The sequence below is a fragment of the Streptomyces sp. Xyl84 genome, assembly GCF_059731885.1.
On record NZ_AP029182.1, the window covers coordinates 3,082,979 to 3,196,703 of the forward strand.

Consider the following 113,725-nt stretch of genomic DNA (forward strand, 5'->3'; position numbering starts at 1 on the left):
GCCGCCGCCTCCTCGATGCGCCCCGCCCGCACGGCCTCGTTGACCTGGGCGAGGGGCTCGGCGAGCAGGACCGCGCCGCCCTCGCCGGCCAGGGTCCGTGGATCGTCGCCCAGCACGGCCTCGGCCACGGCGTCGAAGCCGCGGGCCGGGGCGGCCTTGGGGTCGGGGTCGAGTCCGGTGGCGGCTTCCGGGTCGATGACGGGAGCGGGACCGGCTCCGCCCCCGATGCCGAGCGCGTTCCTCGTTCCGGTTCCGGTCGCAGGGAGGGGCACGGGGAGGGGAGCGGGCTCCGCGAAGACGGGGGCCGGGGGTCCCGGCACGGCCGGCGGCCGCCTGCCGGCACCCGCACCGGCCGACGGGCCGGAGTCCATCACCGGCGGCGGTCCGAAGCTCCCCGTCGGGGCCGCTGCCGTCCCGGGCGGGGTCGCCTGGACGGACTCCGCGGCGCCGTCGCCCACCGGGGCGGACCCGGAACCCGGTGCGATGGTCGGTGCGGTCCCGGAGGAGGGCAGCGCCCCGGGCACCGCCTGCGGCGGTTGCGCCGGTTCCTGGGACGGGTGCGACGCCTCGGCGGGGCCCGGCGCCCGGGACTCACCCGGAGTCCGGGACGGGCCCGAAGCCGAAGACGGACCCGAAGTCGCGGACGGACCCGAAGTCGCGGACGGACCCGATGCCTGGATCGGGCCCGGGGCCGGCGACTGCTTCGCCTCCTGGGACATCTCCGGTGGCCGCCGCAGCACCTGCGTCGCACGCTCCGTCAGCGGCCGGGCGGGCTCACCCGGTGCCGTGCGCAGCGGCTGGGCCGTGAACGTGCTGGAGCCGTCGCCGTGGACCTGGAGGGGGACGACGTAGCCGATGCGTTCGTCGGTGACCGTCGCGCGGACGGGGCGGCCGGTGGCGAGGGCGATGCGGTGGAGGTGGTTCAGTACGGCCTGCTGGATCTCCTCGCCGGGCGCCGAGTCCACCCGTACGCCGCCGACCGAGGCCCAGGCCCGGTCACCGGCGGCCTCCAGGGGGCCGGACGGGGGCACGGGCACGTGCACCGCGATCGGCGCCGCCAAGCGCGCGGCGCGCTTCTGTTCCCGCTTCTTCTCGCGGCTCAGTCGGTACATCGGCTCCCTCACTCGGATGCGTGCCATCCGGTCCTGCGCGTACTGTCGAGTCTCTCTGCTCGCCTGCGGTTTCCACGTCACCGCGACGTCACAGACTCGCACCAGGAACCGCTGTCCTGTGACCGGGGTAACGCTGCGAGCACCAAGATCGTCGTGGTGACCACGGAGGGAACGGGCATGCGAACGGACATGCGGCAGGGACCGGAGATATGGCTCCGCGGACCCGTGACGGCCACGGAACCGGCAGCCGCAGGACCGGGGATGACCGGTCCTGGACCCGCCGGGCCGGTACCGGCAGGCCCGGGCGCGGCCGGACCGGCGGCGGGCGGTGCCGCGGGCCCGGGACTCCTGCGGGCCAGGCCCCGGCGGTACTCCTGGGTGGCGACACACGGCGGCGCGGGCACGACCACGCTCGCCGCCGTCTTCGGCGGCCACGACTGCGGGCGTGAGTGGCCCGGACCCGACGCGCCGCGCTCGGTGCTGCTCGTCGCCCGCACCCACGCGGCCGGGCTCGACGCCGTCGTCCGGGCGGTCGAGGTGTTCCGCCGGGGACAGGCACCGGCCGGGCTCGACCTGGACGCCGTGGTGCTCGTCGCGGACGCGCCGGGCCGGCTCCCGCGCCCGCTCGCGCAGCGGGTACGGCCGGTCGAGGCCGTCGTCGACGTCCACCATGTGCCGTGGGTACCGGCCTGGCGCCTCGGCGACCTGAGCGGCCGCCCACCGCGCGAGGCGGAACCGCTGGCCCGCCTCACCGGCCTGGCGCACGGAGCCCGCTGACCCGCGGCAGCCCTACGCGGTGACGTCCTTGGCCGTGAACCGCGCCCAGGCCGCCGAGCCGAACACCGCCGCGTACAGCGCCTGCAGCTCCAGGTTCTTCACCAGCCCGTCCCAGTAGACCGGCTCGCGCATGAGGTCGGCGAAGGACAGCCAGTAGTGCGGGAAGAGGTACGGCTGGACGGCGTGCAACTGGGGTATCTGGTCGATGATCTGAACGGTGATCAGCAGCCCCACGGTCGTCGCCATGGCGGCGACGCCGCTGTTGGTCAGCGTGGAGACGAACAGACCCAGAGCGGCGATGCCGGTCAGGGAGGCGGCGACGACGACGGCGATCAGCAGGGCGCGGCCCAGCCCCTGGCCGAAGCTGATCTGCGTACCGGAGATCGTCGTCAGATCGCCGAGCGGGAAGAGCAGCGCGCCCACGGCGAGGGCGGAGACGGCGACCACCAGCGTCGCGACCAGGCAGAAGACCATGGTCGTGGCGTACTTGGTGAGCAGCAGCCGGGTGCGGCCCGCGGGGGCGACCAGCAGATAGCGCAGGGTGCCCGCCCCGGCCTCGCCGGCGATGGCATCGCCCGCGATCACGCCGACGGCCAGCGGGAGGAAGAACGGCAGGGTCGCGGCCAGGGCGGTGAAGACCAGGAACAGTCCGTTGTTGGTGATCTGCGCGATGAACGCCGGTCCCCCGCCACCGCCCCCGGCCGACGCCCCGCCGCGCGTCTCGATCCGCACGGCCACCCCGACCAGGACCGGCACGGCGGCCAGCACGCCCAGCAGGGCGAGCGTGCGCCAGCGCCGGAAGGTGGTCCGCAGCTCGTCGCGGAACAGTCCGAGGGTCCACAGGGGGCTCGGGTGCGGTCCGTCCGTCCCGCGCGCGGGAGGCTCGGCCAGGCCCGCCGTTACGCGCGCGGGAGGCTCGGCCCGGCCCGCCGTCTCAGCCCGCGACATCGAATCCCTCCCCGGTGAGTGCCACGAACGCGTCCTCCAGCGAGGCCCGTTCGACTCCGAAACCGCGGACGCGGACACCCGCCGTCACCAGCGCCGCGTTCACCTCGGCGAGATCACCGGACGGCGGCTCGCCGGTCACCCGGTCCTCCGTCACGGTCACGTCCCCGACGCCCTGTTCCTTCAGCACCCGGGCCGCCTCGGCCCCGTCGGGCGTGGTGACCACCAGCCGGCCGCGCGCCCCGGCGGCCAGCTCGGCCACCGGGCCCTGGGTGACCAGCCGGCCCTGGGTCATGACCGCCGCGTGCGTACACACCTGTTCGATCTCGTCGAGGAGGTGGGAGGAGAGGAAGACCGTCGTGCCGTCGGAGGCCAGCTCCCTGACGAGGGAGCGGATCTCCCGCATGCCCTGCGGGTCGAGTCCGTTGGTGGGCTCGTCCAGGACGAGCAGTCTGCGCGGCCGGAGCAGGGCGGCGGCGAGGCCGAGGCGCTGCTTCATCCCCAGCGAGTAGTTCCGGGCCTTCTTGCCGGCGGCCGCCGTCAGGCCGACCCGGTCCAGCGCGGCGGCGGCCCGGGCGCGCCGGGTGCGCGGGTCGGCGGTCGGGTCGGCCGCGTCGTGCCGCAGCAGGTTGTCCCGGCCGGAGAGGAAGCCGTACAGGGCGGGGCCTTCGATCAGCGCGCCGACGTGCGGCAGCACGGTCCGCGCGGAGCGGGGCATGGGCTGCCCCAGGACCCGTGCGGTGCCGGACGTGGGTTCGATGAGCCCCATCAGCATCCGGATGGTGGTGGTCTTTCCGGAGCCGTTGGGGCCGAGGAAGCCGAAGACGCTGCCCGCCGGAACGGTCAGGTCGAGACCGTCGACGGCGAGCTGTCCCCCGCGGTAGCGCTTGGTGAGCGCACGGGTGCGGATGACACTGCCGCCGGTGTCGCCCGCACCCTCGCCGGCGCCGTCCCTGCGGTCGCCGCGACCACGGCGGTCATCGCGCTCACCGCCGCCGCCCTCCGCGTCGTCCATCGGCTTCCTCGCTCCCTCGTACCCCCGGCGTGCCTACCGCGCGGTGTCCGCCGCCTTCACCAGCGCGTCCTTGGTGACGGCACCGGCGTAGACCTTGCCGTCGTCCGTGATCAGCGCGTTGACCAGGCGGGTGGAGAAGACCGTGCCCTTGCCGAACGTGCCGGTCACGTGGTCACCGAGCGAGCCCAGGAAGCCGCTGAGGTCCCCGCTGCCGGAGTCCGTCGGGAGGCCGCCCTTGCCGCCGGTGTCGAAGGTGGCGATGGAGTTCCAGCCCTTGCCGATGACCTTCATGCCGTCCTTGGCGAGGCCCTTGTCCTGGGGGAAGTCCTTCGGCAGTCCCTGGTGCGGGGCGCCCGGCTTGCGTGCGTGCTCGCCCGCCTTGCCGTCCTTCTCCTCGGTGATCTTCGCGCCCTTGGGCGGGGTGAAGTCGAACGTGGAGGCGGCCGGCGCGGCGAAGCTGATCTGGGTGAAGCCCGCGTCGAGCACGGCGGCGCCGCCGCTCGCCGGGGTGAGCGTGAACTTCAGCGGCAGCCCGGTCCTGGAGTCCACCGCGATGCTGATCGCGCCGACGGTGGTGCCCGAGGCGTGCTTGGGCTTGATCACCAGTTTGTAGGCGTCCCGGCCGGCGACCTGTGCGGTGCCGTCGACCGTGACCGAGGTGGTGTCGTCGACCGACTTCAGGGCCTCGTCGGCGAAGTCCTTGGGCGTGGCGGGGACCCGCTGCTCCTTCCCCTTGTCGCCGTGCTCGGCGGCGGTGCCGTGGTAGACCTCGTTGGACTTGCTGTCGTAGCCCCAGACGTCCTTGCCGTTGTGCACGAGGCTGTACTCGGCGGCGCTCTCGACCAGCGAGAGCTTCTGCCGGTCCGGGCCGTCGCCCGCGACCCGCAGGGTGTGCGTGCCCGAGAGCAGCTCCGTCAGCTTGGCGGCCGGGTCGGCGGCCGAGCCGTCGCCGCCGCCCTTGACGGCGCCGGAGGCGAGGCTGCTCTCCAGGCCGCCGAGGCTGGGCAGACCGAGGTCGGTGCTGACCTTGACCGTGCCGGACAGCCGCTGGACGTCCGACTTGGCGATCTTCTCGATGAGTTGCTGCGCGTTGATCTTCGGCAGGTCGGGGTCACCGGAGTCGGCGAGTGCCGGGACGAGCCCGATGGTCGCCGCCGCCACCCCCACCACCGCGACCGGGACGACGTACCGCGCGGCCTTGCGGCGCGCCGAGTGCCTGCCGTCCGCCTCCGCGGTGTCGTCCCTGGTGTCGTCGGATTCGTACGGTGCCATGTGTGCCTTACCTCCGTCGTCGGCGGCGGCTGCCCGTGTGCACTGCTCCCACCCCAAGCCGCCATTCTCACCCGAATCGGTGAGGAGTGGTGCGGTCCGTGCTTCCATCTGACCAAATCGGCGGGGAGGAAGCGTCAGACCCCGGAGCCAACTCCGTGTACGACTGCGGTATGACACGTAAGGGCGGCGGCTCCCCCGCCCCGTAGGGGTCAGGGTGGAGACACCGCCCTCTGCCGGCGGGGACAGGGCCTAGCCGGCCCGGTGCACCACCGCGTCGCACAGCTGGAGCAGCGCGGCCTTGGCGTCGCACTCGCGCAGCGGCGCGAGCGCGGCCCGCGCCTCCTCCGCGTACCGCACGGTGTCCCGGCGGGCCTGTTCCAGGGCGGGGTGCGCGCGCAGCGCCGCCAGCGCCTCGGCGTGCCGGGCGTCGTCGCTCAGGTCGGAGTCCAGCAGTTCGCACAGGGCGACGTCCTCGACGAGCCCCAGCCGGGCGGCGCGCTCGCGCAGCCGCAGCACCGGGAGCGTCGCGATGCCCTCGCGCAGGTCGGTGCCGGGCGTCTTGCCGGACTCGTGCGAGTCGGAGGCGATGTCCAGGACGTCGTCGGCGAGCTGGAACGCCACGCCGAGCCGCTCCCCGTACTGCGTCAGCACGTCCACGACCGTCTCGTCGGCCCCGGACATCATCGCGCCGAACCGGCACGACACGGCCACCAGCGACCCCGTCTTGCCGCCCAGCACGTCCAGGTAGTGCTCGACGGGGTCCCTGCCGTCCTGCGGCCCCGCCGTCTCCAGGATCTGGCCGGTGACCAGCCGTTCGAACGCCAGCGCCTGCACCCGGACGGCCTCCGGGCCGAGGTCGGCGAGGATCTGCGAGGCGCGGGCGAAGAGGAAGTCGCCGGTCAGGACCGCCACCGAGTTGCCCCAGCGGGTGTTCGCGCTGGCCACGCCGCGCCGCACGGCGGCCTCGTCCATCACGTCGTCGTGGTACAGCGTCGCCAGGTGGGTCAGCTCCACCACCACGGCCGACGGCACGATGCCCGGCGCGTACGGATCGCCGAACTGGGCCGCGAGCATCACGAGCAGCGGGCGGAACCGCTTCCCGCCCGCCCTGACGAGGTGCTGGGCGGCCTCCGTGATGAACGGGACCTCGCTCTTGGTGGCTTCGAGCAGCCCTTCCTCGACAGCCGCCAACCCGGCCTGGACATCGGCTTCGAGAGCCTGGTCCCGCACGCTCAGCCCGAACGGCCCGACGACGGTCACGAGGGGTCTCCTGTCTGCTGGTGTCTGCTGGCGCTACACGGTTTGTCGATAGGTCGCTGCCATCACTCAAGTCAGCGTATCCGGTCACGTTTCGATCACCGATAGCGCCCACCGATACAGGCCAGGTGGTATCGGATCACGACCGATATGTTTTCGATCACCACGTATGAACAGATATTTATCGACTCACTCCTCCCTACTCTGCCCCCTCCCCCGCGTCACACCGAGCACGACGGACCGCGACGGACCGCCACGGAGCGCGACGAACCCCCGTCCGCCCGAACGGGGCCACAACCTCACCGAACGTGACAACCACCCCTCCCCCTCCCCTGCTGCCCCGCACCGGCACCACCACTCCCCGCCCCTCCCCCGCCCCACCCTCACCGGAGGAGTCCGATTTACCCTTATTGGCATTTCAATTCCCGTTGGCCGTAAATGCTCCTGGCCGGATTATTCCGTGAGTTGGGTCACGCGCACCCTGCCACCCCGCGGCCACCCCGCACACCCCCGCTTCCCTTCCCCCGCATACGAGTTGACCCTTGGCAGATGCAAAGGATCAAGTGCCCAAAACACCCCGGATCAAGGTCAACTAGGGCGATGTATGAATCAGGTACTTGTTCGGGACATGTGCTCTCGCATACGTTCCCGGCCAGTCGGGTGGACGCCGAATCCTGCCACCGCCCGATATCCATCGACCGAACCACTTCATGGCAGGAGCGGGGGACCCAGGTAAGTCGCCGGGCCGGAACGCCGTACGTCGTCCTACGTCGTACGCCGTGCCGGAACGGCTCGGGGTGAAGCCGTGCCACCCGAGGGCACGGCCGGGCACCTCCCCGCCCGAACCCGACAGCTCACCTCGCAGGCGACGGAGAGGAATCCCCCATGCCTGCAAACGGTCAGCGCCGTTCCCGCACCGCCCGCCTCGTCCGCACCCTCGCCGTCTCCGGCACGGGTGCCGCCGTCCTCGCCCTCCCCCTGATCGGCGCCACCAGCGCCTCCGCCGCCCCCGCGGCGGCGACCACGGCCACCGCCAAGACGGTGAGCACGGTCGCCTACCCGAACAACCTGGATGGCTGGATCCGCGAGTCGCTCGCGATCATGGGCCAGAAGGGCATCCCGGGCACGTACAACGGCATCTACCGCAACGTGATACGCGAGTCCTCCGGCAACCCGCTGGCCATCAACAACTGGGACTCCAACGCCGCCAAGGGCATCCCGTCCAAGGGCCTGCTCCAGGTCATCCAGCCGACCTTCAACGCCTACCACGTGGCCGGCACGTCGTTCGACATCTACAACCCGGTCGCGAACATCACGGCCGCCTGCAACTACGCGGCCGCGCGCTACGGCTCCATCGACAACGTCTTCAGCGCGTACTGACGGATCCGGCCCTCAGACGAACAGTCGCTCGAGGACGACGGCCACGCCGTCGTCCTCGTTCGACGTGGTGACCTCGTCGGCGACCGCCTTCAGCTCCGGGTGGGCGCCGGCCATGGCCACTCCCCGGGCGGCCCACCGGAACATGGGGATGTCGTTCGGCATGTCTCCGAAGGCGAGGGTGTCCTCGGGCCCCAGCCCCAGACGCCCGGCGGCCAGGGCCAGACCGGTCGCCTTGGTGATGCCGTGGGGTTGCAGCTCCACGGTGCCCGGGCCCGACATGGTGACCGCGACGAGGGAACCGGCCACCCCGCGGGCCGTCGCCGCCAGCTCGTCGTCGGACAGGGCGGGATGGCGCAGCAGCACCTTGCTGATGGGCGCGCGCCACAGGTCGTCGCGCCGCGCCACCCGCTGGGCGGGCAGCGTGGGATGCGGCATGCGGTACCCGGGCTCGATGAGCGTGAGCCCCTCCACCCCGTCCTGGTCGACCGCCGCGTACACCTCCCCCACCTCCGCCTCGATCTTGCCGAGCGCCGTCTCGGCCGTCTCCCGGTCGAGCGTCTGCGACCACAGCAGACGGTCTTCCCCGGCGTCGTAGAGCTGTGCGCCCTGGCCGCACACCGCGAGCCCGGTACCGCCCAGGTCCTTCAGCAGCGGCCGTACCCTCGGCGCCGGCCGGCCGGTCACGACGAGGTGCCGGGCGCCTGCCGCCGCCGCCCGCGCGAGTGCGGCGAGGGACCGCTCGGACAGGGTGTCGTCGCCGCGCAGCAGCGTTCCGTCCAGGTCGGTGGCGATGAGGGCGGGGGCGTGGGGAGCGGGCATGATCAGAGAATACGGATCCGCCACGCGGGTGACGTAAGGGAACAGGGCGATGCGGCCGGCGAGGAGCGGGGCCTCCACCAGGCGGTCCGTCTGCGTGCTCCTGGCCGGACGGACGGCCGCGCGGTCCCCGCAGAGCGGACCCGCCCCGTCCACGCCCCCCGAGACACCGAGCGCGAATCGCCCGCCGCGGCACCCTGATTCGGACATTGCGAACTCTTTGGACACTGCCCAAGACGGCACCTCCCCCGTAACGTGTGGCGCGACCACATGAACGTGTGGCCCGGTGGCCCAGGTGCGCCCAGGTGCCGCCCCCATGGAACGCACGGCACACGAAAGAGAGGCAGAACCCGATGCCCCCCTTCGAGGTCCCCGAGGGCGACCCCTTCGGTCCGCACAACCTTCCCTACGGTGTCTTCTCCCGCGCCGGATCGCAGGAGCGGACCGTCGGCGTCCGGCTCGGCGACCACGTCCTGGACGCGGGCGCGGCGGCACTGGCGCTCGGCTCCCCCTACGCCGCCCTGCTGGCACGGCCGACCCTGAACCCGCTGCTCGCCGCGGGCCGCACCGCCTGGTCGGACGTGCGGCGCGCGCTGACGGCGTGGGTGACCGTGCCCGCCCACCAGGAGACCGTGGCGCCGTTCCTGCACCCGCTGTCCTCGGTGACCCTCCACCTGCCCTTCGAGGTCGCGGACTACGTCGACTTCTACGCGTCCGAGAACCACGCCCGCAACGTGGGCCGGATCTTCCGCCCGGACGCCGAGGACTCGCTGACGCCGAACTGGAAGCACCTGCCGATCGGTTACCACGGCCGCTCCGGCACGGTGGTCGTGTCGGGCACGGACGTCGTACGCCCCTCGGGGCAGCGGAAGGCCCCCACCGACACCGACCCCGTCTTCGGCCCGTCCGTCCGGCTGGACATCGAGGCCGAGGTGGGCTTCGTGGTGGGCGTGCCCTCGCGGCTCGGGCAGCCGGTGGCCCTCGCGGACTTCCGCGAGCACGTCTTCGGGCTCTGCCTGCTCAACGACTGGTCGGCGCGGGACATCCAGGCCTGGGAGTACGTCCCCCTCGGCCCGTTCCTCGGCAAGTCGTTCGCCACGTCGGTGTCGGCGTGGATCACTCCGCTGGACGCGCTGGAGGACGCACGGCTGGCCCCGCCGCGGCGCACGCACCCGCTGCTGCCGTACCTGGACGACACCGGGGAGGAGTCCGGCGGCTACGACCTGCGGATCTCCGTCGCGGTCAACGGACACGTCGTCTCCCGACCGCCGTTCTCCACGATGTACTGGACGGCCGCCCAGCAGTTGGCCCACATGACGGTCAACGGCGCCTCGCTGCGCACCGGCGACCTGTACGGGTCGGGCACGGTCAGCGGACCGGAGCCCGCCCAGCGCGGCTCGCTGCTGGAACTCAGCTGGAACGGCCGCGAGCCGATCGAACTCCCGGACGGCAAGCGGACGTTCCTGGAGGACGGGGACGTGGTGACGCTGTCGGCGTGGGCGCCGGGCGCGGGCGGGGTCCGGGTGGGGCTGGGAGAGGTCACGGGACGGATCGTGGCGGGGTGACGCCCCAGCCGTCGTAGCGGAGACCGTGCGGGCCGGTTGCCGCCGGACCATGACTCGGGGCACCCGTCTCAGCCGTCGTGACGGAGATCGTGCAGACCGGTTGCCGCCGGACCATGACTCGGGGCACCCGTCTCAGCCATCGTGACGGAGATCGTGCGGACCGGTTGCCGCCGGACCATGACTCGGGGCGCCCGTCCCCGTCATACTGGCGGCGGACCGGGTGGTGCGCGCACCGCACCGGCGCGCGCACCACGCCCGCACGGTCCGCGCGGCACCACCGCGAACACCCGTCGGCACCACCGGGCACCACCCGCCCGCACCACTGCGGGGACGGCCGCCGGCACCACCGCACGCACGCCTCACCGCACGCCCCGCTCCACCGCACGCAGCACAGCACAGCCGCTCCACCGCACGACCCGACACCCGCCCACCTCCGATCAGGATCCGGAGACCGTGGCATGACCGTCTGCCTGCTCCTGCTGAGCACCGTCGCTCTGGCGGCCGCCGTGCCGGTTCCCCGCGCGCTGACCCGGGCGCAGTGGCCCGAGCGGGAACCCGTGGTCGCGCTGTGGGTGTGGCAGTGCCTGGTGGCCACCGTCCTGCTGTGCTGTCTGGCCGCCCTGGTCCTGGGCGCGGCGGCGGTCTTCCACACCGTGCGCGACCGCGTGTTCGCCCCCGCGCCACCCGCCGTGACCGCCGCCTACGACCTGTCGGTCGCGCCGGCCTGGGCCGCCGCCCTCACCCTGCTCCTGGCGTGCGGCGCCGCCTGGACCACCGCGATGCTCGGCCGTGAACTCGCCGAGGCCCGCCGTCGCCGTGGCCTGGCCCGCGCGCACCTGCGGGAACGCGCTCCGGACCTGCCCGCGGGCCTGCCCGTGGCGCGGGGGCCGATGCTGGTGCTGGAGGACGAGTACCCCGACGCGTGGTGGATGCCCGGCCATCCGCCCCAGCTCATCGTCACGACGGGAGCGCTGCACCGTCTGACGGGCCACCAGCTCGACGCGGTCCTCGCCCACGAGCGCGGACACGCCCGCGCCCACCACGACTGGCTGCTGCACCTGTCGACCGCGCTCGCGACCGGCTTCCCGCGCATCCCGCTCTTCGCGCACTTCTGCGACCAGACCCACCGCTTGGTCGAGCTGGCCGCCGACGACACCGCCTCCCGCCGCCACGGCCACCTCACCACGGCCCTCGCCCTGATCGAACTCAACCAGCACCGCGGCGTCCTCTCCTGCGCCTCCAGCCACCGTCTGCTCGGTGAACGGGTGGACCGCCTCCTGGAACCTCCGCCCCGGCTGGACCGCAGGCGCAGGGCCCTGACCACGACGGCGGCGGCGCTGGTACCGCTGCTTCCCCTGCTGATCACGTTCGCCCCCGGGCTGACAGCGCTGGGGTGACGGCGCCGGGCGACTGCTCGGTCCTGCCGGGCACGCCCGGCAGCTCGGCGCGGCTGCTGGAACTGGTCGCCCTGGCCGACGAGGAACCCCGACTCGACGCCCTCCTCCCCTACCTGGGCGACCCGGACGCCGACGTACGGCGGGCCGCGGTGGACGTGCTCACCGAGACGGTCACCCCGCCGAAGCCGCGCTCGGACGGCTGACCGGGGACCCGGACGTCCTGGTCCGCGGTCGCCCGCGACCGGGCGACCGGGTCCCGTCGCTCATATCCAGTCGTCGTCCGGTTCCGGCTCGGGCTCCGGACCCGGGTCAGAGTCCGCGCCGGGGCCGAAGTGGTCGTCGGCCCCGGCGGCCGGTGCCGCCAGCGACTCCAGGACCCCGATCACGCCCTCGCCGTACGTGGCGAGCTTCTTCTCGCCGACCCCACCGACCGTGCCGAGCCGGTCCACCGACGTCGGCCAGGCCGTGACGATCTCGCGGAGCGTGGCGTCGTGGAAGATGACGTACGCGGGGACGCCCTGCTCGCGGGCCTGCTCGGCGCGCCAGGCGCGCAGGGCCTCGAAGGCGGGGAGCAGATGCTCGGGCAGTTCGGCCACGGCGGCCTTGCCCTTGCTCCGCCCGGAGGCGGACGAGGACGACCGCGAGGCGGCCGGCCGCTTCGGTTCCTTGCGCAGCGGTACCTCGCGCTCCGCGCGCAGCACCGCGCCGCTGGCGTCGGTCAGCACCAGCGTGCCGTACTCGCCCTCCACCGCGAGCAGGCCCTGGGCCAGCAACTGGCGCGCGACCCCGCGCCACTCCCCCTCGGACAGCTCGGTGCCGATGCCGAAGACGGAGAGCTGGTCGTGGTCGAACTGGATCACCTTGCCGGTGCGCTTGCCCAGCAGGATGTCGATGATCTGCACGGCGCCGAACTTCTGCCCGCGCTCGCGCTGCAGCCGGACCACCGTCGACAGCACCTTCTGGGCGGCGACCGTGCCGTCCCACGTCTCCGGCGGGGTCAGGCATGTGTCGCAGTTGCCGCAGCCGGACTCCTGCGGTTCCTGGCCGAAGTAGGCGAGGAGCTGGCCGCGGCGGCAGGCGGCCGTCTCGCACAGGGCGAGCATGGAGTCCAGGTGGGCGGCGGCGCGGCGGCGGAAGGCCTCGTCCCCCTCACCGGACTGGATCAGCTTGCGCTGCTGGATGACGTCGTTGAGGCCGTAGGCCATCCAGGCCGTCGACGGCAGGCCGTCGCGGCCCGCGCGGCCGGTCTCCTGGTAGTAGCCCTCGACGGACTTCGGCAGGTCCAGGTGGGCGACGAACCGGACGTCCGGCTTGTCGATGCCCATGCCGAAGGCGATGGTGGCGACCACGACCAGGCCGTCCTCGCGCAGGAAGCGCGACTGGTGCGCGGCGCGCGTGCCCGCGTCCAGGCCCGCGTGGTACGGCACCGCCTGGATGCCGTTGGCCGACAGGAACTCGGCGGTCTTCTCCACCGAGTTGCGCGACAGGCAGTACACGATGCCGGCGTCGCCCGCGTGCTCCGCGCGCAGGAAGGCCAGCAGCTGCTTCTTCGGGTCGGCCTTGGGCACGATCCGGTACTGGATGTTGGGCCGGTCGAAGCTGGCCACGAAGTGCCGGGCCTGCGGCATGTTCAGCCGCTGGGTGATCTCCTGGTGCGTGGCGTGGGTGGCGGTCGCGGTGAGTGCGATGCGGGGCACGTCGGGCCAGCGCTCGCCCAGCAGGGACAGCGTCAGGTAGTCGGGGCGGAAGTCGTGACCCCACTGGGAGACGCAGTGCGCCTCGTCGATGGCGAAGACGGAGATCTTGCCGCGGGAGAGCAGGTCGAGCGTGGCGTCCACGCGCAGCCGCTCCGGCGCGAGGTAGAGCAGGTCCAGTTCGCCGGCGAGGAACTCCGCCTCGACCACGCGCCGCTCGTCGAAGTCCTGCGTGGAGTTGATGAAGCCGGCCCGCACACCGAGCGCGCGCAGGGCGTCCACCTGGTCCTGCATGAGGGCGATCAGCGGCGAGACCACGATGCCTGTACCAGGTCTTACCAGGGCCGGGATCTGGTAGCACAGGGACTTGCCGCCGCCGGTGGGCATGAGCACGACGGCGTCGCCGCCCGTCACCACATGCTCGATGACCGCTTCCTGCTCGCCACGGAAGGCCTCGTATCCGAAGACCCGGCGCAGCGTGGCAAGCGCCTCGCTGTCCGTCACTGCCATCTCGGTGACACCGCCTGTCCCGCCCATCGTCTCGTCCCCCGTACGTCGTCCCTCGACCACTTCCTCCACGATAGGGGGCGCCGCCGACAGTGCTGGAGTTATCCACAGACCGGACCCCGCGGCGCCAGGTCAACGACACGAGACTCGTTCACACGTACGCAGGAGACCTGCCCGTTTCCGGCCGATAGTCTGAATGCACCGGCGAGACTCCGTCCCATGGGAGCACTGATGAGCGTCGCACCGAAGGCGTCCAAGCCCACCTGGCCGACTCCGCCGGAAGGCGGCTGGACCGCCGACGACCTGGAACGCCTCCCGAATCTGCCTCCGCATACGGAACTGATCGACGGGAGCCTGGTCTTCGTGAGTCCGCAGACCCTTTTCCACTCACGTGCAGTGAGTTTCTTCGAGTGGCAACTGCAGTCAGTGGCGCCTGATGAGGTTCAGGTGGTCCGCGAGCTCACCATCGACATCGACCGCCAGAACCGCCCGGAACCGGATGTGGTCGTCGTACGCACCGACGCCGTGGAGAACGCCAAGCAGACTCGCTTCCCGGCGAACGCCGTCGTCCTGGCCATCGAGGTCGTCTCCGAGGAATCCGTCTCCCGCGACCGCGAGACCAAGCCCCTCAAGTACGCCCGGGCGAAGATCCCCCACTACTGGAGGGTCGAGAACGAGAACGACCGCGCCGTCGTGCACGTCTTCGAACTGGAGCCCACCACCGGTACCTACACGAGCACGGGTATCTTCCGCGAGCGGATGAAGACGGACGTGCCGTTCACGATCGAGTTGGATCTGTCGGCGATCAGGCCCCGCCGGTGCGGGTGACCCCTTCCTGACGTGTCTGCCCGGCGGCCCCGTGGGGGCTGCCGGGCAGACACGTCGACAGGGGCGGGTCAGCGCACGAACACCCCCGCCTGGTCCGCCAGGTCCAGGAAGTACTGCGGGGCCACGCCCAGCACCACCGTGACGGCCACGCCCACGCCGATCGCGGTCATGGTCAGCGGTGAGGGCACCGCCACCGTCGGGCCCTCCGGACGCGGTTCGCTGAAGAACATCAGGACGATCACGCGGATGTAGAAGAAGGCCGCGACCGCGGACGAGATCACACCGATGACGACCAGCGGTGCCGCGCCGCCCTCCGCCGCCGCCTTGAACACGGCGAACTTCCCGGCGAAGCCGCTGGTCAGCGGGATGCCCGCGAAGGCCAGCAGGAAGACGGCGAACACGGCCGCCACCAGCGGGGAGCGCCGGCCGAGTCCGGCCCACTTGGACAGGTGCGTCGCCTCGCCGCCCGCGTCGCGCACCAGCGTGACCACGGCGAACGCGCCGATCGTCACGAAGGAGTACGCGGCCAGGTAGAAGAGGACGGAGGAGACGCCGTCCTTCGAGGTGGCGATGACACCCGCGAGGATGAACCCGGCGTGGGCGATGGACGAGTACGCCAGCAGGCGTTTGATGTCGGTCTGGGTGATCGCGACGATCGCACCGCCGAGCATGGTGATGATCGCGACGCCCCACATGACCGGCCGCCAGTCCCAGCGCATCCCGGGCAGCACGACGTACAGCAGCCGCAGCAGCGCGCCGAACGCGGCCACCTTGGTCGCCGCCGCCATGAATCCGGTGACCGGGGTCGGCGCGCCCTGGTAGACGTCCGGCGTCCACATGTGGAACGGCACGGCGCCCACCTTGAACAGCAGTCCCATCACCACCATCGCGGCGCCGATGAGCAGCAGCGCGTCGTTGCCCATGGTGTCGGCCAGCGCCGGGTCGACGCTGGGCACGTTGCCCTCGACGACCTGCGCGATCGTCGTGTACGACACCGAGCCTGCGTACCCGTACAGCAGGGCGATGCCGAACAGGGTGAAGGCGGAGGCGAACGCGCCGAGCAGGAAGTACTTGACCGCGGCCTCCTGCGACATGAGCCGCTTGCGGCGGGCCAGGGCGCACAGCAGGTACAGCGGGAGGGAGAAGACCTCCAGGGCCACGAACAGGGTCAGCAGGTCGTTGGCCGAGGGGAAGACGAGCATGCCGGCGACGGCGAACAGGAGCAGCGGGAAGACCTCGGTGGTGGTGAACCCGGCCTTCACCGCGGCCTTCTCGCTGTCGCTGCCCGGCACGGCCGAGGCCTGGGCCGCGAAGGAGTCGACGCGGTTGCCGTGCGCCTCGGGGTCCAGGCGCCGCTCGGCGAAGGTGAACAGGCCGACCAGGGCGGACAGCACGATCGTGCCCTGGAGGAAGAGGGACGGGCCGTCGACGGCGATGGCGCCCATCGCCGCGATGTGCGCCTTGGTGGTGCCGTAACCGTCCGCCGCGAGCGCGACCACCGCCGCGAAGGCGGCGCACAGGGCGACGACGGACACGAACACCTGGGCGTGGTAGCGGGACCTGCGCGGGACGAAGGCCTCGACCAGCACCCCGACGATCGCCGCGCCCACGACGATGAGGGTGGGCGACAGCTGCCCGTACTCGATCTTCGGCGCGCCGATCTTGGCGATCGGGTCGGCCGCGGTTGTCCACAGGCTGTGGACGGCTGCTGCGCTCACTTGGCCGCCTCCACGTCGGGCTTGGGGTCGGTCTTGTGTACGTCGGACATGGTCTGCTTGACCGCCGGGTCGACGATGTTCGTCACGGGCTTCGGATAGACGCCCAGGAAGATCAGCAGCACGATCAGCGGGGCCACGACCACCAGCTCCCGCACTCTGAGGTCCGGCATCGCGGAGACCTCCCGCTTCACCGGGCCGGTCATCGTCCGCTGGTAGAGGACGAGGGTGTACAGCGCTGCGAGCACGATGCCGAAGGTGGCGACGATGCCGATGGCCGGGTACCGCGTGAAGGTGCCGACCAGGACCAGGAACTCGCTGACGAAGGGGGCGAGCCCCGGCAGCGAGAGGGTCGCCAGGCCGCCGATCAGGAAGGTGCCGGCGAGCACGGGCGCCACCTTCTGCACACCGCCGTAGTCGGCGATGAGCCGCGAGCCGCGCCGGGAGATCAGGAACCCGGCGACCAGCAGCAGTGCGGCCGTCGAGAGGCCGTGGTTGACCATGTAGAGCGTCGCGCCGGACTGGCCCTGGCTGGTCATCGCGAAGATGCCCATGATGATGAAGCCGAAGTGCGAGATCGACGCGTACGCGATCAGGCGCTTGATGTCGCGCTGGCCGACCGCCAGCAGCGCGCCGTAGATGATGCTGATCACGGCGAGGACGAGGATCACGGGCGTGGCCCACTTGCTCGCGCCGGGGAACAGCTGGAGGCAGAAGCGGAGCATCGCGAAGGTGCCCACCTTGTCGACGACCGCGGTGATGAGCACGGCGACGGGGGCGGTGGACTCCTGCATGGCGTTGGGCAGCCAGGTGTGCAGCGGCCACAGCGGCGCCTTCACCGCGAAGGCGAAGAAGAAGCCGAGGAAGAGCCAGCGTTCGGTGCTGGTGGCCATGTGCAGCGAGCCGTTGGCGCGGGCCTCGGCGATCTCAGTGAGGGAGAAGTTCCCGGCGACGACGTACAGGCCGATCACCGCGGCCAGCATGATCAGGCCGCCGACCAGGTTGTACAGGAGGAACTTCACCGCCGCGTACGACCGCTGCGTCGCGGCCGTCTCCTCCCCGTGCTCGTGGGCACGGTCCCCGAAGCCTCCGATGAGGAAGTACATCGGGATCAGCATGGCTTCGAAGAAGATGTAGAAGAGGAAGACGTCGGTGGCCTCGAAGGAGACGATCACCATCGCCTCGACGGCCAGGATCAGGGCGAAGAAGCCCTGGGTGGGCCGCCAGCGGCGGCTGCCGGTCTCCAGGGGGTCGGCGTCGTGCCAGCCCGCCAGGACCACGAACGGGATCAGCAGCGCGGTCAGCGCGACCAGCGCGACGCCGATGCCGTCCACACCCAGTTCGTAGCGGACCCCGAAGGCCGCGATCCAGGAGTGGGACTCGGTGAGCTGGTAGCGGGCGCCGTCCGGGTCGAAGCGGACCAGGGTGGTGGCCGCCAGCGCGAGCGTGCCGAGGGAGACCAGGAGGGCCAGCCACTTGGCGGCGGCGCGCCGGGAGGCCGGTACGGCGGCCGTGGCGACGGCCCCGACGGCCGGGAGCGCCGCCGTCGCTGTCAGCAGAGGAAAGGACATCGGTATCAGACCGCCCTCATCAGCAGGGTCGCGGCGACCAGGAGTGCCGCACCGCCGAACATCGAGACCGCGTACGAGCGCGCGAAGCCGTTCTGCAGCCGGCGCAGCCGGCCGGACAGGCCGCCCATGGACGCCGCCGTGCCGTTGACGACACCGTCGACCAGGGTGTGGTCGACGTACACCAGGGACCGGGTGAGGTGCTCGCCGCCGCGGACGAGGACGACGTGGTTGAAGTCGTCCTGGAGCAGGTCCCGCCGGGCGGCCCGGGTGAGCAGCGACCCGCGCGGGGCGACGGCCGGGACCGGCTTCCGCCCGTACTGGGCCCAGGCGATGGCGACGCCGACGACCAGGCAGACCATGGTGGCGCCGGTGACCACCGCGGCGCTGACCGGCGAGTCGCCCTCGCTGTGCCCGGTGACCGGCTCCAGCCAGTGCAGGAAGCGGTCGCCGATGCTGAAGAACGCGCCGCCGAAGACCGACCCGACGGCCAGCACGATCATGGGGACGGTCATGGTCCCGGGCGACTCGTGCGGGTGCGGTTCCGCGTGGGCACCGCGCTCCTCGGCCGCCGGTTCCGCGCTGGGCTCGGCGGGCGAGGCGGTGGGCCGGTCGCGCCAGCGTTCCTCGCCGAAGAACGTCATCAGCATCACGCGCGTCATGTAGTACGCCGTGATGGCCGCGCCCAGCAGGGCCGCGCCGCCGAGGATCCAGCCCTCGGTGCCGCCCTTGGCGAAGGCCGCCTCGATGATCTTGTCCTTGGAGAAGAAGCCGGACAGGCCGGGGAAGCCGATGATCGCGAGGTAGCCCAGGCCGAAGGTGATGAAGGTGACGGGCATGTACTTCCTGAGCCCGCCGTACTTGCGCATGTCGACCTCGTCGTTCATGCCGTGCATGACGGAGCCGGCGCCGAGGAACAGCCCGGCCTTGAAGAAGCCGTGCGTCACCAGGTGCATGATCGCGAAGACGTAGCCGATGGGGCCGAGTCCCGCGGCGAGCACCATGTAGCCGATCTGCGACATGGTCGAGCCGGCCAGCGCCTTCTTGATGTCGTCCTTCGCGCAACCGACGATCGCACCGAACAGCAGCGTGACCGCGCCGACGACGGTGACGGCGAGCTGCGCGTCGGGTGCCGCGTTGAAGACGACCCCGGAGCGGACGATCAGGTAGACGCCCGCGGTCACCATGGTGGCCGCGTGGATGAGGGCGGAGACGGGGGTCGGGCCCTCCATCGCGTCACCGAGCCAGGACTGCAGCGGCACCTGGGCGGACTTGCCGCAGGCGGCGAGCAGCAGCATCAGGCCGATCGCCGTGAGCCTGCCCTCGGAGGTGTCCTGGACGTGGCCGAACACCGGGCCGAAGGCGAAGGTGCCGAACGTGGTGAACATCAGCATGATCGCGATCGACAGGCCCATGTCGCCGACCCGGTTGACCAGGAAGGCCTTCTTGGCGGCGGTGGCCGCGCTGGGCTTGTGCTGCCAGAAGCCGATCAGCAGGTAGGAGGCGAGACCGACGCCCTCCCAGCCGACGTACAGCAGGAGGTAGTTGTCGGCGAGGACGAGCAGCAGCATCGCCGCGAGGAACAGGTTGAGGTAACCGAAGAAGCGGCGGCGCCGCTCGTCGTGCTCCATGTACCCGATCGAGTACAGGTGGATGAGCGAGCCGACACCGGTGATCAGCAGCACGAACGTCATCGACAGCTGGTCGAGCCGGAAGGTGACGTCCGCCTGGAAGCCGGCCACCGGGACCCAGCTGAACAGGTGCTGGATCACCGTCCGGTGGTCGGCGCCCTTGCCGAGCAGGTCGGCGAAGAGGACCAGACCGATCACGAAGGAGGCACCGGCGAGCAGGGTGCCGATCCAGTGGCCGACGGCGTCCAGGCGCCGGCCGCCGGCCAGGAGGACGGCCGCTCCGAGCAGAGGCGCCGCGATCAGCAGCGCAATCAGGTTCTCCACGATTCTTCCGACCCCTTACAGCTTCATCAGGCTGGCGTCGTCGACCGAGGCCGAGTGGCGGGAACGGAACAGCGACACGATGATCGCGAGTCCGACCACGACCTCCGCCGCGGCGACGACCATCGTGAAGAAGGCGATGATCTGGCCGTCGAGGTTGCCGTGCATCCGGGAGAAGGCGACGAACGCGAGGTTGCAGGCGTTCAGCATCAGCTCGATGCACATGAAGACCACGATGGCGTTGCGCCGGATGAGGACACCGGTGGCGCCGATCGTGAACAACAGGGCGGCGAGGTACAGGTAGTTGACGGGATTCACTTCGACGCCTCCTCGGGCCGCTTGAGGCTCGCCGGGTCGATCTCGGTGCGCTCCAGCCGCTCCTCGGCACGCTGCTCAAGGGCCTTGAGGTCGTTCAGCGCCTCGGCCGAGACGTCACGGACCTGGCCGCGCTCGCGCAGCGTCTTGCTGACGGTCAGCTCGGAGGGGGTGCCGTCGGGCAGCAGACCGGCGATGTCCACGGCGTTGTGCCGGGCGTAGACGCCGGGGGCGGGCAGCGGCGGTACGTGCTTGCCCTCGCGCACGCGCTGTTCGGACAGCTCGCGCTGGGTCCTGGCCCGCTCGGTGCGCTCGCGGTGGGTGAGCACCATGGCGCCGATGGTGGCCGTGATGAGCAGAGCACCGGTGAGTTCGAAGGCGTACACGTACCGGGTGAAGATGAGGGACGCCAGACCCTCCACGTTGCCGCCCGCGTTGGCCTTGCCGGCGCCGGCGAAGTCCTTCAGGGAGGCGTTGGCGATCCCCGCGAAGAGCAGGACGCCGAAGCCGAGGCCACACAGGAGGGCCAGCCAGCGCTGGCCCTTGATGGTCTCCTTCAGGGAGTCCGCGGCGGTCACGCCGACCAGCATCACCACGAACAGGAACAGCATCATGATCGCGCCGGTGTAGACGACGATCTGCACGATGCCCAGGAAGTAGGCGCCGTTGGCGAGGTAGAACACCGCCAGGACGATCATGGTGCCGGCCAGGCACAGCGCACTGTGCACGGCCTTCTTCATGAAGACGGTGCACAGCGCACCGATCACCGCGACGGTGCCGAGCACCCAGAACTGGAAGGCCTCCCCGGTGGAGGTGGTGTAGGCGGCGAGCTGCTCGCTCATGCGCCCACCTCCTCGTCCGCGGCCTGCTCCCCCTTGGAGGCGGCCACCTGGCGCACCGTGCCCGGTGCGGCCTCGGTCACCAGGCCCCGGTAGTAGTCCTGTTCGTCCGTGCCGGGGTAGATGGCGTGCGGCGTGTCGACCATGCCCTCTTCGAGGCCGGCGAGCAGCTGCTCCTTGGTGTAGATGAGGTTCGCGCGGCTGGAGTCGGCCAGTTCGAACTCGTTGGTCATCGTCAGCGCGCGCGTGGGGCACGCCTCGATGCACAGCCCGCACAGGATGCAGCGGGCGTAGTTGATCTGGTAGACGCGGCCGTAGCGCTCGCCCGGGGAGTAGCGCTCCTCGTCGGTGTTGTCGGCGCCCTCCACGTAGATGGCGTCGGCGGGGCAGGCCCAGGCGCACAGCTCGCAGCCGACGCACTTCTCCAGGCCGTCCGGATGGCGGTTGAGCTGGTGCCGTCCGTGGAAACGCGGAGCGGTGGTCTTCTGCTGCTCCGGGTACTGCTCGGTGAGCCGCTTCTTGAACATGGCCTTGAAGGTCACGCCGAAGCCGGCCACGGGGTTCTGGAAACCGGGCTTGGTCTCCTTGGGTTCCTCAGCCATCGGACGCCTCCTTTCCATCCAGAGATCCGTCACTGACAGTGTCCGCCCCACCACTGACAATCAGTTCCCGCTCGCGGTGCGGACGGCGTCGCGGCACCGGCGGCAGCTCCTGGCCCGGCAGCGGGGGCACGGGGAATCCGCCGGCCATGGGGTCGAACCCGGCCGGCTGCGCGGCGGGCTCCCCGGCCTCGGCCGCCTTGCCCTTCTCGCGGAACATGTCCGCGACGAAGGACAGGATCAGCAGCGCCAGGACGCCACCGCCGACGTAGAGGGCGATGTCGGCGAAGTCGTAGTTCTCGTTCCTGAGCGTCCGCACGGTCGCGACGAGCATCAGCCAGACCACGGAGACCGGGATGAGGACCTTCCAGCCGAGCTTCATCAGCTGGTCGTAGCGCACCCGCGGGAGCGTGCCGCGCAGCCAGATGAAGAAGAACAGCAGCAGCTGCACCTTGATCACGAACCAGAGCAGCGGCCACCAGCCGTGGTTGGCGCCCTCCCAGAAGGTGCTGATCGGCCAGGGGGCGCGCCATCCGCCCAGGAAGAGCGTGGTGGACACGGCCGAGACCGTCACCATGTTCACGTACTCGGCGAGCATGAACATCGCGAACTTGATCGACGAGTACTCGGTGTTGAAGCCGCCCACCAGGTCGCCCTCGGACTCGGGCATGTCGAACGGGGCGCGGTTCGTCTCGCCGACCATGGTGACGATGTAGAGGATGAACGAGACCGGCAGCAGCAGGATGTACCAGCGGTCGTGCTGCTGTTCGACGATGGTCGACGTCGACATGGATCCCGAGTACAGGAACACCGAGGCGAACGCGGCGCCCATGGCGATCTCGTAGGAGATCATCTGCGCGCACGAGCGCAGGCCGCCCAGCAGCGGGTACGTCGAGCCGGAGCTCCACCCCGCGAGCACGATCCCGTAGATGCCGACCGAGGCGACCGCCAGGATGTACAGCATGGCGATCGGCAGGTCGGTCAGCTGCATCGCGGTGCGGTGGCCGAAGATCGAGATCTCGTTGCCGGACGGCCCGAAGGGGATCACGGCGATCGCCATGAACGCCGGGATGGCCGCGACGACGGGCGCCAGGACGTAGACGACCTTGTCGGCGCGCTTGACGACGAGGTCCTCTTTGAGCATCAGCTTCACACCGTCGGCGAGCGACTGGAGCATGCCCCAGGGACCGTGCCGGTTGGGGCCGATGCGCAACTGCATCCAGGCGACGACCTTGCGCTCCCAGACGATGGAGAACAGCACGGTCACCATCAGGAAGGCGAAGCAGAACACCGCCTTGACGACGACCAGCCACCACGGGTCGGTGCCGAACATCGAGAGGTTCTCTGCGGCGAGGGACGGGCTCATGCCTCCACCTCCTCGGGGGCCTCGGTCGCGCGGGTCGCCGGGCCGATACGGACGAGGGAGCCGGGCTGCGCCCCGGTGTCGGAGGCGACTCCGGCGCCCACGGAGTTCAGCGGCAGCCACACCACCCGGTCGGGCATCTCGGTGACCTCCAGAGCGAGTTCGACCGTCCCGGCCGGTCCGGTCACGGCGAGCGGATCGCCGTCGGCGACGCCCGCCTCGGCGGCCGTGGCGGCCGACACGCGCGCGCGGGCGGCGTGCCGGGTGCCGGCGAGCGCCTCGTCGCCCTCCTGGAGCAGGCCCTGGTCGAGCAGCAGCCGGTGCCCGGCGAGCACGGCCTCCCCGGCGGCGGGCCGGGGCAGCACGCCCCCGCTCTCCACCGGTTCGCCGGCGCGCGGGCCCGTCCAGGCACCGAGCCGGTCCAGTTCCGCGTGCGCGGTCCGCAGGTCCGGCAGGCCCAGGTGGACGTCCATGGCGTCGGACAGCATCTGCAGCACCCGCAGGTCGGTCGGTGCCAGGCGGCGGGTCATCTGCTCGGGCTTGAGCGCGGCCTCGAAGAAGCGCACCCTGCCCTCCCAGTTGAGGAAGCTGCCGGCCTTCTCGGCGACGGCGGCGACGGGCAGGACCACGTCGGCGTGCTCGGTGACCTCGCTGGGCCGCAGCTCCAGGGACACCAGGAAGCCGACCTCGGTCAGGGCCGCACGCGCGCGTGCCGGGTCGGGCAGGTCGGCGACCTCCACCCCGGCGACCAGCAGGGCCTGGAGTTCTCCGGCCGCCGCGGCCTCGACGATCTGGTCGGTGTCCCGGCCGTAGCGGTGCGGGAGGCCGGCGACGCCCCACACGGCGGCGACCTCCTCCCGCGCGCGCGGGTCGGTCGCCGGGCGTCCGCCCGGCAGCAGCGACGGCAGCGCGCCCGCCTCGACCGCGCCGCGCTCCCCGGCCCGGCGCGGGATCCACACCAGGCCGGCCCCGGTCGCGTTCGCCGCCCGTACGGCGGCGGTCAGACCGCCCGCCACGGAGGCGAGCCGCTCACCGACCACGATCAGCGCGCCCTCGGCGCGCAGCGCCTCGGCGGCACGGCTGCCGTTGTCCTCCAGTCCGACCCCGCTCGCCAGCGCGTCCAGCCACTCGGTCTCGGTGCCGGGCGCGGCCGGCAGCAGCGTGCCGCCCGCCTTCTGGAGGCCCCGCGTGGCGTGCGTGGCCAGCGCGAACACCTGCTGGCCGTGCCCCCGCCACGCCTTGCGCAGCCGCAGGAAGACGCCGGGCGCCTCCTCCTCGGACTCGAACCCGGCGAGCAGGACGGCGGGCGCCTTCTCCAGGGCGGTGTACGTGACGCCCGTGCCGTCGACGTCCCGGCCGCGTCCGGCGACGTGGGCGGCCAGGAAGTCGGCCTCCTCACCGCTGTGCACGCGCGCGCGGAAGTCGATGTCGTTGGTGTCGAGCGCCACGCGCGCGAACTTGCTGTACGCGTAGGCGTCCTCGACGGTGAGCCGGCCGCCGGTGAGGACACCGGTCCGGCCGCGTGAGGCGAGCAGGCCCTGCGCGGCGATCTCCAGCGCCTCCGGCCACGACGCCGGGACCAGGTCGCCCTCCGGGTTGCGCACCAGGGGGGTCGTCAGCCGGTCCTTGAGCTGCGCGTAACGGAACCCGAAGCGCCCCTTGTCGCAGATCCACTCCTCGTTGACCTCGGGGTCGTTGGCGGCGAGCCGCCGCATGACCTTGCCGCGCCGGTGGTCGGTGCGGGTGGCGCAGCCGCCCGCACAGTGCTCGCAGACCGACGGGGAGGAGACGAGGTCGAAGGGGCGGGAGCGGAACCGGTAGGCCGCCGAGGTGAGCGCGCCGACCGGGCAGATCTGGATGGTGTTGCCGGAGAAGTACGACTCGAAGGGGTCGCCCTCGCCGGTGCCGACCTGCTGCAGCGCGCCCCGCTCGATCAGCTCGATCATCGGGTCGCCGGCGATCTGGTTGGAGAAGCGGGTGCAGCGGGCGCACAGCACGCACCGCTCGCGGTCCAGCAGCACCTGTGCGGAGATCGGCACCGGCTTCTCGTAGGTCCGCTTCCTGCCCTCGAAGCGGGACTCGGCGTTGCCGTGCGACATGGCCTGGTTCTGCAGCGGGCACTCGCCGCCCTTGTCGCAGACCGGGCAGTCCAGCGGGTGGTTGATGAGCAGCAGTTCCATCACGCCGTGCTGGGCCTTCTCGGCGACCGGTGAGGTCAGCTGGGTCTTCACCACCATGCCGTCGGTGCAGGTGATGGTGCAGGACGCCATCGGTTTGCGCTGGCCCTCCACCTCGACGATGCACTGGCGGCAGGCGCCGGCCGGGGCGAGCAGCGGGTGGTCGCAGAACCGCGGGATCTCGATGCCGAGCTGCTCGGCGGCCCGGATGACCAGGGTGCCCTTGGGCACGCTGATCTCGATGCCGTCGATCGTCAGCGTCACGAGGTCTTCCGGCGGGGGTGCCGCCGCGCCGCCCGAGGAGGGGGCGTTGGTGGTCACGGTCATGCGTGCACCTCCGTGTGCTGGTCCGCCCAGGCCGTCGACTTGGCCGGGTCGAAGGGGCAGCCGCGGCCCGTGATGTGCTCCTCGTACTCCCCGCGGAAGTACTTCAGGGAGGAGAAGATCGGCGAGGCCGCACCGTCGCCGAGGGCGCAGAAGGACTTGCCGTTGATGTTGTCGGCGATGTCGTTCAGCTTGTCCAGGTCGGCCATGGCGCCCTTGCCGGCCTCGATGTCGCGCAGCAACTGCACGAGCCAGTAGGTCCCTTCGCGGCAGGGCGTGCACTTGCCGCAGGACTCGTGGGCGTAGAACTCGGTCCACCGGGTGACGGCCCGCACCACGCAGGTCGTCTCGTCGAAGCACTGCAGGGCCTTGGTGCCGAGCATGGACCCGGCGGCGCCCACGCCCTCGTAGTCGAGGGGGACGTCGAGGTGCTCCTCGGTGAACATCGGGGTGGAGGAGCCGCCCGGGGTCCAGAACTTCAGCCGGTGGCCGGGGCGCATGCCGCCGCTCATGTCGAGGAGCTGGCGCAGGGTGATGCCGAGCGGGGCCTCGTACTGGCCGGGGCTGGCGACGTGGCCGCTGAGCGAGTAGAGCGTGAAGCCCGGGGACTTCTCGCTGCCCATCGACCTGAACCATTCCTTGCCGTTTTTCAGGATGGCGGGAACCGACGCGATCGACTCGACGTTGTTCACCACAGTCGGGCACGCGTAGAGGCCCGCGACGGCAGGAAAGGGGGGACGGAGCCGCGGTTGGCCGCGGCGGCCTTCGAGCGAGTCCAGCAGCGCGGTCTCCTCACCGCAGATGTACGCGCCGGCGCCCGCGTGCACGGTGATGTCGAGGTCGAGTCCGCTGCCCAGGATGTCCGTACCCAGGTAGCCCGCCGCGTAGGCCTCGCGCACGGCCGAGTGCAACCGCCGCAGCACCGGGACGACTTCACCACGCAGATAGATGAAGGCATGCGACGACCTGATGGCGTAGCACGCGATGATGATGCCCTCGATGAGGCTGTGCGGGTTCGCGAAGAGGAGCGGGATGTCCTTGCAGGTCCCCGGCTCCGATTCGTCGGCGTTGACAACCAGATAGTGCGGTTTCCCGTCACCCTGGGGGATGAACTGCCACTTCATCCCCGTGGGGAACCCCGCGCCGCCGCGCCCGCGCAGACCGGAGTCCTTGACGTACGCGATCAGGTCGTCCGGCGACATGGCGAGTGCCTTGCGGAGTCCCTCGTACCCCTCGTGCCTTCGGTAGACGTCCAGGGTCCAGGACCGGTCCTCGTCCCAGAAGGCCGACAGCACGGGTGCGAGCAGCTTCTCGGGGCTGGACTCGTTGAGTTCGGTTGCCACGGTCATCACTCCCCCTCCTCTGCGGCAGGTCCCGCGGGGTGCGACGGGTCGGAGGCCGATGTCTCCTGCGGCGCGTCGTGGGAGCTGAGGTGCTCCGTCGGCGACGGCTGGTGCACGGAGGTGTCCCGCGCACTGTCGTGCGGGGCGCCCTCGCGGGGATGGACCACGCGCGCGGGTGCGGCCTCTCCCCTGGCCAGGCGGAGGCCCACCAGCGAAGCAGGTCCCGCACTGCCGCCGGCGTCGGCGGCACCCTCCCGCTCGTCGGGGAAGCCCGCCAGGATGCGGGCGGTCTCCTTGAAGGTGCACATCGGCGCGCCGCGCGTGGGCGTCACCGGTCGTCCCGCGCGCAGGTCGTCGACCAGGCGGCGCACGCTCGCGGGGGTCTGGTTGTCGAAGAACTCCCAGTTGACCATCACGACCGGGGCGAAGTCACAGGCCGCGTTGCACTCGATGTGCTCCAGGGTGACCTTGCCGTCGTCGGTGGTCTCACCGTTGCCGACGCCCAGGTGTTCCTGGAGCGTCTCGAAGATCGCGTCGCCGCCCATCACCGCGCACAGGGTGTTGGTGCACACCCCCACCTGGTAGTCGCCGGACGGCTTGCGCCGGTACATGGTGTAGAAGGTGGCGACCGCGGTGACCTCGGCCGTGGTCAGGCCGAGGACGTCCGCGCAGAACGCCATGCCGGTACGCGTGACGTGGCCCTCCTGCGACTGCACGAGGTGCAGCAGCGGCAGCAGCGCGGACCGGGAGTCGGGGTAGCGGGCGATGATCTCGCGCGCGTCGGCCTCCAGCCGGGCGCGGACGTCGTCCGGGTAGCCGGGAGCGGGCAGTTCGGGCATGCCCAGGCTGACGCCCCGCTCCGAAGAAGAGGTGGTCACCGGTCGACGCCTCCCATCACGGGGTCGATGGACGCGACGGCGACGATGACGTCGGCGACCTGGCCGCCCTCGCACATCGCCGCCATCGCCTGCAGGTTGGTGAAGGACGGATCCCGGAAGTGGACCCGGTAGGGGCGGGTGCCGCCGTCGGACACGACGTGCACCCCGAGTTCGCCCTTGGGCGACTCGACCGCCGCGTACGCCTGCCCGGGCGGGACCCGGAAGCCCTCGGTGACCAGCTTGAAGTGATGGATCAGGGCCTCCATGGAGGTGCCCATGATCTTCTTGATGTGGTCGAGGGAGTTGCCGAGGCCGTCCGGTCCCAGGGCGAGCTGGGCGGGCCAGGCGATCTTCTTGTCGGCGACCATGACCGGGCCGGGCTGGAGCCGGTCCAGGCACTGCTCGACGATCCTGAGCGACTGGCGCATCTCCTCCAGGCGGATCAGGAAGCGGCCGTAGGCGTCGCAGGTGTCGGCGGTCGGGACGTCGAAGTCGTACGTCTCGTAGTCGCAGTACGGCTGGGTCTTGCGCAGGTCGTGCGGCAGGCCGGTGGAGCGCAGGATCGGGCCGGTGGCGCCCAGGGCCATGCAGCCGGCCAGGTCGAGGTAGCCGACGTCCTGCATGCGGGCCTTGAAGATGGGGTTCCCGGTGGCGAGCTTGTCGTACTCCGGGAGGTTCTTCTTCATCTTCTTCACGAACTCGCGGATCTGGTCGACCGCGCCGGGCGGCAGGTCCTGGGCGAGTCCGCCGGGCCGGATGTACGCGTGGTTCATCCGCAGGCCGGTGACCAGCTCGTAGATGTCGAGGATCATCTCCCGGTCGCGGAAGCCGTAGATCATGATCGTGGTGGCGCCCAGCTCCATGCCGCCGGTGGCGATGCACACCAGGTGGGAGGAGAGCCGGTTCAGCTCCATCAGGAGCACCCGGATGATCTTGGCCCGCTCGGTGATCTGGTCCTCGATGCCGAGGAGCTTCTCGACGCCGAGGCAGTAGGCGGTCTCGTTGAAGAAGGACGTCAGGTAGTCCATGCGCGTGACGAAGGTGGTGCCCTGCGTCCACGTGCGGAACTCGAGGTTCTTCTCGATGCCGGTGTGCAGGTAGCCGATGCCGCAGCGGGCCTCGGTGACCGTCTCGCCCTCGATCTCCAGGATGAGGCGCAGCACTCCGTGGGTGGAGGGGTGCTGGGGGCCCATGTTGACGACGATGCGCTCGTCGTCGGCGCGGGCCGCGGACTGGACGACCTCGTCCCAGTCGCCGCCGGTGACCGTGTAGACGGTGCCCTCGGTGGTCTCGCGGGGGGTCGCGGACGAGGGGGTGTGCGTGCTCACGAGTACGACCTCCGCTGGTCCGGAGCCGGGATCTGGGCGCCCTTGTACTCGACGGGGATGCCGCCGAGGGGGTAGTCCTTGCGCTGCGGGTGGCCCTGCCAGTCGTCGGGCATCATGATCCGCGTCAGGGCGGGGTGGCCGTCGAAGACGATGCCGAAGAAGTCGTAGGTCTCGCGCTCGTGCCAGTCGTTCGTCGGGTAGACGGTGACCAGCGACGGGATGTGCCGGTCGCTGTCGGGGGCGCTGACCTCCAGGCGGACCAGCCGGTTGTGGGTGATCGAGCGCAGGTGGTAGACGGCGTGCAGTTCGCGGCCCTTGTCGTGCGGGTAGTGGACACCGCTGACGCCGGTGCACAGTTCGAAGCGCAGCGCGGGGTCGTCGCGCAGGGTGCGGGCGACCCGGAGCAGGTGTTCGCGCTCGATGTGGAAGGTCAGCTCGCCGCGGTCGACGACCGTCTTCTCGATGGCGTTGGCGGGGAGCAGGCCCTGTTCCTCCAGGGCCCCCTCCAGTTCGTCGGCGACCTCGTCGAACCAGCCGCCGTAGGGCCGGCTCGCCGGGCCCGGGAGCCGCACCGAGCGGACCAGTCCGCCGTAGCCGGAGGTGTCGCCGCCGTTGTTCGCGCCGAACATGCCGCGCTGGACGCGGATCTCCTCACCGCCCTGGCCGCGCTGGCCGGGGAGGTTGTCGGCGGAGAGGTCCTTCTCGGGGTTGACGCCGTTCGCCGAGCCGTTCACCCCGCCCGCGCCGTGGGTGCCGTTCGCGTCGCTCACCGCAGCAGCCCCTTCATCTCGATCGTGGGCAGCGCCTTGAGCGCCGCCTCCTCCGCCTCCCGGGCCGCTTCCTCGGCGTTGACGCCGAGCTTGGTGGACTGGATCTTCTGGTGGAGCTTGAGGATCGCGTCCATCAGCATCTCGGGGCGGGGCGGGCAGCCGGGCAGGTAGATGTCGACGGGGACGATGTGGTCGACGCCCTGGACGATCGCGTAGTTGTTGAACATGCCGCCCGAGGAGGCGCAGACACCCATGGAGATCACCCACTTGGGGTTGGGCATCTGGTCGTAGACCTGCCTCAGTACCGGCGCCATCTTCTGGCTGACCCGGCCGGCCACGATCATCAGGTCCGCCTGACGGGGCGAGCCGCGGAACACCTCCATGCCGAAGCGGGCCAGGTCGTAGCGGCCGGCGCCGGTGGTCATCATCTCGATCGCGCAGCAGGCGAGGCCGAAGGTGGCCGGGAAGACGGACGCCTTGCGCACCCAGCCCGCGGCCTGCTCCACGGTGGTCAGCAGGAAGCCGCTCGGCAGCTTTTCTTCGAGTCCCATGTCTTATAAGGCCCCTCAGTCCCATTCCAGGCCGCCGCGCCGCCATACGTACGCGTAGGCGACGAAGACGGTGAGCACGAAGAGCAGCATCTCCACGAGCCCGAAAACACCCAGGGCGTCGAAGGTGACGGCCCAGGGGTAGAGGAAGACGATCTCGATGTCGAAGACGATGAAGAGCATCGCCGTCAGGTAGTACTTGATGGGGAAGCGCCCGCCGCCGGCCGGCGTGGGAGTGGGCTCGATGCCGCACTCGTACGCCTCGAGCTTGGCGCGGTTGTACCGCTTCGGCCCGATCAGCGTGGCCATGACCACGGAGAAGATCGCAAAGCCTGCCCCGAGGGCTCCCAGTACGAGGATGGGCGCATACGCGTTCACCGCTCCTCGCTCCTCTCAGTCGGCACTGACTGCTGGCGGTCGCTGGGTTCACAACTGCCTCGTCCGTCCCACGAACCCCGCTCGTCCCGGCGAAGATCGGGAACATGTGAAGCAGGTCACAAGCCCAACTGCAGGGCATCCTATGCCCGACTCTCTGTGATCTGCGACACGGGGTATTGCACCAGCTTTGTGATCTCCACCACCTGACGAAGGATCATCAAGCCGGATGAGCGGTGATCTTCGCACGCGAAGCGCTTGAGTGATCACCAGTGGTCACATTTTACCTCGTATTTGCAGGTCGGAGGGGGTCTGCACTATCAGATGACCGGCGTCCGATGCAAAGTGGCGTCGCGCGTCAAGACCTTGATATAGGGCTGGTTTTCACACATCAGAGGGACCGCGGAACGGGAAGTGGACGTGTTCACCCGTTCACAAGCGACGCAGGTGGCTCGTGAGGGCGAAGAGACCGGTGTGACTGGTGTGACAAGAGGGACTTCTGGCCGCCGAACGGACAAGTCGGCCGCACGGCGAGGCTCCGCGCGGCTCCGCCGGTCGTCCCGGCCGGTACGCGGACGCGTGAGGACATGGTGACCGTTCCGTGACCTCCGCCACATCGATGAGAGGTCCATGAGAACCGGGCTTGGCCAACGGTCCCAACCGATGGTAGGCGCGGGGCAATTCGGACGTAACAGCGAAAGACCATGATCACAGGCATGATCATCTGTGCCCGCAATGTCCGTTACGGCGTCAATAAAGGCCGACACGCCCGGTGTTCACAGCCCCCGCCGAGCAAATGTGGCGCAGACCACGTTTCTTGAAGATATGAAGGAGCCCCTGATACCGGTTGTTCCCATGTCCCACACCGCTCACATACGCAGCCACCGGAAGCCCCGCCGTAGCGCGTCGACCATCGCGATGCGGGCCGGAGTTGCCGGTGGCGTCCTCGGCACCCTGGCAGTAGCCGGTGCGTCCGCCTCCACGGCGAGCGCCGCCGAGCCGGTCACCCAGACCCTCGAACTGCCCACGCTCACCGCCGACCTGGCCGACCAGGTCGCCCAGTCCGCGGACGCCACGCAGCAGACCGCCGCGAACTACCAGCTGCAGGCCGAGCGCGACGCGGCCGCCGCGAAGGCCGCGAAGCAGGCCAAGTCGGACCTCGCCGACGCGAAGAAGAAGGCCGAGGCCGCCAAGAAGAAGGCCGCCGAGGAGGCCGCCGCGCGCAAGGCCGCCGCCGAGCAGGCCTCGCGCAGCGCCGTGCGCGCCACGCTCACCACCCAGTCGGGCAGCAGCTCCGGCAGCGATGTCGCCGCGGGCACCGGCGCCGGCGTGTCCACCAGCACGTCGACGGCGACCGGTTCGGTCGCCTCCGTCATCGCGTTCGTCAAGGCGCAGGTCGGCAAGGCCTACATCCCCGGTGCCACCGGCCCGTCCGCCTACGACTGCTCGGGCCTCGTGCAGACCGCCTTCAAGCAGGTGGGTGTCAGCCTGCCGCGTGTCTCCCAGGACCAGTCGACCGTCGGCACCCAGGTGTCCCTGTCCAACCTGCAGCCGGGCGACATCCTCTACTGGGGTGGCCGTGGCAGCGCGTACCACGTGGCCGTGTACGTCGGTGACGGTATGTTCGTCGGCGCGCAGAACTCCTCCACGGGCGTCGTGGAGAGGCCTCTGTCGTACGACCCGCCCACCGGTGCCGTCCGGGTGCTCTGAGCCCCGCACAGCGCCGTACAGGGTGAAGGGCCGCAGCCGCTCGGGGGCAGCGGCCCTTCGGTCGTCACCCGTTCGCCCGATTCGCCCCCGATGCGGCGACCGGCGCGCCCCGGGACATGACTGAGGCCGGCTCAGGGCGAGCCGGCCTCCGGGGTGTTTTCTGGTCGGGTCAGGCCTTCGGTGCCACCTTGCTCAGGCCGTTGATGATGCGGTCCATCGCGTCGCCGCCGGTCGGGTCGGTGAGGTTGGCCAGGAGCTTGAGGGTGAACTTCATCAGCAGCGGGTGCGTGAGGCCGCGCTGGGCGGCGATCTGCATGACCTTCGGGTTGCCGATGAGCTTCACGAAGGCGCGGCCCAGCGTGTAGTAGCCGCCGTAGGTGTCCTTCAGGACGCGCGGGTAGCGCTGCAGGGCCAGTTCGCGCTGGGCGGGCGTGGCGCGGGAGTGGGCCTGGACGATGACGTCGGCGGCGAGGGCCCCGGACTCCATGGCGTAGGCGATGCCCTCGCCGTTGAAGGGGTTCACCAGGCCGCCGGCGTCGCCGACGAGCAGCAGCCCGCGCGTGTAGTGGGGCTGCCGGTTGAACGCCATCGGCAGGGCGGCGCCGCGGATGGGGCCGGTCATGTTCTCCGGGGTGTAGCCCCAGTCCTCGGGCATCGAGGCGCACCAGGCCTTGAGGATCTCCCGCCAGTCCAGCTCCTTGAAGGCGGCGGAGGTGTTGAGCACGCCCAGGCCCACGTTGGACGTGCCGTCGCCCATGCCGAAGACCCAGCCGTAGCCGGGCAGCAGGCGGTCCTGCGGGCCGCGCCGGTCCCACAGCTCCAGCCAGGACTCCAGGTAGTCGTCGTCGTGGCGCGGCGAGGTGAAGTACGTGCGCACGGCGACGCCCATCGGGCGGTCCTCGCGGCGGTGCAGGCCCATCGCCAGCGAGAGCCGGGTGGAGTTGCCGTCGGCGGCGACCACGAGCGGCGCGTGGAAGGTGACCTCGCGCTTCTCCTCACCGAGCCTGGCCTTCACACCGGTGATGCGGCCGGTGCGGTCGTCCACGATCGGCCCCGACACGTTGCAGCGCTCGTAGAGCCGGGCGCCCGCCTTCTGGGCCTGCCGGGCGAGCTGCTCGTCGAAGTCGTCGCGCTTGCGGACGAGTCCGTAGTCGGGGAAGGAGGCCAGGTCGGGCCAGTCGAGCTGGAGCCGGACGCCGCCGCCGATGATGCGCAGACCCTTGTTGCGCAGCCAGCCGGCCTCCTCGGAGATGTCGATGCCCATGGCGACGAGCTGCTTGACGGCGCGCGGGGTCAGACCGTCACCGCAGACCTTCTCGCGCGGGAACTCGGTCTTCTCCAGCAGGAGTACGTCCAGACCGGCCCGGGCAAGGTGGTACGCGGTGGTGGAACCGGCCGGCCCCGCACCCACGACGATGACATCGGCGGTGTTCCCGGCGAGGGGATCGGAGAGCGGCTCAGTCACGACGGTCACGGCGGGATCTCCCCAAGTTCGGAATCTGCGTGCCGACCGGCACTGGACATGGGCAGTCTATTCAGCAGCACTGATCACCCGGCTGAAGGGCTGCCCTGTGAACCGAGTTCCGCCCGTCGTACGGCTACGCGTCCCCACCGACGAGGACGCCGTCGCCTGGCACCGCCTCTTCGACGACCCGGACGTCATGGAGTACCACGGCGGCCGTTCCGCGGAGCTGTCCGTGTACGAGGAGCTGACCGCCCGCCAGCGCCGGCACGACGCCGAACGCGGCTTCTGCTTCTGGACGATGCTCGACGAGTCCGGCCGGCCGATCGGGTTCACCGGCGCCCAGCCGTGGCCCGGCGAGTGGGGGCCGGTCGGCGAGGTGGAGATCGGCTGGCGGCTCGGGCGGGAGTTCTGGGGGCGGGGATACGTCACGGCGGCGGCCCGGATGACCCTGGAGCGGCTGCGCGCGGCCGGTCTGCCCGGCGTGGTCGCGATGGTCGACGCCCGCAACACCCGGTCCATAGCGGTCACGCGGCGTCTGGGCATGTACCACGCGGAGACCTTCGTGACCCCCGTCGGCGGGCGGACGGGCCACTGCTACCGGCTCGACCTGGGACCAGAGGGCAGCATCGTCACGCAGGGTAGTCTATTGTCACGGAAAGACACCTGAACCTTCCGGACGGCATGTCCGGACGGTTACCCTGCCGGTACCGCTGGGGGGTGACGTCCGTGTACCCGACGCCCAAGACACCGGAAGTGCGTGTGCCGCGCCTGGTCGGTCTGATGGCCGTGGACGCGCGGGAGACCGCCCGGGCGCGGGGCCTGCTGCTCGCCGCGCCCGACCGGCCCGACTTCCACCTCACCGTCGTCGACCACGTCGTACGCCAGTACCCGCGGCCCGGCGCCGAGGTGCCGCGGGACTCCCGGGTGTACGTGTGGTTCGACTTCGGTCCGGGCGAGGGCGGCGGGGGCGTCCGCGAGCCGCGTGTGCCGGGACCGCCCCCGGGCGGCCTGCGCCGGGAACTCGACGTGCCGGGCGAGCCGGGCGGTGAACCCGGTGAGCCCTGCGCCGTCGTCGGCCCCCGCTGACCGGCCGGCCTCAGACCTTGAAGCCCCGGTGCAGGGTGACGATGCCGCCGGTGAGGTTGCGCCAGGCCACCTTCGACCAGCCGGCCTCGCGCAGCCGTCCGGCCAGCGCCGGCTGGTCGGGCCAGGCCCGGATGGACTCGGCGAGGTAGACGTACGCGTCCGGGCTGGAGGACACCGCGCGGGCCACGGGCGGCAGGGCCCGCATCAGGTACTCCGTGTAGACGGTACGGAAGGGCGCCCACGTCGGGTGCGAGAACTCGCAGATCACCACGCGTCCGCCGGGCCGCGTCACCCGGTGCATCTCGCGCAGCGCCGCGTCGAAGTCCTGCACGTTGCGCAGCCCGAAGGAGATCGTGACCGCGTCGAAGGTGTCGTCCTTGAACGGCAGCCGGGTCGCGTCACCGGCGGTGAACGGCAGCCAGCCGTGCCGCTGCTTGCCCACCTGGAGCATGCCGAGCGAGAAGTCGCAGGGCACGACGTAGGCCCCTGCGCGGGTGAAGGGCAGCGAGGAGGTGGCCGTGCCGGCGGCGAGGTCGAGGATCTTCTGCGCCGGGCGCGCGTCGACCGCTCTGGCGACCTCCTTGCGCCAGCGCCGGTCCTGTCCCAGGGACAGCACGTCGTTGGTCAGGTCGTACCGTTCCGCCACGTCGTCGAACATCGAGGCGACTTCGTGCGGCTGCTTCTCCAGGGATGCGCGGGTCACCCCGTCATTGTTGCAGCCGCCCCCGCGGGACCTGCAGCTCGCCCCGCGCCGCCGCCCCCACGAACCGGGCGAAGGCCTCCGGCGCGACGGCGAAGTGGCCTCCGGCCGGGTTCTTGCTGTCGCGCAGAGCGATGTGGGCGGTGAGGTCCGCGTACTCGACGCAGTCACCCCCGGTGTTTCCGCTGTACGACGACTTGCGCCAGGCGGCACCGTCCAGGGGGGCGCATTCGATGCAGTTGCCGCCGGTGTCGCTGCTGTAGGAGGACTTACGCCACCGGATGTTCGCCGACTGCTGAGCGGGGGCCATACCGTTCCTCCATCACGCGCTTGATCAGCTTGGCCGACTCCTCCTGCGAGAGTGCAGCGGCCTGCAAGCTAGCGTAACGGCGGGCGCCTTCGCGAACGGTATCCGTATCGGCGGTCATGTGCCCGGAGATGAGGTCCTCGGTGTAGACCAGCTCGTGGTCGCTGTCGAACCGCAGCATGTTGAACGAACCGGCCAGACTCGCGTGCTGGCCTACGGAGTTCGGCAGTACTTGGATCTGCACCCAAGGGCGCTCAGCACACCTCAGCAGGTGGGCCAATTGCGCGCACATCACCTCGACGCCCCCGATGGGGCGATGCAGCACCGCCTCGTCCAGAACGACCAGTGCCAAGGGCGGCCGAGCACCCTCCAAGATCCGCTGTCGCTCCAGTCGTGCGGCAAGCAGTTCCTCGACGCGCTCCGCGTCACCTGTCTCCAGCACCGCGCGGGCGTACTCCGGCGTCTGCAACAGTCCGTAAACCAGCTGTGCCTGATAGGTGGAGATGTACGTCGCCTTTGCTTCCATCTCTGCGTACGGCTGGAACCACGTGGGCAACTGGTTACGCAGTACCAGCCCTACCAAGCGCGAAAACATGCCGTCCGTGTTCAGCGCGGCGTCCACCCGTGCCGAGAAGTCACGCGTGGGGACCTTGAGGGCCGTCTCGATCTGGCCGACCAGGGACGCGGTGCAGAAGACGATCTCACCGAGGTCGGCCAGGCGGAGGCCCGCCGCCTCGCGCAGGCGGCGCAGTTCGGCGCCGTAGTAGTCCAACGGCGAGGCGCTGGGGTCGAGTTGTTTGACGTTCACCATGCGGCAGCCGCTCCTCTCTCTCCGTAGCCGAGAGTAAGTGCGCCGTCGCCGGGGAGTACGGTCAACCGTCTAAATCGTATTTATGCCCGCCGGTGGACGAGCCGTCCGCCCACCACGGTCGCCAGGCAGCTCCCGTCCGGCGCGAGGACGGCGAAGTCCGCGCGGGCGCCCGGGGCGAGGGCCGGGGCGCCGGGGCCGACCAGGACGCCCGACCGCTGCACGGCGGTCCGCACCGGGGGGCGGGTGAACGGTCCGGCCACTGACGTCACCCCGCGCGCCAGCATCCGCTGGAGTCCGCGCCGGGCGCTTGCGCCCCACCGGGTGCCGGACATGCCGTCCGGGCCGACGGGCAGCGGCTCCGTGCCCAGCTCGCCGGCCTCGCGCGGGTCGGGCCAGTACAGGGTCTCCAGCAGGCGTACGGCGTCCGGCTCGTGCCGTCCGGGCACGAGGGTCCCGGCCCACTCGCGGACGCGGGCGCCCTCGCCGTGCACGGCGCGCAGTTCGGCGTACGGGCCGAGGCCCGCGATCCGGTCGCCCTCGACCGCGACCGAGCGGTCCGGGTCCGCCAGCGGGCGGTGGATCGTCAGCATGGGGATCGGCGGTTCAGTCGTCCGGACGGTTCAGTTGGAGGCGAGCAGCTTCAGTTCCGGGTGCGCGGTGCCGCCGTCGAGCGCCGTGGAGGAGATGTGGGACATCACGCGGTCGTCGACGGGGTCGTTCGCCGGGTCGTCGTGCACGACGAGGTGCTCGTACGTCGTGGAGCGCTGTGCCGGGACGCGGCCCGCGCTGCGGATCAGCTCGATGATCTCCATGCGGTTGGAGCGGTGCTTGGCACCGGCGGAGGAGACGACGTTCTCCTCCAGCATGATCGAGCCGAGGTCGTCGGCGCCGTAGTGCAGGGTGAGCTGGCCGACCTCCTTGCCGGTGGTCAGCCAGGAGCCCTGGATGTGCATGACGTTGTCCAGGAAGAGGCGGGCGATGGCGATCATCCGCAGGTACTCGAAGAGCGTGGCCTGGGTGCGGCCCTTCAGGTGGTTGTTCTCCGGCTGGTAGGTGTACGGGATGAACGCGCGGAAGCCGCCCGTGCGGTCCTGGACGTCCCGGATCATCCGCAGGTGCTCGATGCGCTCGGCGTTGGTCTCGCCGGTGCCCATCAGCATGGTGGAGGTGGACTCCACGCCCAGCCGGTGCGCGGTCTCCATGATCTCCAGCCAGCGCTCGCCGGACTCCTTCAGCGGGGCGATGGCCTTGCGGGGCCGCTCGGGCAGCAGTTCGGCACCGGCGCCCGCGAAGGAGTCGAGGCCGGCCGCGTGGATGCGGGTGATGGCCTCCTCGACCGATACCCCGCTGATGCGGGCCATGTGCTCGACCTCGCTCGCCCCCAGGCTGTGGATGACGAGCTGCGGGAACTCCTTCTTGATGGCCGAGAAGTGCTTCTCGTAGTACTCCACGCCGTAGTCCGGGTGGTGGCCGCCCTGGAACATGATCTGGGTGCCGCCGAGTTCGACGGTCTCCGCGCAGCGGCGCAGGATGTCGTCCAGGTCGCGGGTCCAGCCCTTGGCGGTGTCCTTGGGGGCCGCGTAGAAGGCGCAGAACTTGCACGCCGTGACGCACACGTTCGTGTAGTTGATGTTGCGCTCGATGATGTACGTCGCGATGTGCTCGGTACCGGCGTACCTGCGGCGGCGTACGGCGTCGGCGGCGGCGCCCAGCGCGTGCAGCGGCGCGTGCCGGTAGAGGTCGAGCGCCTCCTCGTAGGTGATCCGTCCGCCCGCGGCGGCACGGTCGAGGACGGACTGGAGGTCGGCCTTCTCGGTCACCGGCGTCCCTTTCGCAGAGGGTTCGTAGGGATTGTGGACGGACCGAATCAGCCTACGCCAGGGCTGGTCGCCGGCCCACGGCAGGTGGGCGGCGCCCGGTCAGGCCACGCGCTCCACACGGGCCTTCGGGTTGCCGGCCCTGGGATCGACCGAGGTGAACCGGAGCGCGTCGGGGCCGTCGGGACGGAGCCGGACCTCGTGGTCGTCCGGGACGCAGTGCGACGGATTGCCCTCCTTGCCGCGCCCCACCGCCACGAGTTCCCCGGCACTGGCCGATTTCAGGGTGAGGATGTCGACGCAGGTGCCGCCGAGCGCGTCGGTCTGGGTGACCGAACCGACGACACCGGTGGGCCCGGCCCGGCGGATGACGATCTTGTAGTCGCCGCCGGGGATGTCCTGCCCGGCGGCGGTCACCGTGCCCGGGCCGCGCCAGGTCCCCAGGAACACCTCGGGCACCGCGCCGGACGGGGCCGAGGGCGAGGGCGCGCGTGAGGCGGACGGCCGGGTGCCGGCGTCGGTGGGAGGCGTACTGCCGGCGGCGGCTCCGTCCTGGCCGCCGCCCTGGAACTGGTTCAGCAGCACCGCCCCGAGGGTGGTGACCACGGCCAGGGCCCCGGCCACCGCCAGCACCACGCTGCAGCTCATCCGGCGGCCCCGGCCCCCGGCGCCGGGGGCCGCGCCGGCCGCCACGGTGACGGAGAACCCGCCCGGTCCGGACGGGGAGGGCGGTCCCGGGTCGGGCCGACCGGGCGCCGGGTGACCACCGGCCGCCTCCGCCCCGCGGGGCGCTGCGGGACCGCCGGCCGACTCCGCCCCACGGGCCGCCTGCGCCCCACCGTGCGTCGCCGGACCGCCGTGCACCGCTGGACCGCCGTGCGTCGCACGGCCACCGGGCGTCGCCGGGCCACCGTGCGGCTCCGCCCCGCCGGACGTCCGCGGGCCGCCTGCCTCCTCCCGGCCGTCTGTCCACTCAGGACCCATCGGCCACTGCGCACCGCCAGCCCACTCAGGACCGCCCGACTCGGAACCGCCCGGCCACTCGGGACCGCCTGGCCCCTCCGGAGCACCCGCCCACTCCCGGCCGCCCGGCGGCTCCGTCGGCCGCGTCTCCGGTGCCGCCGGCATCACCGGCGGGGGGCCGAACACGCCGGCGACGACCGGTGCGGCGGAACCGGTACCGGGCCCCGAGCCCGCAGCAGGACCGGGGCCCGGACCACCGGCGGGACCGCCTGCGGCCCCGGTGGCGGGGAGCGCGGTGCTGCTGAAGCCGACCGGGCCCGACGCCCGGTCCGGCGGACCGGCGCCCGTCTCCGTCTCCAGGTTCAGCAGGCGCACGGCGCTGCGGCTGACCTGTTCCACCAGGGGGCCCGGCAGCCAGCCACCGGCGACGAGCCGGGCCGCGCCGCCGGGGGCGAGGCGCCGGGCGATCTCGCCGGGTCCGGGCCGGTCGCCGGGGTCCTTGGCGAGACAGGCGCGCGCCAGCTCCCGCAGCTCGCCGTCCACCAGCGGCTCCAGCTCGGGCTCCTCGTGGACCACCTTGTAGAGCAGGGCGGCCGAGGAGTCGCCGCTGAACGGGGAGACGCCCATCGCCGCGTACGCCAGGACGGCGCCCAGGGAGAAGACGTCCGCCGCACCGGTGACGCCCTTGCCGAGGATCTGCTCGGGCGCCATGTAACCGGGCGAGCCGACGGAGACGCCGGTCGAGGTCAGGGACGCCGTGCCGTCCGTGGCGCGGGCGATGCCGAAGTCGATCAGCAGCGGACCGTCGAGGGTGAGCAGGACGTTGGACGGCTTGACGTCCCGGTGCACCAGGCCCAGCGCGTGCACCGCCGTCAGCGCCTCGGCCAGGCCCCCCGTCAGGGTCCGTACGGAGTGCGCGGGCAGCGGGCCGGCGTCCGCGACCGCCGCGGTGAGAGAGGGGCCGGCCGCGTAGGCGGTGGCCACCCAGGGCACGGGCGCGCCGGGATCGGCGTCCAGCACGGGTGCCGTCCAGGCGCCGCCCACCCGGCGGGCGGCGGACACCTCACGGCGGAACCGGGCGCGGAACTCCTCGTCGAGGGCGTGGTGCGGGTGCACGATCTTCACCGCGACCGTGCGGCCGCCGGGACTGCGGCCCAGGTAGACGCGGCCCATGCCACCGGAGCCGAGCCGGCCCAGCAGCCGGTAGGGCCCCACGGCGGTGGGCTCGTCGTGCGCGAGCGGCTGCATGCCGACCACCCCTCCCCCGTACGCCGGTCACCGGCCTTTTCAGCAGGGTAGTGCGGCGGGCCGTGCCCCGGCAGGGAGGCGATCGCAGGCGCGGGGGCTCAGGGCCGCAGCAGGTCCACCTTCACGTCCGCCGGGAAGCCCGTCGTCGGGCCGACCCGCCGGGCGAACTCGGCGACCGCCTCCAGCTGCGGGGCGCCGAAACTGAAGTCGAGGGTGGTGAAGTACTTCTCCAGCACCTTCTCGTCGAAGGCCTCCCAGCGGGCGGCCTGCTCGGCGACCTTGCCGACCTCCTCCAGGGAGAGGTTGCGCGAGGACAGGAAGGCCTCGTGCACCTTGCGGGTGATGAAGGGCTCCTGCTCCAGGTAGTCGCGGCGCGCCGCCCAGACGGCGAAGACGAACGGCAGGCCCGTCCACTCCTTCCACAGCTGCCCGAGGTCGTGCACGTCCAGGCCGTAGCGCGGGCCGTCGTGCAGGTTCGCGCGCAGGGCCGCGTCGCCGATGAGGACGGCCGCGTCCGCCTCCTGCATCATCAGGCTGAGGTCGGGCGGGCAGGTGTAGTACTCCGGCGTCACGCCGTAGCGCTCGGCGAGCAGCAGCTGGGCGAGGCGGACGGAGGTGCGGGAGGTCGATCCGAGGGCGACCCGGGCCCCGTCGAGCCGGTCCAGCGGGACCTGCGAGACGATCACGCAGGACATCACCGGGCCGTCGCAGCCGACGGCGATGTCGGGGAAGGCGACCAGGTCGTCCGCGTTCTTGAGGAATTCGACGAGGGTGACGGGACCGATGTCGAGGTCTCCCCGCACGAGCTGCTCGCTGAGCTTCTCGGGGGTGTCCTTGGTCAGCTCGAAGTCGAGGAGCGTGCCCGTTCTCGCGAGCCCCCAGTAGAGGGGCAGGCAGTTGAGGAACTGGATGTGGCCGACGCGCGGCCGGATGCGAGAATTGTCCACATCGCGAGACTAGACCCTGCCCCCGCGCCTCCCGCCGCCGCCCCCTCGGCCGCCGTGGCCGCCCGAGCGGCGGCGGCCGGCGGCGCCCTCGCTCACCCGGTCGGCCCTCCGGGTGCCGGACTTCCACCGGATCGTCTGCGTCAACCTCCCCCCAGAGCCTTCAAACATCCGGGTGACGTGATCTTGGCCCCTATTGCGTTCCGGTGCCCGCATGCTAGGCTCGCCAGCAAGTTGCAGTTTTGGTTTCCCTTGCAGTACAGAGCCTGCGGAGCATGTAACCGCGGGCTCTGGTCGTTTTCAGACGTATGCAGTTGTGCGGCGATCTCGTTTTCACATTTGCAGGTTCTGGAGCAGGGCGACCCTTTGAGCCCAAGGAGGGCTTATGGCTACCGGAACCGTGAAGTGGTTCAACGCCGAAAAGGGCTTTGGCTTCATTGCCCAGGAAGGCGGCGGCCCCGACGTCTTCGTTCACTACTCCGCGATCAACGCCAGCGGTTTCCGCTCTCTCGAAGAGAACCAGCAGGTGTCCTTCGACGTGACCCAGGGCCCGAAGGGCCCGCAGGCGGAGAACGTCACCCCGGTCTGAGCGTCCCGCGCGCAGTATCCGATCTGATTGCAGTACCCAAGGAGCCCCACGCCTTCCGGCGACGGGGCTCCTGCCCTTTTCCGGGGGCGGTGCTCGTCTCCGTGTGGGTCGGCACCCGCTCCCTCCCCCGCCCGCGGTCCGGATCCCGGCAGGGGCTGGAGCGGGTTGCCGCCCGGGCCCTGGGAAGATCGTCGTACAGCCCCAAGGTCCAGTCAATCCTGGGGATTTGTGGCCATACCCAAGGAAAAACTTGGGTCGGCGCGGGAGCCCGCGAGCCCGGCGTGATCCGGACGAGAAGGGCCTAGCCTGACCGGGTGACTCTCGATGATCTCCGGGTGTTCGTGGCCGTGTGCCGCGCGGGCAACCTCAGCGCGGTCGCCCGGGACCTGGGCCGCACCCAGTCGGCGGTGAGCCAGCACGTGAAGCGGCTGGAGCGGGAGACCGGCGTGAGCCTGCTGGAACGCAGGCCGCGCGGGGTCGTCCCCACCCCCGCGGGCGCCATCCTGCGGGCGGCCGCCGCCGACGGCCTCGCCGGCCTGGACGGTGCCCTGCGGCGGCTGCGCGACCTGGCCGACGGCGAGACCGGCTCGATACGGATCGCGACCGGCGCGACGACCGTACGGCACTTCATGGCGGACGCGGTGGTCGCCTTCCGCCGCCGGTACCCCAAGGTGAACCTGGAGTTCTTCACGGAGAGTTCGAGCCGGGGCTGCTTCGACGCGCTGGGCGGCGGCGAGCTGGACCTGGCCTGGGTCACGCTGGGCGCACCGGTGCGGGGTGTCGAGCAGCGCGGCGTGCTGGAGCTGCCGTGGGTGCTGGCGGTGCGGGCCGAGGACCCGCTGGCCGGCCGGGCCCGGGTGGACGCGGCCGAACTGCGCGACCTGCGTCCGATCCGGCTGCCGCCGAACTCGACGTCGGCCGCCCATCTGGACGCGGCCTGCGCGGAGCTGGGCGTCCGGTTCGGCTCCGACACGAGCGTCGCCGACTGGGACACCGCGTTCCTGCTGGCCGAGCTGGGGGTGGGGCGCGCGCTGGTGCCCGCCCTGCCCGGCCACACCGCGCCGGACGGCCCGCTGCGCCTGGTGCCCGTGCCGGCCCTGCGCCCGCTGTCCGTCGGCTGGGCGGTCCGCCGCTGGGACGCGCTCGCCCCGCTGGCCCGCGCGTTCGCGGAGACGGTGGTGGACTGCTGCCGCGGCCTCGCCGCCGCGCCGGAACGGGCCGCCGGACCCCTCAGCCCCCGTACAGGCCCTCCACCTCCCGGGCGAAGTCGCGCATGATCGCGTCCCTGCGGAGCTTCATCGACGGGGTCAGGTGGCCCGCCTGTTCGGTGAAGTCCACCGGCAGGACGGCGAAACGGCGGATCGACTCGGGGCGGGAGACCAGTTTGTTCGCCTCGTCCACGGCCCGTTGCAGGACGGCCGCCAGGTCGGGGTCGTCGACGAGGAGTTCGGCGGGCACGGGGTGCCTGCCGTTCATCCGGCGCCAGTGGGTGATGCCCTCGGGGTCCAGGGTGATCAGCGCGCCGACGTAGGGGCGGCCGTCGCCCAGGACCATGCACTGGGAGATCAGGGGGTGCGCGCGCAGCCAGTTCTCCAGCGGGGCGGGGGCCACGTTCTTGCCGCCCGCGGTGATCAGGATCTCCTTCTTGCGGCCGGTGATCGTCAGGTGGCCCTCGTCGTCCAGGCGGCCGAGGTCCCCGGTCGCGAACCAGCCGTCCTGGGTCGCCGGGACGACCCCGCCCGCGTTCGGGTCCCAGTACCCGCGGAACACCTGACGGCCGCTCAGCAGCACCTCGCCGTCCGCGGCGATCCGGACCCGGGTGCCGGGCAGCGGCCACCCCACCGTGCCCAGGCGGGGCCGGTGCGGGGGCGTGACCGTCGCCGCGCCCGTCGACTCCGTCAGGCCGTAGCCCTCGTAGACCTCGATGCCGGCGCCCGCGTAGAAGGCGGCCAGGCGGCGGCCGAGCGGGGACCCGCCGCAGATGACGTGCCGCAGACGGCCGCCGAGGGCGTTGCGGATGCGGCGGTAGACCAGCGGGTCGTAGAAGGCGCGGGCGGTGCGCAGGGAGCGGGCCGGGCCCGGGCCGGAGCCGTGACGCCGGGCCTCCACGGCCTCGCCGTAGCGGCGGGCCACCCCGGCGGCGCGGTCGAAGGAGGACGCCTTGCCGCCGCGCTCGGCGGTGGCCCGGGCGTTGTTGTAGATCTTCTCCAGCATGTACGGGATGGCCAGCAGGAACGTCGGCCTGAAGCTCGCCAGGTCGGCCAGCAGGTCCTGCGCCGCGAGGCTCGGCGCGTGGCCGAAGCGGACCCCGGCGCGGACGCAGGCGACCGCGACCATGCGGCCGAAGACGTGCGAGAGGGGCAGGAAGAGGAGGGTCGAGGGCTCCTCCTGTCCCTTCGCCCCGCTCCCCTTCATCCGGCCGTCCTTCGCGCCGAAGACCGGGTGGAGGAGTTCGATGGCGTTGTCGACCTCGGCGAGGAAGTTGCCGTGGGTCAGGGCGCAGCCCTTCGGGCGGCCGGTCGTGCCCGAGGTGTAGACGATGGTGGCCGGTGTGTCGGGGCCGAGGACGCCCCGGCGTACGTCGGTCTCCTGGTCCGGCACGGTCGCCTCGCCCAGCTCCGCCAGCCGGTCCAGGTGGCCGTGGTCGACGACCCACAGGTGGCGCAGGCCGGGCAGGCGGTCGCGTTCGGGGCCGAGCGCCGCCGCCTGACGGGCCGTCTCGGTCACCAGGGCCACCGCGCCCGAGTCGTGCAGGATCCAGCGGGTCTGGAAGAGGGAGGAAGTGGGGTAGACCGGCACGGTGACCAGGCCGGCGGCCCAGGCGGCGAAGTCGAGCAGCGTCCACTCGTAACGGGTGCGCGCCATCACGGCGATCCGGTCGCCCGGCGCCAGGCCCTCCGCGATCAGGCCCTTGGCCAGGGCCCGCACCTGGGCGGCGAACTGCCGTGCCGTCACGTCGCTCCAGCCGCCGTCCGCGTCGCGGCGGCTGAGGACGCGGCGCCCGGGGTCGGCGGCGGCGTTCTCGAAGGGCAGGTCGGCGAGCGAGCCGTGGGTCACCCGGGCCACCAGCGGCGGCACGTACGCCTCGCGGACCACGCCGTCCAGCCGGCGGATCCGCGGCGCGACCACCGCCGGGCCGCCCTGGGGGTCCTGGTCGAGGTCCAGGTCGAGGCCGGGTTCGCCGCCGTGGTCCTGGCCGCGGCCGGCGGTGTCCCGGGCGCCGACGCCGTGGGCGCGGCCGGGGTGCGCGGCGGCGGGCGGCGGCACGGGAGCACCGGACGGCCACGGGGACGACGAGTACGAGATGGGCATGGCAGCTCCTGGGGCCTGCGGCTTCGTCCTGCTCTGCCGCATGGGGTACGCGCGGCGCGGACCGGGTCGTTCACCGGTGGTGCGTGCGCGGCTGTGCGGGGCCTTCGGTGTTACCGCCGGTTGCACACGGGATCGTACGGCGCGCTCATGGGGAGTCCGTGCGGGTTACCGGCGGGTCGGGCGATGGTCCGGGGACGGGGTTGTGCACCTGGCGCTCTTCCCGCCCGCGCTTCACACGTGTGCGCGAGCACGTTCGCGCCCGGGATCCCCGGGGGCGGGCGGGGCGCCGGCGCCGGCGCCGGGGTCCCGGCGCTCAGGCGTTCGGGCGGTCCGGCTTTCTCTGTTCGGGCGTTCAGGCGCGTTCCAGGATCGCCGTCACGCCCTGGCCGCCGGCCGCGCAGACGGAGATCAGCCCGCGGGCCGGGCCCTCGCGCTCGGCGAGCAGCCGGGCCAGCGTCGCCACGATACGGGCGCCGGTCGCGGCGAAGGGGTGCCCGGTGGCGAGGGAGGACCCGGCCACGTTGAGGCGGGCGCGGTCGACCGGGGCCAGGCCCCTCTTCTCCCACGCCGCCAGGGTCGCCAGCACCTGGGAGGCGAACGCCTCGTGAATCTCGACCAGGTCGAAGTCCTCGATGCCGAGCCCGGCCCGCTCCAGCATCCGCGGGACGGCGTACGCGGGTGCCATGAGGAGGCCGTCCTCGCCGTCGGCGACATCGCCGTGCACGAAGTCGACGGCCGCCGTCTCGTACGCCGTCAGGTAGGCCAGCGGTGCCAGGCCGCGGGCGCGCGCCCACTCCTCGGACGCGAGCAGCACGGTCGCCGCGCCGTCCGTCAGCGGTGTCGAGTTCCCCGCGGTCATGGTCGGGCCGGGACCGTCCAGGCCGAACACCGGCTTGAGCGCGGCGAGTTTCTCCACCGTGGAGCCGGGCCGGAGGTTCTGGTCGCGCTCCAGACCGCGGAAGGGGACCACCAGGTCCTGGAAGAAGCCGCGGTCGTAGGCGGCGGCCAGCCGCCGGTGGCTGGTGGCGGCCAGTTCGTCCTGCGCCTGGCGGCTGATGCCCCAGGCGCGGGCGGTCACGGCCGCGTGCTCGCCCATGGACAGCCCGGTGCGGGGTTCGGCGTTGCGCGGGATGTCGGGGACGAGGTGCCGGGGCCGCACCCGCGCGAGGGCCTTCAGCCGGGCTCCGGCGGACTTGGCGCGCCGGGCGGCGAGCAGGATGCGGCGCAGTTCGTCGTTGACGCCCAGCGGGGCGTCGCTCGCGGTGTCCGCGCCGCCCGCGACGGCGGACCCGGTCTGGCCGAGAGCGATCTTGTTGGCGGCGGCGATCACCGCCTGCAGGCCGGTGCCGCAGGCCTGCTGGATGTCGTACGCCGGGGTGCGCGGGTCCAGCCGGGAGCCGAGCACGGTCTCGCGGGCGAGGTTGAAGTCGCGGCTGTGCTTGAGGACGGCACCGGCGACGAACTCGCCCACGGCGCCGGGCTCCTGGAGGCCGTAGCGCTCGACCAGGGCGTCGAGGGCGGCGGTGAGCATCTCCTGGTCGGAGGCGGTGGCGTACGGGCCGTCGGAGCGGGCGAAGGGGATGCGGGCGCCGCCGAGCACCGCCACCTTGCGGACCGCGTGCGGTTCGGGCTGTAGGGGACTCATCTCGACCTGCTCCTCACCCGTGACATAGGCTTACCCCCGGTAACCTTACTCCACAGTAAGCAATGGCGACCCGTGGGAGACGCACATGGCCGACCGCTATCTGAGCTTCACCCGCACCGCACCCGGCCGCTTCCTGACCCGTCGCCTCGGGCTCCCGCAGCCGGCGGCCCTGCGCCGCTGGTCACCGGAGCGGCCGCTGCTCGACGGCCCCCTGCTGCACCTGACGGCGGGTGAGAGCCGCCTGGACGCCGCCCCGGTCCTGGTCCGCACCGGACTGCCGCTGGGCGACCGGGACCCCGCGGCCGTGGTCCTGGACGCCACCGGGGTCCAGGACGTCGAGACCCTCGCCGCGGTGCACGCGGCACTGCACCCCGTCCTGCGGTCGGTCGCGGCGAGCGGACGCGTGGTGCTGCTGGGCGCACCCCTCGACGCGGACGACCACCACCAGGCCGCCGCCCAGCAGGCCCTGGAGGGCTTCACCCGCTCGCTCGGCAAGGAGATCGGCCGGGGCAGGACCGTCAACCTCGTCCGGCTCACCGACGCGGACGCCGCCGGATCCACCCTCCGCTTCCTGCTCTCCCCGAAGTCGGCCTACGTCAGCGGGCAGGTGATCCACGTCGGTCCCCCGGCACCGGACTCCTCCGCCGGCCAGGACACGGCGGACCCCGGCCGCCCCCTGGCCGGCCGCACCGCCCTCGTCACGGGCGGCGCGCGCGGCATCGGCGAGGCGGTCGCCGAGACCCTCGCCCGGGACGGCGCCCACGTCGTCGTCCTGGACGTCCCCGCGGCCGAGGCGGACGCCCGCGCGGTCGCCGCACGCCTGGGCGGCACCGCCCTGGCCCTGGACATCACCGCCGCCGACGCGGGCGAGCGGATCGCCGCCGCGCTGCCGGACGGCCTGGACGTGCTGATCCACAACGCGGGCATCACCCGTGACCGCCGGCTGGTGAACATGCCCGCCGAACGCTGGAGCCAGGTCCTGGACGTCAACCTGGCGAGCGTGCTGCGCACCACCGACACGCTGCTCGCGGCCGGCACCCTGCGCCCGGGCGGCCGGATCGTGGCCACCGCCTCCATCGCGGGCCTGGCCGGGAACGCGGGCCAGACCAACTACGGCGCGAGCAAGGCGGGCGTCGCCGGACTGATCCGCGCCCTCGCGCCCCGCGCGCTCGCCCGGCACCGGGTCACGGTGAACGCCGTAGCGCCCGGGTTCATCGAGACCAGGATGACCGCCGCCGTCCCGCTGTTCATCCGGGAGGCGGGCCGCCGGATGAACTCCCTCGCGCAGGGCGGACTCCCCGTCGACGTTGCCGAGACGACGGCCTGGCTCGCCCACCCGGACTCCGGCGCGGTCAACGGCCAGGTCGTCCGCGTGTGCGGCCAGAGCCTGCTGGGTGCGTGACCATGACCGCCGCCGACCCGGACGACCGCCCCACCGTCGTCCTCACCCGGACACCCGCCCTCGCCCCGCTCCTCGCGCGCGGCGCCCTGCGCTCCCCCTTCAGGCGCCCCCGCCCCGACGCGCCCTTCCCCCGCACCCGCCTCGTGCTGCCGTCCGTCCGCCCCGACCTCGCGCGGCTGGCCGCCTACGAGCGGGTGTGCGGCTTCGCGACCGGCGAGGACACGCTGCCCGTCACCTATCCGCACGTGCTGGGCTTCCCGCTCGCCATGCGCCTGATGAGCGGCGGCGGCTTCCCGCTGCCGCTGCTCGGCCTCGTCCACACGTCGATCGCCGTCACCCGGCACACCGCGCTGCCCGCGGCGGGGACGTACGACATCGCGGTGCGTGTCGACGGGCCGGCGGCGCACCGGCGCGGCACCCAGGCGACCGTCGTCACCGAGCTGCGCGCGGGCGGTGACCTCGTGTGGGAGTCGGCGAGCACCTACCTGGCCCGCCACCGCCCGCGCACCCCGGCCACCGGCGTCCCCGGCGCCATCGCGGACGGGCACGGGGATCCGGGAGACGGACGGGCGGACCCCCACCGGGACGGGCGCGCGCCGCTGCCCGCCGTCGGGCAGTGGCGGCTCGCGGGCGACCTGGGCCGGCGCTACGGCGCCGTCTCCGGCGACCGCAACCCGATCCACCTGCACCAGCTCACCGCCCGCCTGTTCGGCTTCCCCCGGGCCATCGCCCACGGCATGTGGACCGTGGCCCGCTGCCTCGCCGCCCACGGCACCCCCGACGCCGTCCGGGTGCGGGCCGCCTTCCGGGCTCCCGTGCCGCTGCCGGGCGCGCTCACCTACGCCGCCGACGGACGCGGGCGCTTCGAGCTGCGCTCGGCGGACACACCGGCGCGGGTCCATCTGGTGGGTGACGTGGAGCCGCTGCGCCCCTGAGAGCCGTTGCTGAGAGCCGTTGCTGAGCCCCTGCGACCGTACCTGGGATCCGACGCCGGTTCCTGAGACCCGTCACTGAAACCCGGCGCCGGTCGCTGCAACCCGGCGCCGGTCAGTCCCCGGGAGCCGGCGGGCTCCAGGGGCGGCCCTCCATGAGGTTGCCCAGGCCCGCCCAGGCGACGTTCATCAGCGTGAGGGCCGCCTGGCGGGCGGTGACGCCCGGGGTGGCGTTGGCCCAGGCGGCGAGGGACTCGGCGGCGCCCACCAGGGCCTCGGCGAGCCCGGCGGCCTCCTGCTCGGACAGGTCGTGGGCGCAGCGGGCGTCCCCCGCGCGGCGGGCGTCCCGGGCCGCCTCGGTGATCAACTGCCGTACGAAGGTGACGATCCCGGTGCGCAGGGCGGCGGTCTCGGCCGCGAACGGCTCGCCGTGGGTACGGGCCTGGAGGTGCAGCACCGACCAGCCGTCCGGACAGCGCGCGGTGTGCGTGAAGAAGGCCCGCAGCCCTTCCCACAGCTGCCGGTCGGCGGGCAGGTCCGCGCGGGCCCCGGCCCGGACGGCCGCGGCCAGCGCGGCGCCCTCGCGGCGGATGCAGGCGCTGAAGAGGTCGTCCTTGGAGTTCAGGTAGAGGTAGACCAACGGCTTGGAGACGCCCGCCAGTTCGGCGATCTCGTCCATGGAGGCGGCCCGGTAGCCGCGCCGGCCGAAGATCTGCACGGCGGCGTCGAGCATCTGCTGTTCGCGAACCGCCCGCGGCATCCGCTTGGTCTTCACGGCACCCATGGGCGCAAGCCTACGGTTCGCGCAGCGGGCCGCCGGGCAACCGGCGCGGCGACGCCCGGCGCCGTGGCCGGATCACGCCGTCAGGAAGAGGACGAGGAGGCCGAGGGGGAGGAGGACCGGGCCTTCGAAGCGATGCGCGCCTCTTCCCCGGCCAGTTCCTCCGCCAGGCCGGCGGCCTGCATGTTCGCCTTCATGCGGTCCACGCGCGAGGCGACCTGGACGGACGCCCGGTCGCGCTCCTTGCGCAGGACGACGAAGCTGATCGGGGCGGAGATCACCAGGGCGAGGAGCGGGATCCACAGGCTGTTGGAGCCGTTGCGGCCGCTCGGCACGATGCCGGCGTAGACGAGACCCCAGACGACCACGAGGCAGCCCACGAAGATCCCGAGGCGCATCAGCGTGTAGCGGAGCATCTCAAACCACTCTTCCGTTCCGAACAAGGCCAAAGGGCACCGTCCAGTGAAGCACGGACGGGGCCACTCGCCGCACGCGGGTCGCGCGGGCGCACGAAGGCTCAGGTCAGCGGCATCAGCATGATCACCTCGTCCCGGTCGTCACCGGGGCCCACCCGGGTCGCGCCGGGGATCCGGCCGACCTCCTTGTACCCGCAGGAGGCGTAGAACCGCTCCAGACCCTGTCCGCCGCGGCAGCTGAGCCGGATCGCCTCGATGCCGCCGAGGCCGCGGGCCGCGTCCGCCGCCGCCGCGAGCAGGTCGCGCCCGTACCCCTTGCCCTGGTGGCGCGGGTGCACCATCACCGTGTACAGCCACAGCCAGTGGGCCGACAGGGCGTCCCGGTTCAGGGTCAGGAAGGCCGTGGCGGCGACCCCGCCCTCCTCGTCGTGGCCGACCAGCAGCCGGGAGCGGCCCTCGGCCATCGCCACGAACTGCTTCACCAACTCCGGGCGTATCGCCTCGCGCGAGGCGGGCGCCACGAAACCGACCGCCCCGCCCGCGTCCGTCACGTCGGTCCACAGGTCGAGGATGCCGTCGCGCAGGGCGCGGTCGACGGACGGGTCCAGGGTGAAGGTAAGAGGCATGGGCGCATCGTAACCATTACGCCAGGACCCCCGCAGCCACTTTCAGGTCGGACACCAGCCCCCGGTACGCGGCCTCACGGTCGTCGGCGCGCAGCACGGATGACGGGTGCACCGTCGGCACCAGCCGCTCCGGGCGCCCGTGGATCTCCCGCTCCAGCACCGTCCCGCGCACCTCGGACACCCGGAACGACGAGCCGAGCAGGGCCTTGCCCGCGGTCGCCCCCAGGACGACGATCAGCTCGGGTTCGACGAGGGCCAGTTCGGCCGCCAGCCAGGGGCCGCACGCCGTCATCTCCCGCAGCGTGGGTGCCTTGTGGATACGGCGCTTGCGGGGCTCGGACCGGGTGAACTTGAAGTGTTTGACCGCGTTGGTCACGTAGGCCTCGCCCGGGTCGATGCCGGCGTCGGCCAGCGCCCGGCCGAGGAGCTTGCCAGCCGGTCCCACGAACGGCCTGCCCTGCCGGTCCTCCTGGTCGCCGGGCTGCTCGCCGACGAGCATCACCCGGGCACGGCCGGCGCCCTCGCCGAACACGGTCTGCGTGGCGTCCCGGTGCAGGGGGCAGCCGCGGCAGTCTGCAGCCGCGCGGCGCAGCGCCCCGAGATCGGCGCCGGCCGGGACGAACGGCTCGGCGGTGTAGGCGTCCTCCGGCGCCGCCGCGGACGCCTTCGCCTTGGTGGTGGCCATGCCGGACGGGTACCCGTCCGGCACGCGGCCTCACGGCGGGGCCGGCCCGGAGCCGGCCCGCGGTGCTCAGACCCGCATGGGCTGCGGCGACTCGCGGCGGCCGGCGTCCGGGCCGTCGTACTCGCGGATGATCTCGTAGCGCGTGTTGCGCTCGACCGGGCGGAAGCCCGCGTCGCGGATCAGCTCCAGCAGGTCGTCGCGGGTCAGCTTGGCCGGCGTGCCGAAGTCGTCCGCGTCGTGCGTGATCTTGTACTCGACGACCGAGCCGTCCATGTCGTCCGCGCCGTGCTGGAGCGCGAGCTGCGCGGTCCGCACACCGTGCATCACCCAGAACACCTTCACGTGCGGGACGTTGTCGAACAGCAGCCGCGAGACGGCGAAGGTCCTCAGCGCCTCCGCGCCGGTCGCCATCGTGGTCCGGGCCTGGAGGCGGTTGCGGACCTTGCCGTCCTTCACGTCGACGAAGTCGTGCTGGTAGCGCAGCGGGATGAAGACCTGGAAACCGCCGGTCTCGTCCTGCAGTTCACGCAGCCTGAGCACGTGGTCCACGCGGTGGCGCGGCTCCTCGATGTGCCCGTAGAGCATGGTGCACGGGGTCTTCAGGCCCTTCTCGTGCGCCAGGCGGTGGATGCGGGACCAGTCCTCCCAGTGGGTGCGGTGGTCCACGATGTGCTGCCGGACCTCCCAGTCGAAGATCTCCGCGCCGCCACCGGTCAGCGACTCCAGACCGGCGTCGATCAGCTCGTCGAGGATCTCGGAGGCGCTCAGCCCGGAGATCGTCTCGAAGTGGTGGATCTCGGTGGCCGTGAACGCCTTCAGCGACACGTTCGGGAGGGCGGCCTTCAGCTCCCTGAGCGAGCGCGGGTAGTAGCGCCAGGGCAGGTTCGGGTGCAGGCCGTTGACGATGTGCAGCTCGGTGAGGTTCTCCCCCTCCATCGCCTTGGCCAGCTTCACGGCCTCCTCGATGCGCATCGTGTACGCATCCTTCTCCCCCGGCTTGCGCTGGAAGGAGCAGTACGCGCACGACGCGGTGCACACGTTCGTCATGTTGAGGTGGCGGTTGACGTTGAAGTGGACGGCGTCGCCGTTCTTCCGCGTCCGCACCTCGTGCGCGAGACCGCCCAGCCAGGCCAGGTCGTCCGACTCGTACAGCGCGATGCCGTCCTCGCGGGTCAGGCGGACACCCGCCCTCACCTTCTCCTCCAGCTCGCGCTTGAGCCCGGCGTCCATACCCCTACCTCTTTCTCCGACAGACTCCGTAAACCGTACGCCTGGACCCTCACACCTCTTCGGGCAGCTCACCCACCCGGTTCTCCCACTTCGTGGACAGCACGATCGTGGTCCGGGTCCGGGAGACGCCCTTGGTGCCCGACAGCCGCCGGATGATCCTCTCCAGTCCGTCGACGTCCGTGGCGCGCACCTTGAGCATGAAGGAGTCGTCACCCGCGATGAACCAGCAGTCCTCGATCTCGGGCAGGTCCTTCAGGCGCTGCGCGACGTCCTCGTGGTCGGCGGCGTCGGAGAGCGAGATGCCGATCAGGGCGGTCACGCCGAGACCGAGCGAGGCGGAGTCCACGGTGGCCCGGTAGCCGGTGATGACCCCGGCGGCCTCCAGCCGGTTGATGCGGTCGGTGACACTCGGTCCCGACAGGCCGACGAGGCGCCCCAGCTCGGCGTAGGAGGCCCGTCCGTTCTCTCTCAGGGCCTGGATGAGCTGCCTGTCCACCGCGTCCATGCGATCGAAGCCTTCCGCTGGAAAGAAGTTCCTGAAGTTGTCGAGTGGTGCCCGCGTCCGTACGGGTACGGGCACCGGGTTCCGCCGGTCACCCCTGTGGAGCGCCGGTGCCGCCGGACGCCCCTGCCGGGCGGGATCCGCCGCCCAGGGCGCCCTCCCAGCGGTGGTAGAGCCGGTGGGGCACGCCCACCGCGTCGAGGGCGCGGCCGGCGACGAAGTCCACCAGGTGCTGGATGTGCGTCGCGCCGGCGTAGAAGGCGGGCGAGGCGGGCAGGACGGTGGCGCCCGCGTCGTCCAGTGCGACCAGCTGCCGCAGCGTCGGACCGTTCAGCGGGGTCTCCCGAACGGCCACGACCAGCGGCCTGCGCTCCTTGAGGGTCACGCTCGCCGCCCGTTGCAGCAGGTCCTTGGAGAGGCCGAGCGCGACGCCCGCCACGCACGCCGTCGAGGCGGGCACGATCAGCATGCCCTTGGCCGGGTACGAGCCCGAGGACGGCCCGGCCGCCAGGTCACCGGCGCTCCAGTGCCGTACGTCCGTGGTGTCGGTCTCGAACGTGCCGGGTTTGCCGTCGGCGCCCAGACAGAGCCATTCCCGCAGGTCGTCGCGCCAGTGGGCGTCCCTGAAGGAGATGCCGGTCTCGTCGAGCAGGGTGAGCCGCGAGGCCCGGCTGACCACCAGGTCGACGCTCTGCCCGGCGTCCAGCAGCCCGCGCAGCACAGCAGCCGCGTACGGCGTACCGGAGGCGCCGGAAACCCCCACGATCCAAGGCTCGCGCCGCGTTTTCCCTGCGTTCACATATCGAGCCTATCCGGCCGCCCGGCGCAGGCGTGAGGCGGCCGGACGACCGGCCGGTGCCCCGGGCGCCGCCGGAACGGGTTCACGGCCGCAGGCCGCGGACCAGGAGATCGAGCAGCGCGCAGACGAAGAGGCTGATGCCGATGAAACCGTTCGTCGAGAAGAACGCCCGGTTCAGCCGGGACAGGTCGTGCGGGCGGACGATGGTGTGCTCGTAGACGAAGGCGCCGGCGACGACGACCAGGCCCAGCCAGAAGAAGACTCCGGCGCCGGTGGCCAGGGCGAACCAGACGAACAGGGCGGTGGTGACCGTGTGGCAGGCGCGGGCGCCCCAGATCGCGGCCGGGATGCCGAAGCGGGCCGGGACCGACCTGACGCCGACCTTCCGGTCGGTCTCGACGTCCTGGCAGGCGTAGATCAGGTCGAAGCCACCGATCCAGATGCCCACGGCCAGACCCAGGATCACCGCCTTCCAGGACCACTCGCCGCTGATGGCGAGCCAGCCGCCGATCGGGCCCATCGCCTGGGCCAGGCCCAGGATGGCCTGCGGGAAGTTCGTGAACCGCTTGCCGTAGGGGTAGACCACCATCGGGACCACCGCGATGGGGGCGAGGGCCAGGCAGAGCGGGTTGAGCAGGGCGGCGGCGCCCAGGAAGACGGCGACGGCGATCAGTGCGCCGGTCCAGGCGTGCCGCACGGACATCGCGCCGGTGACCAGCTCGCGGTGGGCGGTCCGGGGGTTGCGGGCGTCGATCTCCCGGTCGATGATCCGGTTCACCGCCATGGCGAAGGTGCGCAGCCCCACCATGCAGACGGTCACCAGGAGCAGCCGCCCCCAGTGGATGTTCTCGTCCCACTCGTACATCGCGGTGAGCGAGGCGATGTAGGCGAAGGGCAGCGCGAAGACCGAGTGCTCGATCATCACCAGGCGCAGGAACGCCTTGGTACGACCGGGCGCGGGGATCGCTGCGGACGCGGTACTCACAGCCCGTACTCCTTCCAGCGGCGGTCGACCGTTGCCGCCGTCTCCGGGTCGGAGACCACCATCTCCGGCCAGCCGCCGTCGCGGGTGTAGCCCTCCTCCGGCAGTTTCCTGGTGGCGTCGATGCCCGCCTTGCCACCCCAGAACTGCTGGTAGGAGGCGTGGTCGAGGTGGTCGACCGGGCCTTCGACGACCGTAAGATCACGAGCGTAGTCGGTGTTGCCGAGCGCCCGCCAGGCGACCTCGTGCAGGTCGTGCACGTCACAGTCGGCGTCGACGACCACGATCAGCTTGGTCAGCGACATCATGTGCGCCCCCCAGACGGCATGCATCACCTTCTGGGCGTGCTTGGGGTACTTCTTGTCGATGGAGACGATCGCGCAGTTGTGGAAGCCGCCCGCCTCCGGCAGGTGGTAGTCCACGATGTCCGGGACGATGATCTTCAGCAGCGGGAGGAAGAAGCGCTCCGTGGCGCGGCCGAGCGGGCCGTCCTCCGTCGGCGGCCGTCCGACGACGATCGACTGCAGCAGGGGACGCCTGCGCATGGTCACGCAGTCGATGGTGAGCGCCGGGAAGGGCTCCTGCGGGGTGTAGAAGCCGGTGTGGTCGCCGAAGGGGCCCTCGGGCAGCATCTCCCCGGGCTCCAGCCAGCCCTCCAGGACGACCTCGGCCTGCGCCGGGACCTGGAGCGGGACGGTCTTGCAGTCCACCATCTCGATCCGCTTGCCCGCGAGGAACCCGGCGAACAGGTACTCGTCGATGTCGCCGGGCAGCGGGGCGGTGGAGGCGTACGTGACGGCGGGCGGGCAGCCGAAGGCGATCGCCACCGGCAGCCGCTCACCCCGCCGGGCCGCCACCTGGTAGTGGTTGCGGCTGTCCTTGTGGATCTGCCAGTGCATGCCGATGGTGCGCCGGTCGTGGCGCTGCAGGCGGTACAGGCCCAGGTTGCGGACGCCCGTCTCCGGGTCCTTGGTGTGGGTGAGCCCCAGGTTGAAGAAGGAGCCGCCGTCCCGGGGCCAGGTGAACAGGGCGGGCAGCGCGTCGAGGTCGACGTCGTCGCCGCGCAGCACGACCTCCTGGACCGGGGCCTCCTTGACCTTGCGCGGCGGTACGTGCGTCATCGCGCCGAGCTTGCCGAACGCCTCGCGCACGCCCACGAACCCGTGCGGCAGCTCGGGCCGCAGCAGCCCGCCGATGCGCTCGCTGATCTCGGCGTACGACTTCAGGCCGAGCGCCTTGAGCAGCCGGCGGTCGGTACCGAAGACGTTCATGGCGAGCGGCATCGCCGAGCCCTTCACGTTCTCGAAGAGCAGTGCGGGGCCGCCCGACTTCTGCACCCGGTCGACGATCTCACCGACCTCCAGGTACGGGTCGACCTCGGCCTTGATGCGCTTGAGGTCGCCCTCGCGCTCCAGCGCCCTGAGCAGGGAGCGAAGATCGTCGTAAGCCATGGGGTCCAGTATCGCCGAGAGGGCCGCGGCCCCCGCGACCGCCCCGGGCGGGAGCGCGGCGCGGGCGGTGGTGCGGCGGCCGGGCGGCCGGGCGGTGGTGCGGCCACGGGGGGCGCGGCGGGGCGTTGCCGCACGGGCCCGGTGCCCGCACAGTGGGCGTATGGACCCGGCTCAGGCACGCACATGGCTCGCCACCGCCCTCGCGGAGGCGCGCACGGGACTCGCCGAGGGCGGCATCCCGATCGGCGCGGCGCTCTACGCGGCCGACGGGACGCTGCTGGGCCGGGGCCGCAACCGGCGGGTGCAGGACGGCGATCCGTCGCTGCACGCGGAGACGGCCGCGTTCCGCGCGGCGGGGCGGCAGCGGTCCTACCGCGGGACGACGATGGTGACGACGCTCTCGCCGTGCTGGTACTGCTCCGGGCTGGTCCGCCAGTTCGGGATCTCCCGGGTCGTCGTCGGGGAGGCGGCCACCTTCCACGGCGGCCACGACTGGCTGGCGGAGCACGGTGTGGAGATCGTGCTGCTCGACGACGCGGAGTGCGTGCGTCTGATGAGCGGCTTCGTGCGGGAGCGCCCGGGTCTGTGGCGGGAGGACATCGGCGAGTAGGGGGCCCCGGGGGACCGTCACCCGGGGCCGGCGGCCTGCTCCTCCGCGCCCAGCTTTTCGATGAGGCGTTCGAATCTGTTCCGCCAGGCCCGCTCCGACTCCCCCTCGCCCTGGAACTCGTGGGTGAGGCGGAGCACGGAGCCGTCCTCCCCGTCCCGTTCCAGGTGGAAGCGGATACGGCCGCCGCCGTCGACGGTGTACTCGGCGACCCGGTCGACGTCCCAGGCGGTGACGTGCCCGCTGCCGAGGCCGTGCAGGCTGACCGCGCCGCCGAGCCGGGGTTCCAGCTCGTCGGCGGGGGTGAACCAGCCCGCGAGCCCCTGCGGGGTGGACAGCGCCGGCCAGACCGCCTCCATGGGCCGGGGAAGCCGGACCAGGAAGCCGAGGATGTGCGTGTTGCCGTGGGTCTGGCTGGTGCCCTGTTCGATGGAACCGGTCATGCCACCAGTGTCCCCGAGCGGCCCCTCAGACGCCCGCGTAGGAGTGCTTGCCGCTGACGAAGATGTTGACGCCGTAGTAGTTGAACAGGAAGCAGGCGAAGGCGATCAGCGCGATGTACGCCGCCTTGCGGCCCTTCCAGCCGGCGGTGGAGCGGGCGTGCAGGTAGCAGGCGTAGGCGACCCAGGTGATGAAGGCCCAGGTCTCCTTGGGGTCCCAGCCCCAGTAACGGCCCCAGGCCGACTCGGCCCAGATGGCGCCCGCGATGATCGTGAACGTCCACAGCGGGAAGACGGCCGCGTTGATGCGGTAGGCGAACTTGTCCAGGCTCGCGGAGGCGGGCAGCCGCTCCATCACGGAGGTGGCGAAGGTCCCGGGCTTGCCACCGTTCACGAGCTTGTTCTCGTAGGAGTCCTTGAAGAGGTACAGCAGGGTGCCGACCGCGCCGACGTAGAAGACCGCGCCGCACAGGATCGCGGTGGAGACGTGGATGTACAGCCAGTACGAGTGCAGCGCCGGGACCAGCTGGTCGCTCGCGGTGTACAGGACGGTGACCGCGAGGCCCAGGTCGAGCAGGACCGTGGTGGCCAGGAAGAGACCCATCCAGCGCACGTTCTTCTTCAGGGCGAGCAGCGCGAGGTACACGCCGACCGCGACCGTGGAGAAGGTGATGTTGAACTCGTACATGTTGCCCCACGGCGCCCGCTGGACGGAGGCCGCGCGGGCGACGACACCGGCCAGCTCCACCAGGAAGGCGAGCACGGTGAGCGAGACGGCGACGCGGCCGTACAGGTCGCCCTGCTGGTCACCGCCGTGCGCGCCCGGCCCGTCGGGCACGTCGCGCGAGCCGGAGGCGGACCGCACGACGACCTCGGGCCGCTCCAGGACGGCGGTGCCGCCGGCGGACCTCACCGCCACGGCCGGGGCCGCGGCGCGGGCCGTCTCCTCCTCCGCGGTCAGCGCGGCGGCCGTGCGGGCCACCTTGCTGCGGCTGCCGAAGAGCCACTCCGCGATGTAGGCGAAGAAGGCCAGCGTGTAGACGGCCATCGAGGAGTAGATCAGCGCGTTGCTGATGTGCGCGAGATGTTCGTTGGTGGCGGTGGCCAGCTCGGTGGCGGCGGGAGTCACTTCTTCTCAGCCCCTTCGGCGGGTACGGGGGTGACAGCGCCCGGCTCCGGGTCGGAGTCGGTGTCGGCTTGGGTGGGTGCCTTGTCGTGGACCTGGGCGGCCAGCGCGCCGATCTCCTCGGGGAGTTTCGCCGACTCGCTGCGGCCCAGACCGGCCACCTCGACGACCGTCGTCCCGTCGGCGCCCCGCACCGCGCGCACCCAGACCCGGCGGCGCTGGATGAACAGCGAACCGGCGAGCCCGAAGATCGCGGCGACGGCGCCGGTCAGCGCCCAGCCGGTGCCCGGCTGCTGGACGATCTGGAAGCTCGCCCACTGCTTGATGTCCTTGTCGAACGTGATGGAGCCGGCCCCGTTCGGCAGGGCCAGGCTCTCGCCGGGCAGCAGCATCTTCTTCAGGATGTTGCCCTGGGCGTCCTTGAACGGCTTCAGGTTCGGGTTCTTCGTGTCCAGCTGGTAGACGTTCTGCGGGGTGCCCGCGTCCACGCCCAGGTCGCCGTGGTAGGCGCCCACCGACAGGACGGGGAAGTCCAGCGCGGGGAACTGGGAGAACATCGTGCCCTTGCCCGCCCCGGCGAAGGTCGGCACCAGGACCGCCGCGAAGCCGAGCTGCTCCTTCTTGCCCTGCGCGTCGCGGTAGCCGTCCATCACCTTGATCGCGCCCTGCGAGGTGACGTTGGAGTCCAGCGGCAGCAGCGGCACGGCCTGGTGGTAGACCACGTCGCCCTTGCCGTCGCGCACGGTGACGGTCGGGGCGTAGCCGTGGGCGACCAGGTAGACCTTGGCGTCGTCGATCTCCAGCGGCTCGTTGACCTTGATGACCTTGTGCCGCTCCTTGCCGTCGGGGCCGACGCTGTAGTCGACGGCCGCCTCGTAGGTGCGCGGCGTGCCCTTGTTGGGACCGGTGGTCTCGTAGGTGCCGGTGAACTTCTTCAGGGTGAAGCTGAACGGGACCAGGTTGTCGTCGTCGAAGAGGTTCCCGGACTTGAAGTCGTCGTACTGGGTGAGGGTGTTGGCGAAGCCGTCGCCCTCGACGACCAGCTTGTTGCCCTCGGTCTTGAACAACTGGCCCCAGCCGAAGGCGATCAGCATCACGATCAGCGCGATGTGGAAGAGCAGGTTGCCGGCCTCGCGCAGGTAGCCCTTCTCGGCGGCGACCGCGTCCCCGGCCAGGTGGGCGCGGAAACGGCGCTGCCTGAGCGTCCTCAGCGCGGCCTCGCGGACCTCCTCGGGCGCGGCCGCCGTGCGCCAGGTGGCGTACGCGGGCAGCCGGGTGAGCCGCTTGGGCGCGCCCGGCGGGCGGCTGCGCAGCTGGCCGGTGAACTGCCAGGTGCGCGGGATGATGCAGCCGATGAGGGAGACGAACAGCAGGATGTAGATGGCGGAGAACCACACCGAGCTGTAGACGTGGAACAGGCCGAGCTTGTCGTAGAGGGGCGCGAGCGTGGTGTGGGTCTGCCGGAAGGTCTCGACCTTCGTCGCGTCGCTGCCGGTCTGCGGGATCAGCGAGCCGGGGATGGCGCCCAGGGAGAGCAGGAACAGCAGCAGCAGCGCGACCCGCATGGAGGTCAGCTGCCGCCAGAACCAGCGGGCCCAGCCGAGGACCTCCCGGCCGGTCCAGGCGAGCCGGCCGGCCAGGCCGGGGGCGCGGCTGCCGCCGAAGGAGCCGGGGACGGCCGTCTCGGCGGGCGCCGTGGACAGCTGCGATCCGGCCGCGCCCAGGTCGTCCTCGGCGGCGCGCTGCGCGGCCCGGTCGTCGGTGTCGGAGGGCGGCGCGGTGCGGGCGTCCTCACCGGAGGGCGGCGCGGCCGACTCCGCGTCCGTGCTCGTGCCGGGTGTCGTCTTGCTCATGGATCAGATCCCCACAGTGAAGCCGGTCGACCAGGTCTGCATCTCCTGCACCAGCCGGTCCCAGGCGCCGGTGAGCAGCAGCACACCGGTCACGATCATCATCGTTCCGCCGAGGCGCAGCACCCAGACGTAGTGGCGCTTGACCCAGCCGAACGCGCCGAGGGCCTTGCGGAAGGCGATGGCGGTGAGCACGAACGGTATGCCGAGCCCGGCGCAGTAGGCGACGGTCAGCAGGGCGCCGCGCCCGGCGCTGGCCTCGTTGGAGGACAGCGCCACCACGGAGGCGAGGGTCGGGCCGATGCACGGGGTCCAGCCGACGCCGAAAAGGGCGCCGAGGACGGGCGCGCCCACCAGGCCGGCGGCCGGCCGCCGGTGGAAGCGGAACTCACGCTGGGTCAGCCAGGGCATCAGTCCCATGAAGAAGACGCCCATGAGGATCATGAGCACGCCCAGCACCTTGGACAGGGTCCCCTTGTAGTCCTGGAGGGTCTGCCCGAAGAAGCCGAACAGCGCGCCGCCGGAGACGAACACGACCGTGAAGCCGAGCACGAAGAGCGCGGCGCCGACGGCCATCCGCCCGCGCCGCGCCTCGGCCAGGTCGGTGCCGGTGACGCCGGTCACGTACGACAGGTAGCCGGGGACGAGCGGCAGGACGCACGGGGAGAAGAAGGAGACGAGACCGCCGAGCACGGCGACCGGCAGCGCGAGCAGCAGGGCTCCGCTGAACACCGTCTGGTTGGGATCAGTGGCTGCGGCCAGTAGCACGGCGGCTCACTTCTCCGCGACGACCGGGTCGAGCATCTTGCGCAGCTTCTCCTCGCTGAGCGCCTGCAGGGCGCGCGCCGCGATGTTGCCGTCCCGGTCGATGACGAGCGTGCTCGGGATGGCCTGCGGGTTGAGGGTGCCCTTCTTGAAGCGGAGCATCAGCTTGCCGGTGGGGTCGTACAGGCTCGGGTACGGCACCCCGTAGCTCGTCTCGAACTTCTGGGCCGGCTGGGTGCTGGTGTCGCGGGTGTTGATGCCGACGAACTGCACGCCCTCGGCGGCGGTGTCCTTGGCGACCTTGACCAGGTTGGGCGCCTCGGCCCGGCACGGCGAGCACCAGGAGCCCCAGACGTTGAGGACGACGACCTTGCCCTTGTAGGAGGCGACGTCGAGCGTCTTGCCGTCGATGGTCGTGCCGGAGAGGTCGGGCGCGGGCTTGCGGTCGCCCTTCTTGACGGTCGCGATGCCGTCGGAGCCGGTGATGAAGTTGCTCCTGCCCGAGCCGCCGGAGGTGCCGCCGGAGCCGCAGGCGGCCAGGGCGAGGGCGAGCGCGGCGGTCCCGGCGGCCAGCAGGGTGGCGCGGCTGCGGGCGCGGGTCGTGCGCGTGCGGTGCGGACGGGACGTACGGTTCGCCCGGTTCGAGCACTGGGGGGCGCGGCTGGCGGCACTCATGTGAAAAGTTTCGCATGCCTGTTCCGGGGATCTTGCGCGCCCCCCTGCCGGGCGGAAAACCGCATATCAGGCGCCGTTCGAGGGGCCCTTTCCGCTCTGCGTGCCGGTGCTGCCCGCGGTCCCCGCGGAGCCGGTGGTTCCGGCGGTCCCGGTGTCCTTCAGGAACTCCTTCCAGCCACCGGCGGGCTGCCGCCCGACCTCCAGGGTGCGCAGCTTGGCGAGCACCTCCGGCTTCTGCACGTCCATCCAGTCCACGAACTGTCGGAAGGAGACCAGGCGCACGTCGGCGCCCTTGTCCCGCTCGGCCACGATGTGCTTGAACGCCTCTTCGACGGAGTCCATGTAGATACCGCCGTTCCACTGCTCGAAGTGGTTGCCGATGAAGAACGGCGCCCGGTTCGTCTCGTACGCCCGCCTGAAGCCCTGGATGTAGGACTGGGCGGACTGCTTGCGCCAGTGCGGGTAGTTGGCGGGCGGGGCCTTGGTGGAGTTCACCGACTGGTTGGCGAGCATGTTGTAGTCCATCGAGAGGACCTCGAAGGAGTGACCCGGGAACGGTATCTGCTGCAGCGGCAGGTCCCAGATGCCGAGCTTCTTCTGCGGCCACACCTGACGGCCGCCCGGCGAGGAGGCGTCGTAGCGCCAGCCCAGGCTCTTGGCCGTGGGCAGCAGGTTGTTCTGGCCGAGCAGGCAGGGCGTGCGGCCGCCGACCAGTTCCTTGTCGTAGTCGAAGGGCAGGGAGGGCAGGTCGCTCCAGCCGGTGTTGGTCCGCCACTGCTTCACGAAGGCCTTGGCCTGGTCGATCTCGCTGCGCCACTGCTTGGGCGTCCAGTTCGCCACGGTGCCGTGACCGGAGCAGAAGTGGCCGTTGAAGTGGGTGCCGATCTCGTGGCCCTCGAGCCAGGCACGGCGCACGTTGGTGAGCGTGGCCTTGACGTGCTCGTCGGTGAGGTAGCCGATGTCGGAGGCGCCGCGCGCGTTGTTCGGCGGCTCGTACATGCGCTTCTTCGCCTCGGGGAGCAGATAGAGCCCGGAGAGGAAGAAGGTCATGCTCGCTTCGTGCTGCTTGGCCAGGTCGAGGAAGCGCGGGAAGAGCCCGTTGCCGACCTCACCGGCGCCGTCCCAGGAGAAGATGACGAACTGCGGCGGGGTCTGCCCCGGCTCCAAGGGGACCGGCTTGGCGGGCTGGCGCGGCTGCTTGCCGGTGAACGACGTCGAACCGTCGCCGATGGGGCGCGCGGGCTGCCCGGTGCCCTGGCCCTTTCCGTGCGACCCCGTGCCCGAACCGGAACCACCGGCGTCGCCCGAGCCGTCCGAAGACTTGGAGCCGCCGCAGCCCGCGAGTCCTACGGCAGCAGCGGTGCCCGCGCCAAGGCCGAGTATTCCCCTCCGGGAGAAGGTGCGCATGAGATCCCCGATCCGTCACGTCCTCTGAATGCTGGTCACCCACTCAGAGGCCGTGACGAACGCCAGGGTTCCGCGAACCGATATGAATTTCACAACAAACGCAACGAAACTGTGCGTACGTGACCGAAGACTTACGGCCCCCTTACCCTCCGTGCATTAAAGGGAGCGGGCCGCCGGGGCCGCGTCCGCGTGTCCCGGCCGGGGCTACGCCCCGAACGCCTTCCCCTGCCCCTTCACCGGCTTGGCGCCGGCCAGCAGATGGGCGGGCACCAGGTCCCGGGCCGGCTCGCTGTAGCCGACGGAGACGATCCGGTCGCCCTGGTAGGTGAACGTGGTCAGCGAGGCCAGTGTGCACTGCCGCTTGCGCGGATCGTGCCACAGCCGCCGCCGCTCCACGTACGACCGCACGATCCAGATCGGCAACTGGTGGCTGACGAGCACCGCTTCGTGCCCGCGCGCCCGGTCCTTCGCCGCGTTCAGCGCGCCCATCATGCGCACCACCTGGTCGACGTACGGCTCGCCCCACGACGGCCGGAACGGGTTGACCACGTGCTTCCAGTTCCCCGGGCGGCGCAGCGCGCCGTCGCCGACGCCGAACGTCTTGCCCTGGAAGACGTTCTCCGCCTCGATCAGCCGCTCGTCGGTGGCGAGGTCGAGCCCGTGCGCCTTGGCGATCGGCGTCGCCGTCTCCTGCGCCCGCTCCAGCGGCGAGGCGACGACGTACGTGATGTCGCGCGGGGCGAGGTGCTCGGCGACCCGCTCGGCCATCTGCCGTCCCAGCCCGGACAGGTGGTAGCCGGGCAGCCGCCCGTACAGCACACCGGTCGGGTTCTCCACCTCCCCGTGCCGCATGAGGTGGACGACGGTGACGTCGCCGCTGCCGTTCTGCCCGGTGGTCACGCCGGTGCCGGTGGTGTCGCTCATGCCGTCGCCTCCGCCGCCGCCCGGGCCGCCGCCGGCAGCGCGTCGGCGATCCGCTGGAGCGCCTGCTCGTCGTGGGCGGTGGAGACGAACCACGACTCGAACGAGGACGGCGGCAGGTAGACGCCGCCCGCCAGCATCGCGTGGAAGAAGGCGGTGAAGCGGTACGACTCCTGCGCGCGGGCGTCGTCGTAGTTGCGCACCGGACGGTCGGTGAAGAACACCGAGAACATGTTGGAGGCGTTCTGCAGCGTGTGCGCCACGCCCTCCTTGGTGAGCGCCTCGGAGACCATCGCCTGGATCTGCTGCGAGACCGCGTTCACCTTGGCGTAGGCCGCGTCGTCCAGCAGGCGCAGCTGGGCGAGGCCGGCGGCGGTGGCGACCGGGTTCCCCGACAGGGTGCCGGCCTGGTAGACGGGTCCGGCCGGCGCGAGGTGCGCCATGACGTCGGCGCGCCCGCCGAAGGCCGCGGCCGGGAACCCGCCGCCCATCACCTTCCCGAAGGTCATCAGGTCGGGCTCGACGCCGTCGACGCCGTACCACCCGGCGCGGCTGGTGCGGAACCCGGTCATGACCTCGTCGGAGATGTACAGCGCGCCGTTCTCCCGGCAGAGGTTTTTCAGACCCTGGTTGAAGGAGGGCAGCGGCGGCACGACGCCCATGTTGCCCGGCGAGGCCTCGGTGATCACGCAGGCGATCTCGCCCGGGTGGGCGGCGAAGGCCGCGCGCACCGCGTCGAGGTCGTTGTACGGCAGCACGATCGTGTCGCCGGCCTGGGCGCCGGTGACGCCCGGGGTGTCCGGCAGCGCGAACGTGGCGACGCCCGACCCGGCGGCGGCCAGCAGCGAGTCGACGTGCCCGTGGTAGCACCCGGCGAACTTGACGACCTTCGTGCGCTGCGTGAACCCGCGGGCGAGCCGGATCGCGGACATGGTGGCCTCGGTCCCGCTGGACACGAGCCGCACCTGCTCCAGCGGCGCGACCCGGCCGGTCATCTCCTCGGCGAGCGCGACCTCGCCCTCACCGGGCGTGCCGAAGGACGTACCGCGCGCGACCGCCTCCTGCACGGCGGCGATCACCTCGGGGCGGCCGTGCCCGAGGATCATCGGCCCCCAGGAGCAGACGAGGTCGACGTACTCCCGCCCGTCGGCGTCCTTCAGGTACGGCCCGCTGCCGGAGACCATGAACCGGGGCGTACCGCCCACGGCGCGGAAGGCACGCACCGGGGAGTTCACACCGCCGGGCGTGACGGCCGCCGCACGGTCGAACAGCGCCTGCGAGGCGGGGGCTTCGTATGGGTATGGCAGTTCGCTCATGACCTGCGACTTCTCCGGCTTCTCGGTTCTCTCGGGGACTGTGCGCCCGGGCTTCCCGGCGGCTTCGGGGCATCCGGCGGGGGCGGTGACCTGTTCAGGGTAGGCCAGGGGGCCCGGGAAGCCGGGAGGGGAGCGGGCGGGGGACGGTGGGGCCTGCGGGGACGGCGGAGCGGGGGAGGCGGGGAGCCGGTGGGGGGGGTGAGAGCCCGGGGGCGTACGGGCCGGGAGGTGCGGTGAGGCCTCGGCGGGCCGGTGGGGCGGTGAGGCCCTTGTCGGAGCGGTGGGGCGGTTGTTGGGCCGGTGGGGCGGTGGTCCTGGACGGGGCCGCGGCCCGGTGGCCGAAGAAGCGGCTTCTGCCCGGCCCATCTGAGAAACTGGGCTCCTCGTCCCCGGAAGCGAGGACACAGGGGGGCGGGAGCGGCGAGGAGCGGGGGAACAGGCGCGCAGGGCAGGAGCGGAAGACGCCGGGAGGCAGGAGGAAAAGTCGTGGCAGGGGCGTGCGGACGGCCACGAGGATCCCGCGGCGAGATGTTTCGACGTACGTTTCGGCGTGCGGCCGTGGGGGAGGTCACTGACACGATGATCGGGTTGCGCGGCGGGGGCCACGCGTCCTAGAAAAGCAGTCGGGTGGAGATATGCATCGCGGTGGCGGACTGGGCGAGGGGACTGACGACCTGGGTCCTCGGCGTGCCCGGCGGGGAAGGCACCGGCGCGACGCGGAGGAAACCGCCGAAGCACGTCATGCACAGGGTGCGCCCGGTGATCCCGAGCGGTCCGACCGGCGGATCGACGACCGGACGGGACGCCGGGCCGATCGCCTCCGGGCGGGGAGCGGGAATGGTGGCCGGGTGGGGGTGACGTACAAGTACTTCGGCGCACCGGACGGTGCGACGGCGGCCCGCGTCCCGATCTCGATGCGCCCCGAGGAACTCGGCGGCGACGAACTCGGCATGAACGGCATGTTCACCAAGATCAAGCCGGAGACCATGGCGGCCATGGTCCTCACCGGCATCGAGGGTGTCCCCCTGCACCGGGTCCCGCCCCTCGAACTCGTCGTCCTCCACCCCGACTACGCCGTCGTCAAGCTCCCCATGACCGTCGTCGACCCCCTCCGCGACATCGGCGAGGAAGCGGTCGGCGCCGCCGCCTTCATCTGGTCCACGGTCCCGGACCGCGGCGGCCCGCGGGACGCGTTCAACGTGTACCAGCTGCTGCACGAGTGGCAGGACTTCTCGCACCGGTTGCATGAGGCGGGGCATCAGCCGTACTGCCTGGTTTGGCCCTGACCGGCTCTGAGCTGGGGTTTCTTGCGGGTTGGGCGGGGTCTTCGGGCCTCGCCCTTTTGGGTGCCGGGGAGGGCCGTCAGGCGGCCAGGGCACATTGAGGGCACATTGGTTTTGCTGGGGGTGTTGATGTGCCCTGGGCTGCGGGTGGGTCGCCGTCGTTTTCCGCCTCGGCTTCCGTTTCCGTGAAGGCGTCGTCGATCGCCTTGCGGGTGCGGGTCTCGCTGGACGGCAGCAAGTGCGTGTACGTCCGGAGCGTGAAGCCCGGGTCCGAGTGGCCGAGGTACTCGGAGAGCGCCTTTATGCTCTCACCCGCGTCCAGGAGCACGGAGGCGTAGGCGTGCCGGAGGGCGTGCATCCCGTCTTCGGGGGCCGCCTGGAGGTACCTCGCACCGCGCTCGCGGGGAGGGATCACGCCAGCGGCAGCCAGAGCGCGCTTCCAGTCGCCCATGTTGAAGACGCTGCGGTTGTAGGCCCGCCCCTTCTGGTCGACGAAGAGGAGACGGAAGGTCTTCGGCTCGCCGTCCGGCTTGGCCCACGGCAGGGTGACCTCGACCGGCGGGAACTCCTTCGTGTGGGCCTTGAGGGCGGCAGCAAGCTGGGCCGGTAGAGGCACAGATCGGATCTTGTTCCCCTTGGGCAGGGCGAAGACGGGCTTCGTGCCGACGAGCCGTACCTGGCGGTTGACGTGGATCCAGCCGGTCTTGAAGTCGATGTCCTCGACGGCAAAGCCGAAGACCTCGCCCTGGCGCAGGCCGCAGCCGAAGGCGAGCTTGCCGCCGACCTGGAAGCGCTTGGGCAGGCCGGCGAGGACTGCCCGGACGCGCTCCAGCGGCCAAGGGATGATCTTCTTCTTGGTCGCGGTCGGCAGCTTGACCGACTTCGCCTTGCAGGGGTTCTTCGGCAGGAGCCCATCCTCCACGGCCGCGCCGAGGATGCTGGAGAGGATGTCGAAGATGCCCTCGATCGTCGACACCTCCAGGCGGGCGTCCTGGAGGGTGCGGATCCAGCCCTGGATGACCGAGGGCTGGTTGAGGGAACGCAGCTCGCGTCGCCCGAGGTGCTCGACGATGTGGTTGCGGACCGTCGCCTCGTAGCGGAGGGCTGTCGTCGGACCGACGGAGTTCGCGTCCAGCCACTTCTGCGCGTAGGCGCCGAGCGTCTGCTTCGTCTCGGCTGGTACGACGTAGGAGCCGCGCCGGATCTCGACGTCGACCTCGGCGGCCCGGTTGTCCGCCTCGGCCTTGGTGTCGAAGTTCTCCTTGCGCTGGCGGCCGTCCAGATCGCGGTAGCGGACCTGCCACCGCTTGCCGACGCCGTGATCGGCGGTGGGGACCATCTGCCGCGTACGGCTCTTGTGTTCACCGCACTCGGCCTCGGTGGGCTTGGGATGGGACTTGTGCCAGCGGTCGTACACGTCAGCCAAGAAGGACCCCCTGAATGCGCTCCCAGGTCTGGATCGCAGAGGTCTCCAGAGGCAGCAGGACTGCGGGCGAGACGCCGAGGGCGGCGGCGATCGCGACGAGGTCGTCGACGTCACAGCGGCGGTGGGCGCGCTCGGTGCGGCTGAGGGCTGTGTTACACATCGGGCGGCCCAGCGCGGTGCATCGGGCAGCCAGCTGGTGCTGGGTCAGGCCGCGCGCGATGCGTATTCGCTCTATGGCGCGGGCGGCGTGGAGGCCGGCGGGGCCTATTTCAACGGGTCGAGTTGCCATGACAGGTAGCTGTAACTTGCAGCCGACCTTTATGGCAAGAGTTGGCTCTAAAACTCTACAGAAGTCGTTGCAGGGTGACCGTGGGGCGGCGTGGCGTTTATCTCGCCCATTCACGAGGCACGGACGGGTAATTCCAGGAGTCGCCGTGCTAACTTGCCGTCGCGCGTGAACTTTGGGCGTTTTGAGTCGGTAACTGATGATGCGCTCACCGCTTGCTTCAGCTCACTTGATCGCCCGCCCAGACAGGCTCCGGCCTGCACCAACCGACGACCCGGGCCGGTCGGGACCACTCGGGCGATCAGGGATGAGGACGTAGTCGCCAACTTTTTGGTCAACGGCCGATCCGCCTCTACGGTTATTCCCCCTCCCAGCCACGCCGAGGGAATTAGTGGAGAGTTTTAGAACCAACGCTGGACTTCTTCGCTGGCGGTGTGGCTGTGTTGTCCAGGCACGCTGTCCAAGACCGAAAAGGAGCCCTGTGCCGAATACCTCTCTCCGCAGCGCGAACGCCCCTGCCTCCGCCGACGCTGCCCGGCGCGGCCCGCTGGCCACCCCGGCGGAAGTCGCTGCCTATCTCGGGGTGCCGGTGAAAACGCTCTACCAGTGGAAGTACCGGGGCATCGGCCCCAACGTGCACAAGGTCGGCCGCCACCTCCGCTACCGCTGGTCCGAGGTGGACGCCTGGGTGAACGCCCAGTCCGCGTACGACCTCACGGCCTGAAGCCGCTCTGCCGGGACAGCGAAGCGGCTCTCCGCGAGCCACCGCCGAGAGCCACAGAGTCCCCGCCCCCATCGCCCTTGAACGATCGAATCGGTGGGCCGGGCCTTGCCCGTCCGGCCCACCGGGAAGGAACGCCTATGGACGAATCTATGTCCCCCGCCTCCTCCGCCGCATCCACCACCGAGGACGACGAGCCAGGGCAGACCGGAGAAGGCGCACAGCTACTGGACGAGCTACGGGAAGCCATCGCGCGGTACGTGATCCTGCCCAGCAGTGAGGCGCTGACCGCCGTCACACTGTGGGTGGCGGCCACGCACATCCAGCCCGCCCTCCAGCACGCACCTCGCCTCGCCGTGGTCGGGCCTGCGAAGCGGTGCGGTAAGTCCCGCCTGCTGGACGTGCTCACCGAGACTGTGCGCGAACCGCTGATCACGGTCAACACCAGCCCGGCGGTGGTCTTCCGCGCCATCGGTGCGGACCCGCCCACCCTGCTGGTGGACGAGGCCGACACCATCTTCGGCAGCATCAAGGCCGCCGAAAAGAACGAGGAGCTGCGTGGCCTCCTCAACGCCGGCCACCAGCGCAACAGGCCCGCCCTGCGTATCTCGGGGCCGGAGCACAAGCCGCAGGCGTTTCCCACCTTCGCCATGGCCGCGCTCGCCGGCATCGGGGACCTGCCGGACACCGTCATGGACCGGGCTGTGGTGATCCGTATGCAGCGGCGCAAGGCAGGTGAACGGGTAGATCAGTTCCGCTCTCGCCGCGACATCCCCGCCCTGCACGCCCTGCGTGACCGGCTGACCACCTGGCTGCGCCCGCTGATGGACACCGCAGCCGACCTGGTGCCGCCGATGCCGGTGCAGGACCGGGCGGCGGACACCTGGGAGCCGCTGGTGGTAGTCGCCGAACTGGCAGGCGGCACCTGGCCGGAGAAAGCACGGGCAGCATGCGCGGCGATGTGCGCGTCCGAGGTTGGCCAGGACGACGAGTCCAACGTGAAGACGCGCCTGCTGAAGGACATCCGCCGCGTCTTCGCGTGCTACGGCGATCCCGACACCGTGCGCACGCGGGACCTGCTGGAGGAGCTGCTCAAGGACCAGGAGGCGCCGTGGGTGGAGTACCGCAACACTGGTCTGACCCCGCGATACCTGGGGATCCTGCTGAAGGACTTCGGCATCCAGGCAGCCGTCCTCCGCTTCGAGGGCGGACGGCAGGCCCGGGGGTTCACCCGCACACAGTTCACTGATGCTTGGGCCCGCTACTGCCCCGAGGAGCCGCTACCCGGCGGCGGCGATGAGGCCACGCGCCACGGGTCGGCTGTACACCCGTAAACACCCGTCGCACACGTCGCATCGCAGGTCATCCCCGCGACGGCTCCGGTAACTGTGACGGGTCCTCCCGTATCACGCCGAGCTCCCGTACCTGGCCTGACCAGGCATGCGACGGGTGTGACGAGTCCGCCGCCCTTCCCACTGGTAATCCCGCCCTGTGCCTCTAGCACCCGTCTCTGCCTGGAGTACCACGCTTGCCCTCACGCACCACTCAGGCCCCCGTGCCGGTACTGACCGCAGCGATCCGCCTCGGAGTCGCCCTGGTCGGCACGATCGGCTTCGCCCTCTCCTACGACGCCCTGCGGCAGATGGCCGTCGCCATCCACATCCGCGGAGTCCTCACCTACGCCTTCCCGCTCGTGATCGACGGGTTCATCGCCATCGGCGTCGCCGCCCTGCTCATCCTCCGTACCGCACCGTGGCGTTCTCGCCTGTACGTCTGGGCCCTGGTCGGCCTCGCCACCGTCACCAGCATCTGGGCCAACGCCCTGCACGCCGTCCGCCTCAACCAGCAGGCACACACCGCCGGGCTCCATCTGGACGATGTGACCGTCGGCGCCCTGTCCGCGATAGCTCCGCTCGCCCTGGCCGGCGCGGTCCACCTCGACCTCGTCATCCGCCGCCACCCCACGAGTCTGCGCCAAGAGGCCGCCGCCACACCGGGCCACAACACCTCTGGCCACAGCCACAACGGCACGCACAGCGCCATGCGGCCTGCCCGTTCGCAAGACGATGACCTCCTGCCGAAGGAGGCACAGAGCTCGCGTGACGTGGCCGAGCGCCCAGACCTGGCGGAGGCAGCCGCCAACGTGCCGCGGGCCCCGAAGCCGCTCTCCAAAGACGAGGGCCACGAACGGGATGTCACCTTCGACGAACTCCTCACCATCGCCCGCACCGCACCGCTGGGACGCGGGGACCGTGCCTCACGCCGCAACATCGAGGTGACCATCCGAGCCGCTGAGTACCGCATCGGCAAGGACCGTCTCACCCAGCTCAAGGACCGAGTACAGGCCGAACTCGACCGGGCTGCCCGCCAGCGGCAGGCCGAGCCCGACACGACCCCCGTGGGCGCGCGCTGAGGGCCGCCGCCCTACCCCGATCGACCCGCTCCGCTCGTTCCCGCACAGTCCGGAGCGGGGACGAGCGGCCCACTAGGCGACACGGCCTCGCCCCCCAACACCGACGGAGAACCCCTCAATGCACGACCAGCACCCCGAACTCGCCACTGACCGGACGCAGATGATGATCACCGCCACCAGCGCAGCAAGGTATGGCGTTGGACCGTCCAAGGGCCGGTCCAACGCGGGCACCTCCGCCCCGGGGGTGGCGGAGGACCTCGGGCACCAGGGGGTGCCCGAGGAGGTAACGCCCGGCGACGCAGCCGAGCAGTCGCCCGCCGCCCCCGCCGACGAAGTCACCCTGCGTCGCATCGCTCGCCGCCGTACCCGCGAGAGCGTCCAGCGCAAGCAACGTGTCGATGTCCGCTACAGCAGCGATGAGAAGGCCCGGATCCTTACCCGTGCCCGCAAGATGGGCATCGCCGGCGCCCACCTCGTCGGCGCCGTGATCACGGCCTACCTCGACGGTGATCTCGCCGTGGGCCTGGCCGGGCAGCGCACCCAGCTCGACGACTGCCTCGACAAGCTCGACGCCCTGCGGGCCGGAGTCGCCCGCATCGGCAACAACGTCAACCAGATCGCCCACCGTCGCAACGCTGGAGGCGATCCACGCCCTGGGGACACCGCCGTCCTCGCCCAGACCGAGCGCACCCTGGACGCCGTCCGCGCCGCCATCAGCGACATCGCGCAGACCATGAACCACGCCGTCTCCGTGAAGGCGGCCCGGTGATCGCCAAGATCGGCAGCGGCAAGAGCACCGCCGGCCTGATCCGGTACCTGTTCGACACGAAGAAGGCCAAGGACCACGCCGACCCGCACCTGGTCGCCTCCTGGGACGGCTTCGCTCCCGACCCCGGCCGGGCCGACGACTTCGACGCCACAAAGAAGCGCCTCGTGGCTGACCTCGACGTGCGGGTCAAGCAGGCCCGCCGACTGGGCCGGGCGCCCGAGCGGCACGTGTGGCACTGCTCGGTACGTGCCGCGCCCGGCGACCGGCACCTCACCGACGCCGAGTGGGCCGACATCGCCCACCGGATTGTGGCGGCCACCGGCATCGCGCCACAAGGCGATCCAGATGGGTGCCGGTGGGTCGCCGTCCGCCACGCCGACGACCACATCCACATCGCCGCCACCAAGGTCCGTGGCGACCTGCGCACCGCCCGCCACTGGAACGACTACCTGACCGCGGACAAGGAACTCGCGGCCATCGAGAAGGAATACGGCCTCAAGCAGGTCGTGCGCGGCGACCGCACCGCCGCCAAGCGCCCCACCCGCGCCGAGACGGAGAAGGCCCGCCGCGTCGGCAAGACCCAGACCTCCCGCGAACGCCTGCGCACCACCGTCCGCCAGCTAGTGTCCATCGCCACCAGCCCGGAGGAGTTCCTCCTTCTGCTCGACGGCGTCGAGGGCGTCCTTGTGGACGTGCAGCACTTTCCCTCCGGTGACGTGCGCGGGTACAAGGTCGCCGTGGAAGGCGACACCAACGCCGCCGGCGAGCCGATCTGGTTCTCCGGCACCAAACTCGCCCCCGACCTGTCCTTCCCCAAGATCCGCGAACGCCTCACCGCCATCGATGCCCCGCCCGCAGCGGAGCCGGGCAGCCGACGCAGGCCCAACCCGTGGCACCAGGCCACGGCAGCAGCCGAGCGCATCCTCCACCACCTCGACCACGGCGACGACGAAGCCGCCCAGGCCCACATCGCTGCGCTCGGCGAAGCCATCGACGTCCTGCCGCTGCTCGCCCCCAGCCACCTGCGGCCACATCTGCAGCAGGCCGCCATCGCCTTCGAGCGCGCCAGCCGCTCCCGCATCCGCGCCCAGCAGGACCAGGCCCGCGCCCTGCGGGGTGCCGTCCGAGCCCTGCGCACCGCGCCGGTCACCGGCGACGGCTCCGGGCTGGCAATGTTCCTCGACATCGCCGTCCTCATCGTCATCGCCACAGCCCGCTGGCACCAAGCCCGCCGGCACAACCAGCAGGTCGCCGCCGCCCACCAGGCCCTGGTCCACTTGCAGGCCGCCTACCAACAGGCTGCTGCTGAGCCGCTGGCCGCCCTGGCCCAGCGTCAACCACCGGCCCGCACCATAGAAGGGCACACCCAGCGCATCCTCGTGATCCTGCCCGACCACGCCCAGCAGATCCTCGACGACCCCGCCTGGCCGGCACTGGCCGCCGCCCTGACCGAAGCCGAGAACGCCGGCCACGACCCCGAACAGCTCCTCCAGCACACCGCACGGCAACGCGCCCTGGACGACGCCCGCTCCACCGCCAGCACCCTCACCTGGCGCATCCAACGCCTGGCCGCCCGGCAGGTGCCCAGCGCCCGAGCACGAGCCGCCCAAGCCCACACGAGCGCGCCAGCGCGACCGGCACGTCGCGAGCAGCGACGACGACCGCTATGAGGGACGACGGCCACCCGTACGAGCCATGCGTGGCGACACCAGCCGGCGGGGGATTCGCGGCAGCCGCCTCTACCTCTACCTATGCGGCTTCAGCCCCACGCGGAGTCGAGGACACGCTTGCGCGGAGTGCCGAAACCTCCGTGGCCCATGCCGAGATCTCGGCCAGGTGCTGTGGCTCGATACCTACTCGGGGATTGGGCTGGATGAGGAGAGTTGGCAGGCCGCGGGCGACACGCTCGGCTGACCATTCGTGGTCGAGGCCGGTGAAGTCGTCGTCGATCCACACAGCGGGCTCGTCGCCCAGCCAGGCGTCGACGTGGTCGCGTTTCCACAGATAGCCGTTGGGATGGCTGGTGGTGATGTCGGGGCGTGGCAGGTCGACGTGCGGCAGGGGCGGGAGGTCGAGGAGTGGGCCGATCAGCGTGGTGGCGTCCTGCCTCCAGCTCGTACACCAGATCGGTGTGATCAGGCCCGTACGGATCACGTCCATGAGCATGGGGCCGTGGTCGGGGTTGAGCCAGATGGTGACCGGGTCGTCTGCGCTGCGGCCGGTGGGGACGACGTCGTGGCGAACGTGGGAGGCCGGGGTGGCGCCGTCCGCGTCGGGGAAGGGTATGAGGACGCCGTCGATGTCGAGGAGCAGGTAGGGCGGGCGCATCGATTCCTCCACGGGGAGCCGAGGGTCAGAGCTTGCGCGCGGTGATCAGCAGGGTGGTGGGCCAGCGGCCCTGTCGGGGGTCGTGGAACTCCTCGGCCGAGGCGAGCCACAGGCCCGCGCGGCCGAGGTGCTTCTCCCAGCGGGCAGCGTCGAAGTCCCAGCGCGCGACGGGCAGGCGGGTGCGGTCGGGCAGCGTGACGTGGTCGCGGCGGGGGCGGTCGTCTGCGGAGGGCGGTCGACCGCCGCGCTGGGGGTGGGGGACGGAGAAGGCCAGGGTGCAGCCGGGCTTGAGGCGGTGGGTGATGGCGGGGAGCAGGAGTTCGGGGGCGACGAGGCCGACAGCTCCGAATACGGAGTAGATCGCGCCGAACTGCTCGTCGGAGGTGTGCAGGTAGTGCAGGGCGTGGCCGGCGACGAAGGTGAGGTTGTTCAGCCGTCCGTAGTGTGAGCGGGCGCGACGGACTTGCAAGCCCACCAGGTCGACGCCGGTGACGTGGGCCGCGTGCCGGGTGGCGAGGTAGGCGGCGTTGTGGCCGGGGCCGCAACCGAGTTCCACCACGCGCTTGCGGCGCAGGTCGGAGCCGAGGATTTCGGCTCCGGGCCCAATGCCCGGCCGTGTGGTCCACTCCATCCGCGGCGGTGGGGCGAGCGGCTCGGCCGGACCCGCGGCCGTGCGCTGGAGGGCGTGGGCGTACCAGGGGGAAGCTTGGGCGAGCACTTACACCTCCAGGAGCTGGAGGGCGTCGGTGAGGTGTCGGCGTACGACCTTGATGTAGGTGGGATCGGTGGCGGGGTCGTTGATCCAGCGGATGGACTGCTCCATGAACCACTCGACGGCCCACATGCGGTGCCATCCCAGCGCCCACTTCTCGGCGGGCAGGCCACCGCGCTCGGCGAGGGCGTCGGGAGTACCGCCCTCGGTGACGTAGGACTCCAGGAAGACGCGCACGCATACGGGGTCGGGGTCGTCGAGGGTGCCGTGCCAGCTGGCGAGGTCGAGCAGGCCCGGTCCGGTGAAGGCGCGGGCGAAGTCCAGCAGGCGCCAGCCGCGCCGGCCGATGTGGAGGCTGGTGGGGTGAAACTCGGAGTGCACCCAGCCGAACGGGGCGACGGTAGTTCCTCGTGCGCGGGTGCCAGCGGCCTGGGCGATCTGGTCGAGGGCGTGCTCGATGTCGCCGGTGTCCGGCCAGCGGTCGGCCTTGCGGAGCTGGTCGAGGTGGTCCAGGGCGCGGCCGGGCAGGGCCCGCAGCCCTTCCTCGTGCAGTACAGGCAGCGCGCCGGCAGTGCGGGTGCGGTGGAGGACCACGGCCGCAGCGGCGCCGTCGAGATCGTCCGCTTCCCGGGTAGGAGTGCCGAGGTCTTCCAGGAACATGCCGAGCCAGCCCTCGATCCGGACCGAGTGGTAGACCTTCGGGACGGGGATGCCGAGGGTGTCGGCCAGTCGTAGAGCCTGGTCCTCGCTGTCGAAGGGCCTTTTGGCGTACTTGAAGATCCGCGTGCTGCCGTCGGGAAAGGTCACGCGTTCGACGCCGGACATCGACCACACCCTCACCTCCTCGCGCTTGGCGGTGGTCTGGTTCGCGACGATGCACAGGTTGGCGAGGAGATCGGTGGTCAGGTTCTCGTTCACGAGGACTCCATCACGGTGGTGGCGGCATCCAGGGCGAGCGAGCCTGCCCGCCCCGGAGCCTTGCTGCTGGGCGTTACGCGGCGGGGGCCCCGCGCTGGGCGTAGACCTGCTCGATCCAGCCGGCCTTGAAGGCGGCCAGGTCGCCACGGAAGTTCGCCATCGACGCACCGTAGGGCGCGACGACGCCGCCGGACTGGTCCGGCACGGACTGGCAGCCGTGCACCAGGCGTCCGCCGAGGGCGGCGTGGGCCTTGATGGACTCGATGCGGCGGTGCTCGTTGAACCAGCCGCCGTGGTAGACCTCGTCCAGCATCCCGCCCATCTCGTCGTCCAGGTCGAAGACGACCGAGGTGGCGGCGGGGAAGAACCAGCACGGGCCGACGTTGGAGATGTGCCCGTCCAGCTCGACCTTGTTGAGTGCCATGAGCGTGGCCGCCTCGCGCAGCATGCGCAGGTGCTCGGCGGTGATCTGCGGCAGGCCGAGGCCGGCGAGGTGCTCGTCGCGGAACAGGTAGGCGTAGACCTCGTAGGCGGTCGCCAGCACGCGGGCGGCGTCCGAGGTGGACTCACCGTGGGTCTTGATGAAGTCCAGCGCGAGCTGCTCGACCGCGCTCTCGGTGGTCTCCCGCGCGTCCAGGAGCTGGGACTTGACCAAGTCCCAGTCAGCGACGAGCCAGGTATTCGACTCGAAGCGGAAGAAGTACTCGGCCGGGTCGATCGTGATGCGCCGGCCGTCGACCTGGATGCCCGGCAGGCGGCTCCAGCGCTCGTCGAACGCCTGCGGCAGTTCGACCGTGATGGCCTTGGTGTCGATGGTGGTCACCGTGTCTCCGTCTCTGATCGGCCGGGTTCGGGCACAGGAGTGCCCGAACCCGGAGCGGGCGTACGGTACTTCAGGGAGCCGCCCGGAGCCGTGGGGAGAACCAGGACTGCAGTCGGGCAGTTCCGGGCGGCTGTGATTAAGTGAACAGTCCGTCACGCACAGTGGGTACGGTGTGGGCAAGGCCAAGCGGTATACACGGTTTACAGCCCCAGGACGGAGGAGGTCATGGCGGCACCCAACAGGCCCAATGTCCGTTTACGCGAGGCCATCGACGCGATCGGCTGCACCTACGACGCGCTGGCCAAGGACGTGCGCCGGATCGCCGCGGAGAACGGCGAGATCATCCACACCAACAAGTCGGCGATCTCCCACTGGGTAAATGGCACGCGTCAGCCCACCGGACGGACCGGCCGTTACCTGGCGGAGGCCCTCTCCCGCCGGGCCGGCCGCCCCGTAACCCTCACCGAGATCGGCCTACGCGACCCCGAGGTCGCCGTCCCTGACGACCCCGATCCCGTCGTCACGGTCACCCACCTGGGCCGCGCCGACATGGAACGGCGCCGCTTCCTCGCCGTGGCCGCCTTCACCACCGCAGGCGTGGCCATGCCCCTGGCCTACGACCACGAAGCCGCATCACGGATGCTCCGCACACGCACGGGCCGGGCGCTGGTGGGAGCGGAAGACGTCGACGTTGTCCGCCAGATCACCGCCGCGTTCAGCGCGGCCGACGAACGCCTGGGCGGCGGCCACGGGCTGACCACCGTTACCGCCTACCTCGCCGACACCGCCGCCCCCATGCTGCGTGCCCGCTTCGCCTCTGAAGCCTTACGCCGAGCAGCCTTCGGCGCCGTCGCCGAGCTGGCCTATCTCGCGGGCTGGAAGCACCACGACCTCGGCCACGAAGGTGCCGCCCAGCGCTACTACCAGGTCGGCTACCAACTCGCCTGCGAAGCCGATGCGCACGGCCACGCCGCCTGGATGATGCGCGCCCTCGCCCACCAGGCCCTCAGCCTCAAGCAGCCCCACCACTGCGTCGACCTTGTGGAAGGCGCCCTCCGCCGTGGACTCGGCCACGTGGACGGTCAGACCGAGGCACTACTCCACATCACCCACGCCCGCGCCTTCGCCGCAGTCCACGAGAAACCCGCAGCGGCCCGCGCCCTGCTCGCCGCCGAAGACGCTCTGCTCCGCGACGACGGGCCACAACCCAGCTTCTCCCTCGTCAGCGGACCCGCTGCCGGCACCGTCGCCAGCCACACGGCCCGTACTCTCACCGACCTCGCCGATCACGTCGGTACGGAGCAACAGCACCGCGACGCGCTCGTCCGCTGGGATCCTGAGAAGTACAAGCGCGTCCACGCCCTCACATACGCCGACCTCGGCGACAGCCTCGCCGTCCAGGCCCGCGCCGATGAGGCGGTCGCCGCCTGGAGCGAGGCTCTCACGCTGATGGACGGCATGACCTCCGACCGCACCCGCAAGGCGATCACCTCCATTCGCTCGACCCTGGCGGTCTACCAGCGGCGCAAAGTACCCGGCGCCGCCGAACTCGCCCGCCGCGCCCGTGAGGCGCTCGCCTAACATGCCCACCAATCCCGCCGACGAAGGGACCCCCGTGGCTCAGCCGACAACCGATGACCAGCGCGAGGCGCTCAGGCCCGCCCTGGAATCCATGACTTTGCTGGTCGCCGCCGTCATCGTCCATGACAAGGCCACCGACCGCGTGGTCCTCCTCCAGCGCAGCGACCAGGCCAAATTCGCCAAGGGCAGGTGGGACCTCCCCGTCGGCAAGAGCGAGCCCGGCGAGCCGATCACCGCGACGGCCGTCCGCGAGCTGTACGAAGAGACCGGTCTGACCGTCAAGCCAGAAGCGCTCAAGGTCGCCCACATCATCCACGGCGCCTGGGGTGTGGAAGCCCCCAACGGCTTCCTCACCGTCGTCTTCGTCGCCGACGAATGGTCCGGCGAGCCCGAAAACCGCGAACCGCGCAAGCACGCCCAAGTCCGCTGGGTCGACACCGGTGCCATCCCCGACGAATTCGTCGAGACCACCGCCAGCGCCCTCCACCGCTACCTCAGCGGCGGGCCCCAGGTGTCGCTGGACGGCTGGAACTAACTGAGCGCCTTTTCCGGGAAAGCGTCTCGCCCCACGGTGTGATGAGTGACCGCGTTCAGCGTTCCCAGGTTTCCTCAGTGAACGCCCGACAAGACACGTCGGTGAAGAGGGAGACCATGACGTACGACCGCGACCGCATCGAAGCCCTGCTCGACGAGGGAGTCCGCGACAAGGTGTACCCGGGCGCCGTGTGGGCCCTCGGCGACGCCACCGGCACCCTCGCCCGGGGCACCACCGGGGTCCTCGACCCCGACGAGCCGGGGGTGCCGATGCGCACCGACACCGTCTTCGACGCCGCCAGCCTCACCAAGATCCTGGCCGTCTGGTCCTCCATCGGAGCCCTGTGGGAGGACGGCACCCTCGACCTCGACCAGCCGCTCGGCAGCTTCTGGCAGGAGGTCACCGGGCACCCGCTCGGATCCGTCACCGCCCGGCAGCTGCTGACGCACACCGCCGGCGTCCCACTGCGGGCGCAGCTGAAGAACCTCTACGGCACCGACCCCTACGAGATTCGCCGAGGCGTCCTCCAAGAACAACTTCATCGGACACCCGGAGAAGCCGTCGAGTACACCGACCGGGCCGCCCTCATCCTGGGCTATCTCGCCGAACACCTCTCCGGCCAGCCCTTGGACCAACTGGCCACCACCCGCACCTGGCTCCCACTGGGCATGACCTCCACCCGCTTCGGCCCCTTGCCCGCCAGCCTCGCGACGCGCTGCGCGCCCACCGAACTAGACCAGGACACCGACACCCACCTCAAGGGAGTCGCCCACGACTTCTCGGCCCGCCTCTTGTACGGCGTCTGCGGCATCGCCGGCGCCTTCACCGTCCTCGACGACCTCGCCGTCTTCCTCCAGTACATGCTCGCCCCCGCAGCGTCACAGCTCCGGGCTGGTTTCGGCATCGAGTGGATCAACGGGTCCCTGGCCATCGAGACGGGGCAGCTCCAGCCCGCTCGCGGCCTGTTCTGGCACCCCGCTCCCGGCACCACCATCGAGGAGGACGTCTGGGTCCACTACGGCTTCACCGGCACGGGCATGTGGATCTCACCCACCAAGGACCGCTGGGCGGTGCTCCTGACCAACAAGCTCTACTACACCCGCGACCGCGCACCGCTGACCGATGTCCGCAACAACTTCCGAGAGCTCGCCTTCAAGTAGAGGAGCCGATCGAGAGGTACGGCCGAGATGCCCACCGATCCGGTCGGGGAAGGGACCCCCGTGGCTCAGCCGACAGCCGATGACCAGCCAAAAGCGCTCATGCCCACCCTGGAATCCATGACCCTGCTGGTCGCCGCCGTCATCGTCCATGACAAGGCCACCAGCCGCGTGGTCCTCCTCCAGCGCAGCGACCAGGCCAAATTCGGCAGGGGCAAGTGGGATCTCCCGGTCGGCAAGAGCGAGCCCGGCGAGCCGATCACCGCGACGGCCGTCCGCGAGCTGTACGAGGAGACCGGTATGACCGTCAAGCCGGAAGCGCTCAAGGTCGCCCACGTCATCCACGGCGCCTGGGGCGTGGAAGCCCCCAACGGCTTCCTCACGGTCGTCTTCGTCGCCCATGAATGGTCCGGCGAGCCGGAGAACCGCGAACCGCGCAAGCACGCCCAAGTCCGCTGGGTCGACACCGGTGCCATCCCCGAAGAGTTCGTGGAGACCACCGCCAGCGCCCTTCATCGCTACCTGGCCGGCGGGCCTCAGGTGTCGCTGGACGGTTGGAACTGACCGAGCGCCTCTTCTGGGATAGCGTCTCGCCCCCACGGTGAGATGAGTGACCGCGTTCAGCGTTCGCCGACCTCGCCGCTTTCCTCCGCTACATGCTCGCCCCTGCCACGTCCCCCTTCGCGGGACGGTTTCGGTAACAGGTGGGTCATCTGCTCCATGAGCGCTGGCTTTCACGTAGGGACCGATCCTCCTGGCGTGCGACGTTTCGCTCGAATGGGTTCGGAGACCCGGTGAGTGGAGGTCGTGTCGCGTGTGGGTTCGGAAGTGAGCTGGCATTCAATTCGTCCGCCCGCTCTGCCGCCCGGCTTCGATCGCGGGCGGCAGTGTTGTGCTGTGTCCAGGGGAACTGCGCGGCGGCCAGTGTTGTGTCCAGAGCGGCGCGCATCCGGGCACCTGTCGCGACAGGGCAGGGGCGAGGTGGTGCCCCCTTACCCTGCCGGCCCTCGGCTGTGAGGTGCACACGTACCAGCAGCCGCAGCATCACCACCGTTCTGACGTTGGAGAACGGCCTTTCAAGTGACGCGGCCCCTACCGTGCCGCGCCCTTCGACCCAGCCGCTTCCGGTTGCGGCAGACGTACGGTTGAAGTACCGAGGGCATCACGCACTCCGGGCCACCACGCCGGGTCGTCCTCGGCGAGAGACGAGTGAATCCGGGCCGCCCCAGCGGTCGGCGCGGAGACGGGTCGGGGCCATGTACGCCGCGGTCGAAGCAACTCAGCGCAAGCTCATCACGGCAAGGGCCGCGCTGAGCGCCCGTGCAGGTCCGCAACCTCGCCGAGGGGAGACGTGATGACCTTTTCCCGGCTGGACATCCATCGGCGGAACCGAGGAGAGCGGACGCTCGTCACGCTTGCCGGCGACATCGGGCCGGCCACGACGCCGCTGCTGCGGGCCGCAGTGGAGCAGTGTCTGCTGGACGGTGTCACCGTGATCGACATCGACCTGACCACAGTCGGCTCCTGCGACGCCAGGGGCTTGGACGTCCTCCTGTCGGCAGCACAGCGCGCCGGCCGGGTCCACGCTCGCCTGCGGCTGCACCATCCGTGCGCTCAGATCACCCGGGTCCTCGATGCCACGGGATCGACTTCGCTGCTCCCTACGGCCCCCGCGAGTCCCCTGCCGCCCGCCGCATCCGACGGCTTCATGAGTGCGGCGACGGGGGCGCCCGAGGACTCCGCTCGCCGACCGGACCAGCCGGTCCTCAAGGACGGGATCCGCCTTCGTCGGCTGACCCGCTGGCAGGCAGAAGACATGGGCGCGGACATCGCGGACCTGGCTGCGGAGTCCGTCGCAGGCACCACGGGCGAGCGGTACCACAACCGCGGGGACTTCCTGCACCGCTTGTCGATCACCGCCCGCCGCCCCGGCTTCGCCCTGCTGGTCGCCGAGACGACGGTGCTGGTCGGTTGCGCCTTCGGTTTTCCGATGGGCTCTGAAGGCCCCGGCAGCCGGGGGTCCGACGGAACGCTCCAGGAGATCATCCAGCGGCTCACCTCCCGCGCACGGTTCGTCGTCCTCACCCAGGTCGTGGCCCACCCGCACGTTCAGCACCGCGACATCGCCCGCCGGCTGCAACAGCGTCTGCTCACAGAGCTGCACTCCTCCCTCGGGATCACCCTGCTGCATCCTGCCGACCGGGCAGGACAAGCCGCCTTCTCGTCCTGGGGCTGGCAGAACATGGGTGAGGTCGTCGGGCTGCCCGGCTCCGTAGCCCCCTGCGTGTTGACCCTGTCCGCCGAAGGGCAGCCCTCGGCACGCCGATGACGTGGCAGAGGAGCGATGAGCCGGCGGTCGTACCGGCCGGGGCGGTCACGTGACCCGTCGTCCGCCGTACCGAGGTGCCTCCACGCGATGGCTGCCTGCCTCTCGGCGCGATGGCTGCGCACCACGCCGCCCGCCACGGCTGGGAGTAGCGTGGGAGGTACCGAGAACTTCCGGGCGTACGACCACGGCGGCGCCGTTCCCGGCGAGTGACTGACACGGGCAGCCGGAAAGCAGCGCCCGGAACGGGATCGCACGATGAACGCCATCACAAAGCCCGCCGAAGTTACCGCGCCAGGTTACGGACACTCCTACCGGATGCCCATGCCCCGGCTGCGCCTCACGCCGGACGTCAGCCATGGCCCGCTGGACGGCGCATGGTGGCCGCGCTGCGACGCACTCGAACTCGAATTGCCCGTGCTGGTCGGTTCCCTGGATCCGAGCAGCGGCACCGTCACCCGCGTGACCGTGGGGACCGCCGCCTGGCCCGACGCCCCGCAGGAGGTGATGGCGCCCGGCCACGTGATCGAGGTGGTCCTGACCGATTCCGCCGCCGAGGCGCACGCCATCACCGTGGACTGCGGCACCGTGGGACGCTGGGAACTGCTGGTGATCCCCCCGGACGAGCCGGCCGGAGTAGCCACCCGGCTGCTGACCGCCGCCGCCGACCCCGGGAACCCACTGTCGGCTCCGCGCCTGCTGGCACTCGCCGAGAGCAGCCTCGACGGACAGGACGCATGGGAGTCGGAAGGAGGAGCCGGACCCAGGTGAGCAGCCCGGCCGGCTCCGCCTGACCAGCGGGCCCGGCATTCACGACCGCAGATGGAGCCATGGCACCGAGAGATCCGTTGTCGTCCCGGCCCGCCCCCGCACCAAGCGTGACCGCGGAAGGTGAGGGGATGACGGCAGGATGGCGCCCGGACCGGTCCGAGAGCCTCGGGGAAGCGCTCCTCGGAAAGATCCTCGACAGCGCGCACGAACTCCCACCCCATCTCATCGGGCCCTTGGTCGCCGACGTCGTGGACCGGCTCGGTGGCCGCCGTCCGCAGGTGCTGTTGCAGGACTACGGCCAGTTGGTGCTCGTACCGCTGCCCGGTGAGGGACTCACCGGCGGGGAACCTCACGTGATCGACGACTCCGAGGCGGGCCGCTGCTTTCTCGATGCCGTCCCTGTAGAGGTGCCCCATGATGACGGCGTCCGGGTCCATCTACCCCTGCTGGACGGCGGTGACCAGGTGGGGGTCATGGCGGTGACGCTGGACAGCGTCGATGACGACGACCGCCGCCTGCTGCTCAGGATCTCCGGGTTGGTGGCCGACCTTCTGGTGACCAAGCACGGCTACTCCGACCTGTTCTTCGACGTCCGACGCGGTGAGGCGATGAGCGTCGCAGCGGAGATCCAGTGGTCACTGCTGCCACCGCTCGCGATGATCATGCCCCGGGTAGCCGTGGCCGGGATCCTGGAACCCGCCTATGACGTGGGCGGCGACAGCTTCGACTACGCGCTCAACCACGACGTCCTCCACGTGGCCATGATCGACGCGATGGGCCACGGACTGGACGCGGCCACGATGGCCACCGTGGCCATCGGCGCCTACCGCCACGCCCGCCGCGCCGGCATCGGACTGTCGGAGATCTACGCGTTCATGGACCGCGCCGTGGCCAGGCAGTTCGGTCCCGAGCACTTCGTCACCGCGCAGATGATGCAGCTGGACACGACGACGGGACGGGTGCAGTGGGTCAACGCCGGGCACCCGCCGCCGATCCTCGTCCGCGACCACCGCGTCGCACAGCGTCTGGTCGCCCCGACGACCCTCCCCGTCGGCCTCGGTGGTCCGGAGCCCCGGATCAGCGGGCTGGGGCTGGTGCCCGGGGACCGAGTCCTCTGCTTCACCGACGGAGTGGTCGAGGAGCACAAGAGCGGCGGGGAGGAGTTCGGGGAGGACCAGCTGATCGACTGCGTGAACCATCTGGAGAGGACCGGCCGCGGCATCCGGGCGGTGACGCGCTCCCTGTCCCACACGCTCAAACAGGCGCGGGGCGGACAGACCAGCGATGACGCAACGCTGCTCATGGTGGAGTGGCGCGGCTGAACCCCCCGACACCGTTTTGCTGGTCGCGCCCGGCGGCGGGCCCGTCAGCCCGGCGAACCGTGCCCGCTCCCGGTGTCGATGAGAATCTGTTCCGCCTGGCTGATGTTGTCCGCCCGGACCGCCTGGGCCATCGCGGCGCGGGCGGCGTCCGGTGCCGCGTCCGGCGGAACCACGAGCAGAGAGAAGATGTCCCTGTCGCCCCGGGTGATCAGGACCGTGTCGTCACCGACCGGGAAGGAATCGACGTGCACCACCCGGTCGTCCACGGCGATACGCGTCGGGAGACCTTCCCAGGCCGCGGTGTCCAGTCCCACACGGGTCACGGGGCCGAGGTGGGCAATGAGGGCGCTCAGCAGCGCGGGCAGCTCAGCACCGATGTCGCGCGAGCGCGGCCACCACGCGCCGTCGAGGACGCCTTCGCGTGATTCGGTCGTTTCCAGCCGGAGAAGCGCACACCCTGGCCGCACCGCCTCGTGGACGCCGCTGGGCAGACGCCGGGGAACAGGTGGTGTATCCGAGCTGGTCATGACGACCACCCGTCTGAGGGCTGGTGCGACGACGGGACTCCGCCTCGCACCTGCCACGTTACTCCTGGTGTCACGCGCGACGGGCATCTCCGAAGCTCCCCCTCGTCCGGCCCCGGAGGGAACGGATGCAGCACACGGGACGTCCGTCGCATGTCGAGAGCTCCCTAGGCGCGAAAACTGGGCATGTACGCCTCCCCAGCCAGGTCCCCGGAGGGCACATCCAGGGCACATGAGTCCGGGAAACAGCGTTGACCCGTGAGAACTACCGAGGAGTGTTTCCGCAGGTCAACGCACGCTTCACAGAGAAACCCCAGGCCAGCGCCCCGCCCCTCCCATTCGCTGCACGAGTGGCAGGACTTCTCGCACCGGCTGCATGAGGCGGGGCATCAGCCGTACTGCCTGGTGTGGCCGTGAGCTGAGGTTTCGTCCGCGGGGGGGGCGCTGATGCGCCCTGCCGCTTCCCTCCTCCGGCACGCGGGTGCCCCCTGTCCGGGGGAATGTGACCTTCGTCGCGGCAGGGGGGTTCCGGCGTGCTCGGCGTCGGGGCGTCTCGCGGCGGCGGGGGCGGCGGCGCGTCGTACGTCGCGGGAGGTCAGCGCGTCGGGCGTGCGGGGCGCGGCAGAAAACGCGGTGCCCCGGGAGAGCAATATCTGTGCCCGCGACATGAGAAATATGTACCCGCGGCGCGCGGAACAAGTGCGGCGCGCGGCGATTATTCCCCGAACCTCTGCGGAAGTCGAATTGCTCGACCGCGCAGGGCCGATCGCACCGTGCTACTGTCGATCTCAGTTGCAAGTGTGGTTGCCAGAAGGTTCATTTCCTGTCGGGGTAATCATCACGGCGACACGGAATTCACACAGGGTGAATTCCTGACACCGCCTCCGAAGGAGAAATGACATGGCCAGCGGCACTGTGAAGTGGTTCAACTCGGAAAAGGGCTTCGGCTTCATCGAGCAGGACGGCGGCGGCCCCGACGTCTTCGCCCACTACTCGAACATCGCCACCCAGGGCTTCCGTGAGCTGCTGGAGGGCCAGAAGGTGACCTTCGACATCGCGCAGGGCCAGAAGGGCCCGACGGCGGAGAACATCGTTCCCGCCTGACAGCGACGCTGACGCGTAAATTTCGCAGCTGGGGCCCGCACCTGTGGGGTGCGGGCCCCAGCTCGCTGTATTTCCGGGGGAGCCGGGCGGGAAGGCTCCACCCCATCACCGGGCTGTGATGCATCCCCCCGCCGGCCGTACTCGGCCACATCGAATCAGGCTCGTCTCGAAATTCTCTGCGCCGCTCGGCTGCAGCGGGAATTCCTTGATACGCGCCCGTACGTCAAGGAAGGTGCCGCATGCAGCGTGCCCGTACATCCCGCACTCATGACCGTTCCGCAGGAGGCGCCGGCGGCAACCGCCGGTTCGGTGGCGCGCGGCGCGCCAAGGGCTCCGGAGACCGGCGGGGCGGACGGGCTCCCCAGGGGGAGTTCGCGTTGCCGGAGACGGTGACGCCCGCGTTGCCGGCCGTGGAGTCGTTCGCCGATCTCGCCCTGCCCGCACCGTTGCTGGCCACCCTCGGCAAGGAAGGCGTCCACACACCCTTCCCGATCCAGGCCGCCACCCTGCCCAACTCCCTGGCCGGACGCGACGTCCTGGGCCGCGGCCGCACCGGCTCCGGAAAAACCCTCGCCTTCGGCCTCGCCGTCCTGGCCCGCACCACCGGACAACGCGCCCAGCCCCGCCGCCCCCTCGCCCTGATCCTCGTCCCCACCCGCGAACTCGCCCAGCAGGTCACCGACGCACTCACCCCCTACGCCCGCGCCGTCAACCTGCGCACCGCCACCGTCGTCGGCGGCATGTCCATCACCCGCCAGGCCAACACCCTGCGCACCGGCACCGAGATCCTCGTCGCCACCCCCGGACGCCTCAAAGACCTCATCACCCGCGGCGACTGCCACCTCGACCACGTCACCGCCACCGTCCTCGACGAAGCCGACCAGATGACCGACATGGGCTTCATGCCCCAGGTCACCGCCCTCCTCGACCAGGTCCACCCCGACGGACAGCGGATGCTCTTCTCCGCCACCCTCGACCGCAACGTCGACCGCCTCGTACGCCGCTACCTCACCGACCCGGTCGTCCACTCCGTCGACCCCTCCGCCGGCGCCGTCAGCACCATGGAACACCACCTCCTCCACGTCGACGACGCCGACAAACGCCGCACCACCACCGAGATCGCCGCCCGCGACGGCCAGGTCATCATGTTCCTCGACACCAAACACGCCGCGGACCGCCTCACCCGCCACCTCCTCGACAACGGCGTCCGCGCCGCCGCCCTCCACGGCGGCAAGACCCAGCCCCAGCGCACCCGCACCCTCGCCCAGTTCAAAGACGGCCGGGTCACCGTCCTCGTCGCCACCAACGTCGCCGCCCGCGGCATCCACATCGACCACCTCGACCTCGTCGTCAACGTCGACCCGCCCACCGACCACAAGGACTACCTCCACCGCGGCGGACGCACCGCACGCGCCGGACAGTCCGGCAGCGTCGTCACCCTCGTCACCCCCACCCAACGCCGCGACATGAACCGCCTCATGACCACCGCCGGCATCACCCCCCACATCACCCCCGTCCACGCAGGCGACACCGAACTCCACCGCATCACCGGCGCCCGCACACCCCCCGGCACCCCCATCACCATCACCGAACCGGAGAGGGACCGTCCGCGCGGCGCGTCCTCCCCGGCCCGCGGCCGCCGGGGAGGGCGGGGGCGGGCCGGACAGGGCCGGCCCGCGGGCGAGGCCGCGCGCCGCAGCGCACCACGACGGGCCGGCTTCGGCTCGGCCGCCTAGGTCCTGTCGTCACATTCCCGTCGCCCGCCCGGAGGGCGGGCCTCGCGGCGTCAGGTGCGTGCTCTCGGCGTGCCGGGCCCTGACCCTCGTACTGGACGTACTCGGGTCTGGACCCGGTGCGGCGAGAGTGCGTGCATGGCGTCGCGAGGCAGGCGGGAATTCGACGACAGGGCCTAGCCTCCGCGTTTCACTTGCGGTGGCGTCCGGATCTTGAGCGGGAACGCGAAAGTGCCTTCTGAGCTGGGATGATGAGGCTTGTCTAGGGCTTCTGTCACCACAGCAGGAAGGCACTTTCTGCGTGCACACTACCGGGTCGCGTCCCAAGCTCGTCGTATCAGCCGACGGGCGCGGGGTGGTCAGTCATGCCGGGTCCCGGCTGCTGGCCGATCTCGCCGATGCCACCGGCCTGACCACGGCCTTCACCGACGCGCTGCGCCAACTACGGCCGCGTGGCACCGGACACGCCCCCGGCCGGATCGCCGTGGACTTGGCGGTGATGCTGGCCGACGGCGGCGAGGCGATCGCCGACCTGGCCCTGCTGCGCGATCAGGCCGAGGTGTTCGGCCCGGTCGCTTCCAATCCCACCGCATGGCGCCTGCTGGCGGGCATCGATCCGGCCGCACTCGGCGCTCTGCGCGCGGCCCGTGCCACCGCCCGCGAGGTCGCCTGGCTGCAAGCCGGCGAGAGACGGGAGGCAATACCGGCCTCCCGCGCAGGCGGCCGCGAACTGCCGGGCCTGGTGCTGGACATCGACGCCACCCTGGTCACCTGCCACTCCGAGAAGGAGAACGCGGCGCCGACCTACAAACACGGCTTCGGCTACCACCCGCTGCTGTGCTTCCTCGACAACACCGGCGAGGCCCTGGCCGGCCTGCTGCGGCCCGGAAACGCCGCGGCCAACACCGCCGAGGACCACATCACCGTGCTCGACGCCGCGCTCGCCCAGCTCCCCGATGTCCACCGCCACGGCACCGACATCCTCATCCGTGCGGACAGCGCCGGATCCGCCAAAGCGTTCCTGGCCCACATCCGCGGCCTCCGCTCGCGCGGAATCCACACCTCCTTCTCCGTCGGATGGTCCATCACCGAACCGGTCCGCCGAGCGATACGCCAGCTGCCCGACCAGGTCTGGCACCCCGCCCTCGAACAGGACGGCACCCTGCGACAAGGCGCCCACGTCGCCGAGCTCACCGGCCTGGTCGACCTGCCGGGCCTGCCCGAGGACACTCGGGTCATCGTCCGCCGCGAGCGCCCGCATCCCGGCGCCCAGCTCTCCCTGTTCGATCTCGACGAGGGCATGCGCCACCAGGTCTTCCTCACCGACACCGCCTACGGCGAAGGCTCATTGCAGCACCTGGAAGTTCGCCACCGCGCGCACGCCCGCGTCGAGGACCGCATCCGCTGCGGCAAGACCACCGGCTTCGGCCGCTTCCCCTCCCGACACTTCCAGGTCAACCAAGCGTGGCTGGAGCTGTCCCTGACCGCCCTCGACCTGCTCGCCTGGACACGCATCCTGCTACTGGAAGGCGAACTGGCAGCCGCCGAGCCGAAGAAGCTCCGCTACCGGCTGCTGCACGCCGCTGCCCGCATCACTCGCGGCGGACGCCGCATGCACCTGCGGATCGCCGCGACCTGGCCCTGGCGAAACGAGCTGACCAGCGCATTCGCCCGCCTAGCGGCGCTGCCACGGCCAGCCACCTGAACCTCGGCACCGTCCCTGCACACCCACGACCGAGGAACCCTGGAGAACCCGACCCGCGCGTCGGGCCTCGACCATGCCCGCCCGGCTGCCAACAACCAGAACCCCCATTTCACGGCCATCACACCAGCTCAGCCACCCGAAGCGAAACGCGGAGGCTAGGAAGAACAGGCGGAAGACCGCCGCGAATACCTGACGAGGGCCCTGCCGACACGTGTCGGCAGGGCCCTCGTCGTCGTATCGCCCACCGCGCGGGACCGCGCCGCCCCTTCGTCGCGGGTGACCGGAGAGCTGTGGATCCCCCGCGAGAAAATCTACTCTTGTCAGAGTAGACATCGGCCTCATGCGAGGTTAGCCTTTTTCTCGTTGAGACGGTCTAGTGAGACCCGGCAGACACGAACTGCCGGGGAGCAGTAGCGCAGTACCCGTTCGCAAGTGGTCGGTTCGAAGAAAGGACGGAGGAGCAGACGCCATCAGGATCGCCCGGTCCGAGCAGCTCTCGGTCCGGGTACCGCAAGACCCCGGATTGGATGGTGGTCCCCGGTCACGCAGCCGCGATCCCCGCACCCCTCCCCTAGCCGGGCCGGGTAGCGGAAACAGAAGGTCGGCAGAGCATGAGGGCCGACAGATGGTGTTTCATTTCCTTCGGGGCCCTGGTGCCGTTCGGCACCAGGGCCCCTCGACGCGTTGTACAACGAGGTGACATGGCAGCAGCAGATACTCCGCTCAGCAATCGTCTGGACGACGACGACTACCCCGCCTACACCATGGGCCGGGCCGCCGAGATGCTCGGCACCACCCCTGGCTTCCTGCGAGCCATCGGTGAGGCTCGTCTCATCACCCCCCTGCGCTCGGAGGGCGGGCATCGCCGGTACTCCCGCTACCAGCTGCGGATCGCCGCCCGCGCCCGCGAGCTCGTCGACCGGGGAACCCCCATCGAGGCCGCGTGCCGCATCATCATCCTCGAGGACCAGCTCGAGGAGGCCCAGCGCATCAACGCCGAGTACCGCCGCGCCGCGAACCAGGCACCCGAAAGCACCGGCCCCGGTTCGGGCTGATCGCTCGGGCGCGGGCAGGCGGAAGCGAACCGTTCCTCCGGGGCCCGCGGACACCATCGCACCGGCGCGGCCCGGAGATGCCGGCGGCGCGCCCGCGGGCGGGACACCGGTCCGCTGGACCGTGCGGTTCCCGCTCGGCCGCCCCGCCGGTCACGGCGCGGGGCGAGGTGCCGGGGTGATCGGGTCCCTCCACCAGACGAAGACCTCCGTGCTCGGCCGGCGTTCGGAGAACCGTCCTGACGGGGAGGCTTTCCGGAGCAGCCCGCGCAGCTCCGTCTCGAAGTCCTCGCGGCGCGGGCCGAACAGGTGCGGAGCCGAGAACGACATCGAGAACACCCAGGCGACGACGTCGTCGTCACCGCGTTCCAGCGCCTGCCCGCCGCGCCAGGTCCAGGGCGAGGGTTCCCGGTCCGCATCCCACGTCGAGGAGACGCCCGCGCCCGTCCGGTTCCAGTGCCCCGGCGAGCACGTCCGCAAGACCGGGGGCGTAGGGAAGCCTCCCGCGCCGGTAGTACGCGGCACTCCCCGCGAACAGCGTGTCGTCCCACTCCCAGCCGGCCACCACCGCCACCCACCGCCTCCGCACAGACCCGCACCCGTCGGACGGGCGATGACCCCACGCGGGGCCGGTCCCGGTACGGCGTTCTCAGAGGGCCAGGGTGACGAGTGCCCCGGCGCCGCCGAGGCCGGCGGCGAGGGCTGCTTCGGGCCAGCCTCCCCTCCCCCAGCGGAAGAACCGGTCGACCGCGAACCGGCCCGGTCCGACAGCGGCGACGGCCAGGGCGACGACGGCGATGCAGACGTTGTACTCCACGCCGCCGTCCGTGTCCCACAGCCCGTGGGCCCCGGTGACGGTCACCATCGCGTTGATCATCACGCCGATCAGCGCGGCGGCCGCCAGCGGGGTGAGGAACCCCAGCGCCAGACCGGCGCCGCCGAGGAACTCCGACAGACCGCCGATCACGGCGTAGACCACTCCCGGGCGGAACCCCAGGGACTCGAGGCCCCTGCCGGTCGCGGCCAGGCCGCCGCCCCCGAAGAGGCCGAACAGCTTCTGGGAGCCGTGTCCGGCCATCAGCAGCCCGAAGGTCACCCTGAGCAGCAGGAGTCCCCAGTCGGCCGCCGCTCCGGGCGGTGCGGTGCGGTGTGCCGTCGGTCCCGCGGTGACCGGCGACGGGTTCACGTTGCGCTTCACAACGATGCGCTTGACCACCATGTGAGTCTCCGGGAGGACACCGGAACGGGCGCGCCCCCGCCCGGCGGGACGCCGGGCCGCCACGACTCACGTTTCCAAAACCGCGGCCGTCGCGCACCTTGGACCGCCGCCCCCGTACAGCGCCCGCCGCACCGCCTGACCACGGCGCCCGCGTACGGCGCCCCCAGGCGGCGTCGGTGTACAGACCGCTCACCTCATATGATCACGACGGCTGCCGCGATCACCGACCATGGTCGCGAGCGGACGCCGCCCGCGGGCGGCTGGGGAGTCGCCGCCCGAGGCGGCATGGGGAAGCGCCGCCCAGGGCGGCACAGGGAGCGTCGCCGCAGGGCGGCGCGGAAAACGCATCGGGGGGTGCGAAGTGACACGGACGACCTCGGTGGTCGCCATCTGCCTGGCCTTCGCCGGCATCGCGGGGGGCGTCTTCGTCGGCGCGTCGGGGCTGGACACGGTGGTCGGCTGCGGCGTCCCCGACCACACCTATCCGGACCAGACCGCGCGGGACTGGGTCACACAGGCCGACCACGTGGTGGTGGGCACTCCCGTGCAGGAGGAGGACACCGGGCGCCGGGACTTCGCCAAGGGCCCGGTCGGCTACCAGACGGACCGCAAGGTGACGTTCCGTGCGGACCGCCTCCTGTGGTCCGCCGGCCGGCCCCGGCAGTCGCTGGGCCGGAGCTTCGACCTGGTGGCCCCCGGGTGGAGCGTGATGCGGCAGAGCGGCGACCGGATCAAGCGGACGACCGGGGACGCCCCCCGCCTGGAGACCGGCCACACCTACCTGCTCGCCCTGCGCTGGAGCGACGGCCGGTGGGCGGTGCTCGGCGAGGGCGCCTCCGTGCCGTTCGACGGGCACACCGCCGGTCAGGGGGAATGGTGCGCACGCGTGCTCGGCACGGAGGACGTGGCACGCGGCGAACTCTTCTCCCGCTCGGACGACCACAGCCTGGAGAAGAGCCTGCTCGGGCAGGGCGAGGAGGCCGTCGTCCGCGCACTCGGCCGGGCGGCCCGCAAGTGACGTCCACCGGCGGGACGACATCCCCCCGGTGACGTCGCCCGCGTGGCGCCCACCCGTCGCGGTGCGTGCGTCCGTGACGTCCACCTGTGACGTCCACCCCCGGCATCCACCCGTGGGGTCCTTCTGCGCTTCCTCCCGTCGCGTGCGCCCGGGACGTGGTCCCGGGACGTGGTCCCGGGCGGAGCGGCGTACGGTTTGCCGGAAGAGCGGCGCTTCGGACAGTATGGCCCGTCTCTGCGCCCTTTGCGGCGACCGCCGGTTTCCCTCCCCGCGCGGCACTACGTACTGTAGGGTCCGGCTCGCCATTCAACCGTCGACGGGGGGATCCATGCAGGAAGCGCATTGCCCGGCGCCCGGCGCCTCGCTCGGCGAGGAGGCGGAGGGCGGGCTCGGGCCGACGGTCGCGGTCCTCGTGGCGAGCCTGGCGGTCGCCGCGGTCGGGGTCTACGAACTGTGCGGCTTCGGGCTGCACAGCCTCGCGCAGCACCCGCACCTGTTCAACGACGGCTTCGCCACGGCGGGCGTCATCGGCGCCACGGTGGCGGCCGGTGCCGCGACGGGAAACCTGGTCTGGCTCCTGACGGCGCCCCGGAGGAACGCGGCCACCGGCCCCGGCCGTCATCCGCACACCGGTCCGGCCGAAGGCCCCGCGCACAGCGACCACGGCACTCCCGTCACCGGCAGCGGCGCCCCCGCCTCCGATGCCGCCCCCGGCGCCACGGGGACCGAAGGCACCGGCCGCGACCGCCCGCCCGGCACCCCCGTCAGCGGCACACCCCCGGTTCACCACCCCGGTCCCGCCGAGTAAGCGCCACCCCACCCGTTCCTTACCTTTTCCCGGAACAGTGGGAGGCGGCAGCTCACCAGGCTCCGTTACCCTACAGACTGTAGGGCCGCCTCGCCGAGCCCCTTCCGTCCCCCTCTCCCGTCCCCCTCCGCCCCTCCCGGCGGCCCTCCCCGAGGTGACGTGTCACCCATGCCCGCACGGCAGTCCGTCCTCATCCCGCCGCAGCGCGAGTCCCGCGCCCCGGCCCGCCTCGCCCCCGGCCCCCGGCTGCGGGCGGGAGCCGCCGCGGCCACCGTCTGGTACCTGCGGGTGCTCGCGGCCCTCAACATCGTCGCGGTGCTCTCCCTGCCGTTCCGCGAGGAGGTGCACGAGCACAACGGCGGCGAGTTCTTCACCCCGTACCTGGCCACCGCCGGCCTCGTCTCGGCCGCGCTCGCGCTGTTCCTGGCCATGGTGATGCGCCGCCGCAAGCGGGCGGCCTGGCTGTTCAACCTGCTGTTCGCCGGACCGCTGTTCCTGCTCTACGTGCTCGCCCTCACCCAGGACCGCTACCAGGACCACCTGTTCAACTGGCTCTCCGCCGCCCTCACCGGAGGGTTCGTGGCCGCCCTGCTGCTCGGCCGCCGCGAGTTCAACGCCATCGGCGACCGGTCCAACCCCCGGCACGCCCTGGCCGTCGGCGCCGGCGGCATCCTCCTCAGCGGCGGCCTCGGCACCTGGCTGGTCGACGCCACCAACAAGGTCTCCGGCGCGCCCCTGACCGACAAGGTCGTCTACACCCTGCTGCGCAGCATCAGCGTGGGCCCGCTGGCCGACCGCGTCCCCGCCGTGCACGCACCCCGCTGGGTGGACATCACCATCAACCTCCTGATGGCGGCGACCTTCCTGCTGGTCCTCTACGTCTGCTTCCGCTCGCCGCGCGGCCGGGCGCTGCTCGGCGAGGAGGACGAGACGCGGCTGCGCGACCTGCTCGACCGGCACGGCGACCGCGACTCCCTCGGCTACTTCGCGCTCCGCCGCGACAAGGCCGCCATCTTCTCCCCCACCGGCAAGGCCGCCGTCACCTACCGCGTCGTCGGCGGTGTCAGCCTCGCCTCCGGTGATCCGATCGGCGACCCGGAGGCCTGGCCCGGCGCCATCGACGCCTGGCTGTCCGAGGCCCGCAGGCACGCCTGGGCTCCCGCCGTCATGGGCGCGAGCGAGGAGGCCGGCACGATCTACGCCCGGCACGGCCTGGACGCCCTCGAACTGGGCGACGAAGCCATCGTCGACGTCGCCGACTTCAGTCTGGACGGGCGCGCCATGCGGGTCGTACGGCAGGCCCACAACCGGGTGCGCCGGGCCGGTTACACGGTCACCATCCGCCGCCACGAGGACATCCCCGACGAGGAGATGGCACGGCTCGTCGAGCGTGCCGACCAGTGGCGCGACGGCGCCACCGAGCGCGGCTTCTCCATGGCGCTCGGCCGCCTCGGCGACCCGGCCGACGGCCGCTGCGTGATGCTGGAGTGCCGGGACGCGCAGGGCGAGCCGCGCGCGCTGCTGAGCTTCGTGCCGTGGGGCGAGCAGGGCCTGTCGCTGGACCTGATGCGCCGCGACCGCGACAGCGAGAACGGCCTGATGGAGTTCATGGTCGTGGAGCTCCTGCTGCGCGCGGGCGAGATCGGCGTACAGCGGGTCTCGCTCAACTTCGCGATGTTCCGCTCGGTCTTCGAACGCGGGGCGCGGCTCGGGGCCGGCCCGGTGCTGCGGCTGTGGCGTTCGGTGCTCACCTTCTTCTCCCGCTGGTGGCAGATCGAGTCCCTGTACCGCGCCAACGCCAAGTACCGGCCGGTGTGGGAACCGCGGTTCCTGCTGTTCGCCAAGAGCGCCGACATCCCGCGCATCGGCATCGCCAGCGCCCGCGCCGAGGGCTTCCTCACCCCGCCCGCGCTGCCGTCGTTCGCCCGCCGCGGGCGCCGGTCCCTGCCGGACGCTCCCGCCGGATCCACGGATTCCGCCGATTCCGCCGATTCCGCCGGTTCGGCCGGTTCCGGCGCCAAGTCCTCGCGCTGACAGGGGATTTCGCGTTCGGTAGCCTTCGGGGCATGACGGGGTCCGGGGGAGACGGGAACACGGCGGAGAACGGCGACGGGAACCGCACGGAACGGGACGAGAGCCGCGCGGACCGGGACGAGAGCCGCCCGAAGCAGGACGGGAGCGGAGGTTCCGGGCTCGATCTGCGCGGCAGCGGCGCCGAAGCGCTGGGGGCGGAGGACCCCCTCCGCATCGGCGCCATCCCGCTGGTGGGCAAGCTCGGCACGGGCGGCATGGGCCGGGTCTACCTGGGGGTGCACGACGGACGGTACGCCGCCGTCAAACAGGTGCTCCCTCTGCTCGCCGAGGACCAGGGGTTCCTGCGGCACTTCGGACACGAACTCGACAACCTCGCCCGCCTCCCCGAACACGCCACCGCTCCGCTGCTGGCCAGCGACCGCGAGGCCAAGCCGCCCTGGCTCGCCACCGCCTACGTCCCCGGCCTCACCCTGAGCGAGGCCGTCGGGCTGCACCAGGACGGACTGACCGGCGAGGCGCTGTGGCTGCTGCTGCGCGAGTCCGCCGCGGCGCTGCGCACGGTGCACGACCTGGACATGGTGCACCGGGACCTCAAGCCGTCGAACGTGATGCTGACGCTCGACGGCTGCACCCTCATCGACTTCGGTGTCGCCCGCGCCGCCGACCAGAGCCGGCTGACCAAGACCGGGATGGTGGTCGGCACCCCCGCGTACATGTCACCCGAACAGGCCTCGGGAGCGCGGACGCTGACGGGGGCCACGGACGTCTTCGCCCTGGGCTCCCTGATCTCCTTCGCGGCGAGCGGGAGGTCGCCCTTCGGCGAGGGCGCGGGCCTCGACCTCCTCTACCGCATCGTCCATGACGAGCCCGACCTCCAGCGGCTCCGGGAGTGCGACGCGGCCCTCGCCGACGTCGTCGCCGCCTGTCTGGACAAGGACCCCGAGGGGCGCCCCACCGCGGCCGAGCTGGTGCGGCTCGCCGACGCCGAGGGGCCGTTCACCGAGCCGCTGTGGCCCCCGCCGGTCACGGCGGTGCTGGCCCAGCGGGCGGCGTTCGCGGCCGCGGTCCCGGCGGCGGAGGCACTCCTGGCCGCGCGGCCCGCGACGCGGGAGCCCGGGGCCACGGAACCGGCGGAGTCCGGCACCACGCAGGAACCGGACGGTTCCAAGGGCTCCGGGGACTCCGGGGACGGGAAGGAACCGGAGGGCCGGGAGCCCGGGGGCCCGAAGGAACCGGGCGGCTCGAAAGAACCGGGCGGCTCGAAAGAACCGGGCGGCTCGAAGGAACCGGGCTCGAAGGAGCCTGCGGCCGCGGAATCGGCGAAGTCCGGCGGGCGCAAGGAACACCGGCGCCGCAACCGCATCCTGCTCGCCGTCGTACCCGTCGTCGCCGTCGCCGGTGCCACCACCGCCGTCCAGCTCCTCCCCTACTCCTCCGCCGGGCCCGACGCCCGGGCCGGCGCGTCCCCTCTGTCCTCGGCGAGCGCCGGGGTCACCCCCTCCGGGTCCGCGTCGGGCTCGCCCTCGGGTCCGGCCGAGCCCACGGCGTCCGCTTCCGCCTCGCCCGGCAAGGGCGCGAAGGACGGCAAGGACGGGAAGGCAGCGGCGGGTTCGGGCGGCCACGGCGGTGGCGGCGCGGACGACCGCACCGGCTCGAACGGAGCGGGGACCGGATCAGGGACAGGAGCAGGATCCGGCTCGGGGTCCGGCACCGGATCCGGTTCGGGTTCCCATTCGGGCTCGAATTCGGGTTCGGGTTCCGGCAGCGGCTCCGGCAGCTCGGCGGGGGGCGGCTCGGCGGGTGGTGGCTCCGGCGGGCAGCCCTCGTCCGGCGGCGCCCACCTCTACAAGAACGGCGGCACCGGAAAGTGCCTGACCAGCCAGTACATGGCCGCGTCCACCGGTGAGTGCGCGGACTCGACCGCCGCGTGGACCGTCCGCAGCGCTTCCGGTGGCGCGTTCCAGCTGGTCAGCAAGCAGAGCGGCCAGTGCCTGAGCGCGAACTTCAGCGGGCAGAACGTGCTCGTGGGCGCGTGCGACGGCGGAAGCCCTCGGCTGTGGCGCGCGGGCTCCGGCAGCACCCTGGTCAGCGTCTTCAACGGCAGTTGCCTGGACATCGGTTTCGGCGGCAACGTGTCGGCCACGCCCTGCACGGCCGGGAAGGCGTCGCAGCGCTGGGCGAAGGAGTGACCGCCACCACGGCAGCGTCCACCTCCCCGGAACTGCCCTGACCTACCCGAGCCTGCCCTGACCAGCCCCAACCCGCCCTGACCAGCCCCCGCACGTCACCGTGGCGCCGCACCTCACCGTGGCGCCGCGCCGCCTTCGGCCCGTTCCCGTTCGGCGCCCACGGTGAAGCCGATCACGGCGCCGCCGCCCTCGCGCCGGCAGGCGAACGGCGCGCCCCCGTGGGCGATGGCCACCTCGCGCACGATCGACAGGCCGAGGCCCGACCCGGGCAGGGAACGGGCGTCGGCGGCGCGGTAGAAGCGGTCGAAGACGCGGATCAGGTCGCCCTCCGCGATGCCGGGTCCCCGGTCGAGGACCTCGACGCGTACCGTGCCCGGCCGGGCCGGCCCCAGTACGGCGATCTCGATGGGCGCCGTACCTCCGCGGTCGAACTTGGCCGCGTTCTCCACGAGGTTGGAGACGGCCCGCTGGAGCATGCCGGGCCGGCCGTCCGCCGTCGTGTCACCGCTCGCGCGGACCACGATGTCGCGTCCGGTGCGGCGGCGGGTCAGGCCCGCCACGTCCTCGGCGATGTCGGCGAGGTCGACGCGCTGCGGCGGCTCGGTGTCGGACTGCCCGGCGGCGAGGTCGACCAGCTCGTTGACGAGGTCGGTGAGTTCGCGCGCCTCCTGGGCGAGGTCGGCGACCAGTTCCTCGCGGGAGGCGGGCGGCAGTTCGTCGATGCGGCGCAGCAGCGAGATGTTGGTCCGCAGCGAGGTCAGCGGGGTGCGCAGTTCGTGGCCGGCGTCCTGCACCAGGCGGCGCTGGTCCTCCTCGGACTGGGCGAGGCGGCCGAGCATGCGGTCGAAGGAACGGCCGAGGCGGCCCACTTCGTCGTAGCCGGTGACCGGCACCTGGACGCCGAGCCGCCGGGTGCGGGCGACGTCCTCGGCGGCGGAGGTGAGGACCACCAGCCGGCGGGTGATGCGGCGGGCCAGCCACCAGCCGCACAGGCCGGCCGCGATGACCACGATCGCCATCAGGATCAGGGTGCGCTGCTGGAGCGCGCGCAGCAGGTCCTCGGTGTCGCTGAACTCCTGGGCCACCTGCACGGCGCCGCGGCCGTCGCCGAGCGCGACGGTGGCGATGCGGTACACGTCGTCGGCGACGGGCACGTCCTGGTACTCGATGGTCTTGCCCGCGACGTCGTCGGAGGCGACGGCCCGGTCGTCGGCGGTGACGGGCAGCGGGGGGCTGCCGTGGTCCACGATCTGGCCCTGCGCGCCGAGCACCTGGACGTCGGTGCGGCTGGGCCGGACGACCTCGTGGCCGGGCCGGGAGGAGGAGAAGTCCTCGGGCGTACGGTCGTAGCGCCGGACCTCGTCCTGGACGTCCTGGACGACCTGGGTGAACACGGACTGCTGGTCCACGCGCACCAGGCGGGCGGCGGAGTTGTACGACAGGATGCCGACCAGGACGGTGACGGCGGCGGTCACCGCCGCGAACGACACCGCGAACGTGGTCCGCAGCGACGAGAGCCGGCGCCGCGGTCGGTCCGTCAGCCGCGCGAGGCGGCCCACTCAGTCCTCCCGCAGCACGTACCCCACACCGCGGACGGTGTGGATGAGCTGCGGGGCGCCCGGCTCGTCGAGCTTGCGGCGCAGATAGCCGACGTACACGGCGAGGTTCTTGGAGCCGGGACCGAAGTCGTAGCCCCAGATGCGGTCGTAGATGGTGGAGTGGTCGAGGACGATGCCGGCGTTGCGCACCAGCAGTTCGAGGAGTTCGAACTCGGTGCGGGTCAGTTCCACCTCGCGGGTGCCGCGCCACACCCGGCGGGCCTGGACGTCCATGCGGATCCCGGCCGCCTCGACCTGCCGTTCGGGCAGGTGCGGGGCCTTCGCCGGTGCCTCCTCGGCGGCGGGGGCGGCGGCCGGTTCCACGGGGGCCGGGCTGGTGCGGCGCAGCAGGGCGCGGAGCCGGGCGAAGACCTCCTCGACGTCGAACGGCTTGACGACGTAGTCGTCGGCGCCCGCGTCGAGGCCGGCGATCCGGTCGGCGGTCTCCACCAGGGCGGTCAGCATCAGGATCGGGGTGCGGTCGCCCTCGGCGCGCAGGACCCGGCAGACCTGGAGCCCGTCGATGCCGGGCATCATCACGTCCAGGACGAGGACGTCCGGCGGTGTCTTGTGGGCCTGCGCGAGTGCCTCGACGCCGTCGGCCACCGCCGTCACCTCGTAGCCCTCCAGGGTCAGGGCCCGCTCCAGGGCATGGCGGATGGCGCGGTCGTCTTCGGCGAGCAGCACAGTCTGAGGCACTCGCCCAGTCTGCCAAGGCCGGGTCGGGGCGAAGCGGGCGCGCGGGCCTACGATCACCCCTTTTTACCCGGCTCTCACCGTCTCGGACGCAACCGGCGGCAGGTGCCTACCGTCCTCTCACCCACCGCCACCCCCGTCCCACTTCGTCCTCATGTACGGAACTGCGTGCGCAGAACCCCAGACGCAGGACGCGGGTGCGGGGGCTTCGGGTGCGGGCCTCAGTTACGGAGCCGGGCCAGCTGCTCCGCGAACGGGACGACGGTCAGGTCGTCCGCCGCCCGCCGGGGCGCCCCGTCCTGCCGCGCCGGGCGCCCGGTCATCAGGGCCGCCAGTTCACCCGCCGCCCGTTCGGTCCGCTCCGGCAGCCCTTCCGCGCCCCAGTCCTCGGAGGCGGCGTAGACCCCGGTGGGGACGACGACGGCCCGCAGGTAGGAGAAGAGGGGCCGCAGGGCGTGGTCCAGGACCATGGAGTGGCGGGCGGTGCCGCCGGTGGCGGCGACCAGCACCGGCTTGCCGGCCAGGGCGTCCTTGTCGCGCGCCCCGAGCACGTCGAAGAAGGACTTGAACAGCCCGCTGTAGGACGCGGAGAACACGGGGGTGACGACGATCAGGCCGTCCGCCCCGGCCACCGCGTCCAGCGCCCCGGCCAGGGCGGGGCCGGGGAAGCCGCTGGTGAGGTTGTGCGCGATGTCGACGGCGAGGTCGCGCACCTCGATCACCCGGACGTCCGCGCCCGTGCGCGCGGCGGTCGCGGCGGCCAGCCGGTCGCCGAGCAGCCGGGTGGAGGACGGGACGCTCAGTCCCGCCGACACGACGACGATGTTCATACGGCGCTCGCCTCCTCCGGGGCCGCTTCCGCGGCCGCGGCCAGCAGGGACGTGTGGGTCGGCGCGTCCGGCACGTCCGCCGGACGGTTCTTGGCGAACTCCTCGCGCAGCACCGGTACGACCTCCTCGCCGAGCAGGTCGAGCTGTTCGAGGACGGTCTTCAGCGGCAGCCCGGCGTGGTCCATCAGGAACAGCTGGCGCTGGTAGTCGCCGGCGTACTCGCGGAAGGACAGCGTCTTCTCGATGACCTGCTGCGGGGAACCCACGGTCAGCGGTGTCTGGGCGGTGAAGTCCTCCAGGGAGGGCCCGTGGCCGTACACCGGGGCGTTGTCGAAGTACGGGCGGAACTCGCGCACCGCGTCCTGGGAGTTCTTCCGCATGAACACCTGGCCGCCGAGGCCGACGATGGCCTGCTCGGGGGTGCCGTGCCCGTAGTGGGCGTAGCGGGAGCGATACAGCTCGATCATCCGCTTGGTGTGGTCGGCGGGCCAGAAGATGTTGTTGTGGAAGAACCCGTCGCCGTAGTACGCGGCCTGCTCGGCGATCTCGGGGGAGCGGATCGAGCCGTGCCAGACGAACGGCGGTACGCCGTCCAGCGGGCGGGGCGTCGAGGTGAACCCCTGGAGCGGGGTGCGGAACTTGCCCTCCCAGTTCACCACGTCCTCGCGCCACAGCCGGTGCAGCAGGGCGTAGTTCTCGATGGCGAGGTTGATGCCCTCGCGGATGTCCTTGCCGAACCAGGGGTAGACCGGGCCGGTGTTGCCGCGGCCCATCATCAGGTCGACGCGGCCGTCGGCGAGCTGCTGGAGCATCGCGAAGTCCTCGGCGATCTTCACCGGGTCGTTGGTGGTGATCAGGGTGGTGGAGGTGGACAGCACGAGGCGCTCGGTGCGCGCGGCTATGTAGCCGAGCATCGTGGTCGGCGAGGACGGCACGAAGGGCGGGTTGTGGTGCTCGCCGGTCGCGAAGACGTCCAGGCCGACCTCCTCGGCCTTCAGCGCGATGGCGACCATGGCCTTGATGCGCTCGCGTTCGGTCGGCGTCCGTCCGGTGGTGGGGTCCGGCGTGACGTCACCGACGCTGAAGATCCCGAACTGCATGGTCGCTCACCCTCCAAATTGTTGATTGTTCAACTATACCCCGCTGAACGGCGCGCGCCCCGCGGGTATTCCGCGGCCGGGAGAAGGCTTGGCGGGAAGAGCGCTTGGCTGGAGGCGGATCGGCTGGGGGAGGGCTGCTGGGGGTGGCTTGGCCGGGGGCAGGACGGCCGCGGGCAGGACGGCCGAGGGCGGCTTGGCCGGGGGCAGCTCCGGGGCAGCGTGGGCGGCGCGGCCGGGGGCGGCTCGGCCGGACGCAGGGGGCGGCCGGGGGCGGCCGGGGGCGGCTCGGCCGGACGCAGCGGCGAGGCAGCGTGGGCGGCGGCGCGGCCCGGCCAGGGGCCGCGCCGCGCTCCGGGACTGCTCGCGCTACGGCTGCGGCTGGGGCCTGGGCAGCGGCCCCGGCTCGGGCCGCGGCTCCCGCCGCCCTTCGCGCCACGGCAGCAGCAGCGGTGTCGCGAGCAGCAGCAGACCCGCCAGGCCGATGGCGGGGCGGGTGCCGGCGAGGGCGGCCAGCAGACCCCACAGGGCGGTCATCACCGCCGTGGCCAGCTTGCCGGTGACCGACCAGGCCGAGAGGGTCCGGGCGACCCGGTCCGACGGGGTCTGCTCCAGGCGGTACGTGGAACACACCGGGTTGAACACCCCGCAGAGGGTGATCAGCACCAGCTCGACCGCCATCACCAGCACGAGCCCGGCCACCCCCGGCCGGACGAAGGCCAGCCCGACCGACCAGCACACCCGCAGCGCACCCGTCGCGAGCAGCACCCGGCGCTGCCCGTACCGGTCCACCAGCCGGCCCGTCAGCCGGGAACCCACCAGCCCGCCGAGACAGGGCAGCGCGAAGGCGAGACCGTACTGCCACGGCGCGAACCCGAGCGGCCCGAGCATCAGGACGGCGAGCAGCGGCGCCACCGCCATGATCAGGGAGTTGGCCAGCACCGTGTGGAAGAACAGCGGGCGCAGCGCCGGGTGCGCCAGCACGAACCGCCAGCCGTCGAGCAGCTCTCCCGCCCGCAGCCCCGGCCCACGCTCCTTGCCCCCGGGAGCCCCGGAGGCCCGGGGGGCCCGGGGCGGCGCCGGCTCCGTACCGCCGATCGCACGGATCCCGAGCGCCGACAGCAGATAGCTGACCGCGTCGGCCACCACCGTCACCACCGGCCCGAAGGCCCCGACCAGGGCGCCCCCCACCGGCGGCCCCAGCACCGACGCCGTCCACGTCGTCGACTCGAAACGGCTGCTCGCCGCCAGCAGGTCACCGGGCGGCACCAGGGCCTTGAGGTGCGCCCCGCTCGCCGCGCGGAACGCGAGGTCCGCCGCGGCGACCACCACCGACACCACCAGCAACTGGGCGAACCCGAGGCCGCCGAGCGCGTAGGCGGCCGGCACGCTCATCAGCGCCGCGCACCGCACCAGGTCCATCGCGACCATCACCGGCCGCTTGCGCCGGAACTCGATCCACGGCCCGAGCGGCACCGCCACCACCGCGCCCACGGCCAGCCCCGCGGCCGACAGCACCGAGACCTCGGCCGATCCGGCGTGCAGCACGAGCACCGCGATCAGCGCGAAGGCGTCGAACGCCAGCCACGTGCCGAACGTACTGGCGGCGTAGGCCGCCCACAGCCACCCGAACCGCCGCCCCAGCGCCCGCCGCCGTCCCGCCACGCCCACACCTCCGCACCACCCACGCCACCGACACCGGAACCACCGTCCGCCCCCGCACCGCACACCAGGCCCCGCCCGGCAGCCCCCGCGCCCGGCAGACCCCGCCCGGCCTCTCCCACGAACCGGCGGACCGGCGGACCGGCGGACCGGCGGACCGGCGGACCGGAAGACCGCGTCATCCAAGCCCGGCACCGCCCGCCGGAGCAAACAACCACCGCCCAGGACGTCACAACCGGCGGTTGTGAGACCACGTCGGCACGGCCACCCGGCCCCCGGCCCCAGGCCCCGCCCCCACCCGCATGCGAAGCTGCCGCCATGCCCGTGATCCGCTCCGCCGCCCTGTTCGTCCTCGCCGCCCTCTTCGAGATCGGCGGCGCCTGGCTGGTCTGGCAGGGCGTGCGCGAGCACCGCGGCTGGCTGTGGGCGGCCGGCGGTGTCCTCGCGCTCGGCGCGTACGGGTTCGTCGCCACCTTCCAGCCCGACGCGCACTTCGGCCGGATCCTCGCCGCGTACGGCGGGATCTTCGTCGCCGGTTCGATCCTGTGGGGCATGGTGGCCGACGGCTACCGCCCCGACCGGTGGGACGTGGCGGGCGCCCTGGTCTGCCTCGCCGGCATGGCGCTGATCATGTGGGCGCCGAGGAACGGCGGCTGACGTTCCCCTACCCTGGGCGCAACCGAGCGTACGAACCCCAGGAGCAGCCCATGGCCACCGCCGCACCGTCCGCCGCCTCCCGCATCGCCGTCGTCACCGGTGCGAGCAGCGGCATCGGCGCCGCCACGGCCCGGCAGCTCGCCGCCGCCGGTTACCGCGTCGTGCTGACCGCCCGCCGCAAGGACCGCATCGAGGCGCTCGCCGAGGAGATCACCGCGGCCGGGCACGCCGCCACGGCCTACCAGCTCGACGTCACCGACCGCGCGGCCGTCGACGAGTTCGCGACCGCGTTCAAGACCGTCGGGGTCCTCGTCAACAACGCGGGCGGCGCGCTCGGCGCCGACCCGGTCGCCACCGGCGACCCGGCCGACTGGCGCACGATGTACGAGACGAACGTCATCGGCACCCTCAACGTCACCCAGGCCCTGCTGCCCAAGCTCGCCGCGAGCGGCGACGGCACCGTCGTGGTCGTCTCCTCCACGGCCGGCCACGGCACCTACGAGGGCGGCGCCGGGTACGTCGCCGCCAAGCACGGCGAGCACGTCCTGGCCGAGACCCTGCGCCTGGAGATCGTCGGCCGGCCGGTCCGGGTGGTCGAGGTCGCGCCCGGCATGGTCATGACGGAGGAGTTCGCGCTCACCCGCTTCGGCGGCGACCGGGAGAAGGCCGCGAAGGTCTACGAGGGCGTCGCCGAGCCGCTGACCGCCGACGACGTCGCGGACACCATCACCTGGGCCGTGACCCGTCCCAGCCACGTCAACATCGACCTGCTGGTCGTGCGCCCGCGCGCCCAGGCGTCGAACACCAAGGTCCACCGGGAGCGGTGAGAGCGCTGACGACACCGCGGGACACCCCCGAGCACCCGCCCGGACGGGAAGCCCCCGCGCGGGACATCCCCGCGCAGGGCGCTCCCGGCCGGGACCGGGCCGCCGAGCAGCGGCGCCTCGCCGAGGAGAAGAAGCGCGAGCGCTACGTCTGGTACTACCTCGGCTACTTCCTCTTCGGCATCCACGTCGTCGCCTTCGTCATGATCTACGCCGTGCGGCACGCGAAGTGAATCCCCGGCCGGGCCCGCCCTCCCGGCCGTAGGGTGACCGACCGTGGACAGACACATACGCTTCGACGCCCTGCGCAACATGCGCGACCTCGGCGGGTACGCCACCGGCGACGGCCGGCGGGTCGTTCCGCGCCGCCTGTTCCGCGCGGACGGCCTCGGCAAGCTGAGCCCGGGCACCCCCGACTGGGACCGCTTCCTCGCCCTCGGCATCGGCACGGTGATCGACCTCCGCCACGGCTGGGAGGTCGACCGCCAGGGCCGCGTGCCGGAGCACCCGTCCTTCGCCTACCACAACCTGAGCATCGAGCACCGCCCGTACGACCAGCCGGCCCTGGGCCCGGAGGTGGAACCGGGACCGTACCTGGCGGAGCGGTACATGGAGGTGGCCGAGGACGGCACCAAGGAGATCCGCGAGGCCCTGGAGCTGATCGGTGACGCGGCCGTCTCCGGTACCCCGCTGGTCTTCCACTGCGCCTCCGGCAAGGACCGCACGGGCGAGCTGGCCGCCCTGGTCCTCTCCCTCCTCGGCGTCCCCGAGCCGGTGATCGTCGAGGACTTCACCCTCACCGAACTGGCCACCGGGGCCCTGCTGGCCGACTGGCGGGCCAGGAACGGCGGCCGCACCCCGAACTGGCCGGGCTACGGCCGCGCGCCCGCCGCCGTGATGCGCCTGTTCCTGGCCGCGCTGAAGGCGAAGTACGGCTCGGTCGAGGGATACGTGACCGACGCGCTGGAACTCGACGCGCAGGTCCTCACCGCCACCCTCCGGGCGCACCTGCTGGAGCCCGTCCCCACCTCGTGGCCGGCCCTGACGTACCGCCCGGCCGTCCCCGCCGACGCCCCGCTCCTGGTCCGCCTGCGCGACGCGGCCGCCCTGCGGCAACTGGCCCGCGGCATCGACCAGTGGAAGCCCGGCGAGAAGGACGAGGCCCACTTCGTCACCCGCATGCGCGAGGGCGAGGTGTGGCTGGCGTACGCCGGGGACGACCTGGCCGGCGCCTGGGAACTGTGGTGGGACGACCCCGCCGCCTGGGGCCCCCGCCCCCCGGAGGCCGGTTACATCCACCGCCTCATGACCGTGCCGCACACGGCCCCGCCCGCCGCCGGCCGCGCCCTGCTGGCCGAGGCCGAGTCCCGCATCGCCGCCGCCGGCCGCCGCTACGCCCGCCTCGACTGCCTCTCCGCCAACCCCCGCCTGCGCGCCTACTACGAGGCGGCGGGCTACACGGCCGTCGGCGAGCAGCCCGCGAAGACGGACGGCACGGGCAGCCCGTACGCGGTGACGCTCCTGGAGAAGCGGCTACGGGACTGAGGGCGCCGGCTGCGGGGCTGACAGCGCTGACGGGCGCTCAGCCCTTCACGCACACGACCTGCTTCAGCTTCGCGACGACCTCGACGAGGTCCCGCTGCTGGTCGATGACCTGCTCGATCGGCTTGTAGGCACCCGGGATCTCGTCGACCACGCCGGAGTCCTTACGGCACTCCACACCCTGCGTCTGCTCCTGAAGGTCCTTGGTGGAGAAGCGGCGCTTGGCGGCGTTGCGGCTCATGCGGCGGCCGGCGCCGTGCGAGGCGGAGTTGAAGGACTTCTCGTTGCCGAGGCCCTTCACGATGTACGAACCGGTGCCCATCGAGCCGGGGATGATGCCGTAGTCACCGGAACCCGCGCGGATCGCGCCCTTGCGGGTGACCAGCAGGTCCATGCCGTCGTAGCGCTCCTCGGCCACGTAGTTGTGGTGGCAGGAGATCTCCTGCTCGAAGCGGGGCTTGGCCTTCTTGAACTCCTTGCGGACCACGTCCTTCAGCAGCGCCATCATGAGCGTGCGGTTGTACTTGGCGTACTCCTGCGCCCAGAACAGGTCGTTGCGGTAGGCGGCCATCTGCGGGGTGTCCGCGACGAAGACCGCGAGGTCGCGGTCGACCAGGCCCTGGTTGTGCGGGAGCTTCTGCGCGACGCCTATGTGGTGCTCGGCCAGTTCCTTGCCGATGTTGCGGGATCCGGAGTGGAGCATGAGCCAGACAGAACCGGTTGTATCCGTGCAGACTTCGACGAAATGGTTGCCGGCGCCCAGCGTTCCCATCTGCTTCACCGCGCGCCCCTGGCGGAACTTGACGGCTTCCGCCACCCCGTCGAACCGTCCCCAGAACCCGTCCCACCCGGCCGTCGGCAGCCCGTGGAAGTCGCCCGGGGCGACTGGGTCCTCGTGCATCCCGCGGCCCACCGGGATCGCCTGCTCGATCTTCGTACGCAGGCGGGACAGGTCGCCGGGCAGGTCGTTCGCCGTCAGGGACGTCTTCACCGCAGACATGCCGCAGCCGATGTCCACGCCCACCGCCGCGGGGCAGACCGCGCCCCGCATGGCGATGACGGAGCCGACGGTCGCGCCCTTGCCGTAGTGCACGTCGGGCATGACGGCCAGGCCCTCGATCCAGGGGAGGGTGGCGACGTTCTGCAGCTGGCGCAGCGCCACGTCCTCGACCGAGGCGGGGTCGGTCCACAGACGGATGGGGACCTTCGCGCCCGGCATTTCCACGTACGACATATCGTCCTCATTCCCCCGGAAAACAAACAGAAGCCTCAGAAGCGGTGAATCGCAATACCGGCGCCAAGGTCGACGAAACAGGGCATCGGACCGGCGTCCACGGCAGTGCGTGCGATAGACATTGTCTCCAGGAGACGCCCCCGGCCGGCAAGCGAATAACCCGGGCGGGGCACCCCGGCCCGACATCGTCGAGAGGAGCCTGACCGTGCTGCGGAAGGCGTACGTATCCGGCCCGGCCGCGTTGCTCGCGGCGCTGCTGCTGGCCGGCTGCACCGGCGGCTCGCCCGACGACGGCCAGGCCGACAACGCCAACGCCGACGGGCCGGGCAAGGCGACCGCGGCGGCCCAGCCGGGCAAGTACCGCACGCTCCCCGAGGCCTGCCGCGCGGTCGGCCACAGCACCCTGGACGCGCTGCTGCCGGGCATCCAGCAGATCACGGACCCGGACCAGCGGGAGAAGGCCTACGACGGCGAGGCCACGCTCACCTACGACACCGAGCGCAAGGTCGGCTGCCGCTGGAAGGTGGACTCCACCGACGCCACCGACCACCTCCACGTCGACTTCGAGCGGGTCGTCTCCTACGACAACGCCGTGAGCGACGACAGCCAGGCCGAGGCGGTCTTCGCCACCAAGCAGACGGCCGCGGACCTGCCCGCGCCGCCCCCCTCCACCACCGGCTCGGGCTCCGCGACGGGCACGGGCACGGGCACGGGCACCGGCACGGGCACGGCGGCCGGGGCGCCGGCGGGCGGCGACTCCGGCGGCACCCCGTCCGCCCCGGCCTCCGGGTCCTCCACGGCCTCCTCCTCCTCGGCCTCCGCCCCGGCGTCCGACCCGGCCGAGGTGCAGCCCCGCACGCTCGACGACCTCGGCGACGAGGCGTTCGTGGACGACACCCTCAGCAGCTCCGGTTCGACGGTCAAGCAGCGGACGGTGACTGTGGCGTTCCGCACGTCGAACGTGATCGTGACCATCGAGTACGAGGAGCAGCCGACCGCCGTCGGCGTGGTCCCGGACAGCAAGGAAATGCAGGACAAGGCCCGGAAACTGGCGGCGCAGCTGGCGGGGTCGCTGGGCGGTTGACGTGCCGGGGGCGGCACTTGGCGCGGTGCCGTGCTCCCGGGGAGGGCGGACCACGCGGCTGACCGATTGCGTACGGTGGCCCTCCCGGACCCGGTCGGACCGCACCCGGTCGGACCCGCACCCGATCAGAACGCAGGGAACCACGAGCGTCATGAGTGAAGGAACCATGCAGCGAGCAGCTCAGCGAGAACAGCGTGACCGGCGTGATCAGCGGGAGGGACGCGGCCCGCGGGCCAAGCGGCTGCACCGTGCCCTCGTCTGCGCGGGTGCGGTGCCCGTGCTGCTGCTGGCGGCGGCCTGCTCCTCCTCGGACTCGGGTTCGGGTTCGGACGACGCGTCGAAGAGTCCTGCGGCCGGCGCGAAGACGTCGGCGAGCCCGAGCGCTTCGCCGACCGTGCAGCCGGCGAAGTACGCGAAGCTGCCGGAAGCGTGCAAGGTGCTGGCGCGCAAGACACTGGACGACCTGGTCCCCCGGGGCGCGAAGTCCGCGAAGGCGGGCGCGTCGAGCGATGTGGGCACGCGGGCCAGCTGCTCGTGGAACGGCCTGGACAACAACGGGGTGAAGGGCTCTCAGTACCGCTGGCTGAACGTGTCCCTGCTGCGCTTCGAGTCCGACACGGCGCGCGGCACGGGCGAGGAGCAGGCGCAGGTGTTCTACCGCAAGCAGGTGGGGGACGCGCAGGCCGTGGCGGACGCCAAGAACACCAAGTCGCAGCCGGTGTCCGGGACGGGCGACGAGGCGACGGCGGTGCGCTACGACCTGAAGAAGAAGGAAGGCACCTTCAAGCAGCAGACGGTCGTGGCCCGGGTGGAGAACGTGGTGGTCACGCTGGACTACAACGGCGCGGGGCTGGCCGGTGACAAGGCGCCGGACGCGGACGACCTGTCGAAGGACGCGGTGAAGGCCGCCAAGGAGGTGGTGGCGTCGGTGACCAAGGCCAACGGCGGCACCGGTACGGGTTCGCCGGACTCGTCGGGTCCGGGTGAGGGCTCGTCGGAGAAGCCGGCGTCGGGCACGCCGTCCACGTCGCCCTCCGGATCGGCGTCCAAGTCCGCTTCGCCGTCGGCCTCGCAGTCCGCGTCCAAGGCGTCGGACGACCGCTGAGCGCGGCGGGTCATCGGATCCGGACAACCGTTCCCCGGACAGATGTGCCACTCTGTTGCGCGCAACAGGACGTAAGGGGAGGGGAGTACGAGTGGCCGCGCCACTGCAGCTGACTCGGATGCACCGGGTTCTCATCGGCGTGGTCGTGACCGGCGCCGTGATCATCGCCGGTATCGGCTTCGCCGGTTCGTACGCGGCCGTGCGCGAGCTGGCCATCAAGAAGGGCTTCGGGGACTTCAGTTATGTGTTCCCGATCGGCATCGACGCGGGCATCTGCGTGCTGCTCGCGCTGGACCTGCTGCTGACCTGGATCCGGATCCCCTTCCCGCTGCTGCGCCAGACGGCGTGGCTGCTGACGGCGGCGACGATCGCGTTCAACGGCGCCGCCGCCTGGCCGGACCCGCTGGGTGTGGGCATGCACGCGGTGATCCCGGTGCTGTTCGTGGTCGCCGTGGAGGCGGCGCGGCACGCGGTCGGCCGGATCGCGGACATCACCGCCGACAAGCACATGGAGGGTGTCCGCCTCACCCGCTGGCTGCTGTCGCCGCTGCCGACGTTCCTGCTGTGGCGGCGGATGAAGCTGTGGGAGCTGCGCTCCTACGAGCAGGTGATCAAGCTGGAGCAGGAGCGGCTGGTCTACCAGGCGCGGCTGCGCTCCCGGTTCGGCCGGGCGTGGCGCAGGAAGGCGCCGGTGGAGTCGCTGATGCCGCTGCGCCTGGCCCGGTACGGCGTGCCGCTGGCGGAGACGGCCCCCGCGGGGCTGGCGGCGGCCGGGATCGAGCCGGTGCTGCTCCCGCCGGCGCCCGCGCCGCAGCCGGTGGTGGCCGCCGACGCGCAGCGGGCGGCGGTGCCGGGCGCCGGCAGGCCGCGCGCGCTGGTGGCCGAGCGCGGCCCGGAGCCGGAGCAGCAGGCGTACGTGCCGGACCCGGAGGAGAGCCCGTGGTTCCAGTCGCAGCGGCAGATCGACTACCACGGCGGGTACGACCCGACGTACGAGCCGGAGCCGTCCTACGGCCCGGAGCCGCCGTACGAGGAGTGGTACGAGGAGCAGCAGCCGGACCAGCCCGAGCACCCGGCGCAGCACGCGCCGCAGCACCCCGAGCAGCACGCGCCGCGGCAGTCCGCCCCGCAGCCCTCTTCCGAGGACACCGGCGGCTTCCCCGTCCCCGCGGGCCCGGGCCGCACCCGTGAGCTGGGCGACGGCGGCGGCACTCCCGCGCAGGCGCCGGACGAGGAGGGCCTGTACCAGGTGTTCCGGTACTCGATAGAGGGCGAGGGCATGCCGACGCCCGGCACCTTCGCCGCGAACGTCGAGGCGGCGTACGGGGTACGGCTGAACTCCCGTGAGCTGGGCAAGTACATGGACCTGTTCACGGCCCGTCTCAACGAAGAGCTGATGGAAGAGCACATCGCCTAGTGGTGTGACCGCGGGCAACGGGAAGGGGGCCCTCCGTCTGGAGGGCCCCCTTCCTGCGGCGTCCTTCGGGCCTACGCGCCGAGCAGCGTCCGGACCCGTTCCTGGCCGACCGCGAGCAGCAGCGTGGGCAGGCGCGGGCCGGTGTCGCGGCCGACGAGCAGGTGGTAGAGGAGCGCGAAGAACGTCCGCTGGGCGGTCTTGATCTCCGGCGGCAGCTCCTTGGGCGTGGCGTCGGCGGAGAACCCGGCCTGGACCTTGGGCACCCCGTAGACGAGGTGGGTGAGCCCGTCCAGCGACCAGTGCTCGGCGAGGCCGTCGAGCAGCAGGCGCAGCGACTGCCGGGAGGCCTCGTCGAGGGACTTGAGCAGGTCGGTGTCGGGCTCGTCGCGGACGATGGTGCGCGCCTCGGCGGGGACGTGGGTGTTGATCCACGCCTCGGCCTTGTCGTACCGGGGACGGGCCTCGTCCAGCGAGCCCAGCGGGTTCGCCGGGTCCAGCTCGGACAGGATCCGCAGCGCCTGGTCCTGGTGGCCGGCGGTGATGTCGGCGACGGAGGCGAGCGTGCGGTACGGCAGCGGGCGGGCGGTCTTCGGCAGTTCACCGGCGGCGGTGCCCACCGCGCGCGTGTACGCGGCGACGTCACCGGGCAGCGCGGAGCCGTCGGCCACCTTCGCGGCGAGCTTGTCCCACTCGTCGTACAGCCGCTGGATCTCCTGGTCGAAGGCGATCTTGAAGGACTGGTTGGGGCGGCGGCGGGCGTACAGCCAGCGCAGGAGCTGCGGCTCCATGATCTGGAGCGCGTCGCCGGGCGTGGGGACCCCGCCCTTGGACGAGGACATCTTCGCCATGCCGGAGATGCCGACGAAGGCGTACATCGGGCCGATGGGCTGCTTGCCGTCGAAGATGCCGACGATCTGCCCGCCGACCTGGAAGGACGAGCCGGGCGAGGAGTGGTCGACGCCGGACGGCTCGAAGATCACGCCCTCGTACGCCCAGCGCATCGGCCAGTCGACCTTCCAGACCAGCTTGCCGCGGTTGAACTCGCTGAGCCGG

The 113,725-nt window shown here is 71.6% G+C and carries 105 protein-coding genes, 1 pseudogene and 1 riboswitch (2 of these 107 cut by a window edge); of the genes and pseudogenes, 42 read left to right on the forward strand and 64 right to left on the reverse strand.

The annotated features are described in order from the left end of the window. On the reverse strand, nt 1-1,112 hold the 5' portion of the coding sequence (locus tag AC6I72_RS13260) for a tetratricopeptide repeat protein (protein ID WP_498000949.1). 427 nt of this gene lie to the left of the window's left edge; only the first 1,112 of its 1,539 coding nucleotides appear in the window; the start codon lies at nt 1,110-1,112; its stop codon lies off the left edge, out of view. A 177-nt stretch (nt 1,113-1,289) separates the two neighbouring features. Between AC6I72_RS13260 and AC6I72_RS13265 the strand changes: the two genes are divergently transcribed. Then, nucleotides 1,290-1,889, forward strand: coding sequence for a DUF6668 family protein (locus tag AC6I72_RS13265; RefSeq protein ID WP_498000950.1), 600 nt, complete (start codon nt 1,290-1,292; stop codon nt 1,887-1,889). 12 nt (nt 1,890-1,901) lie between these two features. Here the strand turns inward: AC6I72_RS13265 and AC6I72_RS13270 are convergent, their stop codons facing one another. The 4 genes from AC6I72_RS13270 to AC6I72_RS13285 form a co-directional block, all read right to left on the reverse strand. Continuing rightward, nucleotides 1,902-2,837, reverse strand: a complete 936-nt coding sequence (locus tag AC6I72_RS13270; RefSeq protein WP_498000951.1) for an ABC transporter permease — start codon at nt 2,835-2,837, stop codon at nt 1,902-1,904. Next, nucleotides 2,824-3,849, reverse strand: coding sequence for an ABC transporter ATP-binding protein (locus AC6I72_RS13275; protein WP_498000952.1), 1,026 nt, complete (start codon nt 3,847-3,849; stop codon nt 2,824-2,826). Before AC6I72_RS13275 ends, AC6I72_RS13270 begins: the two co-directional genes overlap by 14 nt. Nucleotides 3,850-3,882: 33 nt before the next feature. Further along, entirely contained in the window at nt 3,883-5,121 is a 1,239-nt protein-coding gene (locus tag AC6I72_RS13280; protein ID WP_498000953.1) for a LolA family protein, read from the reverse strand. A 249-nt stretch (nt 5,122-5,370) separates the two neighbouring features. Beyond that, the gene (locus AC6I72_RS13285) at nt 5,371-6,381 is read right to left on the reverse strand and encodes a polyprenyl synthetase family protein (RefSeq protein ID WP_498000954.1); all 1,011 of its coding nucleotides are present in this window, start codon (nt 6,379-6,381) and stop codon (nt 5,371-5,373) included. 683 nt (nt 6,382-7,064) lie between these two features. After that, nucleotides 7,065-7,259: riboswitch (cyclic di-AMP (ydaO/yuaA leader) on the forward strand. A 4-nt stretch (nt 7,260-7,263) separates the two neighbouring features. Between AC6I72_RS13285 and AC6I72_RS13290 the strand changes: the two genes are divergently transcribed. After that, a complete protein-coding gene (locus tag AC6I72_RS13290) occupies nt 7,264-7,758 on the forward strand; it encodes a transglycosylase SLT domain-containing protein (RefSeq protein WP_498000955.1) in 495 nt (164 codons plus the stop codon). Nucleotides 7,759-7,770: 12 nt separating this feature from the next. Here AC6I72_RS13290 and AC6I72_RS13295 read toward each other — a convergent pair whose 3' ends face one another. Next, the gene (locus AC6I72_RS13295; RefSeq protein WP_498000956.1) at nt 7,771-8,577 is read right to left on the reverse strand and encodes an HAD family hydrolase; all 807 of its coding nucleotides are present in this window, start codon (nt 8,575-8,577) and stop codon (nt 7,771-7,773) included. A 350-nt stretch (nt 8,578-8,927) separates the two neighbouring features. On the opposite strand from AC6I72_RS13295, the gene fahA reads away from it, so the two are divergent. From fahA to AC6I72_RS13310, 3 genes are all read left to right on the forward strand, one after another. Next, the gene (gene fahA / locus AC6I72_RS13300; protein WP_498000957.1) at nt 8,928-10,139 is read left to right on the forward strand and encodes a fumarylacetoacetase; all 1,212 of its coding nucleotides are present in this window, start codon (nt 8,928-8,930) and stop codon (nt 10,137-10,139) included. 458 nt (nt 10,140-10,597) lie between these two features. Then, nucleotides 10,598-11,536, forward strand: a complete 939-nt coding sequence (locus AC6I72_RS13305) for a M56 family metallopeptidase (RefSeq protein WP_498000958.1) — start codon at nt 10,598-10,600, stop codon at nt 11,534-11,536. Beyond that, complete coding sequence (locus AC6I72_RS13310) at nt 11,533-11,739, forward strand: hypothetical protein (RefSeq protein ID WP_498000959.1); 207 nt, start codon at nt 11,533-11,535, stop codon at nt 11,737-11,739. Before AC6I72_RS13305 ends, AC6I72_RS13310 begins: the two co-directional genes overlap by 4 nt. A 60-nt stretch (nt 11,740-11,799) precedes the next feature. On the opposite strand, the gene recQ is transcribed toward AC6I72_RS13310, so the two are convergent. Further along, nucleotides 11,800-13,767, reverse strand: a complete 1,968-nt coding sequence (recQ, locus tag AC6I72_RS13315; RefSeq protein ID WP_498004676.1) for a DNA helicase RecQ — start codon at nt 13,765-13,767, stop codon at nt 11,800-11,802. A gap of 201 nt (nt 13,768-13,968) precedes the next feature. Here recQ and AC6I72_RS13320 point away from each other — a divergent pair, with 201 nt between their 5' ends. Then, nucleotides 13,969-14,565 carry a Uma2 family endonuclease gene (locus AC6I72_RS13320; RefSeq protein WP_498000960.1) on the forward strand — a complete coding sequence of 199 codons (597 nt, stop codon included), beginning with the start codon at nt 13,969-13,971 and terminating at the stop codon, nt 14,563-14,565. Between the two features lie 68 nt (nt 14,566-14,633). Here the strand turns inward: AC6I72_RS13320 and nuoN are convergent, their stop codons facing one another. The 14 genes from nuoN to AC6I72_RS13390 are packed head-to-tail and all read right to left on the reverse strand — an operon-like array spanning nt 14,634 to nt 30,662. Continuing rightward, complete coding sequence (gene nuoN / locus AC6I72_RS13325) at nt 14,634-16,283, reverse strand: NADH-quinone oxidoreductase subunit NuoN (protein ID WP_498000961.1); 1,650 nt, start codon at nt 16,281-16,283, stop codon at nt 14,634-14,636. Further along, nucleotides 16,280-17,851, reverse strand: coding sequence for an NADH-quinone oxidoreductase subunit M (locus AC6I72_RS13330; RefSeq protein WP_498000962.1), 1,572 nt, complete (start codon nt 17,849-17,851; stop codon nt 16,280-16,282). Before AC6I72_RS13330 ends, nuoN begins: the two co-directional genes overlap by 4 nt. A 5-nt stretch (nt 17,852-17,856) precedes the next feature. Then, nucleotides 17,857-19,803, reverse strand: coding sequence for an NADH-quinone oxidoreductase subunit L (gene nuoL, locus AC6I72_RS13335; protein WP_498000963.1), 1,947 nt, complete (start codon nt 19,801-19,803; stop codon nt 17,857-17,859). 15 nt (nt 19,804-19,818) lie between these two features. Continuing rightward, entirely contained in the window at nt 19,819-20,118 is a 300-nt protein-coding gene (gene nuoK / locus AC6I72_RS13340) for an NADH-quinone oxidoreductase subunit NuoK (RefSeq protein WP_003974374.1), read from the reverse strand. Beyond that, nucleotides 20,115-20,957 carry an NADH-quinone oxidoreductase subunit J gene (locus AC6I72_RS13345; RefSeq protein ID WP_366728214.1) on the reverse strand — a complete coding sequence of 281 codons (843 nt, stop codon included), beginning with the start codon at nt 20,955-20,957 and terminating at the stop codon, nt 20,115-20,117. The genes nuoK and AC6I72_RS13345 overlap by 4 nt, the downstream gene beginning before the upstream one ends. Continuing rightward, entirely contained in the window at nt 20,954-21,556 is a 603-nt protein-coding gene (gene nuoI, locus AC6I72_RS13350) for an NADH-quinone oxidoreductase subunit NuoI (protein WP_498000964.1), read from the reverse strand. Before nuoI ends, AC6I72_RS13345 begins: the two co-directional genes overlap by 4 nt. Further along, nucleotides 21,549-22,919: an NADH-quinone oxidoreductase subunit NuoH gene (gene nuoH, locus AC6I72_RS13355; protein WP_498000965.1), complete on the reverse strand. Its 1,371-nt coding sequence runs from the start codon at nt 22,917-22,919 to the stop codon at nt 21,549-21,551. Before nuoH ends, nuoI begins: the two co-directional genes overlap by 8 nt. After that, complete coding sequence (locus AC6I72_RS13360) at nt 22,916-25,420, reverse strand: NADH-quinone oxidoreductase subunit G (protein WP_498000966.1); 2,505 nt, start codon at nt 25,418-25,420, stop codon at nt 22,916-22,918. The genes nuoH and AC6I72_RS13360 overlap by 4 nt, the downstream gene beginning before the upstream one ends. Continuing rightward, nucleotides 25,417-26,769, reverse strand: coding sequence for an NADH-quinone oxidoreductase subunit NuoF (nuoF, locus tag AC6I72_RS13365; protein WP_498000967.1), 1,353 nt, complete (start codon nt 26,767-26,769; stop codon nt 25,417-25,419). Before nuoF ends, AC6I72_RS13360 begins: the two co-directional genes overlap by 4 nt. Continuing rightward, complete coding sequence (gene nuoE, locus AC6I72_RS13370) at nt 26,766-27,638, reverse strand: NADH-quinone oxidoreductase subunit NuoE (protein WP_366728218.1); 873 nt, start codon at nt 27,636-27,638, stop codon at nt 26,766-26,768. Before nuoE ends, nuoF begins: the two co-directional genes overlap by 4 nt. Next, the gene (locus tag AC6I72_RS13375; protein WP_498000968.1) at nt 27,635-28,966 is read right to left on the reverse strand and encodes an NADH-quinone oxidoreductase subunit D; all 1,332 of its coding nucleotides are present in this window, start codon (nt 28,964-28,966) and stop codon (nt 27,635-27,637) included. The genes nuoE and AC6I72_RS13375 overlap by 4 nt, the downstream gene beginning before the upstream one ends. Continuing rightward, entirely contained in the window at nt 28,963-29,736 is a 774-nt protein-coding gene (locus AC6I72_RS13380) for an NADH-quinone oxidoreductase subunit C (RefSeq protein WP_498000969.1), read from the reverse strand. Before AC6I72_RS13380 ends, AC6I72_RS13375 begins: the two co-directional genes overlap by 4 nt. After that, the gene (locus AC6I72_RS13385; RefSeq protein ID WP_009190037.1) at nt 29,733-30,287 is read right to left on the reverse strand and encodes a NuoB/complex I 20 kDa subunit family protein; all 555 of its coding nucleotides are present in this window, start codon (nt 30,285-30,287) and stop codon (nt 29,733-29,735) included. The genes AC6I72_RS13380 and AC6I72_RS13385 overlap by 4 nt, the downstream gene beginning before the upstream one ends. A gap of 15 nt (nt 30,288-30,302) precedes the next feature. After that, a complete protein-coding gene (locus tag AC6I72_RS13390; RefSeq protein ID WP_007383963.1) occupies nt 30,303-30,662 on the reverse strand; it encodes an NADH-quinone oxidoreductase subunit A in 360 nt (119 codons plus the stop codon). Between the two features lie 852 nt (nt 30,663-31,514). On the opposite strand from AC6I72_RS13390, the gene AC6I72_RS13395 reads away from it, so the two are divergent. Then, nucleotides 31,515-32,369: a C40 family peptidase gene (locus AC6I72_RS13395; RefSeq protein ID WP_498000970.1), complete on the forward strand. Its 855-nt coding sequence runs from the start codon at nt 31,515-31,517 to the stop codon at nt 32,367-32,369. 169 nt (nt 32,370-32,538) lie between these two features. Here AC6I72_RS13395 and AC6I72_RS13400 read toward each other — a convergent pair whose 3' ends face one another. After that, nucleotides 32,539-33,843: a geranylgeranyl reductase family protein gene (locus AC6I72_RS13400; RefSeq protein WP_366728222.1), complete on the reverse strand. Its 1,305-nt coding sequence runs from the start codon at nt 33,841-33,843 to the stop codon at nt 32,539-32,541. A 97-nt stretch (nt 33,844-33,940) separates the two neighbouring features. Between AC6I72_RS13400 and AC6I72_RS13405 the strand changes: the two genes are divergently transcribed. Beyond that, entirely contained in the window at nt 33,941-34,501 is a 561-nt protein-coding gene (locus tag AC6I72_RS13405; protein ID WP_498000971.1) for a GNAT family N-acetyltransferase, read from the forward strand. 113 nt (nt 34,502-34,614) lie between these two features. After that, complete coding sequence (locus AC6I72_RS13410; RefSeq protein ID WP_498004677.1) at nt 34,615-34,920, forward strand: PASTA domain-containing protein; 306 nt, start codon at nt 34,615-34,617, stop codon at nt 34,918-34,920. Nucleotides 34,921-34,930: 10 nt separating this feature from the next. Here the strand turns inward: AC6I72_RS13410 and AC6I72_RS13415 are convergent, their stop codons facing one another. The 7 genes from AC6I72_RS13415 to AC6I72_RS13445 form a co-directional block, all read right to left on the reverse strand. After that, on the reverse strand, nt 34,931-35,623 hold the full coding sequence (locus AC6I72_RS13415) for a demethylmenaquinone methyltransferase (protein WP_498000972.1): 693 nt from the start codon (nt 35,621-35,623) through the stop codon (nt 34,931-34,933). Between the two features lie 4 nt (nt 35,624-35,627). After that, nucleotides 35,628-35,930: a DUF397 domain-containing protein gene (locus AC6I72_RS13420; RefSeq protein ID WP_498000973.1), complete on the reverse strand. Its 303-nt coding sequence runs from the start codon at nt 35,928-35,930 to the stop codon at nt 35,628-35,630. Then, nucleotides 35,890-36,738, reverse strand: coding sequence for a helix-turn-helix domain-containing protein (locus tag AC6I72_RS13425; protein WP_498000974.1), 849 nt, complete (start codon nt 36,736-36,738; stop codon nt 35,890-35,892). Before AC6I72_RS13425 ends, AC6I72_RS13420 begins: the two co-directional genes overlap by 41 nt. An 80-nt stretch (nt 36,739-36,818) precedes the next feature. Further along, nucleotides 36,819-37,328, reverse strand: coding sequence for an imidazolonepropionase-like domain-containing protein (locus AC6I72_RS13430; protein ID WP_498000975.1), 510 nt, complete (start codon nt 37,326-37,328; stop codon nt 36,819-36,821). Between the two features lie 30 nt (nt 37,329-37,358). Then, entirely contained in the window at nt 37,359-38,558 is a 1,200-nt protein-coding gene (gene mqnC, locus AC6I72_RS13435; protein WP_498000976.1) for a cyclic dehypoxanthinyl futalosine synthase, read from the reverse strand. 99 nt (nt 38,559-38,657) lie between these two features. Next, complete coding sequence (locus AC6I72_RS13440) at nt 38,658-40,766, reverse strand: serine/threonine-protein kinase (RefSeq protein ID WP_498000977.1); 2,109 nt, start codon at nt 40,764-40,766, stop codon at nt 38,658-38,660. Between the two features lie 98 nt (nt 40,767-40,864). Then, the gene (locus tag AC6I72_RS13445; protein WP_498000978.1) at nt 40,865-41,713 is read right to left on the reverse strand and encodes a menaquinone biosynthetic enzyme MqnA/MqnD family protein; all 849 of its coding nucleotides are present in this window, start codon (nt 41,711-41,713) and stop codon (nt 40,865-40,867) included. Between the two features lie 382 nt (nt 41,714-42,095). Between AC6I72_RS13445 and AC6I72_RS13450 the strand changes: the two genes are divergently transcribed. Beyond that, nucleotides 42,096-42,299, forward strand: coding sequence for a cold-shock protein (locus tag AC6I72_RS13450; RefSeq protein ID WP_003992177.1), 204 nt, complete (start codon nt 42,096-42,098; stop codon nt 42,297-42,299). Between the two features lie 314 nt (nt 42,300-42,613). After that, nucleotides 42,614-43,576, forward strand: a complete 963-nt coding sequence (locus AC6I72_RS13455) for a LysR family transcriptional regulator (protein ID WP_498000979.1) — start codon at nt 42,614-42,616, stop codon at nt 43,574-43,576. Here AC6I72_RS13455 and AC6I72_RS13460 read toward each other — a convergent pair. Then, complete coding sequence (locus AC6I72_RS13460) at nt 43,530-45,611, reverse strand: AMP-dependent synthetase/ligase (RefSeq protein WP_498000980.1); 2,082 nt, start codon at nt 45,609-45,611, stop codon at nt 43,530-43,532. The genes AC6I72_RS13455 and AC6I72_RS13460 overlap by 47 nt on opposite strands. A 352-nt stretch (nt 45,612-45,963) precedes the next feature. Continuing rightward, nucleotides 45,964-47,256: an acetyl-CoA C-acetyltransferase gene (locus AC6I72_RS13465; protein ID WP_498000981.1), complete on the reverse strand. Its 1,293-nt coding sequence runs from the start codon at nt 47,254-47,256 to the stop codon at nt 45,964-45,966. 85 nt (nt 47,257-47,341) lie between these two features. Here AC6I72_RS13465 and AC6I72_RS13470 point away from each other — a divergent pair, with 85 nt between their 5' ends. Both AC6I72_RS13470 and AC6I72_RS13475 read left to right on the forward strand, forming a co-directional pair. After that, nucleotides 47,342-48,658 carry a 3-oxoacyl-ACP reductase gene (locus AC6I72_RS13470; protein WP_498000982.1) on the forward strand — a complete coding sequence of 439 codons (1,317 nt, stop codon included), beginning with the start codon at nt 47,342-47,344 and terminating at the stop codon, nt 48,656-48,658. Between the two features lie 2 nt (nt 48,659-48,660). Beyond that, the gene (locus AC6I72_RS13475) at nt 48,661-49,593 is read left to right on the forward strand and encodes a MaoC/PaaZ C-terminal domain-containing protein (RefSeq protein WP_498004678.1); all 933 of its coding nucleotides are present in this window, start codon (nt 48,661-48,663) and stop codon (nt 49,591-49,593) included. Nucleotides 49,594-49,705: 112 nt separating this feature from the next. On the opposite strand, the gene AC6I72_RS13480 is transcribed toward AC6I72_RS13475, so the two are convergent. The 9 genes from AC6I72_RS13480 to AC6I72_RS13520 form a co-directional block, all read right to left on the reverse strand. Next, nucleotides 49,706-50,374: a TetR/AcrR family transcriptional regulator gene (locus AC6I72_RS13480; RefSeq protein ID WP_498000983.1), complete on the reverse strand. Its 669-nt coding sequence runs from the start codon at nt 50,372-50,374 to the stop codon at nt 49,706-49,708. An 80-nt stretch (nt 50,375-50,454) separates the two neighbouring features. Then, nucleotides 50,455-50,787 carry a DUF4229 domain-containing protein gene (locus tag AC6I72_RS13485; protein WP_498000985.1) on the reverse strand — a complete coding sequence of 111 codons (333 nt, stop codon included), beginning with the start codon at nt 50,785-50,787 and terminating at the stop codon, nt 50,455-50,457. 101 nt (nt 50,788-50,888) lie between these two features. Continuing rightward, complete coding sequence (locus AC6I72_RS13490; RefSeq protein ID WP_498000986.1) at nt 50,889-51,413, reverse strand: GNAT family N-acetyltransferase; 525 nt, start codon at nt 51,411-51,413, stop codon at nt 50,889-50,891. A 16-nt stretch (nt 51,414-51,429) separates the two neighbouring features. Continuing rightward, entirely contained in the window at nt 51,430-52,098 is a 669-nt protein-coding gene (locus AC6I72_RS13495) for a UdgX family uracil-DNA binding protein (RefSeq protein WP_498000988.1), read from the reverse strand. A 66-nt stretch (nt 52,099-52,164) separates the two neighbouring features. Then, nucleotides 52,165-53,328, reverse strand: a complete 1,164-nt coding sequence (gene mqnE / locus AC6I72_RS13500) for an aminofutalosine synthase MqnE (protein WP_498000989.1) — start codon at nt 53,326-53,328, stop codon at nt 52,165-52,167. A 49-nt stretch (nt 53,329-53,377) separates the two neighbouring features. Continuing rightward, entirely contained in the window at nt 53,378-53,833 is a 456-nt protein-coding gene (locus AC6I72_RS13505) for an Lrp/AsnC family transcriptional regulator (protein WP_037861223.1), read from the reverse strand. Nucleotides 53,834-53,921: 88 nt separating this feature from the next. Then, the gene (locus AC6I72_RS13510) at nt 53,922-54,629 is read right to left on the reverse strand and encodes a UbiX family flavin prenyltransferase (RefSeq protein ID WP_498000990.1); all 708 of its coding nucleotides are present in this window, start codon (nt 54,627-54,629) and stop codon (nt 53,922-53,924) included. An 82-nt stretch (nt 54,630-54,711) separates the two neighbouring features. Beyond that, nucleotides 54,712-55,614: a menaquinone biosynthesis prenyltransferase MqnP gene (gene mqnP, locus AC6I72_RS13515; RefSeq protein ID WP_498000992.1), complete on the reverse strand. Its 903-nt coding sequence runs from the start codon at nt 55,612-55,614 to the stop codon at nt 54,712-54,714. Further along, a complete protein-coding gene (locus AC6I72_RS13520) occupies nt 55,611-57,062 on the reverse strand; it encodes a menaquinone biosynthesis decarboxylase (RefSeq protein WP_498000994.1) in 1,452 nt (483 codons plus the stop codon). The genes mqnP and AC6I72_RS13520 overlap by 4 nt, the downstream gene beginning before the upstream one ends. 160 nt (nt 57,063-57,222) lie before the next feature. On the opposite strand from AC6I72_RS13520, the gene AC6I72_RS13525 reads away from it, so the two are divergent. Next, nucleotides 57,223-57,672, forward strand: a complete 450-nt coding sequence (locus AC6I72_RS13525) for a nucleoside deaminase (protein WP_498000995.1) — start codon at nt 57,223-57,225, stop codon at nt 57,670-57,672. 17 nt (nt 57,673-57,689) lie between these two features. Here the strand turns inward: AC6I72_RS13525 and AC6I72_RS13530 are convergent, their stop codons facing one another. The 8 genes from AC6I72_RS13530 to hemL form a co-directional block, all read right to left on the reverse strand. Continuing rightward, entirely contained in the window at nt 57,690-58,112 is a 423-nt protein-coding gene (locus AC6I72_RS13530; RefSeq protein WP_498000997.1) for an SRPBCC domain-containing protein, read from the reverse strand. A gap of 25 nt (nt 58,113-58,137) precedes the next feature. Beyond that, the gene (ccsB, locus tag AC6I72_RS13535; protein WP_498000998.1) at nt 58,138-59,238 is read right to left on the reverse strand and encodes a c-type cytochrome biogenesis protein CcsB; all 1,101 of its coding nucleotides are present in this window, start codon (nt 59,236-59,238) and stop codon (nt 58,138-58,140) included. Then, nucleotides 59,235-61,088, reverse strand: coding sequence for a cytochrome c biogenesis protein ResB (gene resB / locus AC6I72_RS13540; RefSeq protein WP_498001000.1), 1,854 nt, complete (start codon nt 61,086-61,088; stop codon nt 59,235-59,237). Before resB ends, ccsB begins: the two co-directional genes overlap by 4 nt. Before the next feature lie 3 nt (nt 61,089-61,091). Beyond that, complete coding sequence (locus AC6I72_RS13545; protein ID WP_498001001.1) at nt 61,092-61,853, reverse strand: cytochrome c biogenesis CcdA family protein; 762 nt, start codon at nt 61,851-61,853, stop codon at nt 61,092-61,094. Nucleotides 61,854-61,859: 6 nt separating this feature from the next. Further along, nucleotides 61,860-62,525 carry a TlpA family protein disulfide reductase gene (locus AC6I72_RS13550; RefSeq protein WP_498001003.1) on the reverse strand — a complete coding sequence of 222 codons (666 nt, stop codon included), beginning with the start codon at nt 62,523-62,525 and terminating at the stop codon, nt 61,860-61,862. A gap of 66 nt (nt 62,526-62,591) precedes the next feature. Then, nucleotides 62,592-63,932 carry a polysaccharide deacetylase family protein gene (locus AC6I72_RS13555; RefSeq protein ID WP_498001005.1) on the reverse strand — a complete coding sequence of 447 codons (1,341 nt, stop codon included), beginning with the start codon at nt 63,930-63,932 and terminating at the stop codon, nt 62,592-62,594. Between the two features lie 204 nt (nt 63,933-64,136). Beyond that, entirely contained in the window at nt 64,137-64,856 is a 720-nt protein-coding gene (locus AC6I72_RS13560) for a histidine phosphatase family protein (protein WP_498001006.1), read from the reverse strand. Beyond that, on the reverse strand, nt 64,853-66,169 hold the full coding sequence (hemL, locus tag AC6I72_RS13565; protein ID WP_498001007.1) for a glutamate-1-semialdehyde 2,1-aminomutase: 1,317 nt from the start codon (nt 66,167-66,169) through the stop codon (nt 64,853-64,855). The genes AC6I72_RS13560 and hemL overlap by 4 nt, the downstream gene beginning before the upstream one ends. 635 nt (nt 66,170-66,804) lie before the next feature. Here hemL and AC6I72_RS13570 point away from each other — a divergent pair. Then, complete coding sequence (locus AC6I72_RS13570; protein ID WP_199811667.1) at nt 66,805-67,455, forward strand: hypothetical protein; 651 nt, start codon at nt 66,805-66,807, stop codon at nt 67,453-67,455. 76 nt (nt 67,456-67,531) lie between these two features. Here AC6I72_RS13570 and AC6I72_RS13575 read toward each other — a convergent pair whose 3' ends face one another. Further along, the gene (locus tag AC6I72_RS13575; protein ID WP_498004679.1) at nt 67,532-68,869 is read right to left on the reverse strand and encodes a tyrosine-type recombinase/integrase; all 1,338 of its coding nucleotides are present in this window, start codon (nt 68,867-68,869) and stop codon (nt 67,532-67,534) included. Between the two features lies 1 nt (nt 68,870). Continuing rightward, nucleotides 68,871-69,167: a helix-turn-helix domain-containing protein gene (locus AC6I72_RS13580; RefSeq protein WP_498001008.1), complete on the reverse strand. Its 297-nt coding sequence runs from the start codon at nt 69,165-69,167 to the stop codon at nt 68,871-68,873. A gap of 478 nt (nt 69,168-69,645) precedes the next feature. Between AC6I72_RS13580 and AC6I72_RS13585 the strand changes: the two genes are divergently transcribed. The 5 genes from AC6I72_RS13585 to AC6I72_RS13605 all read left to right on the forward strand — a co-directional run bounded on the left by AC6I72_RS13585 (nt 69,646) and on the right by AC6I72_RS13605 (nt 74,737). Beyond that, nucleotides 69,646-69,888 carry a helix-turn-helix transcriptional regulator gene (locus AC6I72_RS13585; RefSeq protein ID WP_498001010.1) on the forward strand — a complete coding sequence of 81 codons (243 nt, stop codon included), beginning with the start codon at nt 69,646-69,648 and terminating at the stop codon, nt 69,886-69,888. Between the two features lie 137 nt (nt 69,889-70,025). Further along, nucleotides 70,026-71,219 (forward strand): DUF3631 domain-containing protein, encoded by a 1,194-nt coding sequence (locus AC6I72_RS13590; RefSeq protein WP_498001011.1) that lies wholly within the window; start codon nt 70,026-70,028, stop codon nt 71,217-71,219. A 221-nt stretch (nt 71,220-71,440) separates the two neighbouring features. Then, a complete protein-coding gene (locus AC6I72_RS13595) occupies nt 71,441-72,298 on the forward strand; it encodes a DUF2637 domain-containing protein (RefSeq protein ID WP_498001012.1) in 858 nt (285 codons plus the stop codon). Nucleotides 72,299-72,416: 118 nt separating this feature from the next. Beyond that, a complete protein-coding gene (gene mobC, locus AC6I72_RS13600; protein WP_498001013.1) occupies nt 72,417-73,067 on the forward strand; it encodes a plasmid mobilization relaxosome protein MobC in 651 nt (216 codons plus the stop codon). Further along, complete coding sequence (locus AC6I72_RS13605; RefSeq protein WP_498001014.1) at nt 73,064-74,737, forward strand: relaxase/mobilization nuclease domain-containing protein; 1,674 nt, start codon at nt 73,064-73,066, stop codon at nt 74,735-74,737. The genes mobC and AC6I72_RS13605 overlap by 4 nt, the downstream gene beginning before the upstream one ends. A 79-nt stretch (nt 74,738-74,816) precedes the next feature. Here AC6I72_RS13605 and AC6I72_RS13610 read toward each other — a convergent pair whose 3' ends face one another. The 4 genes from AC6I72_RS13610 to AC6I72_RS13625 form a co-directional block, all read right to left on the reverse strand. Then, nucleotides 74,817-75,395: an HAD domain-containing protein gene (locus AC6I72_RS13610; protein ID WP_450841329.1), complete on the reverse strand. Its 579-nt coding sequence runs from the start codon at nt 75,393-75,395 to the stop codon at nt 74,817-74,819. Nucleotides 75,396-75,420: 25 nt separating this feature from the next. After that, complete coding sequence (locus AC6I72_RS13615; protein WP_450841328.1) at nt 75,421-76,113, reverse strand: class I SAM-dependent methyltransferase; 693 nt, start codon at nt 76,111-76,113, stop codon at nt 75,421-75,423. Further along, nucleotides 76,114-77,025, reverse strand: a complete 912-nt coding sequence (locus tag AC6I72_RS13620) for a phosphotransferase family protein (protein WP_399774700.1) — start codon at nt 77,023-77,025, stop codon at nt 76,114-76,116. A 73-nt stretch (nt 77,026-77,098) separates the two neighbouring features. Further along, a complete protein-coding gene (locus AC6I72_RS13625; protein ID WP_498001016.1) occupies nt 77,099-77,848 on the reverse strand; it encodes a hypothetical protein in 750 nt (249 codons plus the stop codon). Nucleotides 77,849-78,073: 225 nt separating this feature from the next. On the opposite strand from AC6I72_RS13625, the gene AC6I72_RS13630 reads away from it, so the two are divergent. The 7 genes from AC6I72_RS13630 to AC6I72_RS13660 all read left to right on the forward strand — a co-directional run bounded on the left by AC6I72_RS13630 (nt 78,074) and on the right by AC6I72_RS13660 (nt 85,540). Next, nucleotides 78,074-79,429: a helix-turn-helix domain-containing protein gene (locus AC6I72_RS13630; protein ID WP_399774696.1), complete on the forward strand. Its 1,356-nt coding sequence runs from the start codon at nt 78,074-78,076 to the stop codon at nt 79,427-79,429. Between the two features lies 1 nt (nt 79,430). Then, nucleotides 79,431-79,964: an NUDIX domain-containing protein gene (locus AC6I72_RS13635; protein WP_498001017.1), complete on the forward strand. Its 534-nt coding sequence runs from the start codon at nt 79,431-79,433 to the stop codon at nt 79,962-79,964. Nucleotides 79,965-80,080: 116 nt separating this feature from the next. Continuing rightward, the gene (locus AC6I72_RS13640; RefSeq protein WP_498001019.1) at nt 80,081-81,124 is read left to right on the forward strand and encodes a serine hydrolase domain-containing protein; all 1,044 of its coding nucleotides are present in this window, start codon (nt 80,081-80,083) and stop codon (nt 81,122-81,124) included. 27 nt (nt 81,125-81,151) lie between these two features. After that, nucleotides 81,152-81,685 (forward strand): NUDIX domain-containing protein, encoded by a 534-nt coding sequence (locus tag AC6I72_RS13645; RefSeq protein ID WP_382075918.1) that lies wholly within the window; start codon nt 81,152-81,154, stop codon nt 81,683-81,685. A 790-nt stretch (nt 81,686-82,475) separates the two neighbouring features. After that, a complete protein-coding gene (locus AC6I72_RS13650) occupies nt 82,476-83,450 on the forward strand; it encodes an STAS domain-containing protein (RefSeq protein ID WP_190179072.1) in 975 nt (324 codons plus the stop codon). A 255-nt stretch (nt 83,451-83,705) separates the two neighbouring features. Then, nucleotides 83,706-84,218: a DUF5994 family protein gene (locus AC6I72_RS13655; protein ID WP_498001021.1), complete on the forward strand. Its 513-nt coding sequence runs from the start codon at nt 83,706-83,708 to the stop codon at nt 84,216-84,218. 128 nt (nt 84,219-84,346) lie between these two features. Next, entirely contained in the window at nt 84,347-85,540 is a 1,194-nt protein-coding gene (locus tag AC6I72_RS13660; RefSeq protein WP_498001023.1) for a PP2C family protein-serine/threonine phosphatase, read from the forward strand. A 44-nt stretch (nt 85,541-85,584) separates the two neighbouring features. On the opposite strand, the gene AC6I72_RS13665 is transcribed toward AC6I72_RS13660, so the two are convergent. Next, nucleotides 85,585-86,067, reverse strand: a complete 483-nt coding sequence (locus tag AC6I72_RS13665; RefSeq protein ID WP_498004680.1) for a DUF5994 family protein — start codon at nt 86,065-86,067, stop codon at nt 85,585-85,587. Nucleotides 86,068-86,964: 897 nt separating this feature from the next. Between AC6I72_RS13665 and AC6I72_RS13670 the strand changes: the two genes are divergently transcribed. The 4 genes from AC6I72_RS13670 to AC6I72_RS13685 all read left to right on the forward strand — a co-directional run bounded on the left by AC6I72_RS13670 (nt 86,965) and on the right by AC6I72_RS13685 (nt 91,661). After that, nucleotides 86,965-87,168, forward strand: a complete 204-nt coding sequence (locus AC6I72_RS13670; RefSeq protein ID WP_498001024.1) for a cold-shock protein — start codon at nt 86,965-86,967, stop codon at nt 87,166-87,168. A 239-nt stretch (nt 87,169-87,407) separates the two neighbouring features. Beyond that, nucleotides 87,408-88,904 carry a DEAD/DEAH box helicase gene (locus AC6I72_RS13675; RefSeq protein WP_498001025.1) on the forward strand — a complete coding sequence of 499 codons (1,497 nt, stop codon included), beginning with the start codon at nt 87,408-87,410 and terminating at the stop codon, nt 88,902-88,904. Nucleotides 88,905-89,172: 268 nt separating this feature from the next. After that, a complete protein-coding gene (locus tag AC6I72_RS13680) occupies nt 89,173-90,606 on the forward strand; it encodes an IS1380 family transposase (RefSeq protein ID WP_498004681.1) in 1,434 nt (477 codons plus the stop codon). 701 nt (nt 90,607-91,307) lie between these two features. Further along, nucleotides 91,308-91,661 (forward strand): helix-turn-helix domain-containing protein, encoded by a 354-nt coding sequence (locus AC6I72_RS13685; RefSeq protein WP_498001026.1) that lies wholly within the window; start codon nt 91,308-91,310, stop codon nt 91,659-91,661. A gap of 150 nt (nt 91,662-91,811) precedes the next feature. Here AC6I72_RS13685 and AC6I72_RS13690 read toward each other — a convergent pair. Together AC6I72_RS13690 and AC6I72_RS13695 are read right to left on the reverse strand one after the other, a co-directional pair. Next, nucleotides 91,812-92,226, reverse strand: a pseudogene (locus AC6I72_RS13690) (hypothetical protein). A gap of 81 nt (nt 92,227-92,307) precedes the next feature. Further along, nucleotides 92,308-92,877 carry a DoxX family protein gene (locus AC6I72_RS13695; protein ID WP_498001027.1) on the reverse strand — a complete coding sequence of 190 codons (570 nt, stop codon included), beginning with the start codon at nt 92,875-92,877 and terminating at the stop codon, nt 92,308-92,310. Between the two features lie 361 nt (nt 92,878-93,238). Between AC6I72_RS13695 and AC6I72_RS13700 the strand changes: the two genes are divergently transcribed. From AC6I72_RS13700 to AC6I72_RS13715, 4 genes are all read left to right on the forward strand, one after another. After that, nucleotides 93,239-93,895: a hypothetical protein gene (locus tag AC6I72_RS13700; protein ID WP_498001028.1), complete on the forward strand. Its 657-nt coding sequence runs from the start codon at nt 93,239-93,241 to the stop codon at nt 93,893-93,895. 328 nt (nt 93,896-94,223) lie between these two features. Beyond that, nucleotides 94,224-94,703: a hypothetical protein gene (locus tag AC6I72_RS13705; protein ID WP_498001029.1), complete on the forward strand. Its 480-nt coding sequence runs from the start codon at nt 94,224-94,226 to the stop codon at nt 94,701-94,703. Nucleotides 94,704-94,871: 168 nt separating this feature from the next. Further along, complete coding sequence (locus AC6I72_RS13710; protein ID WP_498001030.1) at nt 94,872-96,737, forward strand: phosphatidylglycerol lysyltransferase domain-containing protein; 1,866 nt, start codon at nt 94,872-94,874, stop codon at nt 96,735-96,737. A 32-nt stretch (nt 96,738-96,769) separates the two neighbouring features. Further along, complete coding sequence (locus AC6I72_RS13715) at nt 96,770-98,926, forward strand: serine/threonine-protein kinase (RefSeq protein ID WP_498001031.1); 2,157 nt, start codon at nt 96,770-96,772, stop codon at nt 98,924-98,926. Between the two features lie 113 nt (nt 98,927-99,039). On the opposite strand, the gene AC6I72_RS13720 is transcribed toward AC6I72_RS13715, so the two are convergent. The 5 genes from AC6I72_RS13720 to AC6I72_RS13740 all read right to left on the reverse strand — a co-directional run bounded on the left by AC6I72_RS13720 (nt 99,040) and on the right by AC6I72_RS13740 (nt 104,812). Further along, nucleotides 99,040-100,485 carry a sensor histidine kinase gene (locus AC6I72_RS13720; protein ID WP_498001032.1) on the reverse strand — a complete coding sequence of 482 codons (1,446 nt, stop codon included), beginning with the start codon at nt 100,483-100,485 and terminating at the stop codon, nt 99,040-99,042. Then, nucleotides 100,486-101,211: a response regulator transcription factor gene (locus tag AC6I72_RS13725; RefSeq protein WP_498004683.1), complete on the reverse strand. Its 726-nt coding sequence runs from the start codon at nt 101,209-101,211 to the stop codon at nt 100,486-100,488. It abuts the gene before it with no gap. 230 nt (nt 101,212-101,441) lie between these two features. Then, entirely contained in the window at nt 101,442-102,050 is a 609-nt protein-coding gene (locus tag AC6I72_RS13730; protein WP_498001033.1) for an FMN reductase, read from the reverse strand. Next, a complete protein-coding gene (locus tag AC6I72_RS13735) occupies nt 102,047-103,150 on the reverse strand; it encodes an LLM class flavin-dependent oxidoreductase (protein WP_498001034.1) in 1,104 nt (367 codons plus the stop codon). Before AC6I72_RS13735 ends, AC6I72_RS13730 begins: the two co-directional genes overlap by 4 nt. Nucleotides 103,151-103,516: 366 nt before the next feature. Then, nucleotides 103,517-104,812 carry an MFS transporter gene (locus AC6I72_RS13740; protein WP_498001036.1) on the reverse strand — a complete coding sequence of 432 codons (1,296 nt, stop codon included), beginning with the start codon at nt 104,810-104,812 and terminating at the stop codon, nt 103,517-103,519. 315 nt (nt 104,813-105,127) lie between these two features. Between AC6I72_RS13740 and AC6I72_RS13745 the strand changes: the two genes are divergently transcribed. Genes AC6I72_RS13745 through AC6I72_RS13760 form a run of 4 tightly spaced genes read left to right on the forward strand, consistent with a single transcriptional unit; the run spans nt 105,128 to nt 107,835 of the window. Then, nucleotides 105,128-105,466: a YnfA family protein gene (locus AC6I72_RS13745; protein WP_498001037.1), complete on the forward strand. Its 339-nt coding sequence runs from the start codon at nt 105,128-105,130 to the stop codon at nt 105,464-105,466. Nucleotides 105,467-105,516: 50 nt separating this feature from the next. Then, complete coding sequence (locus tag AC6I72_RS13750) at nt 105,517-106,293, forward strand: SDR family NAD(P)-dependent oxidoreductase (RefSeq protein WP_498001039.1); 777 nt, start codon at nt 105,517-105,519, stop codon at nt 106,291-106,293. 5 nt (nt 106,294-106,298) lie between these two features. After that, nucleotides 106,299-106,523, forward strand: coding sequence for a hypothetical protein (locus AC6I72_RS13755; protein WP_498004684.1), 225 nt, complete (start codon nt 106,299-106,301; stop codon nt 106,521-106,523). Nucleotides 106,524-106,566: 43 nt separating this feature from the next. Then, a complete protein-coding gene (locus AC6I72_RS13760; RefSeq protein ID WP_498001040.1) occupies nt 106,567-107,835 on the forward strand; it encodes a GNAT family N-acetyltransferase in 1,269 nt (422 codons plus the stop codon). Nucleotides 107,836-107,872: 37 nt separating this feature from the next. On the opposite strand, the gene AC6I72_RS13765 is transcribed toward AC6I72_RS13760, so the two are convergent. Next, nucleotides 107,873-109,066, reverse strand: a complete 1,194-nt coding sequence (locus tag AC6I72_RS13765) for an RtcB family protein (RefSeq protein ID WP_498001041.1) — start codon at nt 109,064-109,066, stop codon at nt 107,873-107,875. 205 nt (nt 109,067-109,271) lie between these two features. Here AC6I72_RS13765 and AC6I72_RS13770 point away from each other — a divergent pair, with 205 nt between their 5' ends. The 3 genes from AC6I72_RS13770 to AC6I72_RS13780 all read left to right on the forward strand — a co-directional run bounded on the left by AC6I72_RS13770 (nt 109,272) and on the right by AC6I72_RS13780 (nt 112,672). Beyond that, nucleotides 109,272-110,150 carry a DUF3558 domain-containing protein gene (locus AC6I72_RS13770; protein ID WP_498001042.1) on the forward strand — a complete coding sequence of 293 codons (879 nt, stop codon included), beginning with the start codon at nt 109,272-109,274 and terminating at the stop codon, nt 110,148-110,150. A 166-nt stretch (nt 110,151-110,316) separates the two neighbouring features. After that, the gene (locus tag AC6I72_RS13775; protein ID WP_498001043.1) at nt 110,317-111,255 is read left to right on the forward strand and encodes a DUF3558 family protein; all 939 of its coding nucleotides are present in this window, start codon (nt 110,317-110,319) and stop codon (nt 111,253-111,255) included. Nucleotides 111,256-111,346: 91 nt separating this feature from the next. Next, the gene (locus tag AC6I72_RS13780) at nt 111,347-112,672 is read left to right on the forward strand and encodes a DUF2637 domain-containing protein (RefSeq protein WP_498001044.1); all 1,326 of its coding nucleotides are present in this window, start codon (nt 111,347-111,349) and stop codon (nt 112,670-112,672) included. A 71-nt stretch (nt 112,673-112,743) separates the two neighbouring features. On the opposite strand, the gene lysS is transcribed toward AC6I72_RS13780, so the two are convergent. After that, a protein-coding gene (gene lysS / locus AC6I72_RS13785; RefSeq protein ID WP_498001045.1) for a lysine--tRNA ligase crosses the window boundary here: on the reverse strand, nt 112,744-113,725 show its 3' portion. The gene runs 764 nt beyond the window's last position; only the last 982 of its 1,746 coding nucleotides appear in the window; the start codon falls outside the window, past its right edge — the gene reads right to left on this strand; its stop codon occupies nt 112,744-112,746.

Bases quoted from the DNA above. Each gene is read 5' to 3' on its own strand.
- AC6I72_RS13265 (WP_498000950.1), top strand. From the start codon at position 1,290: ATGCGAACGGACATGCGGCAGGGACCGGAGATATGGCTCCGCGGACCC.
- AC6I72_RS13630 (WP_399774696.1), top strand. From the start codon at position 78,074: ATGGCGGCACCCAACAGGCCCAATGTCCGTTTACGCGAGGCCATCGAC.
- AC6I72_RS13345 (WP_366728214.1), bottom strand. From the start codon at position 20,957: ATGAGCGAGCAGCTCGCCGCCTACACCACCTCCACCGGGGAGGCCTTC.
- AC6I72_RS13640 (WP_498001019.1), top strand. From the start codon at position 80,081: ATGACGTACGACCGCGACCGCATCGAAGCCCTGCTCGACGAGGGAGTC.
- AC6I72_RS13665 (WP_498004680.1), bottom strand. From the start codon at position 86,067: ATGACCAGCTCGGATACACCACCTGTTCCCCGGCGTCTGCCCAGCGGC.
- AC6I72_RS13570 (WP_199811667.1), top strand. From the start codon at position 66,805: ATGCATCGCGGTGGCGGACTGGGCGAGGGGACTGACGACCTGGGTCCT.
- AC6I72_RS13430 (WP_498000975.1), bottom strand. From the start codon at position 37,328: ATGCTGACGATCCACCGCCCGCTGGCGGACCCGGACCGCTCGGTCGCG.
- AC6I72_RS13590 (WP_498001011.1), top strand. From the start codon at position 70,026: ATGGACGAATCTATGTCCCCCGCCTCCTCCGCCGCATCCACCACCGAG.
- hemL (WP_498001007.1), bottom strand. From the start codon at position 66,169: ATGAGCGAACTGCCATACCCATACGAAGCCCCCGCCTCGCAGGCGCTG.
- AC6I72_RS13775 (WP_498001043.1), top strand. From the start codon at position 110,317: ATGCAGCGAGCAGCTCAGCGAGAACAGCGTGACCGGCGTGATCAGCGG.
- AC6I72_RS13610 (WP_450841329.1), bottom strand. From the start codon at position 75,395: ATGCGCCCGCCCTACCTGCTCCTCGACATCGACGGCGTCCTCATACCC.
- resB (WP_498001000.1), bottom strand. From the start codon at position 61,088: ATGAGCAAGACGACACCCGGCACGAGCACGGACGCGGAGTCGGCCGCG.
- AC6I72_RS13275 (WP_498000952.1), bottom strand. From the start codon at position 3,849: ATGGACGACGCGGAGGGCGGCGGCGGTGAGCGCGATGACCGCCGTGGT.
- AC6I72_RS13505 (WP_037861223.1), bottom strand. From the start codon at position 53,833: ATGGACGCGGTGGACAGGCAGCTCATCCAGGCCCTGAGAGAGAACGGA.
- AC6I72_RS13395 (WP_498000970.1), top strand. From the start codon at position 31,515: ATGTCCCACACCGCTCACATACGCAGCCACCGGAAGCCCCGCCGTAGC.
- AC6I72_RS13520 (WP_498000994.1), bottom strand. From the start codon at position 57,062: ATGGCTTACGACGATCTTCGCTCCCTGCTCAGGGCGCTGGAGCGCGAG.
- AC6I72_RS13465 (WP_498000981.1), bottom strand. From the start codon at position 47,256: ATGAGTCCCCTACAGCCCGAACCGCACGCGGTCCGCAAGGTGGCGGTG.
- AC6I72_RS13420 (WP_498000973.1), bottom strand. From the start codon at position 35,930: ATGGCCCCCGCTCAGCAGTCGGCGAACATCCGGTGGCGTAAGTCCTCC.
- AC6I72_RS13580 (WP_498001008.1), bottom strand. From the start codon at position 69,167: ATGGCAACTCGACCCGTTGAAATAGGCCCCGCCGGCCTCCACGCCGCC.
- AC6I72_RS13655 (WP_498001021.1), top strand. From the start codon at position 83,706: ATGAACGCCATCACAAAGCCCGCCGAAGTTACCGCGCCAGGTTACGGA.
- AC6I72_RS13525 (WP_498000995.1), top strand. From the start codon at position 57,223: ATGGACCCGGCTCAGGCACGCACATGGCTCGCCACCGCCCTCGCGGAG.
- AC6I72_RS13710 (WP_498001030.1), top strand. From the start codon at position 94,872: ATGCCCGCACGGCAGTCCGTCCTCATCCCGCCGCAGCGCGAGTCCCGC.
- AC6I72_RS13425 (WP_498000974.1), bottom strand. From the start codon at position 36,738: ATGGTGAACGTCAAACAACTCGACCCCAGCGCCTCGCCGTTGGACTAC.
- AC6I72_RS13490 (WP_498000986.1), bottom strand. From the start codon at position 51,413: ATGCCTCTTACCTTCACCCTGGACCCGTCCGTCGACCGCGCCCTGCGC.
- AC6I72_RS13270 (WP_498000951.1), bottom strand. From the start codon at position 2,837: ATGTCGCGGGCTGAGACGGCGGGCCGGGCCGAGCCTCCCGCGCGCGTA.
- AC6I72_RS13360 (WP_498000966.1), bottom strand. From the start codon at position 25,420: ATGACCGTGACCACCAACGCCCCCTCCTCGGGCGGCGCGGCGGCACCC.
- nuoH (WP_498000965.1), bottom strand. From the start codon at position 22,919: ATGAGCCCGTCCCTCGCCGCAGAGAACCTCTCGATGTTCGGCACCGAC.
- mobC (WP_498001013.1), top strand. From the start codon at position 72,417: ATGCACGACCAGCACCCCGAACTCGCCACTGACCGGACGCAGATGATG.
- recQ (WP_498004676.1), bottom strand. From the start codon at position 13,767: ATGGGCGGGACAGGCGGTGTCACCGAGATGGCAGTGACGGACAGCGAG.
- AC6I72_RS13750 (WP_498001039.1), top strand. From the start codon at position 105,517: ATGGCCACCGCCGCACCGTCCGCCGCCTCCCGCATCGCCGTCGTCACC.
- mqnE (WP_498000989.1), bottom strand. From the start codon at position 53,328: ATGGACGCCGGGCTCAAGCGCGAGCTGGAGGAGAAGGTGAGGGCGGGT.
- AC6I72_RS13480 (WP_498000983.1), bottom strand. From the start codon at position 50,374: ATGGGTGCCGTGAAGACCAAGCGGATGCCGCGGGCGGTTCGCGAACAG.
- AC6I72_RS13305 (WP_498000958.1), top strand. From the start codon at position 10,598: ATGACCGTCTGCCTGCTCCTGCTGAGCACCGTCGCTCTGGCGGCCGCC.
- AC6I72_RS13660 (WP_498001023.1), top strand. From the start codon at position 84,347: ATGACGGCAGGATGGCGCCCGGACCGGTCCGAGAGCCTCGGGGAAGCG.
- AC6I72_RS13460 (WP_498000980.1), bottom strand. From the start codon at position 45,611: ATGCCCATCTCGTACTCGTCGTCCCCGTGGCCGTCCGGTGCTCCCGTG.
- AC6I72_RS13530 (WP_498000997.1), bottom strand. From the start codon at position 58,112: ATGACCGGTTCCATCGAACAGGGCACCAGCCAGACCCACGGCAACACG.
- AC6I72_RS13470 (WP_498000982.1), top strand. From the start codon at position 47,342: ATGGCCGACCGCTATCTGAGCTTCACCCGCACCGCACCCGGCCGCTTC.
- AC6I72_RS13730 (WP_498001033.1), bottom strand. From the start codon at position 102,050: ATGAACATCGTCGTCGTGTCGGCGGGACTGAGCGTCCCGTCCTCCACC.
- AC6I72_RS13475 (WP_498004678.1), top strand. From the start codon at position 48,661: ATGACCGCCGCCGACCCGGACGACCGCCCCACCGTCGTCCTCACCCGG.
- AC6I72_RS13555 (WP_498001005.1), bottom strand. From the start codon at position 63,932: ATGCGCACCTTCTCCCGGAGGGGAATACTCGGCCTTGGCGCGGGCACC.
- AC6I72_RS13650 (WP_190179072.1), top strand. From the start codon at position 82,476: ATGACCTTTTCCCGGCTGGACATCCATCGGCGGAACCGAGGAGAGCGG.
- AC6I72_RS13295 (WP_498000956.1), bottom strand. From the start codon at position 8,577: ATGCCCGCTCCCCACGCCCCCGCCCTCATCGCCACCGACCTGGACGGA.
- AC6I72_RS13745 (WP_498001037.1), top strand. From the start codon at position 105,128: ATGCCCGTGATCCGCTCCGCCGCCCTGTTCGTCCTCGCCGCCCTCTTC.
- AC6I72_RS13385 (WP_009190037.1), bottom strand. From the start codon at position 30,287: ATGGGACTCGAAGAAAAGCTGCCGAGCGGCTTCCTGCTGACCACCGTG.
- AC6I72_RS13450 (WP_003992177.1), top strand. From the start codon at position 42,096: ATGGCTACCGGAACCGTGAAGTGGTTCAACGCCGAAAAGGGCTTTGGC.
- AC6I72_RS13440 (WP_498000977.1), bottom strand. From the start codon at position 40,766: ATGCAGCCGCTCGCGCACGACGAGCCCACCGCCGTGGGGCCCTACCGG.
- AC6I72_RS13765 (WP_498001041.1), bottom strand. From the start codon at position 109,066: ATGTCGTACGTGGAAATGCCGGGCGCGAAGGTCCCCATCCGTCTGTGG.
- AC6I72_RS13645 (WP_382075918.1), top strand. From the start codon at position 81,152: ATGCCCACCGATCCGGTCGGGGAAGGGACCCCCGTGGCTCAGCCGACA.
- AC6I72_RS13670 (WP_498001024.1), top strand. From the start codon at position 86,965: ATGGCCAGCGGCACTGTGAAGTGGTTCAACTCGGAAAAGGGCTTCGGC.
- AC6I72_RS13685 (WP_498001026.1), top strand. From the start codon at position 91,308: ATGGCAGCAGCAGATACTCCGCTCAGCAATCGTCTGGACGACGACGAC.
- AC6I72_RS13485 (WP_498000985.1), bottom strand. From the start codon at position 50,787: ATGCTCCGCTACACGCTGATGCGCCTCGGGATCTTCGTGGGCTGCCTC.
- AC6I72_RS13675 (WP_498001025.1), top strand. From the start codon at position 87,408: ATGCAGCGTGCCCGTACATCCCGCACTCATGACCGTTCCGCAGGAGGC.
- AC6I72_RS13320 (WP_498000960.1), top strand. From the start codon at position 13,969: ATGAGCGTCGCACCGAAGGCGTCCAAGCCCACCTGGCCGACTCCGCCG.
- AC6I72_RS13290 (WP_498000955.1), top strand. From the start codon at position 7,264: ATGCCTGCAAACGGTCAGCGCCGTTCCCGCACCGCCCGCCTCGTCCGC.
- AC6I72_RS13715 (WP_498001031.1), top strand. From the start codon at position 96,770: ATGACGGGGTCCGGGGGAGACGGGAACACGGCGGAGAACGGCGACGGG.
- AC6I72_RS13635 (WP_498001017.1), top strand. From the start codon at position 79,431: ATGCCCACCAATCCCGCCGACGAAGGGACCCCCGTGGCTCAGCCGACA.
- AC6I72_RS13495 (WP_498000988.1), bottom strand. From the start codon at position 52,098: ATGGCCACCACCAAGGCGAAGGCGTCCGCGGCGGCGCCGGAGGACGCC.
- AC6I72_RS13695 (WP_498001027.1), bottom strand. From the start codon at position 92,877: ATGGTGGTCAAGCGCATCGTTGTGAAGCGCAACGTGAACCCGTCGCCG.
- AC6I72_RS13280 (WP_498000953.1), bottom strand. From the start codon at position 5,121: ATGGCACCGTACGAATCCGACGACACCAGGGACGACACCGCGGAGGCG.
- AC6I72_RS13735 (WP_498001034.1), bottom strand. From the start codon at position 103,150: ATGCAGTTCGGGATCTTCAGCGTCGGTGACGTCACGCCGGACCCCACC.
- AC6I72_RS13705 (WP_498001029.1), top strand. From the start codon at position 94,224: ATGCAGGAAGCGCATTGCCCGGCGCCCGGCGCCTCGCTCGGCGAGGAG.
- AC6I72_RS13560 (WP_498001006.1), bottom strand. From the start codon at position 64,856: ATGAGCGACACCACCGGCACCGGCGTGACCACCGGGCAGAACGGCAGC.
- AC6I72_RS13330 (WP_498000962.1), bottom strand. From the start codon at position 17,851: ATGTCCTTTCCTCTGCTGACAGCGACGGCGGCGCTCCCGGCCGTCGGG.
- AC6I72_RS13550 (WP_498001003.1), bottom strand. From the start codon at position 62,525: ATGAGTGCCGCCAGCCGCGCCCCCCAGTGCTCGAACCGGGCGAACCGT.
- fahA (WP_498000957.1), top strand. From the start codon at position 8,928: ATGCCCCCCTTCGAGGTCCCCGAGGGCGACCCCTTCGGTCCGCACAAC.
- nuoI (WP_498000964.1), bottom strand. From the start codon at position 21,556: ATGGCTGAGGAACCCAAGGAGACCAAGCCCGGTTTCCAGAACCCCGTG.
- AC6I72_RS13410 (WP_498004677.1), top strand. From the start codon at position 34,615: ATGGCCGTGGACGCGCGGGAGACCGCCCGGGCGCGGGGCCTGCTGCTC.